Annotated in this window: 108 protein-coding genes (1 of these 108 running past the window's edge); 50 read left to right on the top strand and 58 right to left on the bottom strand. The window is 54.9% G+C overall.

Annotated elements, in window-relative coordinates:
* The 3 genes from BV390_RS17010 to BV390_RS17000 form a co-directional block, all read right to left on the bottom strand.
* Positions 1-916: the 5' portion of a DASS family sodium-coupled anion symporter gene (locus BV390_RS17010; protein ID WP_004860800.1), read on the bottom strand. 542 nt of this gene lie to the left of the window's left edge; the window shows 916 of its 1,458 coding nt (coding positions 1-916); it begins with the start codon at positions 914-916; the stop codon falls past the left edge of the window.
* A 96-nt stretch (positions 917-1,012) separates the two neighbouring features.
* Positions 1,013-1,867 carry an aldo/keto reductase gene (locus BV390_RS17005; RefSeq protein ID WP_085397131.1) on the bottom strand — a complete coding sequence of 285 codons (855 nt, stop codon included), beginning with the start codon at positions 1,865-1,867 and terminating at the stop codon, positions 1,013-1,015.
* 124 nt (positions 1,868-1,991) lie between these two features.
* Positions 1,992-2,738 carry a MipA/OmpV family protein gene (locus BV390_RS17000; protein WP_032688224.1) on the bottom strand — a complete coding sequence of 249 codons (747 nt, stop codon included), beginning with the start codon at positions 2,736-2,738 and terminating at the stop codon, positions 1,992-1,994.
* 427 nt (positions 2,739-3,165) lie between these two features.
* Here BV390_RS17000 and yeaG point away from each other — a divergent pair, with 427 nt between their 5' ends.
* The 4 genes from yeaG to BV390_RS16980 all read left to right on the top strand — a co-directional run bounded on the left by yeaG (position 3,166) and on the right by BV390_RS16980 (position 9,024).
* Complete coding sequence (gene yeaG, locus BV390_RS16995) at positions 3,166-5,100, top strand: protein kinase YeaG (RefSeq protein WP_004860792.1); 1,935 nt, start codon at positions 3,166-3,168, stop codon at positions 5,098-5,100.
* A 131-nt stretch (positions 5,101-5,231) separates the two neighbouring features.
* Entirely contained in the window at positions 5,232-6,515 is a 1,284-nt protein-coding gene (locus BV390_RS16990) for a YeaH/YhbH family protein (protein WP_032688226.1), read from the top strand.
* 135 nt (positions 6,516-6,650) lie between these two features.
* A complete protein-coding gene (locus tag BV390_RS16985; RefSeq protein ID WP_032688227.1) occupies positions 6,651-7,304 on the top strand; it encodes a DUF1345 domain-containing protein in 654 nt (217 codons plus the stop codon).
* Positions 7,305-7,692: 388 nt separating this feature from the next.
* Entirely contained in the window at positions 7,693-9,024 is a 1,332-nt protein-coding gene (locus BV390_RS16980) for a carbohydrate porin (RefSeq protein WP_085397130.1), read from the top strand.
* 185 nt (positions 9,025-9,209) lie between these two features.
* Here BV390_RS16980 and yajD read toward each other — a convergent pair whose 3' ends face one another.
* Both yajD and BV390_RS16970 read right to left on the bottom strand, forming a co-directional pair.
* Positions 9,210-9,557 carry an HNH nuclease YajD gene (gene yajD / locus BV390_RS16975; protein ID WP_032688230.1) on the bottom strand — a complete coding sequence of 116 codons (348 nt, stop codon included), beginning with the start codon at positions 9,555-9,557 and terminating at the stop codon, positions 9,210-9,212.
* A 447-nt stretch (positions 9,558-10,004) separates the two neighbouring features.
* On the bottom strand, positions 10,005-11,180 hold the full coding sequence (locus tag BV390_RS16970; protein WP_047664690.1) for a glycosyltransferase family 9 protein: 1,176 nt from the start codon (positions 11,178-11,180) through the stop codon (positions 10,005-10,007).
* A 369-nt stretch (positions 11,181-11,549) separates the two neighbouring features.
* On the opposite strand from BV390_RS16970, the gene BV390_RS16965 reads away from it, so the two are divergent.
* Positions 11,550-12,050: a YbaK/prolyl-tRNA synthetase associated domain-containing protein gene (locus BV390_RS16965; RefSeq protein WP_032688232.1), complete on the top strand. Its 501-nt coding sequence runs from the start codon at positions 11,550-11,552 to the stop codon at positions 12,048-12,050.
* Between the two features lie 133 nt (positions 12,051-12,183).
* Positions 12,184-12,630, top strand: coding sequence for a DUF441 domain-containing protein (locus tag BV390_RS16960; RefSeq protein WP_004860772.1), 447 nt, complete (start codon positions 12,184-12,186; stop codon positions 12,628-12,630).
* Here the strand turns inward: BV390_RS16960 and BV390_RS16955 are convergent.
* Complete coding sequence (locus BV390_RS16955; RefSeq protein WP_164673306.1) at positions 12,614-13,408, bottom strand: AraC family transcriptional regulator; 795 nt, start codon at positions 13,406-13,408, stop codon at positions 12,614-12,616. The genes BV390_RS16960 and BV390_RS16955 overlap by 17 nt on opposite strands.
* A 97-nt stretch (positions 13,409-13,505) precedes the next feature.
* Here BV390_RS16955 and BV390_RS16950 point away from each other — a divergent pair, with 97 nt between their 5' ends.
* Complete coding sequence (locus BV390_RS16950) at positions 13,506-14,690, top strand: CynX/NimT family MFS transporter (protein ID WP_064385049.1); 1,185 nt, start codon at positions 13,506-13,508, stop codon at positions 14,688-14,690.
* Positions 14,691-14,801: 111 nt separating this feature from the next.
* Here BV390_RS16950 and BV390_RS16945 read toward each other — a convergent pair whose 3' ends face one another.
* Complete coding sequence (locus BV390_RS16945) at positions 14,802-15,494, bottom strand: CTP synthase C-terminal region-related (seleno)protein (RefSeq protein ID WP_032688240.1); 693 nt, start codon at positions 15,492-15,494, stop codon at positions 14,802-14,804.
* A gap of 191 nt (positions 15,495-15,685) precedes the next feature.
* Here BV390_RS16945 and BV390_RS16940 point away from each other — a divergent pair, with 191 nt between their 5' ends.
* The gene (locus BV390_RS16940) at positions 15,686-16,195 is read left to right on the top strand and encodes a 2-thiouracil desulfurase family protein (protein WP_032700247.1); all 510 of its coding nucleotides are present in this window, start codon (positions 15,686-15,688) and stop codon (positions 16,193-16,195) included.
* Positions 16,182-16,538 (top strand): DUF488 domain-containing protein, encoded by a 357-nt coding sequence (locus tag BV390_RS16935; protein WP_085397129.1) that lies wholly within the window; start codon positions 16,182-16,184, stop codon positions 16,536-16,538. The genes BV390_RS16940 and BV390_RS16935 overlap by 14 nt, the downstream gene beginning before the upstream one ends.
* Here the strand turns inward: BV390_RS16935 and BV390_RS16930 are convergent.
* Complete coding sequence (locus BV390_RS16930) at positions 16,528-16,779, bottom strand: putative hemolysin (protein ID WP_032688245.1); 252 nt, start codon at positions 16,777-16,779, stop codon at positions 16,528-16,530. The genes BV390_RS16935 and BV390_RS16930 overlap by 11 nt on opposite strands.
* Positions 16,780-17,078: 299 nt before the next feature.
* On the opposite strand from BV390_RS16930, the gene BV390_RS16925 reads away from it, so the two are divergent.
* The 3 genes from BV390_RS16925 to BV390_RS30735 all read left to right on the top strand — a co-directional run bounded on the left by BV390_RS16925 (position 17,079) and on the right by BV390_RS30735 (position 18,655).
* Positions 17,079-18,092 carry a sensor domain-containing diguanylate cyclase gene (locus BV390_RS16925; RefSeq protein WP_085397128.1) on the top strand — a complete coding sequence of 338 codons (1,014 nt, stop codon included), beginning with the start codon at positions 17,079-17,081 and terminating at the stop codon, positions 18,090-18,092.
* Between the two features lie 120 nt (positions 18,093-18,212).
* On the top strand, positions 18,213-18,314 hold the full coding sequence (locus BV390_RS30740; RefSeq protein ID WP_004101234.1) for a YoaK family small membrane protein: 102 nt from the start codon (positions 18,213-18,215) through the stop codon (positions 18,312-18,314).
* A 215-nt stretch (positions 18,315-18,529) separates the two neighbouring features.
* Positions 18,530-18,655, top strand: a complete 126-nt coding sequence (locus BV390_RS30735) for a hypothetical protein (protein ID WP_088911622.1) — start codon at positions 18,530-18,532, stop codon at positions 18,653-18,655.
* 42 nt (positions 18,656-18,697) lie between these two features.
* On the opposite strand, the gene BV390_RS16920 is transcribed toward BV390_RS30735, so the two are convergent.
* The 3 genes from BV390_RS16920 to lpxP form a co-directional block, all read right to left on the bottom strand.
* Positions 18,698-18,961: a DUF2534 family protein gene (locus tag BV390_RS16920; RefSeq protein WP_004860746.1), complete on the bottom strand. Its 264-nt coding sequence runs from the start codon at positions 18,959-18,961 to the stop codon at positions 18,698-18,700.
* Positions 18,962-19,087: 126 nt separating this feature from the next.
* The gene (gene leuE, locus BV390_RS16915) at positions 19,088-19,726 is read right to left on the bottom strand and encodes a leucine efflux protein LeuE (RefSeq protein WP_032695767.1); all 639 of its coding nucleotides are present in this window, start codon (positions 19,724-19,726) and stop codon (positions 19,088-19,090) included.
* Between the two features lie 91 nt (positions 19,727-19,817).
* The gene (gene lpxP, locus BV390_RS16910) at positions 19,818-20,732 is read right to left on the bottom strand and encodes a kdo(2)-lipid IV(A) palmitoleoyltransferase (RefSeq protein WP_032688289.1); all 915 of its coding nucleotides are present in this window, start codon (positions 20,730-20,732) and stop codon (positions 19,818-19,820) included.
* A 789-nt stretch (positions 20,733-21,521) separates the two neighbouring features.
* Here lpxP and fecI point away from each other — a divergent pair.
* The 5 genes from fecI to BV390_RS16885 all read left to right on the top strand — a co-directional run bounded on the left by fecI (position 21,522) and on the right by BV390_RS16885 (position 28,991).
* Complete coding sequence (gene fecI / locus BV390_RS16905) at positions 21,522-22,040, top strand: ferric citrate uptake sigma factor FecI (RefSeq protein WP_085397127.1); 519 nt, start codon at positions 21,522-21,524, stop codon at positions 22,038-22,040.
* Positions 22,037-22,984 (top strand): ferric citrate uptake sigma factor regulator FecR, encoded by a 948-nt coding sequence (fecR, locus tag BV390_RS16900; protein ID WP_032688291.1) that lies wholly within the window; start codon positions 22,037-22,039, stop codon positions 22,982-22,984. Before fecI ends, fecR begins: the two co-directional genes overlap by 4 nt.
* A 95-nt stretch (positions 22,985-23,079) precedes the next feature.
* Positions 23,080-25,410 carry a TonB-dependent Fe(3+) dicitrate receptor FecA gene (gene fecA, locus BV390_RS16895; RefSeq protein WP_032700252.1) on the top strand — a complete coding sequence of 777 codons (2,331 nt, stop codon included), beginning with the start codon at positions 23,080-23,082 and terminating at the stop codon, positions 25,408-25,410.
* 526 nt (positions 25,411-25,936) lie between these two features.
* A complete protein-coding gene (locus BV390_RS16890) occupies positions 25,937-27,124 on the top strand; it encodes an HD-GYP domain-containing protein (protein WP_032688293.1) in 1,188 nt (395 codons plus the stop codon).
* An 82-nt stretch (positions 27,125-27,206) separates the two neighbouring features.
* Positions 27,207-28,991, top strand: a complete 1,785-nt coding sequence (locus tag BV390_RS16885; RefSeq protein WP_032688294.1) for a sensor domain-containing diguanylate cyclase — start codon at positions 27,207-27,209, stop codon at positions 28,989-28,991.
* Between the two features lie 26 nt (positions 28,992-29,017).
* Here BV390_RS16885 and BV390_RS16880 read toward each other — a convergent pair whose 3' ends face one another.
* Positions 29,018-29,626 (bottom strand): histidine phosphatase family protein, encoded by a 609-nt coding sequence (locus BV390_RS16880; RefSeq protein ID WP_032688362.1) that lies wholly within the window; start codon positions 29,624-29,626, stop codon positions 29,018-29,020.
* A gap of 253 nt (positions 29,627-29,879) precedes the next feature.
* Here BV390_RS16880 and BV390_RS16875 point away from each other — a divergent pair, with 253 nt between their 5' ends.
* The 5 genes from BV390_RS16875 (at position 29,880) to BV390_RS16855 (ending at position 34,137) form a co-directional block, all read left to right on the top strand.
* On the top strand, positions 29,880-30,125 hold the full coding sequence (locus BV390_RS16875; protein WP_032688295.1) for a YmjA family protein: 246 nt from the start codon (positions 29,880-29,882) through the stop codon (positions 30,123-30,125).
* A 186-nt stretch (positions 30,126-30,311) separates the two neighbouring features.
* On the top strand, positions 30,312-30,788 hold the full coding sequence (locus BV390_RS16870; RefSeq protein WP_004860714.1) for a cold-shock protein: 477 nt from the start codon (positions 30,312-30,314) through the stop codon (positions 30,786-30,788).
* A 299-nt stretch (positions 30,789-31,087) separates the two neighbouring features.
* Positions 31,088-31,843 carry an SDR family oxidoreductase gene (locus BV390_RS16865; protein ID WP_032700256.1) on the top strand — a complete coding sequence of 252 codons (756 nt, stop codon included), beginning with the start codon at positions 31,088-31,090 and terminating at the stop codon, positions 31,841-31,843.
* Positions 31,844-32,094: 251 nt separating this feature from the next.
* Complete coding sequence (locus BV390_RS16860) at positions 32,095-33,078, top strand: DUF1852 domain-containing protein (protein ID WP_085397126.1); 984 nt, start codon at positions 32,095-32,097, stop codon at positions 33,076-33,078.
* Positions 33,079-33,105: 27 nt separating this feature from the next.
* On the top strand, positions 33,106-34,137 hold the full coding sequence (locus BV390_RS16855) for a methionine synthase (protein ID WP_032688297.1): 1,032 nt from the start codon (positions 33,106-33,108) through the stop codon (positions 34,135-34,137).
* Positions 34,138-34,325: 188 nt separating this feature from the next.
* Here BV390_RS16855 and BV390_RS16850 read toward each other — a convergent pair whose 3' ends face one another.
* The 3 genes from BV390_RS16850 to gcvA form a co-directional block, all read right to left on the bottom strand.
* Entirely contained in the window at positions 34,326-34,802 is a 477-nt protein-coding gene (locus BV390_RS16850; RefSeq protein WP_032688298.1) for a GNAT family N-acetyltransferase, read from the bottom strand.
* A gap of 107 nt (positions 34,803-34,909) precedes the next feature.
* Positions 34,910-35,449, bottom strand: a complete 540-nt coding sequence (locus BV390_RS16845; RefSeq protein ID WP_032695761.1) for a DUF2058 domain-containing protein — start codon at positions 35,447-35,449, stop codon at positions 34,910-34,912.
* Positions 35,450-36,047: 598 nt separating this feature from the next.
* Positions 36,048-36,947 carry a transcriptional regulator GcvA gene (gcvA, locus tag BV390_RS16840; protein WP_032700258.1) on the bottom strand — a complete coding sequence of 300 codons (900 nt, stop codon included), beginning with the start codon at positions 36,945-36,947 and terminating at the stop codon, positions 36,048-36,050.
* 151 nt (positions 36,948-37,098) lie between these two features.
* Here gcvA and BV390_RS16835 point away from each other — a divergent pair, with 151 nt between their 5' ends.
* Positions 37,099-38,013 carry a DMT family transporter gene (locus tag BV390_RS16835; RefSeq protein WP_046852748.1) on the top strand — a complete coding sequence of 305 codons (915 nt, stop codon included), beginning with the start codon at positions 37,099-37,101 and terminating at the stop codon, positions 38,011-38,013.
* A gap of 363 nt (positions 38,014-38,376) precedes the next feature.
* On the opposite strand, the gene BV390_RS16830 is transcribed toward BV390_RS16835, so the two are convergent.
* Both BV390_RS16830 and BV390_RS16825 read right to left on the bottom strand, forming a co-directional pair.
* The gene (locus BV390_RS16830; protein ID WP_032700262.1) at positions 38,377-39,921 is read right to left on the bottom strand and encodes a sensor domain-containing diguanylate cyclase; all 1,545 of its coding nucleotides are present in this window, start codon (positions 39,919-39,921) and stop codon (positions 38,377-38,379) included.
* A 517-nt stretch (positions 39,922-40,438) separates the two neighbouring features.
* Positions 40,439-41,077 (bottom strand): LysE family translocator, encoded by a 639-nt coding sequence (locus tag BV390_RS16825; RefSeq protein ID WP_032700264.1) that lies wholly within the window; start codon positions 41,075-41,077, stop codon positions 40,439-40,441.
* A gap of 505 nt (positions 41,078-41,582) precedes the next feature.
* Between BV390_RS16825 and BV390_RS30730 the strand changes: the two genes are divergently transcribed.
* Together BV390_RS30730 and BV390_RS16815 are read left to right on the top strand one after the other, a co-directional pair.
* A complete protein-coding gene (locus tag BV390_RS30730) occupies positions 41,583-41,864 on the top strand; it encodes a hypothetical protein (protein ID WP_132467797.1) in 282 nt (93 codons plus the stop codon).
* Positions 41,865-42,394: 530 nt separating this feature from the next.
* The gene (locus BV390_RS16815; protein ID WP_032688303.1) at positions 42,395-43,621 is read left to right on the top strand and encodes an MFS transporter; all 1,227 of its coding nucleotides are present in this window, start codon (positions 42,395-42,397) and stop codon (positions 43,619-43,621) included.
* 181 nt (positions 43,622-43,802) lie between these two features.
* Here BV390_RS16815 and BV390_RS16810 read toward each other — a convergent pair whose 3' ends face one another.
* Positions 43,803-44,606 carry an MBL fold metallo-hydrolase gene (locus BV390_RS16810; RefSeq protein WP_032700269.1) on the bottom strand — a complete coding sequence of 268 codons (804 nt, stop codon included), beginning with the start codon at positions 44,604-44,606 and terminating at the stop codon, positions 43,803-43,805.
* Between the two features lie 369 nt (positions 44,607-44,975).
* Entirely contained in the window at positions 44,976-46,226 is a 1,251-nt protein-coding gene (gene icd / locus BV390_RS16805) for an NADP-dependent isocitrate dehydrogenase (RefSeq protein WP_032695751.1), read from the bottom strand.
* A gap of 233 nt (positions 46,227-46,459) precedes the next feature.
* On the opposite strand from icd, the gene rluE reads away from it, so the two are divergent.
* Genes rluE through purB form a run of 5 tightly spaced genes read left to right on the top strand, consistent with a single transcriptional unit; the run spans position 46,460 to position 50,827 of the window.
* Entirely contained in the window at positions 46,460-47,110 is a 651-nt protein-coding gene (gene rluE, locus BV390_RS16800; protein WP_047664671.1) for a 23S rRNA pseudouridine(2457) synthase RluE, read from the top strand.
* A gap of 20 nt (positions 47,111-47,130) precedes the next feature.
* Entirely contained in the window at positions 47,131-47,589 is a 459-nt protein-coding gene (locus tag BV390_RS16795; protein WP_032688312.1) for an NUDIX hydrolase, read from the top strand.
* Between the two features lie 56 nt (positions 47,590-47,645).
* The gene (gene mnmA, locus BV390_RS16790; protein WP_032688313.1) at positions 47,646-48,752 is read left to right on the top strand and encodes a tRNA 2-thiouridine(34) synthase MnmA; all 1,107 of its coding nucleotides are present in this window, start codon (positions 47,646-47,648) and stop codon (positions 48,750-48,752) included.
* Positions 48,753-48,811: 59 nt separating this feature from the next.
* Entirely contained in the window at positions 48,812-49,453 is a 642-nt protein-coding gene (gene hflD, locus BV390_RS16785; RefSeq protein ID WP_004860640.1) for a high frequency lysogenization protein HflD, read from the top strand.
* A gap of 3 nt (positions 49,454-49,456) precedes the next feature.
* Entirely contained in the window at positions 49,457-50,827 is a 1,371-nt protein-coding gene (gene purB, locus BV390_RS16780) for an adenylosuccinate lyase (RefSeq protein ID WP_032688314.1), read from the top strand.
* 125 nt (positions 50,828-50,952) lie between these two features.
* Here the strand turns inward: purB and BV390_RS16775 are convergent, their stop codons facing one another.
* Positions 50,953-51,240, bottom strand: a complete 288-nt coding sequence (locus BV390_RS16775) for a hypothetical protein (RefSeq protein WP_085397125.1) — start codon at positions 51,238-51,240, stop codon at positions 50,953-50,955.
* 364 nt (positions 51,241-51,604) lie between these two features.
* On the opposite strand from BV390_RS16775, the gene phoP reads away from it, so the two are divergent.
* The 3 genes from phoP to BV390_RS16760 all read left to right on the top strand — a co-directional run bounded on the left by phoP (position 51,605) and on the right by BV390_RS16760 (position 54,988).
* Positions 51,605-52,279, top strand: coding sequence for a two-component system response regulator PhoP (gene phoP / locus BV390_RS16770; protein WP_032688316.1), 675 nt, complete (start codon positions 51,605-51,607; stop codon positions 52,277-52,279).
* Positions 52,276-53,742, top strand: coding sequence for a two-component system sensor histidine kinase PhoQ (phoQ, locus tag BV390_RS16765; RefSeq protein WP_032688317.1), 1,467 nt, complete (start codon positions 52,276-52,278; stop codon positions 53,740-53,742). Before phoP ends, phoQ begins: the two co-directional genes overlap by 4 nt.
* 124 nt (positions 53,743-53,866) lie before the next feature.
* A complete protein-coding gene (locus tag BV390_RS16760; protein WP_047664669.1) occupies positions 53,867-54,988 on the top strand; it encodes a ribosomal protein uL16 3-hydroxylase in 1,122 nt (373 codons plus the stop codon).
* 379 nt (positions 54,989-55,367) lie between these two features.
* On the opposite strand, the gene BV390_RS16755 is transcribed toward BV390_RS16760, so the two are convergent.
* Both BV390_RS16755 and pepT read right to left on the bottom strand, forming a co-directional pair.
* Positions 55,368-55,871, bottom strand: a complete 504-nt coding sequence (locus BV390_RS16755; RefSeq protein WP_032688319.1) for an REP-associated tyrosine transposase — start codon at positions 55,869-55,871, stop codon at positions 55,368-55,370.
* Positions 55,872-56,148: 277 nt separating this feature from the next.
* Positions 56,149-57,378, bottom strand: coding sequence for a peptidase T (gene pepT / locus BV390_RS16750; protein ID WP_047664668.1), 1,230 nt, complete (start codon positions 57,376-57,378; stop codon positions 56,149-56,151).
* Positions 57,379-57,652: 274 nt separating this feature from the next.
* On the opposite strand from pepT, the gene potA reads away from it, so the two are divergent.
* The 4 genes from potA to potD are packed head-to-tail and all read left to right on the top strand — an operon-like array spanning position 57,653 to position 61,437.
* Positions 57,653-58,771 (top strand): spermidine/putrescine ABC transporter ATP-binding protein PotA, encoded by a 1,119-nt coding sequence (gene potA / locus BV390_RS16745; protein WP_032688321.1) that lies wholly within the window; start codon positions 57,653-57,655, stop codon positions 58,769-58,771.
* Positions 58,755-59,612, top strand: coding sequence for a spermidine/putrescine ABC transporter permease PotB (potB, locus tag BV390_RS16740; RefSeq protein ID WP_032700287.1), 858 nt, complete (start codon positions 58,755-58,757; stop codon positions 59,610-59,612). Before potA ends, potB begins: the two co-directional genes overlap by 17 nt.
* On the top strand, positions 59,609-60,394 hold the full coding sequence (potC, locus tag BV390_RS16735) for a spermidine/putrescine ABC transporter permease PotC (protein ID WP_032688323.1): 786 nt from the start codon (positions 59,609-59,611) through the stop codon (positions 60,392-60,394). Before potB ends, potC begins: the two co-directional genes overlap by 4 nt.
* Positions 60,391-61,437 (top strand): spermidine/putrescine ABC transporter substrate-binding protein PotD, encoded by a 1,047-nt coding sequence (gene potD / locus BV390_RS16730; protein WP_032688324.1) that lies wholly within the window; start codon positions 60,391-60,393, stop codon positions 61,435-61,437. Before potC ends, potD begins: the two co-directional genes overlap by 4 nt.
* A 252-nt stretch (positions 61,438-61,689) precedes the next feature.
* Here the strand turns inward: potD and BV390_RS16720 are convergent, their stop codons facing one another.
* Positions 61,690-63,327 carry a long-chain fatty acid--CoA ligase gene (locus BV390_RS16720; protein WP_085397123.1) on the bottom strand — a complete coding sequence of 546 codons (1,638 nt, stop codon included), beginning with the start codon at positions 63,325-63,327 and terminating at the stop codon, positions 61,690-61,692.
* Positions 63,328-63,599: 272 nt separating this feature from the next.
* Positions 63,600-64,319 (bottom strand): response regulator transcription factor, encoded by a 720-nt coding sequence (locus BV390_RS16715; protein WP_032695746.1) that lies wholly within the window; start codon positions 64,317-64,319, stop codon positions 63,600-63,602.
* A gap of 144 nt (positions 64,320-64,463) precedes the next feature.
* Between BV390_RS16715 and BV390_RS16710 the strand changes: the two genes are divergently transcribed.
* Genes BV390_RS16710 through BV390_RS16700 form a run of 3 tightly spaced genes read left to right on the top strand, consistent with a single transcriptional unit; the run spans position 64,464 to position 66,184 of the window.
* Positions 64,464-65,075: a cytochrome b/b6 domain-containing protein gene (locus BV390_RS16710; RefSeq protein WP_085397144.1), complete on the top strand. Its 612-nt coding sequence runs from the start codon at positions 64,464-64,466 to the stop codon at positions 65,073-65,075.
* A 10-nt stretch (positions 65,076-65,085) separates the two neighbouring features.
* Positions 65,086-65,874, top strand: coding sequence for a molybdopterin-dependent oxidoreductase (locus BV390_RS16705; protein WP_085397122.1), 789 nt, complete (start codon positions 65,086-65,088; stop codon positions 65,872-65,874).
* A gap of 49 nt (positions 65,875-65,923) precedes the next feature.
* On the top strand, positions 65,924-66,184 hold the full coding sequence (locus tag BV390_RS16700) for a pentapeptide MXKDX repeat protein (protein WP_032695744.1): 261 nt from the start codon (positions 65,924-65,926) through the stop codon (positions 66,182-66,184).
* Between the two features lie 170 nt (positions 66,185-66,354).
* On the opposite strand, the gene cobB is transcribed toward BV390_RS16700, so the two are convergent.
* From cobB to lolC, 5 genes are all read right to left on the bottom strand, one after another.
* Entirely contained in the window at positions 66,355-67,179 is an 825-nt protein-coding gene (gene cobB, locus BV390_RS16695; RefSeq protein ID WP_032688329.1) for a Sir2 family NAD+-dependent deacetylase, read from the bottom strand.
* A gap of 14 nt (positions 67,180-67,193) precedes the next feature.
* Positions 67,194-68,105 carry an N-acetylglucosamine kinase gene (nagK, locus tag BV390_RS16690; protein ID WP_032700293.1) on the bottom strand — a complete coding sequence of 304 codons (912 nt, stop codon included), beginning with the start codon at positions 68,103-68,105 and terminating at the stop codon, positions 67,194-67,196.
* Between the two features lie 155 nt (positions 68,106-68,260).
* The gene (lolE, locus tag BV390_RS16685; protein ID WP_032688331.1) at positions 68,261-69,505 is read right to left on the bottom strand and encodes a lipoprotein-releasing ABC transporter permease subunit LolE; all 1,245 of its coding nucleotides are present in this window, start codon (positions 69,503-69,505) and stop codon (positions 68,261-68,263) included.
* Positions 69,505-70,206, bottom strand: coding sequence for a lipoprotein-releasing ABC transporter ATP-binding protein LolD (gene lolD / locus BV390_RS16680; protein WP_032688332.1), 702 nt, complete (start codon positions 70,204-70,206; stop codon positions 69,505-69,507). Before lolD ends, lolE begins: the two co-directional genes overlap by 1 nt.
* Complete coding sequence (lolC, locus tag BV390_RS16675; protein WP_123198868.1) at positions 70,199-71,398, bottom strand: lipoprotein-releasing ABC transporter permease subunit LolC; 1,200 nt, start codon at positions 71,396-71,398, stop codon at positions 70,199-70,201. Before lolC ends, lolD begins: the two co-directional genes overlap by 8 nt.
* A 564-nt stretch (positions 71,399-71,962) precedes the next feature.
* Between lolC and mfd the strand changes: the two genes are divergently transcribed.
* Together mfd and ldtC are read left to right on the top strand one after the other, a co-directional pair.
* Entirely contained in the window at positions 71,963-75,409 is a 3,447-nt protein-coding gene (mfd, locus tag BV390_RS16670; RefSeq protein ID WP_032688334.1) for a transcription-repair coupling factor, read from the top strand.
* 167 nt (positions 75,410-75,576) lie between these two features.
* A complete protein-coding gene (gene ldtC, locus BV390_RS16665) occupies positions 75,577-76,539 on the top strand; it encodes a L,D-transpeptidase LdtC (RefSeq protein ID WP_032688335.1) in 963 nt (320 codons plus the stop codon).
* Between the two features lie 214 nt (positions 76,540-76,753).
* Here ldtC and bhsA read toward each other — a convergent pair whose 3' ends face one another.
* Positions 76,754-77,011: a multiple stress resistance protein BhsA gene (gene bhsA, locus BV390_RS16660; protein WP_004860548.1), complete on the bottom strand. Its 258-nt coding sequence runs from the start codon at positions 77,009-77,011 to the stop codon at positions 76,754-76,756.
* 249 nt (positions 77,012-77,260) lie between these two features.
* Here bhsA and BV390_RS16655 point away from each other — a divergent pair, with 249 nt between their 5' ends.
* Positions 77,261-77,896, top strand: coding sequence for a TetR/AcrR family transcriptional regulator (locus tag BV390_RS16655; RefSeq protein ID WP_032688336.1), 636 nt, complete (start codon positions 77,261-77,263; stop codon positions 77,894-77,896).
* A 244-nt stretch (positions 77,897-78,140) separates the two neighbouring features.
* Positions 78,141-80,327, top strand: a complete 2,187-nt coding sequence (locus BV390_RS16650; protein WP_032700297.1) for a TonB-dependent siderophore receptor — start codon at positions 78,141-78,143, stop codon at positions 80,325-80,327.
* Positions 80,328-80,382: 55 nt separating this feature from the next.
* On the opposite strand, the gene BV390_RS16645 is transcribed toward BV390_RS16650, so the two are convergent.
* The 22 genes from BV390_RS16645 to yceD form a co-directional block, all read right to left on the bottom strand.
* Complete coding sequence (locus tag BV390_RS16645; RefSeq protein ID WP_048619515.1) at positions 80,383-80,922, bottom strand: glycine zipper 2TM domain-containing protein; 540 nt, start codon at positions 80,920-80,922, stop codon at positions 80,383-80,385.
* Positions 80,923-81,176: 254 nt separating this feature from the next.
* A complete protein-coding gene (locus BV390_RS16640) occupies positions 81,177-82,481 on the bottom strand; it encodes an NAD(P)/FAD-dependent oxidoreductase (protein ID WP_032688338.1) in 1,305 nt (434 codons plus the stop codon).
* A gap of 240 nt (positions 82,482-82,721) precedes the next feature.
* Complete coding sequence (gene ycfP, locus BV390_RS16630) at positions 82,722-83,264, bottom strand: alpha/beta hydrolase YcfP (RefSeq protein ID WP_032688339.1); 543 nt, start codon at positions 83,262-83,264, stop codon at positions 82,722-82,724.
* Between the two features lie 26 nt (positions 83,265-83,290).
* A complete protein-coding gene (gene nagZ / locus BV390_RS16625; protein ID WP_085397121.1) occupies positions 83,291-84,313 on the bottom strand; it encodes a beta-N-acetylhexosaminidase in 1,023 nt (340 codons plus the stop codon).
* Positions 84,314-84,333: 20 nt separating this feature from the next.
* On the bottom strand, positions 84,334-85,152 hold the full coding sequence (gene thiK, locus BV390_RS16620) for a thiamine kinase (RefSeq protein ID WP_032695740.1): 819 nt from the start codon (positions 85,150-85,152) through the stop codon (positions 84,334-84,336).
* Complete coding sequence (lpoB, locus tag BV390_RS16615) at positions 85,133-85,768, bottom strand: penicillin-binding protein activator LpoB (protein ID WP_162180106.1); 636 nt, start codon at positions 85,766-85,768, stop codon at positions 85,133-85,135. Before lpoB ends, thiK begins: the two co-directional genes overlap by 20 nt.
* Positions 85,769-85,789: 21 nt before the next feature.
* Complete coding sequence (locus tag BV390_RS16610; protein WP_015584643.1) at positions 85,790-86,164, bottom strand: YcfL family putative periplasmic lipoprotein; 375 nt, start codon at positions 86,162-86,164, stop codon at positions 85,790-85,792.
* Positions 86,165-86,167: 3 nt separating this feature from the next.
* On the bottom strand, positions 86,168-86,524 hold the full coding sequence (gene hinT, locus BV390_RS16605; RefSeq protein WP_004860530.1) for a purine nucleoside phosphoramidase: 357 nt from the start codon (positions 86,522-86,524) through the stop codon (positions 86,168-86,170).
* A gap of 345 nt (positions 86,525-86,869) precedes the next feature.
* A complete protein-coding gene (gene ptsG / locus BV390_RS16595) occupies positions 86,870-88,303 on the bottom strand; it encodes a PTS glucose transporter subunit IIBC (protein WP_004860526.1) in 1,434 nt (477 codons plus the stop codon).
* 303 nt (positions 88,304-88,606) lie between these two features.
* A complete protein-coding gene (locus BV390_RS16590) occupies positions 88,607-89,392 on the bottom strand; it encodes a metal-dependent hydrolase (RefSeq protein ID WP_004860525.1) in 786 nt (261 codons plus the stop codon).
* 10 nt (positions 89,393-89,402) lie between these two features.
* Positions 89,403-90,407, bottom strand: a complete 1,005-nt coding sequence (holB, locus tag BV390_RS16585; protein ID WP_032688342.1) for a DNA polymerase III subunit delta' — start codon at positions 90,405-90,407, stop codon at positions 89,403-89,405.
* Positions 90,404-91,045, bottom strand: coding sequence for a dTMP kinase (gene tmk / locus BV390_RS16580; protein WP_032688343.1), 642 nt, complete (start codon positions 91,043-91,045; stop codon positions 90,404-90,406). The genes holB and tmk overlap by 4 nt, the downstream gene beginning before the upstream one ends.
* A complete protein-coding gene (gene yceG, locus BV390_RS16575; RefSeq protein ID WP_032688344.1) occupies positions 91,035-92,057 on the bottom strand; it encodes a cell division protein YceG in 1,023 nt (340 codons plus the stop codon). The genes tmk and yceG overlap by 11 nt, the downstream gene beginning before the upstream one ends.
* A gap of 2 nt (positions 92,058-92,059) precedes the next feature.
* Positions 92,060-92,869, bottom strand: a complete 810-nt coding sequence (gene pabC, locus BV390_RS16570) for an aminodeoxychorismate lyase (protein WP_032700304.1) — start codon at positions 92,867-92,869, stop codon at positions 92,060-92,062.
* A gap of 132 nt (positions 92,870-93,001) precedes the next feature.
* The gene (fabF, locus tag BV390_RS16565; RefSeq protein WP_032688347.1) at positions 93,002-94,243 is read right to left on the bottom strand and encodes a beta-ketoacyl-ACP synthase II; all 1,242 of its coding nucleotides are present in this window, start codon (positions 94,241-94,243) and stop codon (positions 93,002-93,004) included.
* An 88-nt stretch (positions 94,244-94,331) separates the two neighbouring features.
* Positions 94,332-94,568, bottom strand: a complete 237-nt coding sequence (acpP, locus tag BV390_RS16560; RefSeq protein WP_000103754.1) for an acyl carrier protein — start codon at positions 94,566-94,568, stop codon at positions 94,332-94,334.
* A 210-nt stretch (positions 94,569-94,778) separates the two neighbouring features.
* The gene (gene fabG, locus BV390_RS16555; RefSeq protein ID WP_004860512.1) at positions 94,779-95,513 is read right to left on the bottom strand and encodes a 3-oxoacyl-ACP reductase FabG; all 735 of its coding nucleotides are present in this window, start codon (positions 95,511-95,513) and stop codon (positions 94,779-94,781) included.
* A gap of 12 nt (positions 95,514-95,525) precedes the next feature.
* Positions 95,526-96,455, bottom strand: a complete 930-nt coding sequence (gene fabD, locus BV390_RS16550) for an ACP S-malonyltransferase (RefSeq protein ID WP_032688348.1) — start codon at positions 96,453-96,455, stop codon at positions 95,526-95,528.
* Positions 96,456-96,470: 15 nt separating this feature from the next.
* Positions 96,471-97,424: a beta-ketoacyl-ACP synthase III gene (locus BV390_RS16545; protein ID WP_032688349.1), complete on the bottom strand. Its 954-nt coding sequence runs from the start codon at positions 97,422-97,424 to the stop codon at positions 96,471-96,473.
* 53 nt (positions 97,425-97,477) lie between these two features.
* Entirely contained in the window at positions 97,478-98,575 is a 1,098-nt protein-coding gene (gene plsX / locus BV390_RS16540) for a phosphate acyltransferase PlsX (protein ID WP_071824628.1), read from the bottom strand.
* A 201-nt stretch (positions 98,576-98,776) separates the two neighbouring features.
* Complete coding sequence (gene rpmF / locus BV390_RS16535) at positions 98,777-98,950, bottom strand: 50S ribosomal protein L32 (RefSeq protein ID WP_000290724.1); 174 nt, start codon at positions 98,948-98,950, stop codon at positions 98,777-98,779.
* Positions 98,951-98,966: 16 nt separating this feature from the next.
* Positions 98,967-99,488, bottom strand: coding sequence for a 23S rRNA accumulation protein YceD (gene yceD, locus BV390_RS16530; RefSeq protein WP_032695736.1), 522 nt, complete (start codon positions 99,486-99,488; stop codon positions 98,967-98,969).
* 141 nt (positions 99,489-99,629) lie between these two features.
* On the opposite strand from yceD, the gene BV390_RS16525 reads away from it, so the two are divergent.
* Complete coding sequence (locus BV390_RS16525; protein WP_032688367.1) at positions 99,630-100,214, top strand: Maf family protein; 585 nt, start codon at positions 99,630-99,632, stop codon at positions 100,212-100,214.
* Between the two features lie 479 nt (positions 100,215-100,693).
* On the opposite strand, the gene rluC is transcribed toward BV390_RS16525, so the two are convergent.
* The gene (gene rluC / locus BV390_RS16520) at positions 100,694-101,647 is read right to left on the bottom strand and encodes a 23S rRNA pseudouridine(955/2504/2580) synthase RluC (RefSeq protein ID WP_015584649.1); all 954 of its coding nucleotides are present in this window, start codon (positions 101,645-101,647) and stop codon (positions 100,694-100,696) included.
* An 829-nt stretch (positions 101,648-102,476) separates the two neighbouring features.
* Here rluC and rne point away from each other — a divergent pair.
* Positions 102,477-105,755, top strand: a complete 3,279-nt coding sequence (gene rne / locus BV390_RS16510) for a ribonuclease E (RefSeq protein ID WP_085397120.1) — start codon at positions 102,477-102,479, stop codon at positions 105,753-105,755.
* A 42-nt stretch (positions 105,756-105,797) separates the two neighbouring features.
* Here rne and BV390_RS16505 read toward each other — a convergent pair whose 3' ends face one another.
* Positions 105,798-106,733 (bottom strand): LysR family transcriptional regulator, encoded by a 936-nt coding sequence (locus tag BV390_RS16505; RefSeq protein WP_032688372.1) that lies wholly within the window; start codon positions 106,731-106,733, stop codon positions 105,798-105,800.
* 109 nt (positions 106,734-106,842) lie between these two features.
* On the opposite strand from BV390_RS16505, the gene BV390_RS16500 reads away from it, so the two are divergent.
* Entirely contained in the window at positions 106,843-108,057 is a 1,215-nt protein-coding gene (locus BV390_RS16500) for an MFS transporter (protein ID WP_032700307.1), read from the top strand.
* Positions 108,058-108,109: 52 nt separating this feature from the next.
* Here BV390_RS16500 and murJ read toward each other — a convergent pair whose 3' ends face one another.
* From murJ to rimJ, 4 genes are all read right to left on the bottom strand, one after another.
* Positions 108,110-109,645, bottom strand: a complete 1,536-nt coding sequence (gene murJ / locus BV390_RS16495) for a murein biosynthesis integral membrane protein MurJ (RefSeq protein WP_032688374.1) — start codon at positions 109,643-109,645, stop codon at positions 108,110-108,112.
* 112 nt (positions 109,646-109,757) lie between these two features.
* On the bottom strand, positions 109,758-110,681 hold the full coding sequence (locus BV390_RS16490; protein WP_032688375.1) for a Gfo/Idh/MocA family protein: 924 nt from the start codon (positions 110,679-110,681) through the stop codon (positions 109,758-109,760).
* A 2-nt stretch (positions 110,682-110,683) separates the two neighbouring features.
* Positions 110,684-111,331: a YceH family protein gene (locus BV390_RS16485; RefSeq protein WP_032688376.1), complete on the bottom strand. Its 648-nt coding sequence runs from the start codon at positions 111,329-111,331 to the stop codon at positions 110,684-110,686.
* Between the two features lie 9 nt (positions 111,332-111,340).
* The gene (gene rimJ, locus BV390_RS16480) at positions 111,341-111,925 is read right to left on the bottom strand and encodes a ribosomal protein S5-alanine N-acetyltransferase (RefSeq protein WP_004860498.1); all 585 of its coding nucleotides are present in this window, start codon (positions 111,923-111,925) and stop codon (positions 111,341-111,343) included.
* Between the two features lie 228 nt (positions 111,926-112,153).
* Between rimJ and mdtH the strand changes: the two genes are divergently transcribed.
* The 3 genes from mdtH to pyrC all read left to right on the top strand — a co-directional run bounded on the left by mdtH (position 112,154) and on the right by pyrC (position 115,205).
* A complete protein-coding gene (gene mdtH, locus BV390_RS16475; protein ID WP_032688377.1) occupies positions 112,154-113,362 on the top strand; it encodes a multidrug efflux MFS transporter MdtH in 1,209 nt (402 codons plus the stop codon).
* Positions 113,363-113,475: 113 nt separating this feature from the next.
* The gene (locus tag BV390_RS16470) at positions 113,476-114,036 is read left to right on the top strand and encodes a lipoprotein (protein WP_032688378.1); all 561 of its coding nucleotides are present in this window, start codon (positions 113,476-113,478) and stop codon (positions 114,034-114,036) included.
* 122 nt (positions 114,037-114,158) lie between these two features.
* Positions 114,159-115,205 (top strand): dihydroorotase, encoded by a 1,047-nt coding sequence (gene pyrC, locus BV390_RS16465; protein WP_032688379.1) that lies wholly within the window; start codon positions 114,159-114,161, stop codon positions 115,203-115,205.
* Positions 115,206-115,343 lie beyond the last annotated feature (138 nt).

Genomic DNA, 115,343 nt, shown 5'->3' with positions numbered 1-115,343 from the left:
GAATCGAAAAGAAAATATCACCGACGGTCCATAGCAAGATCAGCAGGACAAAATCAAACGCCAGAATTTTTTCTGCCAGCGACATCGGTCCCATTTTGCGCAGCTCTTCCCGGGCAATCGATGGTATCTCCGGCGTCTTCTTCAACTGCGGCGGATAAATCGCGTAAATCACCAGCGGCAGCAGGATCAGTGAGACAATCCCCGGAGCGATGGCCCCGACAAACCACGTCGTCCAGGTGATCTCTATTCCCTGGCTTCTTGCCAGTTCGGCGACCAGCGGGTTACCCGCCATTGCCGTTAAAAACATGGTGCAGACGATGGCATCGATCTGTGAAACGCAAATCATTAAAAAGGCGCCGGCTTTTCTCGCCGTCGCGCCAGGTTCTGACTGGTACGCCGTGGCAATGGACTGCGTAATCGGGTACATAATTCCGCCGCCCCTCGCTGATGCCGAGGGGATCCCCGGTCCGAGGACGACATCTGACAGCGCCAGTCCATAGGCAACACCCAACATGCTGGAACCGCATTTAGAAATAAACCACAGCGCCACCCGCTTACCCAGCCCGGTCTTGATCACCGCCCGGGAGATGAACATAGCGATACCAATCAACCAGATAGTACCGTTGGCAAATCCGGATAACGCCGCAACTTTGTCGCTTTTACCCGGCGAGAGAGGCGTCACGCCCAAAAACGCGGAGACGATCAGCGCAATCATCGTCACCGCCCCCATCGGGAGCACCTTAAGAATGATGGCAAAGATAGTGGCGGCAAAAATGGCAAACATTTGCCATGCGTGGAGGGCGAGTCCATCAGGCGGCGGAGTAAACCAGATAATAACGCCGAAGAGTATCGTGAGAATCGCTTTCCACAGCGGGAAAGCCAGCTTCACATCCAGAGGCTTGTTCAGTTCAGTCATGTAAATCTCCTTTTTCTTTTATCTTTAAGGAGATAATCACCACTGAACCTTGATTTTCATCAACTAAGCGCCAGTGTTTTGGCGAATAATTGTTCTTTACACCATATCGAGCGGGACTTTTTTGCCCGGCGCGGGAAAGGCATTATCCAGCTGCGCCAGCTCCTGCACGGTGAGCGTTATCGTCAGCGCATCGGCATTTTGGGTCACATGTTCTACGCTTGCGGCTTTCGGGATAGCCATGACGCCCGGATGACTGATGACCCGGGCCAGCAGAATTTGGGCCGCGCTCACCCCTCGCTGTTCAGCAATATTTTTCACAACGCTGTGATTTAAAAGTCCATCGCGCAAGCGTCCGGCCTGAGCCAACGGGCTGTAGGCCATTACCGGCAGCGACCGTTGCTGACACCACGTCAGCAGGTCATGCTCAATTCCTCGCGACGCCAGGTGGTACAGTACCTGATTGGTCGCGCACCGTTGGCCACCGGCAACCTGCCACAGCGCCTGCATCGCGGCAGTATCGAGATTCGATACGCCCCAACGGCGAATTTTCCCCTGCGCCACCAGCGTCTCCATACCCTCAACGGTTTGCGCAAAGGAAAATTCGCCGGCCCAGTGCAGCAGGTACATATCGAGGTAGTCGGTCCCCAGGCGGCGCAGGCTGGCTTCGCAGGCATCCATCATCTTCTGCCCAGCGGCATGCCACGGATATACTTTGGAGACCAGTACGACGCGATCCCGCAGGCCGCGAATCGCCTCTCCGACCACCTCTTCCGCACCGCCATGCGCGTACATTTCAGCGGTGTCGATGACCGTCAGCCCGCGTTCCACGCCCGCTCGTAGTGCAGCAACCTCCTGCGCGCGTCGGGCCCTGTCTTCACCCATATACCAGGTGCCCTGCCCGATGGCAGGAACTGCCGCACGATCGCCAAAAGATACCGTTTTTTCCATCATCGCCCCCTTCGGTTATGCCGTTGCACCACCGTAATGCAAAACAGGGCGCGACGCCCTGTTTTGATGCACGAATTTCTTCGTTATGGTGCACGATCGTCTGCTCGACGATCGCGCTCGTGTTCAATCAGAAGGTGTAGGTAATCCCCGTGGAGATCAGACCGCTCCAGGATTTGTCCACCATCGGGCTGTCGGTGATTTCATTAGACAGGCGGGTGTAACGCGCCGCGCCATACACGCTCCAGTCGCCGAGGAAACGGTAGTTAGCCGACAGCTCAAGATACGGGTTCCAGCTGCTATCCGGGTCGTAGCTACGCATGCCGCTACGATTCGACTCATGCTGTGAAACGCCGTAGTAGTATTCGTTCTGGTTATCGCTGTTCCACTCCAGGCCAATCCCCGGCGTCAAGGTCAGGTTGCCGTTGGTATAGCGATAAAGCCAGGCCGTATCCCAGGTGATACCGTTGCTGTTACCCAGCGTGTCGCCCGCAAGCGTAGTACGCAAGAAGCCGTACTGCGTGTTGTGGACATAAGAGAGCCCGGCCATCATGGTTGTTTTACGGCGATCCAGCTTGCGCATTTGCTCACTATCGCTGTCGCCCGGCTTGAAGTACATCGGCGACCAGTAGGCGGTCACGGACAGCTTATCGGTGTTGTCATTCCACAAATAGTAGCCGCCGCCGAGACCACGAAACCAAAAGCTGTCGCTCTCATAGCTAATTGCCGGGACGGGGAAAACATCGGCATCGTATTGTTTATAAGGGTTCTCGACGATACCCACGCCGGCCCCTAACGTAAATTTCCCTTCCGCGTGGGCAGCCGAAACAGAAGCCGCAAGGCACACGCTGAGTGCCAGAGGTTTGATCTTATTCACAATCCATATTCCCGTTTGTCAATTAATACGCAGGGGCAGTTTACCGTCGTAGGCCTCATGCCTCAAATTCTTTACCCGTCATTACATAAACCATTCAATTTCTCATCGCCAGATGACCATAAACTTGCAGCCGGATGACAGCACCATGACGCGGCCTGGCAAGACGTGCGAAAAAGCGCCTTTTTTCCGGATGAGTTATTGATATGTCATTGAAATTGATTTTTGACGGCATGCAAGTTTTCTAAATGCATCTACGCTTTAATTTAGAAGAAGTGATTTTAGCGCACGTTGTCTGTGTCGCTTCGGCAACCTGGCATAAGGGTTGCTGGAGAATCGATGAACGTCGCGCAGTTTACCTCTTCCGGGAGCTCCCACTATTCATATGAACGGCTCTCAACTTGTGCTAAAAACGAAAGGACGGCATGCCATGAATATATTCGATCACTATCGCCAGCGTTATGAAGCTGCCAAGGACGAAGAGTTCACACTGCAGGAGTTTCTTACCATCTGCCGGCAAGATCGCAGTGCTTATGCCAACGCGGCAGAACGGCTGCTGATGGCCATTGGTGAGCCAGTCATGGTCGACACGGCCCTGGAACCCCGGCTGTCCCGTCTCTTTTCAAACCGGGTTGTCGCGCGCTATCCGGCATTTGAAGAGTTTTACGGTATGGAAGATGCTATCGAGCAGATCGTCTCTTACCTGAAACACGCCGCACAAGGTCTGGAAGAGAAGAAACAGATTCTGTATCTGCTGGGCCCGGTGGGTGGGGGTAAATCGTCGCTGGCTGAACGTCTGAAATCCTTAATGCAGCGTGTGCCTATCTATATCCTGAGCGCCAACGGTGAACGTAGCCCGGTCAACGATCATCCGCTGTGCCTGTTTAACCCGCAGGAAGACGCGCAGATTCTCGATAAAGAGTATGGCGTGCCTACCCGTTATCTCGGCACCATTATGTCGCCGTGGGCGGCAAAACGCCTGCATGAGTTCGGTGGCGACATCACCAAATTCCGCGTGATCAAAGTGTGGCCCTCTATCCTTGAGCAAATTGCCATCGCCAAGACCGAACCGGGTGATGAGAATAACCAGGATATCTCCGCGCTGGTCGGTAAAGTGGATATTCGTAAACTGGAGCATTATGCCCAGAACGATCCGGACGCCTACGGCTACTCCGGCGCCCTGTGCCGCGCCAACCAGGGGATTATGGAGTTCGTCGAGATGTTTAAAGCGCCTATCAAGGTGCTGCATCCGCTGCTGACCGCGACCCAGGAAGGCAACTATAACGGGACCGAGGGCATTTCGGCCCTGCCGTTTAACGGCATTATTCTCGCCCACTCCAACGAGTCCGAATGGGTGACCTTCCGTAATAACAAAAACAATGAGGCCTTCCTCGACCGCGTGTATATCGTCAAGGTGCCTTATTGCCTGCGCATTTCCGAAGAGATGCGTATCTACGAAAAACTGCTTAACAACAGTGAGTTGACCCACGCGCCGTGCGCCCCGGGGACCCTGGAGACGCTGTCGCGCTTCTCGATACTGTCGCGGCTGAAAGAGCCGGAAAACTCGAGCATTTACTCCAAAATGCGCGTGTACGACGGTGAAAGCCTGAAAGATACCGACCCGAAAGCGAAATCCTATCAGGAGTACCGCGATTACGCCGGCGTCGATGAAGGGATGAACGGTCTGTCCACCCGCTTCGCCTTCAAAATATTGTCGCGCGTGTTTAACTTTGACCACGCCGAGGTCGCCGCGAACCCGGTCCATCTGTTCTACGTCCTGGAACAGCAAATCGAGCGCGAGCAGTTCCCGCAAGAGCAGTCGGAACGTTATCTGGAGTTCCTCAAAGGCTATCTGATCCCGAAATACGCCGAGTTTATCGGTAAAGAGATTCAGACCGCCTATCTTGAGTCCTACTCCGAATACGGGCAGAACATCTTTGACCGTTATGTCACCTATGCGGACTTCTGGATTCAGGATCAGGAATACCGCGATCCGGACACCGGCCAACTGTTTGACCGCGAGTCGTTGAACGCAGAGCTGGAAAAAATTGAGAAGCCGGCCGGGATCAGCAACCCGAAAGACTTCCGTAATGAGATAGTCAACTTCGTCCTGCGCGCCAGGGCTAATATCAACGGACGGAACCCGAACTGGACCAGCTATGAAAAACTGCGCACGGTTATTGAGAAGAAAATGTTCTCCAATACCGAAGAGCTGCTGCCGGTGATTTCGTTTAACGCCAAAACGTCCACCGACGAGCAGAAAAAACACGACGATTTTGTCGATCGTATGATGGAGAAAGGCTATACCCGTAAGCAGGTCCGTCTGCTGTGCGAATGGTACCTGCGCGTACGTAAATCATCCTGATAACGGAAATTGCCCGGCGGCGCGTTGCCTGCCGGGCCTACAACAACAGCGACCTGTAGGCCGGGTAAGCTCAGCGCCATCCGGCATTTCCGTCGCAGCGTAAGGTTGGCAATTGCAGCACAGGAGGGCATATGACCTGGTTCATAGACCGGCGCCTGAACGGAAAGAATAAAAGTGCGGTGAATCGCCAGCGCTTTTTGCGCCGTTATAAGGCGCAGATTAAACAGTCCATCTCCGAGGCGATCAATAAGCGTTCAGTGACGGATATTGACAGCGGAGAATCCGTTTCTATCCCGACGGATGATATCAACGAACCGATGTTTCATCAGGGACGCGGGGGGCTGCGTAACCGTGTACATCCGGGAAACGATCACTTTGTACAAAATGACCGCATCGAGCGGCCTCAGGGCGGCGGAGGCGGTGGCGGGAGCGGTCAAGGGCAAGCCAGCGCCGACGGCGAAGGCCAGGATGGTTTTGTCTTTCAAATATCGAAAGATGAGTATCTGGATCTGCTGTTTGAGGATCTCGCCCTGCCGAACCTGAAGAAAAATCAGCAGCGCCAGCTCACCGAATTTAAAACTCACCGGGCAGGCTTCACCGCCAACGGCGTGCCGGCCAATATCAGCGTGGTGCGCTCCCTGCAAAACTCGCTGGCGCGACGTACCGCGATGACGGCGGGCAAGCGTCGCGAATTACGGGCGCTTGAGGAGGATCTGGACACAATAGCCAAAAGTGAACCGGCGCAGTTGCTGGAAGAGGAGCGTTTACGTCGGGAAATCGCCGAGCTGCGGGCAAAAATCGAACGCGTGCCGTTTATCGATACCTTTGACCTGCGTTACAAGAATTACGAAAAACGCCCGGAGCCTTCCAGTCAGGCGGTCATGTTCTGTCTCATGGATGTCTCGGGCTCGATGGATCAGGTCACCAAGGATATGGCCAAGCGTTTTTATATCCTGCTGTATCTGTTCCTCAGCCGGACCTATAAGAACGTTGAAGTCGTCTATATTCGCCACCATACGCAGGCCAAAGAGGTGGACGAGCACGAATTTTTCTATTCTCAGGAAACCGGCGGCACTATCGTCTCAAGCGCCCTGAAGCTCATGGATGAGGTGGTTAAAGCACGATACGACCCGTCGCAGTGGAATATCTATGCCGCACAGGCCTCGGACGGCGATAACTGGGCGGATGATTCACCGCTGTGCCATGAACTGCTGGCTAAAAATATTCTGCCGGTGGTGCGTTACTACAGCTACATAGAGATAACCCGCCGCGCGCACCAGACGCTGTGGCGCGAATATGAGCATCTGCAGGAAACCTTTGAGAACTTTGCTATGCAGCACATTCGCGACCAGGAAGATATCTATCCGGTGTTCCGCGAACTGTTCCACAAGCAGGGTTCCGAGGTCAGAAACTAGCCAATAAAAACAGTCAGTTACATTAAGATCCTGACTGTTTTCCTTGAAGACTGGCCGTTGAGTATTTGCGCGTCAATTCCAATAATGACGTTTGAATAAGCCTGAATCAGTGTCTGACTGGAAGCGACTGCCACTATGCGCCTTACCGCCCACCTCTACGTTCGTCTGCCCCTGCTGATTTCTATCGTTCTGGGCGTCGTCTGTTTTTTCTTGCTTCCGGCACACCTGGGAACCTTGCAAAGAGTGCTGATCGGCTGGAATACGCTGGCATGGCCTTATCTGATTTTTATCTGGATCCGCATGTTGATTACTGATGTATCGGGCATTCAGCGCATTGCCCGATTACAGGACCAAAGCGCGATGCTCGTGCTAACGATAGTGATTGTGGCCTGTGCGGCCAGCATTGTCGCCATTTTAAGCGAACTCTCCGCGTTGAAAGAGCTCTCCGGCACGCCGCGCGTAGTGCATCTGCTGTTGACGGTGGCAACCCTCATTGTCTCCTGGGCCCTCCTGCCCAGCTCTTTCGCTATGCACTATGCCCATCAGCACTACCTGCATCGGACGCAGGACGTCACCCCGATGATATTTCCTGAAAAGCCGGAGGACCCTGGATACTGGGACTTCCTGTACTACGCGTTTACGATTGCGGTGGCATCGCAAACCGCCGATGTGGCCACCGGGACAACCGGGATTCGTCAAATCACGCTGCTACAATCGGTTATCTCCTTTGTGTTCAATCTCGCGATACTGGGTCTGTCGGTCAACGTCGGCGCAGGTCTGCTGAATTAGTCCCTCCGGATCCCGTTTCAACTGGCGCAACCAAAGCCGACTGTCGTTCCAACATGACGCGGCGGAGGTTGCCCTTCCCCCAGCCCCCTCTCCCAAGCGGCTCCTCAGGGTCAGCGTTGCCTTTAAAACGCTTATTTTTGTGCGTTAGTCCACAATTTAATATTCCGCAAGGGCAATATTTACTTTTAAATAAATGTGCTGTTTTAGAGCCGCAGGTTACACCATACACTATGCCTGAACGTGCAATAGCGCCTGAAAAATTAATATTCTTTTATAGCAATTAAAATATTTTACCTTTTAACCGCCACCAGCAGCGGCTGAAATTTAATAATTAAATCCCGTGCAATTTGTTACGGAAATTATATTTTAAAACACCAGGAATTAATTAATGAAAAAATCTTTATTGCCCCTTGCCATTGCGTCGTCACTTTCAATGGTGTCCACAGCCGTATTTGCAGATGATAAAACGGATGCCCCATCCAAAACCGTTACCGCCACCGACACCTTAGCTGGCATTGATTTTTATGGATATTTCCGTTCAGGCATGGGCGCCAGTGACGGCGGTGGTTCGATGAAAGACGCGACCGGCGGCAGCTTCGAGAAGAATAAACTCGGCCGTCTGGGTAATGAATTTGACACCTACGCTGAAGTGGGCTTTGGTAAAGAACTATATCGTTCAGGAAGTCAGTCTGTATATATTCAGACGATGATCAACATGTACGACGGTGATACCAATAGCAGCCACGAAAATAAGTTCGGCTGGGAAAATATGAATATCCAGTTCCGTAACTTCATGGGCCTTGATGAAACAACCTGGGCGGGTATTCGCCAGTACAATAAATACAGTATTGACGCCAACGACTACGATTACTGGAACCATACCAACATCGGCGGCGGTATTGAAAAAATGAGTCTCGGTCAGGGGAAACTTTCTGTCGCATTCTTACATCGCGATATTGATGAAGATCTTTCTGCCTTTGCCGAAGGCGAAGTGGACGCTCAGCAGCTGATCGATTCCAATCAACTTGAACTCATGTATGACAGCCAGCCTCTGTGGGATGGCGCAACGTTAGCGGTGGGTTATAAATATCTCCACGCAGATGCTAACGATGAACAAGTCGAGCGAGCCAACCACGATTATGTCGATGGCCAAACCGCGATGGTGGTGTTGAAACAGCAGATCTTCGACAAAGGCGTTAACAATACGGTTATCCAGTATTATGGCAAAGGCTCGGCCCTGCAAGGCGTGACCTTCGGCGCTGCGGACACGCTCAATGGCACGGTTAAAGAGGGTGAAGGTTGGGCACTGCGTAACTACGGCACCATCCCGGTTGCCGCGGATTGGGATGTCAGCCATGCGCTGAACTATGCTGCCGCCAACGATGTTGAGCTGTGGAATGGTGATAAGGGCGATGCGTCAACGGCGTCCGTCAGCGCGAAAGTGACCTATCACTGGTCTGATTACACCCGAACGTATCTTGAAATGGGTTATTTCGACGACAAGAAAACGGTTAACGGGACTGACTACGATCGCAGCGGAGCAAAGTACACCCTTGCTCAGGCGCTGTCCAACGGTCGCGATAAGCCAGAATTACGCGTATTCGTCAGCCACTACGATAGCGACCGGGATAACTGGACGGATGCCAGCGAATCGTCCTTCAATAATGGTCTGGACAACGACACCTGGGCTGTGGGTATTCAGGCTAACGTCTTCTGGTAATCATGCACTGTCTACTGCGGGCGACTGGCATAAGCTGCCCGCAGTCGGCAAACCGGCGAAGGGTGCTGTCTGAGCGAATGCGCCGGGCAGCAAAGTCGCGGTGATAAGCCAGACCTGAACCACGCAAAGATGCGCCTGTCAGGGCTGCTCAGACAGCCCTGTGCCAGCAGGAAAGATGGCTGATTTTATGACTTCTTATTGAGCATCGATTTTAAATCCGCAAAGGGATTATAGGTTGCGGCGGCCACATCCTTTTGCGCATCCTCCCCCGCCACCACTCGCGTGCCGTACTGGTCCGCCTCGGTGTATTTGGAGTGCTCATGATCGTGGCAGTACAGACACAATAACTCCCAGTTGCTGCCATCTTGCGGATTATTGGTATGGTCGTGATCTATATGGTGAACCGTTAATTCGCGCAGGTTGGAATAGACAAACTCCCGCGAGCAGCGCCCGCATACCCACGGATAGATTTTTAATGCTTTTTCGCGATAGCCGCTTTCCAGCCGGGCATAGTTTTTAGGGATCAGAGCCATTGGAGAGGTTACCTGTTACAAAGAGATAATAGGTTAGATAGTACCTCCAATCGGGTCCGCAAGGGAACAGAAGGCCTGATGAAAGCGCAACAGGCAACGGGCGAGAGTCTGGAAGCAAAACGGTGAGGCACTCCCCGGCATCAACGTAAGACGGCCTTCCGCTTACCGCGGCCGCCTTGGTTTTGAATACGCGCCATTATAATTAGCCGTCGCAAAATTCAGGCTAAAAGGTCTTTCGTTTTACATAACCTGCCGTTCGGCTGACTGCCGCTCCCCGTTGGCCGGCCCTTTCGCCGGATTATCCCTGTGGCGTAAATCCCCCCTTTTTGACTCCTGCTATTGTGCTGGTTGACCGGGAATCTGGTGCATAAAAAAGCCAGCGATCTTGTATCGCTGGCCACGTGATGATGCCCTGCTGCCGGACGTACCCTCTGCCAGCAGCGACGATTATCGATCGTTGAGACCATCCCGCCCGGGCTCTTTTGCCAGCACGCCACCTTCAATCTCACTCATAATCAGACTGGCCAGATTCTCCATGTGATGGACCTTGCCGCATTTGACAATGATCTGCCGCGCGTTGTCATATCCCGGCGCCCACAATCGGTTGTTCATGCGCACATCTTTATAGATAGCCACCAGCGGTTTTCTCCACGCTGCCGCCATATGGACCACCGAGGTATCCGGTGAGATAACCAGATCGGCATCGGCAATCAGCGCCATGGCGTGATGCAGCGTTTTGAAAGGGTTAATGCGAACCTTTTCTGGCAGCGGGAGTCGGATCTCATTGCGGTGATCGAGCAAAATGATCTGTACATCGGGATAAGCCTTCTGCAGTTTGCCGATGAGGGATGACAACTGCGCCTGCGACAGGCTGCGGTCCGGATGCCCGGCAAAAATATTAATGATGACTTTTCGCCCGACAATCCCCGCCAGATACTGCCGGGTTTGCTGATAAATATCTTCTGGAATATGGAGGTCATAGCGCTCCAGATGTTTTTTATCCAGATTCAGATGCTCGGCGATAAACGTATAGGTTTTGCTGACATGCCAGTTTTCACAATCAAAATCAAAGGATTTTGAATAGTGATTAATAGATGCCCATTTATTAAACCCCAGGACCGACTTTGCTTTTATTTGCCGCAATAACAGCATCCGGTGTATGGGCATGTCGAATAAAGAGGGATCGATAACAATGTCATACTTATTATTCGCAAGCTCATTAATAACGGACTCAGGAACATTATGGGTAAATTTATGCAGGAAATCACCGGAGGCTACATTCTCAGCCTCATAGATCCGGCGAATGCCCGGATGATACCGCATCACCTGGCTATTCGATTTTGTCAGCAGGAAATCCACGATAAATCCAGACTGATGAAGGCACTTAACCAATGCGGAATCGACAACCACATCCCCGATAGCGCCTTCATTGCGCATCAGCAGCACCGTTTTTGCCGATGACAAATCCGGCTCATGACGCGCAGGGCTATCCCACAGCGTTTTTGCGATATAAACCCGTAAGGCGTTACGCACTCTTTTTGTAAAATAATTACGGCGCCTGTTAAGTTCCCTTATTTTTTTAAACTTCTTCGGGGATACCCGCACCGCTGTGTTATCTATCATCATATCCTCGTAACCACAATTAACCGCACTACTATCGATTTTGTTAAGGACTCAATAAAATGAGAAAAGTTCTATTGCTTAATAAATTCTTTCCATTTTGTCGTGAGGAGAGCTTTGGCCAGCGATAAATTGAAGAGAATTTGCTTAAATTATGAATTAAATACGAATAATCCGATGAGAAGATATGAATTGGCCCTCACCGTTCGCGGAGGTATTGATCGTTGAGCATCATGTCGTTTATCCCTCTCCTCTCAGGTCCACATTCACCGCGCAAGCAATCAGAACAAAAATGCTCCTACGGGTTCCGTGGGTTCTCATCAGGCGTGAAGAAGATTATGCTGACGGCTTTGTCATGCTGGAAAGATTGAGATGAACATGCCGGAAAAACGCAACACCCACCGTCAGCTGCTCGCGCTGCTTGAACAGCATCAGGCACGCTATCGCGTCGTAGAACATGAGGCCGTGGGGAAATGTGAGGCCGTGTCGGAAATTCGCGGTACCGCTTTGGGCCAGGGCGCAAAAGCGCTGGTCTGTAAAGTCAAAGGGAACGGCGTGAACCAGCATGTGCTGGCGATCCTCGCCGCCGATCAACAGGCAGACCTGTCACGCCTGGCGCAGCATATCGGCGGCAGCAAGGCGTCGCTGGCCAGTCCGGCGGAAGTCGATACGCTCACCGCCTGCGTTTTTGGCGCCATCCCACCGTTCAGCTTTCATCCGGACTTGCGGCTGATTGCCGATCCGCTGCTGTTCGATCGCTACCCTGAAATTGCCTTTAACGCCGGCCAGCTGGATAAATCCATTATCCTCAACACCAGGGATTATCTGCGCATCGCCCGCCCGGAGCTGGTCGCCTTTCGCCGCGAAAGCTGAGGTGTGATAGTACACCGCCACGTAAAATTGTGCAGATGCCTGAATACGCGGTCGTTCGTCAAAAAAAGCCTGTCTATTCACGCTATTACGCGTAAAGTAGACAGGCTTATTATTTTGGCAAGGATCTCCCTTCATGTTCGATACAACCCTGTTTATTCTGCTGGGGCTGGCCGCGCTGGGTTTTATCAGCCATAACACCACCGTGGCCATTTCTATCCTCGTTTTAATCATCGTTCGCGTCACGCCGCTCAACGTCTTTTTCCCGTGGATTGAAAAACAGGGGCTGACGATCGGTATTATTATTCTGACCATTGGCGTCATGGCCCCCATTGCCAGCGGCACGCTGCCGCCGTCGACGCTGCTGCACTCGTTCGTTAACTGGAAGTCGCTGCTGGCGATTGCGGTGGGCGTATTCGTCTCATGGCTGGGCGGTCGCGGCGTGGCGCTGATGGGGTCGCAACCGCAGCTGGTCGCCGGGCTGCTGGTCGGCACGGTCCTTGGCGTAGCGCTGTTCCGCGGCGTACCGGTTGGCCCGCTGATCGCCGCTGGCATCATTTCACTGTTTATCGGGAAGTCGTAACCAGACTCGCCAGGTAGCGCCCTGGCGTCTGGCCCAGCCCCTTTTTAAACATCGTAATAAACGCGGTCGTCGAGTCATATCCCAGCGTTTGCGCGGTCTGCTGGACCGTTTGCCCGCGAATCAACATCTGCAGGGCCAGGATCAGCTGCAGCTGATGTCGCCAGCGGCGAAAGCTCAGCCCGGTCTCACGCACCACCAGCCGCGCCAGATTCCGTTCGCTCATCGCAAATTCCGCCGCCCACTGCCCCAGCGTCTGCCAACGGGCCGGATCAACCGCCATAAAATCCGCCATCTGGCGAATCTTCGGATGGGGGGAAACCGGCAACTGCAGATGTTCCTGCGGCTGTCGTGGGAGCTCATCGAACAGCACCTGTACCAGCCGTTGAGTAGTCGGATGGGCAAACGCCTCCCCGTGACGTCCGGCGAGGGTCAGGATAAGCTCGCGAACCAGGGGAGAAATTTTTAAGGTACAACAGTGCGCCGGCATTGGCGCAGCATCCGGTTCAATAAACAGAAAACTGATTTGCGCCCCCGGCGTGGCGCGGTTGCTGTGGGGCATCTGACCCGGTACCCACACCGCGTACTGCGGCGGCACCATCCACATAGCGTTCTCCACCTCGCAAGTGAGCGCTCCATGCAAGGCGAGGATCAGCTGGCCTTTGCGGTGCTGATGGCGAGGGATGAACTGCTCGTCCTCCACCACCTGAATGCGAAAAGCGAGGGCCGATTCATGGCCGCTGTCCGGATCGTAGCCATCCAGGCCAAGTCCTATCATGATTTTGTCCGATATTAGCGATAATCTGTCATTTTAGCTTGATTTAAACCATCGGCAAACGCGCTATTGTAGCCGCCCTGTTTACTCGTCAGAGATTGCCATGAGTTCTGTTCTGCCTTCTACCGGCCGCCGTCATCTGCTGCTGATTGCCGGGATTTTATTGATTGCCTCCACGCTACGCGTGACTTTTACCGGCGCAGCCCCGCTGCTGGACGCCATTCGCGCGGACTATGGTCTCTCCACCGCACAAACCGGGATGCTCACCACATTGCCGCTGCTGGCCTTTGGCCTGGTATCGCCGCTAGCGGCAGGCGTCGGTCGCCGGCTAGGCATTGAGCGCAGTCTGCTGGTCGCGTTAGTCCTTATTTGTCTGGGTATCGGATTGCGTTCGCTTCCTTCCACCGCCTTACTGTTCGGCGGTACGGCGATCATCGGCTGCGGAATTGCGCTCGGTAACGTTCTGCTGCCAGGTCTGATCAAACGCGATTTCTCACAGCATGTTGCGAGGATGACCGGGGCCTACTCGATCACTATGGGCGGAGCGGCCGCGCTGGGTTCAGCCATGGTGGTGCCGCTGGCGCTGGCGGGTTTCGGCTGGCACGGCGCGCTCTTGATGTTAATGGTCTTTCCGCTGCTGGCGCTGCTGGTATGGTTACCGCAAACGCGCAAGACCGCGACTGCGCCGCTCACCGGTTCCGGCGCCATGCACAATCGCGGAATCTGGCGCTCCGCGCTCGCCTGGCAGGTCACGCTGTTCCTCGGCATCAACTCGCTGGTCTATTACGTTATTATTGGCTGGCTGCCGGCCATTTTGCAGAGCCTTGGCTACAGCGAGGCGCAGGCGGGCTCTCTGCATGGTTTGCTCCAGCTGGCCACCGCGGCCCCCGGGCTGGCGATTCCGCTGATTCTTCATCGCCTTAAAGACCAGCGCGCCATCGCGGTCATTGTGGCGCTGATGTGCGCCATCAGCGCCTGCGGGCTGTGGTTCTGGCCGGGACAGGCGGTAGTCTGGACGCTGATCTTTGGTTTCGGTTCGGGGGCGACCATGATTCTGGGATTGACGTTTATTGGCCTGCGCGCAAACTCTGCGCACCAGGCAGCGGCCTTGTCGGGGATGGCACAGACCATCGGATACCTGCTGGCCGCCTGCGGACCACCGCTCATGGGGAAAATTCATGATGCCAACGGCGACTGGCAGATCCCGCTTATCGCCGTGGCGCTGATTTCAGTCGTCATGGCGCTGTTCGGCGCACTGGCCGGACGCGACCGGGAGATAAACGGATAGCGCTTTGATAAGCCGCCATTACGATGGCGGCAATATTTTCCTGCTCGCCCGCGCCGCCGGGGTGATACCGGCAATGCGGACTCAATCCAGTAAGATTAACCGGCGCTGAGATTACTGGCTTGCGGCATGTAAAAACGCCTGCACCAGCGGTGCGGGACGCCCTTCGAGGGCATGACGTTCATGCTGAAACAAGGTCGCCACAAAGAACGGATGTGTGACCAGTTCCACCGCGCGAATCTCCCCCTCTTCATCCCATCCGGTTACCCGCAGCTCCCCCTGCTCCAGTTCACGGGCAAAGCTGTCGGCGATACCGTAGTTGCAGTGGTAGCCCTCTTCAATATGATCGCGACCGTACGCACGGGCAATCAGGGTATGAGCGCGCAGCTCAATGGTGTCCGACTTTTCAACCAGCGAGCAGCTGAGCGGCGCTATCACCATCCGTCCTTCGGTATCGGTTTCAGCATGTGCCGCATCCTGCCAGCCCATCACGTTACGCGCATATTCGATTATCGCGTGCTGAAAACCACCGCAGGTTCCAAGGAAAGGCACGCTGTTTTCGCGCGCGTAGCGAATGGCGGTAAACGCGCCTTCGGCATTTTCGTACGGACTGGCGGGCACGACCCAGATAGCAGCGTAATCCACCAGCGCATCGGCATGATGAATATCACGAGTTGCCAGCCACTCATAGCGCACGGGCAGCTCCAGCACGGCAGCAGCATCGTCGATAGCCAGGGGGATAGCTTTATGGGCAATCACGTCAGGATTGTAGTCGCCAACCAGGGCAATACGCAGGGGGGTGTTCATAGCAGGATCCTTATGTCAGAGCGATTTTCGGGCAACACAAGGAGCCTCAGATTAGCGATCTCCGTCGCGGAACACAACCCCTGTTTTCACCACGGCAGAAGGCCATTCGTGCTTTCGGATTGCTTTGTGCGCGGGTAATTTCCTCGCGCAGGCGCTATTGTATAGCGCCGAGGAATAATGATGGACCGCCTATGAAAAGCAAAATTTTGGTCAGCGCCTGCCTGATGGGTTTTCAGGTTCGCTATAATGGCAGCCAAAAAGCGCAGCTTGCCGACGCGCTGGCGCGCTGGCAGCGCGAAGGTCGGCTGGTAATTCATTGCCCGGAGCTGGCCGCCGGGCTGCCGGTCCCCCGACTGCCGGCCGAAATCCTTCACGCCCAGGGCGCGGATGTCATGCAAGACCGCGCGCGTATCGTTGAAAGCGACGGTCAGGACGTCACCCCGCACTATCAGCTGGCCGCATGGCTGGCCCTGCGCGCCGCACAGGATGCCGGCTGCGAGGCCGCGTTGTTAACCGATGGCAGCCCGACCTGTGGCAGCCAGTTTATTTACGACGGGACGTTCAGCGGGCAGCGAAAGCCGGGCTCAGGCGTGGCGGCGGCGCTGCTGCGTGAACACGGAATCGCCGTTTTTTCCGACCAACAGCTGCCCCAACTCCTCGCCTGGATGCAACAGAGAGAAAATAGCGATGATTCACTGTAAACGCGTTTATGATCCGGCAGAGGCCGGCGACGGTTACCGCGTCCTGGTCGACCGACTGTGGCCGCGCGGGATGAAAAAAGAGGCTTTGCGCTACGATGAATGGTGCAAATCGCTCTCGCCCTCTTCGGCGCTACGTAAAGCGTTCCACGGCGAGGCGATCGATTTTGCCAGCTTCAGTCAACAGTATCGCCAGGAACTCGACGCCCGGCGTGACGAAGGATTACGTCTCGCCGGGCTGGCTCGCCAACAGCCCTTAACCTTGCTGTATGCCGCCAAAGATATCCGGCAAAACCATGCGCTGGTGCTGGCTAACTGGCTTGAGAATCTACCGGTTACGGCTTAGCGGGGTGATCCCGGCGCCACAGTTCCCATTCATCGAGGGTTTCCCCGCCGGGCAGCTTACAGTCGCTGCGCACGCCCTGCGGCGTCTGAACCGGAATCAGACTACCGCCTTTTTGCGTACAGTAGACGGAAGCCGGGTTGGCCATGCCGATAGTCTGCGGCGGCGGTGGGGCATCCTGCGGCTGCGGCTGCTTCGCGCATCCGGCCAGGGTCAGCGGCAGTAGCATTATCATCCACTTCATTTCTGTTCCTTCTTTGCACAGAGCAGGTATTTGCCCTGATTCTTCATGGTTTCTCCATTTTAACTACACTTTTGCCCCGTAGAGTAGCGCTTGTTCTCGAACTGACCAGAGAACAGATCATTCCATAATCAATGAGTTTTCCCCGTCGCCCCCGACGGGGCTTTTTTTCCCCGCTGCGATCGCAGGTATTCCCTTCATTAATGTGTTAAATTTGTTGTATCTATGTTTACTCTTCGTTGGTAGCCGTTTTCCAGCATAAATGACTGACGGCCCCACCCGCGATCGGGAGCCGTACATTCATGTCAGATTTTATTCTTGCTCGCGTCTCGCAAACGCTCGCCAATGAACATTCCCTTGAAATGTTAGTCAGGCAGCTGCTAGAGATGCTGGAGCTTGTGACCAGAATGGAGTCGACTTATCTGACTCGTATTGATTTAAAAGCGCAGCGCCAGCTGGTCCTGTACGCGCATAACAGCAGCGAAATGCAGATCCCGGAAGGGTTTTCGGTGCCGTGGAATGAGTCGCTGTGTAAACGTGCAATCGATGATGACTGCCAGTTCAGTAACGATGTCAACACCCGCTGGCCGTCGTGCATCGCCGCTCAGGGCATGGGTATTATCACCTTCTTCAGCATTCCCGTGCGCCTCGCCGACGGTTCGCTGTACGGCACATTGTGTGCAACCAGCCGCAATAAGCAGCCCTATAACCTCGAAGGCGAGCAGGTGATGGAGCTGTTTGCTAACTTAATTTCTCACTACATTGAGAAAGAGACGCTGGTTGATCAGCTTCGCGCCGCCAACGTCGCGCTGGAAATGCACTCCTATACCGACGAGCTGACCGGCTTAGCCAATCGCCGGGCGCTGTTTAAGCATCTGTCGTCAATGTTTCCCCGCGAGCGCGAACGGCAGCGCAATCTGCTGATGATCTTTATCGACCTCGATGATTTTAAAGCGATCAACGATCGCTTTGGTCATCAGTGCGGCGACAGCTTTTTGATCCAGATTGGCGAACGGCTGAAGGCGAATATTCGCCAGGGAGACCTGGTGGGGCGTCTGGGCGGCGATGAGTTTTTGGTCGTCGGCACCGAACTGGACACTGTGCAACAACAGTCCTTTGTTGCGATCCTGCGAGAGGCCTTACGTGGAGTTTACTTTCTGGGTGAACACCGAATTAACTATCCCGGTGCCAGTTTTGGCGTCACTGAGGTGAATCCGCAGATTCAGGATGTCGAAAGTGCGCTGCGCGCTGCGGATGATGCGATGTATCAGGATAAAAAGTCCCGTCGGCGCGATTCCTTTCTGAATATTGATTAAAACCTGACGGCGATATCCAGTATGATAGCGAGGTTTTCCGGTAAGCTGTGGCGATGTAATGCAACGGCTTAATGGTTTTGTGGCAGGACAGGTCATATTTTTAGCTTCAGGGGTAACATCATGAGATTGGGTATTCTTTTCCCGGTGGCCATTTTTATCGTCGCCGTTGTTTTTCTCGGTTGGTTTTTTGTCGGCGGCTACGCGGCTCCGGGCGGCGCGTAATGAAAAAAAGTACCATTCTGATGATTATCATCGCGATCGTGGCCCTGGCCGGCGTTCAGTTCGGCTGGTGGTAGCGCCTGCGGCCGGGGATCATTCGTCAGAGCGTTATTGCGGAGTTATCCTATCCACTCAATAAGTTAACGCTATACACTCACTTCATCAGCCGACTCCGCAAGCTCTTTGCCCGCGGACGGTGGACAACGGAGAAGTGAGAAATGAAAAAACCGATCGTGTTATCGTTGATTCTTGCGCTATGCACGCTGTTATCGGGATGTATTGTTGACGACGGCTATCACCACAGGCACCACCACCATCATCATTATGACGGCCGCGGCTGGTGACGGAAGGGTTAAACAGGGCGAACGCGCGTTCGCCCCATAGTCTTAGTCCTGACGGTCAGAACCTAAAAAGAAGAAACCCAGCGGGATGGAAAACAGCAGCGTGAACACGATGCTGTACACGGTCACCATCGCCCCCTGCAGGAAAAACATCGATGTGCTCCATTCGGAGTACGGCATATTGTATTCGCTAACGACCCCGCCAAACGTTGCGCGGCCCACCACGGTAAGCGCGATGGCAAACACAATCCCTATCGACAAGAAGAATTTCTTGCTGTTTTTGTTACTGATGAGCTTTTGCAGAATCATCCGGGTTCCCTTTTCTCTGACCGATAATCGGCTGTATATGTAACATTAATGCAATAAAAACTGAAGGGTTTTTGTTACAAGCCAGAGGATATCGCTATCAGGCCGGAATCACGACCGGCCAGCGGTTTACGATTGCAACGTTGCCAGACGCGCAGCAAAACCGACAAACACCAGACCAATCAGACTGTTGCCGATTTTTGCCAGTTTCTTTCTGGTCTTCACGTAGCGCGTCACGAACGAACCGGACAGGATCAGGAAGCTCATGTACATAAAGCTAATCACTTCCAGCGTCAGCGCGAGGATAAAGAACGCCAGCCCGGGCGTTTTCGCGCTAACGTCGATGAACTGCACGAAAAAAGAGACATAGAAAAGAATGGCTTTAGGATTCGTCAGGCTAAGCGTCAGCGAGCGTTTCAGAATCGCGCTTCCCGGTTCAGCTCCGGCGTCCGCGTGTCCTTCCCGCTGGGTCAGAACGGAATAGAGCATTTTGCCCCCCAGCCACAGCAGGTAAATCGCCCCCAGATAGCGAACGATATTAAACAGCACCGGCGTGGTCTTAATCAGGGTCGCGACGCCGGCAAACGCCAACAGCATCAGCACAGCGTCGCCGATAAACACGCCAGCCGCCGCCAGATAGCCCTTTTTAACGCCGTGCGCAATACCGGTTTTCAGAACAAAAAAGGTATTAGGGCCGGGTACCAGGATGATAAAAATAGCCCCGACCAGATAGGTCAGATAATTCAACACACCAAACTCAGCGAACACGCTGCACTCCTTCGCTTTCAACAAAAAACATGATCGCGCTCACGTTAACGCAACTGCCGCGATTTTGAAAGCGCTTACGGTGCTTGTTGGCTTAGTAGAGTGAGCCCTCGCCCAGCGGGCGGGTTTTGAAACGCCGATGTACCCACAGATATTGCTCCGGCGCGCGCAGAATCTCTTTTTCAATCACCCGGTTGATGTAGCTGGCCGCATCCTGTTTATCTTCACCAGGATAGTCATTCAGCACATCGCTGATGTACAAGGTGTAACCTTTCCGGTCCATCTTGCGCACCATACTGATGCTCAGCATCTTCGCACCGGAGAGACGCGACAGGACGTAGGTACCGTTTGTCGTCGCCGCCTGAGGGACGGAGAAGAACGGCGCAAACACGCTGCCTTTCGGGCCATAATCCTGATCCGGGGCGAACCATACCGCTTCGCCGGCTTTCAGCGCGTGCACCAGACCAGATAAATTACGGCGATCGATCATCGCTTTATTCGAACGCAGGCGTCCGCGGGTTTGCACCCACTCCATCAGCGGGCTGTTGTGCGGGCGATAGGTCGCCATCATTGGCCGACACAGGCCCATGGTACGGCCACCGAGTTCCAGCGACATGAAGTGCACGCCAACGACCATAACGCCCTGCCCGGCGCTTAATGCTTTGCTCAGGTTCTCAAAGCCTTCAACGTCGAACCATTTTTTAACCCGCTCGTCGCTCCAGAACCAGGCCATACCGGTTTCGATAAGCCCCATCCCCAGCGACATAAAATTCTGCTCAATCATCTTATCCCGCGCTTGCGGCGACATGTCCGGAAAACAGAGTTCAAGATTGCGGCGGGCAATATGTTCGCGGCGCTTAAGGAAGCGGCGCGACGCCTTTCCTGCGCTGGTGCCGATGATATGTAACAGAGGATAAGGCAATTGCACGATTAACCAGAGAATGGCCAGGCCAAACCAGGTCCCCCAGTTGCGAGGGTGCAGAAGACTTTTATTAAAAGCGCAAGGCATGATTTTTCCTGTAAACGTCTATAAATGAGTAGCGCTTAAGGAAAAAACGAAGTCCATTCATCAGTCGTTAGGCGGTACGTATAGCAACTATGACAATAGTAATCCGGCTAAATTCACTCCGGCAAGTAAAAAACATCCCCGCGGTGAAAAAAGCATAATACCCTCACAGTTGTAACAGAATGTAAAATAAAAAAGAAGATCTCATTACAAATATTTACTATGGCAACCCTTTTCTCGCTAATTATTTCGATTCGCTGATTGCACATTATTAAATCAATTTGTACTTTTCAGTATCATATTGCTTCGCAACCCCTGCTGTCACTGGCCGGCGACATCCTCCCGCCCTCTCATCCTGCGCGCGGCGGCGCGGAGGTAAAAAGTATAAACGTCGCTAAGAATCACGGCAATCAATATAACGCTTCTCCATATATCAGAGTCATAACCTATGAAATAGCATGCAACGTATCTTTTCATTCCTTTTCTATATATCAAATAAGAATCACCTTATTTTATAAATCCGCGCAATATCTGGCGCCTTCAGAAAATAAATCGCACATCATTCGTTTGTAACGAACAATTATCATTTTTTATCCCCCAATCTTCGCCGATCAGCCGCCCGTAACGCAGGCCTGAGAGCGGATACCGTGAAATCAACAACATTTCCCAATCGCAACAGTCACTTATTGAAATTATTGTTCGCGCGGCCCATTTTTGCGCCGCCTTTTAATTGTAATGATAACCATTCTCATATTAACATATCACTATTGATAACCTGTTCTGAATCTGCTCATGTCTCAGCTTTCCGCCGCCACACCGTTCACGTTCGCCTCTCTGTATCAGGCCCATCACGGCTGGCTGACAACCTGGTTAACCGGCAAGCTGCAATCCGCCTTTGACGCCGATGATGTCACTCAGGATACCTTTCTGCGCGTCATGGGCAGCGAATCTCTGCCCGCTATCCGCGATCCTAAGTCCTTCCTGTGCACCATCGCCCGACGGGTGATGATCGATCTGTTTCGCCGTAACGCGCTGGAACGCGCGTGGCTGGAGATGCTTGCCCAGCTTCCGCAGGCCATGGTCCCTTCGCCGGAACTACAGCACATTCAGCTGGAGACGCTGCAGCAGGTCGATGCCATGCTGGATGGCCTGAGCCGCAAAGCCCGCGCGGCCTTTTTATTTTCGCAACTGGAGGGGCTGACGTATGCCGAGATTGCCGAACGCCTGATGGTCTCGGTCAGCTCAGTGAAAAAATATGTCGCCAGGGCAACTGAGCACTGCCTGCTTTTTCGCCTGGAGAATGGCCTGTGAGTTCCGCATTAACCGAATCCCGTCGCCTGGCCCTGCGTTCCGCATCGCGCTGGTACGCGGTATTAAGCGATGGTCGCGTCAACCCACAGCAAGAGGCCCGCTGGCAACAGTGGTATGAACAAAACCGCGATCACCAGTGGGCGTGGCAGCAGGTCGAAAACCTGCGCCAGCAGATGGGACAACTTCCCGGCCCCCTTGCCAGCCGGACGCTCAACGACAGTCGCCTGACGCGTCGCCAGGTACTGAAAGGGCTGATGCTGCTGGTCGCCGCCGGCGGCGGCTGGCAAATGTGGACCAGTGAACTGGCGGAAGGATTGCGCGCCGATTACCGCACGGCAAAAGGTCTGCCGCTGCGGCAAACCCTCAACGACGGCACTCTGCTGACGCTCAATACCGACAGCGCCGCCGATGTGCGCTTTGATGATCGCCTGCGCCTGGTTCGCCTGCGCTACGGCGAAATTGCCGTTACTACCGCCCGTGACCGCCGACAGCGACCGTTTCGCGTCCAGACCCGAGATGGTTTACTTACCGCGCTGGGCACCGAATTTACCCTCCGCCAGTTTCCCCGTGACACGCGCCTGACGGTGCAACAGCACGCTGTCGAGGCGGTGCTGTCAGGCGGACAGCGCAAGATTGTCCACGCCGGCGAGAGTCTGTGGTTTACCCACGACACCTTCTCCCACCTTCAGCCGCTGAATGGCAGCGACGTAAGCTGGACACAGGGCGTCCTCAGTTTCCGCGATCGTCCCCTGCATGAGGTGCTCGCCACACTCTCCCGCTATCGCCCGGGGATCTTGCGCTGCGATCCCGCCGTCGCCGGTTTACGTCTGAGCGGCACCTTTCCACTGGGCGACACTGATGCGATTTTGCGCATCATCGCGCAGACCCTACCGGTAAAACTGCAGTTTGCCACCCGCTACTGGGTCACTGTCGTCGCGGCCTGAGAAAAAAACAAAAAATTAGCCTTCTCCATTGTCCCTTTTCACCTGCTCGTTCGACTTAACAGGTGATGACAACCAAAAACGATTGTGGAGAACACATGACGCCTTTACGCGTATTACGCAAACCGATGCCTCTGGTGATGGCAATCCGTTTAAGCCTGCTGCCTCTCGCGGGGCTGGTCGCGGCCCCCACATTGGCGGCAACGCAGTTTGACATTGCCGCCGGGGATTTAGACAGCGCCCTGAACCAATATGCCGCCCGCAGCGGTATTACGCTCTCGGCGGACGCCGGCCTGACTCGCGGAAAACACAGCGATGGCCTGCACGGCAGCTATGAGGTGGAAGACGGTCTGCAAACGCTGCTCGACGGTAGCGGGCTGCAGCTGAAGTCTCTGGGCAATCAGGCCTGGACGCTGGAGCCGGCGCCTGCGAATACGGAATCCACGCTGACGGTGGTCGGCGACTGGCTTGGCGACGCCCGGGAAAACGATGTTTTTGAACATGCTGGCGCCCGCGATGTTATCCGCCGCGATGATTTTGCTAAAACCGGCGCCACCACCATGCGCGAAGTCCTGAATCGCATTCCCGGCGTCAATGCGCCGGAAAATACCGGTACCGGCAGCCACGATCTGGCGATGAACTTTGGCATCCGGGGGCTGAACCCACGCCTCGCCAGCCGTTCTACGGTACTGATGGACGGTATTCCGGTACCTTTCGCCCCCTACGGTCAACCTCAGCTATCGCTGGCGCCGGTATCGCTGGGCAACATGGATGCTGTAGATGTGGTTCGCGGCGCAGGCGCCGTGCGCTACGGACCGCAAAACGTGGGCGGCGTAGTGAACTTTGTCACCCGGGCCATCCCGCAGGATTTTGGCATAGCGGGCGGCGTGGAAGGTCAGCTCAGCCCGACCTCCTCGCAGAACAATCCCAAAGAGACCCACAACCTGATGCTGGGGGGGACTGCCGATAACGGACTGGGGGCTGCCCTGCTCTATTCCGGTACCCGCGGCAGCGACTGGCGTGAACATAGCGCCACGCGCATCGATGACGTGATGCTGAAAGGCAAATATGCGCCAAACGCGGTGCACACGTTCAACAGCTTGCTGCAATACTACGATGGTGAAGCCGATATGCCCGGCGGCCTGTCCCGCGCCGATTATGCTGCCGATCGCTGGCAGTCCACCCGCTTAAAAGATCGCTTCTGGGGACGACGTCAGCTTGCCAGCCTCGGCTATCAGTTCCAGCCGGATGCACAGCACAAGTTCAACATTCAGGGCTTCTATACCCATACGCTGCGCAGCGGTTATCTGGAGCAAGGGAAGCGCACCACGCTTTCCCCGCGTGAATACTGGGTGCGCGGTATCGAACCGCGCTACAGCCAGAGCTTTATGCTTGGCGCTTCCGCTCATGAAGTCGGCGTCGGCTATCGCTACGTGAATGAATCCACGCACGAGATGCGCTACTACACCCCCACCATCAGCGGCAAGTTGCCCGACACCGCCAGTCCGTACGACCGCGATACCCGCTCTGGCACCGAGGCTCACGCCTGGTATATCGACGATCGTATTGATATCGGCAACTGGACGGTCACGCCGGGCATGCGTTTCGAACATATTGAGTCTTACCAGGATGACAGTCTGAAAGGCACCCGTCAGCAGGTCAGCTATAACGCCCCGCTGCCGGCGCTTAACGTACTTTATCATCTCACCGACAGCTGGAATCTTTATGCCAACACAGAAGGATCGTTCGGTACCGTACAGTACAGCCAAATTGGCAAGGCTGTGCAAAGCGGCAATGTGGAACCGGAAAAAGCCCGTACCTGGGAAGTCGGTACTCGCTACGACAACGGCGCGCTGAGCGCGGAAATGGGACTCTTCCTGATTAACTTCAATAATCAGTACGACTCCAACCAGACCAACGATACCGTCACCGCTCGCGGTAAAACGCGCCACAGCGGACTGGAGACGCAGACGCGTTACGACCTTGGCGATCTCAATCCGCAGCTGGAAAATCTGTCGGTCTATGCCAGCTATGCCTATGTCAACGCCGTCATTCGTGAGAAAGGCGATACCTACGGTAACCAGGTGCCTTTCTCACCCAGACATAAAGGTACGCTTGGCGTGGACTACAAACCGGGTAACTGGACGTTCAACCTCAATAGCGATTTTCAGTCCAGTCAGTTTGCAGACAATGCCAACACCGTGGCGGAGAGCGCTGACGGCAGCAACGGCCGCATTCCGGGCTACATGCTGTGGGGCGCCCGCGTCGCCTATGATTTTGGCCCGCAAATGGCCAATCTCAACCTGGCATTCGGCGTGAAAAACATTTTCGACCATGAGTACTACACCCGCTCATACGACGATAACAACAAAGGCATCTATGTCGGCCAGCCGCGGACCTTGTATCTGCAAGGTGCCATGACATTCTGATGACGACCTGGGGGTGAGCAAAAGGTTGTGCGGGTATTCCGTCACCGTCCCGCCATAGGGCGGTGACGGTGACGTTTTAGCACGCCTTTCAGCCTTGATGCCGACGTTTGGCGCTGTAAAGGCGTCTCGCCCCCGACAACTCGCGAGGAAACTGCGTCTCCGTCAGCGGCGGCCGGCAAGCGTTCATCACCCCATCACGCATCTTGTTCTAAAATTCGTTTTGCCGACGATCGAATCAGATATGTATCATCCCGGCAGCGAGATAACGCAAGTGGCTCACGACAATGTATTTTCTTTTTATGAGCAAAATGATTAACTGACGTCTGTTAAAAACTTTTTCACGCTTTTATGCGTCTTTGTCGCCATGCATTTCGGGCTTGAGTATTGCTATAAATGAAATTATTTCGGGATTTACTCGCCGATCATTTCGCCACGTACTGGCGTCTCTACCCTCTGCTGGCGTTATCTGGATACAGACCACCGGAATGAGCCGATATTATCCCAATCACGCGGATGGAGAAAAACGATGCGTCTCGCCTTAAAATCAGCATTGATGCTAACCACGCGCGTTATACAGATAATCAACCCGGAACTTCAGTTGCATATGCAACGCACGGCGCTAATTGCTCTCGAGCTCGCGTTAGCTCTGGAACTGCCGCGGTCGCAGCAGCAGACCATATTTTGCGCCGCACTGCTTCACGATATTGGCGTGCTCGGGGATAAGCGAATCGTCACTTCGCTGAATGACATTGATAATATCGAAGACCCCCACCAGCATCGGGGCGCCGAGATGCTCGGCGGCTTACCCACCTTTGCGCCTGTTTTGCCTGTTATTCGCCATCACCACTTTAACCCGGCGTATAAAGGTAACCTCGAAGAGCATATCGTTTTTTTTGCCGATGCTTTTGAACGTCTGCTCTCCAGCGGAAATATCACCACAGATCATCACCCCGACATTATCATCGACACCTTTCGCACATCGCATCATGAGATTGATCCGATGCTCTGTGACACCGTCTGCCAGCTCGCGCAAAAAGAGCATTTCTGGCTGCATCTTCATCCCGGACATATCCAAAGGATGCTGGAGATCATCGGCCCGATTAACGAGCTGTACATCGATATCGACGGGCTGAAAGATATTTGTTTGTTAATTGCCAAAATTGTCGATACCTACAGCAGCTTCACCGCCAGTCACAGTATTATGGTCGGCGAAATATCCTGCCTGCTGGCAACCTATATGCATCTGCCGGAAGAGGAGTGTAAAAAAATCGAGATTGCCGGCTATTTGCACGATATTGGTAAAATTAATATCCCGTTGGATATCCTGGAAAAGCAAAGCGAACTCACGCCTGATGAACTGCGTCAGGTGCGAGAGCATAGCTATATGACCGGTGAAATTCTCAGCGCCTTTAGTGAACTCGGTGAAATCATTAACTGGGCGGCCAACCACCATGAAAAACTCGATGGCAGCGGCTATCCGCTGCATCTGAATCAGGATTATCTGCAACTCCCTGACCGTATCATCGCCATTGCCGATATTTTTACCGCCCTGACCGAAGATCGTCCCTATCGCGTTGCCATGCGTTATCAGGATGCATTACAGCTGATAGAGAACGATGTTATAAATGGCGCCCTGGATAAAGATGTTTTTTGTACGTTATGCCAGCATGCCGACACGCTACATAGCACGATTATTCGGAAAAAACGCGACTAACCCTCTGCCCGCAAATGGGCAGAAGCGGGTTCTATAATTAGACGTAACGTCATTTGTTCATCTGCATGCAAGGAAAATTCGGGTGAGAATCGCCACCATGACCAACTGGGCCTACGGGATCACCGTTTGCCTGACCATCACTTCCGGTATTGCCATGCTGATGGCGTCCAACGCGGAGACCGCCGAACGCCAGGTCGTACAACAGCGGCAGATCTTCGACCAGCTAACCGAAACGGTTGAAACCGAGAGCTGGGAATTATCCGACCTCGCTCGCGCTTACGTCATTAACAAAAACCCGGATGTGTTACAGGAATACCGCCAGCAGGCCCGTTCGCTGACGACGATAGAGCACCGGCTGGAAAAGCTGAAAGATCGGGGAGCGACGCCGCAGGAGCTGATGTTGCTGCGCGAGGGGCTGCAGATAGCGGATGAGCTGCAGGATGAACAGCAGGCCGCGCTTGCCAGTATTGAACGTGGAGCAGACAGCGAGGCGCTCACCCTGCTCTACGGCAAGCCTTATGAACAGGAGCTGGAACGGGTACAGACCCAGATCGATCACTTCCGCCTTATGCTGGAAGGCCGGGCCGCCAGCGCCATTGCGCAAGCCACGGAAAAATCGCACACCTGGCGTACGTTATCAGAAATAATGGTCGCGCTGACGGCGCTGATGTTCCTGTTTGTCCTCGGATTTATCCTGCAACGGCGGGTATTGTACCCGGTTGTTCGTTTAAGTGATGTGGTACAACGTCTTGCCTCACAGGATTATGCCGTCGAAGCCCCCCAGTTCACGCAGATCGATGAGATTGGCGATATGGCCCAGGCGATCCGTATTTTCCGCGAAAATGGCCTGGCGCGTCAGCGTCTTGAGCAAGAGCGGGATGCCGACTGGGCGATTCGGGAACTGCTGGCGCGCATGACGCAGCGTCTGCAGGGCTGCGAATCTTTTGACGATGTTATCAAGGTCGCCGAGCTCTTCGCTCCGAATATCGCCCCCGCAATTCCCGGGCGCCTGTATGTTCTCGAAACCAATCCCTGGCAGTTGCGCTGTGTGGCTCAATGGCTCTCGCCGCCGGATGAACCCGAGGTCTTTTATCCTGACAACTGCTGGGCCGTGCGCCGTGGATTAAGCCATCCGCCGGTCAATGGTGAGCCTGACATCGCCTGCACCCACCTGCCCGACGCCTGCATTCATCAATCGCTTTGCGTGCCGCTGGTTGCGCAAGGAGAAGCGATCGGCCTGCTCTCCTTCAGGAATGTCACCCCCGCCACCGCCCCTTCTCGCGCCTATCTGGAGCTGATGGCCGAAGCGCTGGGTCTGGCGCTGGCAAACCAGCGTCTGCGCAGCGCGCTGCTGGAGAAAGCGCTGTTTGATTCGCTGACCGGGCTGCGTAACCGTCATCATCTGGATGATGCCCTGCATACGCAAATCAATCTCGCGGTGCAAAACCATGCTCCGCTGAGCTGCCTGATGATCGATATCGATCACTTCAAAACGATTAACGATCGGTATGGTCATGAAGCCGGCGATCTGGTGATCAAGAGCGTGGCGGTCATTGTCCAACGCGCGGTACGCGACAAAGGCATGGCTTTTCGCTACGGCGGCGAGGAGTTTCTGGTGCTACTTGCCGGCGCCAATGAAGAGACGGCCCGGGCCTGCGCAGAGGAGATTTACGACAGTGTCCGCAGCCTGACCCTGCGCGATGGTCTCACCGAGATTGGCCAGGTGGATGTCTCAATCGGCATTGCCAGTTTCCCGCAGCATACCCAGAGCGACAGTCTGCTGCGAGCCGCGGATGCCGCACTTTACCGGGCCAAAGAGCAGGGGCGCTCCCGGATAGTCAGTTTCGGCATGCTGAAATCCGACTAAACGCCATACGGGGATAAGCTGTCTGCTTATCCCCGCAACAGCAAATGGGTGGCTATCCCCCATTTCACCAGCGATAACCGACCTTCCGCGCGCTCCAGAACCGAGTAGCTGCCATTCAGATGCGCATAGCGGGGAAAGTTCTCCGCACCATGGCCGTCAAGCGTAGAGATAACCGCCTGCATGACCTGGCCATGAGAAACCACGCACACGCACCGGTCCCCCGCCTCACCGGCTTCAAGCAGCGCCGCTGTTGTTCTGGCGACGGCAGCGGCCAGCGACTCGCCGTGCGGTGGCGTCACGTGCGGATCGCCGGAGTAGATCGCATCGAACAACCTCCGCTGCTCGTCGTTGAGCTGCGAGTAGACCGTTCCCTCTAATGGCCCGAAGCCCCGTTCAATGAGCCGCGCGTCAAAACGGATAGGACAGGCAAAATGGGCCGCGATCGGCGTGGCCGCCGCGACGGCGCGACCTGCGGGAGAAGAGACCACCCGATCGATTTTCTCACCGTCAAGCGCGCGGATCAGCGCCGCAATTTGTCTATGCCCGCGCGCGGTTACCGGGCTATCAAGGTGCCCCTGCAGGCGGTTAACGCCATTCCATTCAGTTTCACCATGTCTTACGAGCAATATTTTCATTAGCAGCATCGGGTTACCCGTTATCGGGCAACATTACCATCCGTCGGGAATAAAAAGAAAGCGATGCCCGGCCCGGCTTTCCCTGACGCGCACTCCGTGACGGTCAGAGCACCCGGCAGGACAGAAAATCAGACCGCTGCACTCAGGACGTTGTTCGCGTTCTGCTATCCACAACGCGGATGGCAGATAAAATGAAATAAGGATGATATGATCTTCGGCAAATGATACCGGCATTAACCTAAGGGCCTACTTAATGAATAATGAAATACCGCTAAAGTATTATGACATCGCCGATGAGTACGCGACGGAATGCGCAAAGCCGGTCAGTGAATCAGAACGCGAACCTCTGGCGCACTATTTTCAACTGCTGCTCACTCGTCTCATGAACAACGAGGAGATCAGCGAAGAGGCCCAGGCAGACATGGCGCGCGAAGCCGGTCTCCCCGCGGATCGTATCGATGAGATCGCGATGTTCCTTAATCAGTGGGGCAATGAGTAGCCTCAGCAGGGCTCTCTGGCCAGGATAAACGGGCGTGTTGTTATTCTGACGCACGCTATTCCCCCTCGCATAGCCAAAATTTATCGTCCAGACTGAAAGCAAAGGCGTGGTCTGCGCAGGCATTGTGCATTACACTGCGCGCTGCAAAAATTGAGTTAATACACGATTAAGTAGGTGGTAACGGCGATGAACGGAACAATCACAACCTGGTTTAAAGATAAAGGTTTTGGATTTATCAAAGATGAAAACGGCGATAACCGCTATTTTCATGTGATTAAGGTCGCCAATCCTGATCTGATTAAGAAAGATGCGGCGGTGACCTTCGAACCCACCACCAATAACAAGGGTTTGTCAGCTTATGCGGTGAAAGTGGTGCCGGAAAGCAAATACATCTATATCGCCGGCGAGCGCCTGAAGCTCACGTCGATCAAATCCTACCTGGTCTACAGCGAAGAAGTGCCTGCCGATACCCGCATTGATAAAGAAAATGCGGTGCTGTCCGTGGGGATCCTGATGAGCAGCATCAAGCCGAAATCCGACGTTAAGCCCGGTGACATGCGCTCGCTGAAAAAACTGGCGATCACCACTTTTCAGGGAACGACATTGATCTTCTCAGAAGATGAGATTGACATTGATGCCACGGTGAAACTGCTTAAAGTCTGATTGCCTTCTGACCGCCCCTGGGCCGACATTCTGCCGCTTTCTGCCGCAGCCTGGCGGCCCTTCAAACCGCTCTCCATACGCCTTCTCTTGCCGCCGGTTCTGCGACTGCATTGCAATATGGCGGCCATAATGCAAGCCCTGTGCGGTGTCCATTGGGGCCGACCTCCGGTTAACACAGCGTGGGGATGTGTTCATTGATGCCATGATTGGCCGAATGGCACAAATGGAAAGATGCCGCTCCCGCCTCCTGTGCACAATCACTTCCGTGTCCATGCTTGTCACTCACCAGGAGTCAGTTGATGTTGAGAGGTAAAAGAGCCGTTATTACGGGCGGAGGCAGCGGATTTGGGCAGGCGCTGGCCGTCTGGCTGACCCGCGAAGGGGTCAGCGTCGATTACTGCGCCCGGCGCCCGGCGGATATCCAGGAAACCAGCACTCTGATCGCGGCGGAGGGCGGGACGGCGCAAGGATACCTGTGTGATTTAGCGCAACCGGCATCCATTGCGCAGTTTTCCGCGCAGCTATTACAGTCTGAGACGCCGGTGGATATTCTTATTCTTAATGCGGCGCAATGGTTATCCGGCAATTTAGACGATCGCTCGCCCCCGGAGATCGTCGATACCCTTCATTCCGGGTTAACAAGTTCGGTGTTGTTAGTTCAGGCGTTATTACCGGCATTAAGACGCTCGGAGCAGGCGGATATTGTATCCATGATCTCCGCCTGCGGTATCCCGCACTTTACCGATTCAATCGCGCATCCTGCTTTCTTCGCCAGCAAGCATGGTCTGAGCGGGTTTACCCAGACGCTCTCGCACCAGCTGGCGGCTGAAAACATCCGCGTCACCGGGCTGTATCCGCCGGATTTTGAACTGAGCGGTTTAGACGAACATGTCGACGATAGCGTCAAAATGGGCGAACGCCTGCTGAACGGGCGATCGGTCTGGGAAACCATTCGCTTTGTCCTCACTCAGCCCCGCAGCTGTCATATCAGCACCCTCTATTTTCAGGGGCCTACACGGGAAGATCTCGCGCGCAAGAGCCGCCTGCGCGAATAAGTACAACGTTCGACGCAGGACACTCCGCCAGCCTTGGCGCAGTGAGGCTGCTCTTCGACCATGAAGATGACTCATGTTGTAATGAAATTATGTCGCTTTCACTCATCCAGGGACTCTGGCATAAAATATGTTCTATTAATCAGAGACAATATGATGATTACTGAATGACATAACCAGATAAAAAGAAAGGATATGCTGGGATTCAGGGAATACATTCAGTTTTCATATCAGACTTAGGGTGCACCATCGCGATGAATAAAGATTTTACTTTTACGATTAAGCGTAGTTGTTTTGACGCGCATTATAACCCCGCTGAAAATACGCGAATTACAACCAATTTCGCGAATTTGGCCAGAGGGGAAAACCGCGAGGACAACTTACGTAACACGCTGACGATGATTGACAATCGTTTTAATGCGCTGGCGTACTGGGATAACCCACAAGGCGATCGTTATTCTGTCGAACTTGAAATTATTTCAGTTGAAATGACACTCAATGACCAGCACCGCAGCGGCAGCTTTCCGGTCATTGAGATCTTAAAAACAAACATTCTCGATAAAAAAACGCACGAACGTATTGACGGCCTCGCCGGGAATAATTTCTCCTCTTACGTACGCGATTATGATTTTAGCGTGCGGTTGTTAGAGCATAACAAACAGCAATCCGCATTTAGCATCCCGGATGATTTTGGTGAGTTACATGGCAATATCTTTAAACACTTCGTTAGTTCTACTGTATACCAGCAGAACTTTAACAAACCGCCGGTAATCTGCCTCAGCGTATCGAGCAAAGACACCTATCAGCGGACGGGAAATCAGCATCCGGTATTGGGTATCGAATATCAGCAAAATGGCTCGTCGTTGACTGAACAATATTTTTCCCGGATGGGATTAAAGGTTCGCTATTTTATGCCGCAGAATAGCGTTGCACCGTTAGCGTTTTATTTTTCTGGGGAACTGCTTAGTGATTACACTAATCTTGAGCTTATCAGTACCATCAGTACGATGGAGACATTCCAGAAAATTTACCGGCCTGAAATTTACAATGCCAATGCCGCCGCAGGGCAATATTATCAACCGAACCTGAATCACCAGGATCATTCATTAACCAAAATTGTTTATGATCGGGAAGAGCGCAGCCAGCTGGCGATCGAGCAGGGAAAATTTACTGAAGAGCATTTCATCAAGCCTTACCAGAATATTCTTGAGAAATGGTCTGCTGGCTACGCGCTTTAATTCACCGAACATACAAGGCTTTCTATTATGAAAAAATTATTACCCACCTCGACGGCTGGCAGCTTACCTAAACCTTCCTGGCTGGCAGAGCCTGAGAAACTATGGTCGCCCTGGAAATTACACGATCAGGAATTAATTGAAGGGAAAAAAGATGCGCTAAGCCTGTCCCTGTATGATCAGCTACGCGCAGGAATTGACATTGTCAGCGATGGCGAGCAAACGCGCCAACACTTTGTCACCACCTTTATTGAGCATCTCAGCGGCGTGGATTTTGAGAAGCGCGAAGTGGTGAAAATTCGCAATCGCTATGAGGCGAGCGTGCCGACGGTCGTGGGTGAAGTGGCGCGTCAGAAGCCGGTTTTCGTTGAAGATGCCCGTTTTTTACGTCAGCTGACCCGACAACCTATTAAATGGGCCCTGCCAGGGCCGATGACGATGATCGATACCCTCTATGATAACCACTATAAAAGCCGTGAAAAGCTGGCCTGGGAATTTGCCAAAATTCTCAATCAGGAAGCGAAAGAATTAGAGGCGGCGGGTGTCGATATTATCCAGTTTGATGAGCCGGCATTTAATGTCTTTTTTGATGAGGTGAATGACTGGGGGATCGCTGCGTTAGAAAGAGCGATTGAAGGACTAAAATGTGAAACGGCGGTACATATCTGCTATGGATATGGCATCAAAGCCAATACTGACTGGAAAAAGACGCTGGGGTCAGAGTGGCGCCAGTATGAAGAGGCGTTCCCAAGGCTGCAAACATCGAATATCGATATCATCTCGCTGGAGTGTCATAACTCGCGTGTCCCCATGGACCTGCTTGAGCTGATTCGCGGCAAAAAGGTGATGGTGGGCGCGATTGACGTGGCAACCAATGCTATTGAGACCCCGGAAGAGGTCGCCGGTACGCTACGTAAAGCGCTTGAGTTTGTCGATGCCGATAAGCTTTATCCTTCGACCAACTGCGGGATGGCGCCCCTCTCTCGTCAGGTCGCCAGAGGCAAGCTCAATGCGTTAAGTGCAGGCGCAGAGATCGTCCGCAAGGAGCTGCTGGCGAAATAACGTCAGCGGAGTCAGCGCGCTGAAAGAGAAGTCCGGGTCAGGCGTTCGGATCGCTATCCAGAACCCTGGCCGGACCGAACAGCGCGCAGCAGGACCGAACATAAAGCCTGAAGCCCCGCGCGTTCATCTCCCCTTTCACCGCCGTGCGGCCCGTCGGAATACGTGACTTTTGTCTGCCTCCACGAGCATTAATCGGATAACGTCCTGCTCATATTGATTCCCGTCACCCAAAAGCCGGCAGACTCGTAGACGTGGCGGGCTCGTTGGTTATCTCCGGCCACGCGAAGTCGAATCTGTTCAATCCCCTGCTCTCGCATCTCCCGCTCAAAAGCGCGTAGCGCCTGCGTGCCCAGCCCCTGCCCCTGGCAGGCGTTGAAGATATAAAAATCAAAGATGAACACGGTTTGCGTGGCGGTATCGGGTTTGTACCAGAGGTAACCGACGTGCTCGTCGCAATGGTCTGCCTGGTTAAAGAGACACAGCAAAACCTGCCCGGGCGTATTCACCCCCTCAGGAAGATCCTCTGCGATTTCACGCTTCGCTCTTGCCAGCGAATCCTCCGCGCTAAGCCGATAGTTGGCGGCAATTTCACGCGCGTAATCCGCAATAAAGTATTCCAGATATGCCGGGTATTCTTCTTCGCCCATCGGGCGGAGCATAATCATTGATTCATCCTTTGATAGGGAGCGACATTTTTCGCAGCGAGACGATGCATTCATCCCTTTCAGCGACGCGGCCATTCATAGGCACAGATGACGAACGGCAAGGCCAGCTACCACATTAAATCATCAGGCACTTTGAAATCAGCATACGGATCGTCTTCATCCTGCTCTTCCTGGCTGAGCGCGCTGTGTAACACAATGCTGTCCGCATCGCGCTGCGCAATTTTATCCGCGACGTTAGCCGGAATAATCGCGTATACGCTCTCGCCGCTGCTGTCTGTCACCAAACGCGCGATCGCGAGACGGCCGCTAATCAGTTGAGCCTGAATCAGCTTATCGACAAAAATTTTTTTAATGAGATTGTTGTCGGTAAAGTTAAAGCCAATGTCGCCTTTTGCCGGAACAATCCGGTTCATTTCAATCAGCTGCTTGACCTGAGCTTTATATTCTTTGGCTAAAGCGGCCTGCTTTTGCTGTTCGCCCAGCAGCTTATCGCGTTCGAGCTGCGCTTTTTTGTTTTCTTCCACCGCCTCTCGCGCTTCACGCGCCTGTACCCGTGATTTTTTGGCCGTTCTTTGCACTTTAGCGACCTTTTTGCTGGTCACTAACCCGGCTTTCAGGAGCTGCTCTTGTAAGGTGAGTTTTGTCATTTCGTCTCTGAACCCGTTGAGAAATTTCTGCGATTATAGCGGGAATGTTGGCGGCTATACCAGGACTGCATCGCCGGAAGGCGGCCTGGTTTATGGAAGACGCCGCCCTTACAGGTAGAGGGAACCATAGCGGCTATGGGCGAAAATAGACATTGGATATAAGTGAGCAGGAGTTCTCCTGAATGTTTTCAGCGCCCGTTATTATCATTCTGGATTCATTTCGTATGCAGATTTCTCACCAACGTTTATCTGCAAACAAAGTTCCTATTTCCCTCGGCCAGTTTTTAAGACTGACGGAGCCTGGCCTAGTATATGATCCGGTCATAATCAGCAATAACTGACAGAAGACCTGAACTATCAAGTTCACATATGTGTAATAACTTACCCCGACACATCGCGCGAAATATTTGAAAATCTACCATGGTATTTCTTCAGGATGACTGAAAATAATCATCTGGGCTTATGAGTTAGAAAAAGTAAACTCAGGAGAAAATCTAATTAGAGGGCGGGATCGCACAACTGATATAAATTAAACGATAGTTTAGTTTGCTAAACTAAAACAGAGAACGCCTGTCGGTGTTCTCTTTCTGAAGGCAGTTCAAGTGGGGTATTCATTTTTGTTAGCAGCTGCAGTGGCCGAGAGCCAGTCCCGAAACCGTCGGCTTATTCGCTGTAAAGTGGCCGATTCGTGATACACCAGGTAGTACGCTATCGGTGAATCAATGGCCATCCGCAGCGGATTGATAAGCGTCCCGTTTTTCAGTTCTTCCCGGATCAGCTCGTCACGGATAAGGGCTATACCTTTCCCTGCTAGCGCCGCCTCCAGTACGCCATTCGAATCGACAAAAACGGGACCTTTATCGGTATCGGCGCCAGCAATACCCACTGCATTAAACCAGAGAGCCCAGTCCATCCGGTGTTCATCATGCAACAGAGTATACCGGGTGATATCAAACGGCGAAGAGAGTGGTTGCTCCTGAGGGACAAGACTTGGGCTGCATACGGGCCTCAGCCGGTCGTTCAGAAGACATTCCGATTCCAGACCGGGATAATAGCCGGTGCCGTGTCTGACGGCAAAGTCGATCCCTTCTGACAATAAATCAACCCGCCGGTTAGTGGTGCTGATTTGCACCTCCACCCCGGGGTTCTCCTTTTCAAATTCTGGTAGTCGCGGCAGCAACCACTGGATCGCAAAACCGCTGGTGCAACTGATGGTAATTTTATTCGACTTCCCTTCATTCATCAGCCGCTGCGTCGCTTCTGCTATCTGACTGAACGCCGGGCGGATTGCACGCAGATAGATCCGGGCTTCATCGGTCAGTTCAAGACTTCGTGGACTCCGGATAAAAAGACGTATGTGTATCATGCCTTCCAGTTTTGCAATCTGCTGGCTGACCGCACTAGCGGTGACGCACAATTCTTCGGCCGCTTTTTTCATGCTTAAATGCCTGGCGGCCGACTCAAAGCACATAAGTGCATGTAAAGGAGGAAGTTTCATAATCTGCCTGAACCTATGCATTAGTTAAACTGAATTATAAAAGAAAAACTTGTTTGTGTGTTTGCTGACATGCCTTTAAGTTTTTTATGTTTAAGTTTTATTAACCAAGATTATATACGACATTTTTATTTTAATAGAAAGAGGAGTTAAAATGCGTGTGGCCGATTATATCCGATTATTACTTCTTGCCGCCATTTGGGGAGCTAGTTTTTTGTTCATGCGAATTGCCGCACCTGAATTTGGTGCGATAAACACTGCTTTTTTACGTGTTTTTTTTGGCTTTAGCGGGCTTGCAGTTATTTTATTCACCCTTAAATCTTCATTTAATTTTGAAGATAAGTTCAAATCTTCTATTATTTTAGGGGTAATTAATTCTGGCTTGCCTTTCTTAATGTATTGTCTTGCTGCAAGATGGTTGCCAGCCGGATATTCAGCTATTCTCAACGCAACTACACCATTAATGGGAGCATTGCTTGGATTTACTTTCTTCAGTGAAAAACTGACAACACGAAAATGGGGTGGTGTGTTACTTGGGTTGGTCGGGATAATAGTCATCACCAGCGTCGGAGAGTCTCGTTCTACGAATGAAACTATCGCTGGCGTTGTGGCATGCCTTGTGGCTACTGCATGCTATGGTATAGCTGGTTTTCTCACCCGTCGCTGGATCTCAAATAAAGGTGGGCTGGATCCAAAGACTGTCGCCTTCGGCAGCCAGATCGGCGCGACTTTATTTTTACTGCCTTTTTTTATCTGGAGTACCACAACCGGGCCGTCAGTTCACTGGCTGCAGGGAGATGTATGGGCGAGCATTCTCGCCGTCGGGATAGTTTGTACTGCTTTTGCTTATATTTTGTATTTCCGCCTGATCGCTGATATTGGTCCACTGCGCTCACTGACTGTCACCTTTCTGATCCCACCATTTGCGGTGCTGTGGAGCTATCTGGCGCTGGGTGAAACCATTAATGAAGGGTTTATTATCGGTGCGTTAATAGTGTGTATTTCTGTGTGGTTGGTTGTCAGTCCGGAAAAAATTCCGACAGATATAAAAAACAAAGCGGCAAAATAATACACTGGTTGATGACCAGGCAAGAATTACTCGAGCAGTTCAGCAACAGCTGCTCGTATCCGCCGTATCGGTTATCTCCTACCGGTAGTTGTTCCACATCTTAATTCTTTACAATAGCAGAATCCGCAGATTAGTCTTACCTGCGAACCTTTCAGCTGACAAAGCGGCTGAAAATTGAGAACGTAGATATCTGGATTTCCTTGTCCAGTCTGCCAGATAGCAATCTGGTAATGTGCCGTTGGGAAAATCGCACATTTTATTGTCTGAGAACCACTTTTGGTAAAATCCGGGCCGGCAAGCCTCTGTTCACAAAGCAAAACCGAACATTCACAATTTGAGCGCATTCACTTCTGACCATCATGGCTATTGGCTATGCCCACTGACCACGACTCTATTTCGTCCTTGTCGTTTAGCCTGATATAACGCGGAATCAGCTGCCATGAGGAGTCGCTCGTAGTCACCCTCATAATCTTTTAGCCCCGCGACACCGATCGAGACCGTAAGGTGCCCTGCCTCAGAGAACTCGGTAGCCGATATGACCTGGCGGATCCGCTCGGCTATCGCAGCAGACCCGGCGAGCGTGGTTTCCGTCAAAAGGATAACGAACTCCTCTCCACCAAAGCGGCTGATAACATCCTCTTTTCGGCATGTCAGTCTGAGTAAATCCGCCGTATGAACCAGCACGTCATCACCTGTACTGTGTCCGAACCGATCGTTAATGGCTTTAAAATGATCGATATCTACTGCAATCGCGCACTGATTTTTAAGGTTCTTGATATAAGTTAATTGCTCATAGAAACCACGCCGGTTATACAAACCCGTCAAAGGATCTGTCATCGCCTCATCACTGAGCGCTGCAAATTGGGCAGAGACTAAACGAAAACGTTTTTCCATCGCCTCTCTGAGTAAATAAGCTTCCTGGTACCAGGCCCTGATGGAAGAGAGTTTCTCTGGCGACGTGAGGCTGTCATTGGTCTGAACCAGCCGCGCAAGCTGCTCCAGTGGTTTTGCGATACGTGACGACAGAAAAGCCACCCCTGTCGTAATAAAGAACAGGATAGCCAGCACCAGTCCGGAAATTTTCTTCACCGTATTGAACAACATACTGGTGACAACCTCTGACGGCGTCGACACAATAATATTCCAGTTAGATTTCTTAAGACCCGCATAGCCAACCAAATAATCTCGTCCGGCAAAAGAACCGTTTAAGTTGTTGCTCATATACGTTTTCAATTGTGGCGTGAGATTGACGGGCGACCTGGTCATCGTGGGAGCAGTATTGAATATAACTTTGCCATCGCGATCGACAATAGTTACAGATACATTATCTTTATAAAAATGAAGGCTAATAATATCACTGAGCATACTCTGTTTTTTCAGATAAATACTTCCGCCGAGATAGCCCAGATAGTGGCCATCCGGCGAACGGAGTGGATGCGAGAGCATTATCATGTCATTTCCGGCAATCGACGTGAATGGACCAGAAATCAGCGGCTTTTGAACAGCCAGAGCATTTTGGCTTGCTGCGGAATGTACTCTGACGCCGGTCAGTGCGGGCAGGTAAGGTGAAGTGGCAATAATCGCAGCCTTAGCGTCAACAACCCCAACAGAGTTAAATACGGCTGACCGGAGTCGCAGACGCTCTACCTCATACCTGGCCACGGATGCATCGGTGCTATGTAATTCAGAAGCTGTCCAGGCTAATTCACGTTGGGCCATGGCCAGATATCGGTCTGTCGTATCAGCAATTTTCATCGCGTAGGCCAGGTTGCTCTCAAGGAGAGAATCCTCTATTTCTTTCTTTTGAAAGAAATAGATACCGCCAAGGAGAAGAAAAGTTGTCAGGATAACTCCCCCTGAATAGAGAGCGATAAGCAGGGAGAGGAGAAACGGTTTTTTTTGAAACATTTTTCACCTGTATTTCAGAACATCCTGGCGACCCGCCGTCAATTTCCCGCAGGAAAAGTATCTTACGTAGCCGGCGCAACCCACTATGGGCTTCCCTTCTGACAGGATTTTCATTGCTGCTGTTTTGCCTTCATAGACAACCTTCACGTGTCCATGTGGGGATGATAGCAAATACCTGAGCCGGTATTGCCACTACGCCTGTTTTAGCTTCATGCCCTTTTTGATAGTTGCGCTTTCCTGGTTGTCAGCCGGTGCTCTTCCGGCGTCACATTCTGCGTCGCTGTACCCGGTTTAATAAGTTCCAGCGTCACGGCATACGGCCAGGGTCAGCGGGCTATGTTCGGGAACGTTATCGCCCGGTAACCACGGTTTATCATGATGAGTCCAGCCCACTCCCCCCACAAAGCCGGGATATGCAATCTGAGGGGGTCAAGAAGATTAGTGCCCAGAGTAATCAGCGATAGCAAACAAAAATATCCATTTTAACGACTCCATGGGGGAATAAGGGAGCATAGGTTCAAATGTAAGGCTGCAGGGCGGAAATGATGAGGCCTGCAGCAAAACACATGAACAGCACTCCGCCGGTTTTATTGAGTTTACTGAAGAGATTACCGGAAGACATCTTCATCTTTACGGAGTGTGCGAAAAGCCCGTAAAGCGTGTGGATAACGATCACCAAAAGACAGAAAATACCCGATAGTATCGAAAACTGGGGGACAAATGGCTGCTGCGGGTTAATGAACTGCGGGAACAGCGCCATAAAGAAGACGATGGGTTTGGGATTTAGCAGAGAAATCAGCAGACCCTGGCGAAAGCTTTGACTGGCGGATGGCGCGACATCGGTTCCCGGTATGGCCGCGTTATTATTCATCGCACGGGGTAGTGAACGAAATAATTTGCTCCCGAGATAAATCAGGTAAGCGGCTCCGATGATTTTCACTGCCAGCAGGGCCAACCGGGACGTGGTAATGATCACCCCGACACTGCTGGCCGCGACGATCGATATCACCCCCATTCCTGCGGCCACACCGATGATTCCGGCCATGGCATGACGCAAGTTATAGTTCAGGGTGTTCGTCAGGGTGAATAAAACGCCCGGACCGGGGCTGGCGATGGTCAGGCTGGCAATAAGAATATAAAAAGCGATCTGTTGCATGAGGGGATATCCTGTCAGGTGCAGGGGCGCCTCTGCCCCCCCGGTAAGGTCAGCGGGAATTATCCCGATATGGTGAGTCGACAAATAAGGTGCTGTCTGACAGGCACTCACTGGCAGCGTAAATTTCCCACCGGCGCCAGACCCTCTTTTTCAGCCGCATTCATGATAAAAACACGGCAATTAATATACTAAAATTTACTCTATAGTAACATTTTATTTTTGTCATCAAATTTCATTAAAACCTTATACATCAATTAATTAAAATTAACATCATTCAAATTTTGCACCATTTGATGATATTTCAAGCACAAGAAGTGACAATTAAGTCTCTCTGTGGACCAAGCATGATAAATGACCCGAAGTTCATTCTCATATTTTATGTTATTGATTATTGCAATCTCCGAAAAAATCGCTGCATTTAAGCCTGGCAGACCGTTATTGCAGGAGGATATTCTGAATTTTTCTTTGCGGCCCGCGCAGTCGCGATCGCGCCAGCAATGAGGTCATGGCGCTGCAGGCACAGCGTTCTGCCGCTGCCGATTTGAGAACCGCTTTCAGGATGCTCGTAAACATCCGGCATTTTTCGTGCTTAAATGCGGTGGAGATCAACACGATCTCCCGCAGTATTTTACCATCCTCATTCAAGGCCTTACTGGACATACCGTGTAGGCTGAGACTGGAACGCATGGCAACGAAAATGACCGCGAAACCGGTTGGCTTCGGATACATTTTATTACTGCTGAACTTTATGGCATGGCCGCCACACGCTCTCAATGACTTTTTTTAAATTTAAAACCGACATCAGTAAACAATTTATCTATTTTATAATTAATAATAACATTATGTAATTAAGCTCATTGCACCAGAGAATGATAATTTTGCTTGCGGACGGTGCAGAAGCGCCATGAATAACAGGTCCCCCCCCTTTTTTTTATGGCACCTTTTTTGCTTTATTTATTACTCACGTCATGGAGAGGCAATACATATAGCGTCCTGAGTGAACGAATGACGAATGGAATCTTAAAAATGTATACAAGGAGCTTCGCGTTGAGAAAGACGCCCGCCTGCAACCGCTTCTCTTTGTTCTTCCCGGTCCACTCCATGAGACTTAGGCTCAGGAGCCGCCGCTTGATTACGGCGAGTTTTATTGTCAGTCAGTGAAAAATATCGATACATCACAGGAAGAAGTTGCGTCTTATGAACGCAATACCGCAGGGAAATGTCCCTCCCGGCATCAGCCTGGAATAGTTAACTCAGCGATTAACGGATGATGCTTGCGCTTGACTTCCGTTAAGTTTATCCCTCCAGGAGGGCATCATGCGATACATACCAGGCCGTATACCCGCTATCCTTGCGGTCAGTAATCTGTTTTTTACCTGTGCTGTCTCTGTTGACCTGACCATTGCCACCCTGGTGGGTTATCAGCTGGCCCCGTCTGATGAACTGGCCACCGTTCCATTTGCGCTCATCACTGTTGCCGGCGCGTTCTCGAGTCTGTTTGCTGCCGGCATGATCGGGCGGGGAAACGAAAAACTCGCGTTTATGCTGGGGTCTGTATGCGGTACAGCGGGCGGATTATTGTCTTTTCTCGCTGTGCTGAAGGGCAGTTTTTTACTTTTTTGCACCGGCTGCTTTCTTGTGGGGGTCTATCAGGCTTTCAGCCAGTACTATCGCCTGGTTGCCGCCGATCACTCCCCGCCGGAAGTGAAGGGGCAGTCTATCTCTCTGGTCATGATTGGCGGTGTTGTGGCGGCAATCCTCGGGCCACTGTTGACGATTATTGCACGGGATGTTCCCGGGCTACCTCGCTTTGCCGGTGTTTATCTCGTGGTGGCGGCACTGGGTATTATGTCGGCACTTAATCTGGCGCTGTTCTTCGGCCGATCAAAAAAATATCCCTCTGCTCCGGACACCGCGGCTCCCCCGGTACGGTCACCGACCAGCCGGGAGCTAATGAAACGTCCGGATTATCGTACTGCCTGGTTTCACCTGGTCGTTGGCTCGTTGGTGATGCTTTTTCTCATGACGGCGGCCCCTCTCTCCGTTACGCACCACCATTCAATGAATGATGGCGCCCTGGTCATTCAGCTGCATCTGCTGGGAATGTATGTCCCTTCACTGTTTACCGGTCTCCTGATACGAAAAGTGGGGATCACCGTGCTGTTATATGCCGGGATCGCTCTCAACATGTCAGCCATCATGGTTAACCTGACCGGGGAAACGATGCTGGCTTACGGCTTAAGTCTGCTTCTGGTGGGGGTCGGATGGAATTTTATGTTTGTGGGCGGTTCTACGCTGCTTAGTCTCTCTTATCGTGATCATGAGCGAAAAAAAGCGCAGGGTCTGGCCGAAACCAGCCGCTTTATTTTCTCCGCGATCGCCACATCAGGGGCGGGGGTGATGCTGGCATTGCTGGGCTGGAAACTGCTGGGCCTGATGATGTTACCTGTTTTACTGATATGTCTGGTATCCACCTGGCAGTATGGTCATGCTGTCAGGAAAGAACGCGCGACAGCGTCGCGGAGTGCTGAAGACGGTTCTTAAATCCGCTCGCGCCGCCCAAATGCAACATATTCGGCTGGCGGTCAGTTTCAGTGTAGGAGAGGCGCCACTTGCGCAAGCATGAGGTGAGCATTACGCGTGTTTAACAGGGCTGCTGATTTGATACACAGATGCTCCCTCCCGTAGACAGATGTGCCGGGATGACCGGCAAGACAGAAAGGTGCTATGCGTCAAAAAAGAGTGTATCCCCGCAGGAAAGGCGATATTTATCCTTAAGCCACAGTCTGCCCCATCGTCCCGTGCAGTGGCATCCCATGATTTTTTCAGGCTTTATTTCCCTGAGAAACTTCATAAGATTGATCAGTTTTAATGGCGACGCGGTACGCAGGTGCAGTCCGCCGATAACGGCATAAATATTCTCTTCCCGCGTAATATTCCGGCAATGGCGAATCGTGTTCTCCAGCCCGCGGTGACCGCATCCGGTAATAATGACCAGGCCACGGGAGGAGCGCCAGATAAGGGCCCCTTCATCAGGCACATAATCAAGTGCTCCGGTACGGACATCGGTAACACCATATGCAACGGGCTTTTCGACGGGAATTTCACCTGTCCAGGTAAAGCGTTTTCCCACTGCGTGCGGGCCTTTACTGAACAGCACATTTTCGCCGGTGAAATTAAGGTGCCGTGTAAGCTTTTTGACCGGTATTGCCTTACCGGGGACTCGTACACAGGCATATCTTTCCCGTACAACGTCAGGATGACAGATAATCCTGGTACCTGAATTGAGCCAGTTGACGCCGCCGATATGGTCATAGTGGCCGTGCGATAGCACCACCGCGCTCAGATTCGACAAAGGTTCATTCATCAGCCGGGCGTTGCGGATAAATGTTTCATCCGGGCCGGTATCAAACAGTATCCGGCTGTCTCCGTCATCCAGCAGAATACAGAGCCCCGCGCGGGGTTGCATACCGGGCACGGCCCGCGGGGAGAGATGGTTTTCAACCAACATTGTCATTTTTAGCATCAGGTCTTCGCTTCCCTGGGTTGGCTATCGTTTCAGGCCGGTTTAGCAGAAATGGTCATTTTAACTGCCTGAAAATAGTAATTTAGCCTAACACAATAGCCTGGCGACTGATCATGTCAGTGAACCGATCTGCGGCGGATTGATCGATCCGATCACGCCAACCATCCGCCAGCGACGTCGGCCTCCCTTAGTCAAGAGCACCCGGCAAGCCCTGCCCCCCGCTAAATGACCCGCTGGGTGTGTAAGTAAAACAAAGCCTTAAAACTGAAGCCTGGTAACCCTGTTTTGCTAAGATTTTGATAACCGTCAGAAAACAAATAATAAAAAACGGGAGCTCAGAGGCTCCCGTTCCTGTGTAACCCAGAGGCTGGATTACATGTTCGCGATGATTGCGTCGCCAAACTCGCTACATTTCAGCAGCTTAGCGCCTTCCATCAGACGTTCAAAGTCATAGGTCACGGTCTTGGCGGCGATAGCGCCTTCAGTGCCTTTAACGATCAGGTCTGCGGCTTCGAACCACTGCATGTGGCGCAGCATCATCTCAGCGGACAGAATGATAGAACCCGGGTTCACCTTATCCTGACCAGCATATTTCGGTGCTGTACCGTGGGTCGCTTCGAACAGCGCACATTCGTCACCGATGTTCGCGCCCGGTGCGATACCGATACCGCCAACCTGAGCTGCCAGAGCATCAGAGATGTAGTCGCCGTTCAGGTTCATACAGGCAATGACGTCATACTCCGCCGGACGCAGCAGGATCTGCTGCAGGAAGGCATCGGCGATCACGTCTTTGACAATGATCTCTTTACCGGTATTCGGGTTTTTAACCTTCTGCCACGGGCCGCCGTCGATCGGTTCACCGCCGAACTCTTCGCGAATCAGCTGGTAGCCCCAGTCTTTAAACGCGCCTTCGGTGAACTTCATGATGTTGCCTTTGTGTACCAGGGTCAGCGAATCGCGATCGTTGGTGATAGCGTATTCCATAGCCGCGCGAACCAGGCGTTTAGTACCTTCTTCAGAGCACGGCTTGATGCCGATACCGCAATGTTCCGGGAAGCGAATTTTCTTCACGCCCATCTCATCACGCAGGAATTTGATCACTTTTTCTGCTTCAGCAGAGTCCGCTTTCCACTCGATGCCCGCATAGATGTCTTCGGAGTTTTCACGGAAGATAACCATGTCGGTCAGCTCAGGGTGTTTAACCGGGCTCGGAGTACCCTGGTAGTAACGAACCGGGCGCAGGCAGACGTAGAGGTCCAGCTCCTGGCGCAGCGCAACGTTCAGAGAACGAATACCGCCGCCAACTGGCGTCGTCAGAGGGCCTTTGATAGCAACACGATAGTCACGAATCAGATCAAGAGTTTCGGCAGGCAGCCAGACGTCCTGGCCATACACCTGGGTCGATTTTTCGCCGGTGTAAATTTCCATCCAGGAAATTTTACGCTCGCCTTTATAGGCTTTCTCAACGGCGGCATCCACCACTTTCAGCATCGCCGGAGTCACGTCAACACCAATACCATCACCCTCGATAAACGGGATGATCGGGTTGTTAGGGACATTCAGTTTGCCATCTTGCAGGGTGATTTTTTGACCTTCCGCCGGAACTACTACTTTGCTTTCCATTAACCTCTCCTTCGAGCGCTTCTGGTTCTGCTCTTCCTTTTCACACTAACCGAGCGTTGGCTTTATCCGCCCACTCCGCCACCGGGTCATCCCGCTAACCGGAGATTCGCGTCCGTGCCGCCTTCTAGTAGCGCGAATCAGTTTGAGCAATATTTTTGTTAAAAAATTGTGATGAGCATGTCAATACTACCTGAATGTTTGCGTCCATGAAAGGCATTCGTAATTAGGCTATAATGCGGCAATTGTCAGGATCTGAAAATACCATGCAGAAAACTTCATTTAGAAAACATCGCGTTGAGCGATTCAGCTCACAACAAGTCGCCAGACAACGCAAAGAACACGCGCCAAAACGCGTGATCTTGTTCAATAAACCCTACGATGTGTTGCCGCAGTTTACGGATGAAGCCGGACGCAGCACGCTGAAAGATTTTATTTCAGTCTCCGGGGTCTACGCTGCGGGTCGTCTTGACCGCGATAGCGAAGGGTTGCTGGTGCTGACCAACGATGGCGCGCTGCAGGCCACGCTGACTCAGCCCGGCAAACGCACCGGCAAAATTTACTACGTTCAGGTTGAAGGCCTGCCATCAGAAGATGCGCTGGCCGCGCTGCGCGCAGGCATCACGCTCAACGATGGTCCTACCCTGCCCGCTGGCATTGAGCGGGTCGCTGAACCGACCTGGCTGTGGCCCCGCAACCCGCCGGTCCGCGAACGCAAATCCATACCCACCAGCTGGCTGAAAATCACCCTGTATGAAGGACGCAACCGTCAGGTGCGACGCATGACCGCACACGTAGGTTACCCCACGCTGCGGCTTATTCGTTACGCCATGGGCGGCTATACTCTCGACGGACTGGCCAACGGCGAGTGGCGCCAGGTCGGCTAATCACACAAGGAACGGGAAGTATGTTTAAACCGCACGTCACCGTCGCCTGCGTCGTACACGCGAAAGACAAATTTCTGATCGTTGAGGAAACCATCAACGGCAAAGCGCTGTGGAATCAGCCGGCAGGACACCTCGAAGCAGATGAAACGCTGGTGCAGGCCGCCGAGCGAGAGCTGTGGGAAGAGACCGGCATTCGCGCCACGCCGCAGCATTTTATCCGCATGCACCAGTGGATTGCGCCGGACAATACGCCGTTTTTACGCTTCCTGTTCGCCATCGAACTTAACGATACGTGCGCCACGCAGCCGCATGACAGCGATATCGACCGCTGCCTGTGGCTGAGTGCGCATGAGATCCTGACTGCGCCAAATCTGCGCTCCCAGCTGGTTGCTGAAAGCATCCGCAGCTATCAACAGGACCCGCGCTACCCGCTGTCATTAATTGGTGCGTTTAACTGGCCGCTCCTGGGGGGTGCCTGAGCCGCTCGTGCGTGCTAGAATATGCCGCCTTGAAGTTCAATGTGGTGAATATTCCAATGTCAGAAAGCCAAAAAAAAGTGATCGTCGGCATGTCCGGCGGCGTCGACTCCTCTGTTTCTGCCTGGTTGCTGCTTCAGCAAGGTTATAAGGTAGAAGGCCTGTTCATGAAGAACTGGGAGGAAGACGATGGTGAGGAATACTGCACCGCCGCTGCCGACCTCGCCGACGCGCAAGCCGTCTGCGATAAGCTCGGGATTGAGCTTCATACCGTTAACTTTGCCGCAGAGTACTGGGACAACGTATTTGAACTGTTCCTCGCTGAATACAAAGCCGGACGCACGCCGAACCCGGACATTCTGTGCAACAAAGAAATCAAATTTAAAGCCTTCCTGGAGTTCGCAGCAGAAGATCTGGGCGCCGACTATATTGCGACCGGTCACTACGTGCGCCGTGCCGATGTCAACGGCAAAAGCCAGCTGCTGCGCGGCCTGGACGGCAACAAAGATCAGAGCTACTTCCTGTACACCCTCAGCCATGAGCAGATTGCCCAGAGCCTGTTCCCGGTTGGCGAGCTGGAAAAGCCGCAGGTGCGCAAGATCGCCGAGGATCTGGATCTGATCACCGCGAAGAAAAAAGACTCTACCGGGATCTGCTTTATCGGCGAACGCAAATTCCGCGAGTTCCTCGGCCGCTACCTTCCTGCTCAGCCGGGCAAAATCGTCACCGTTGACGGCGACGAAATCGGCGAGCATCAGGGTTTGATGTACCATACCCTTGGCCAGCGTAAAGGCCTCGGCATCGGCGGCACCAAAGAAGGCAGCGAGGACCCGTGGTACGTTGTTGATAAAGACGTCGAAAACAATATTCTGGTCGTAGCTCAAGGCCACGACCACCCGCGTCTGATGTCCAGGGGCCTGATTGCCCAACAGCTGCACTGGGTCGATCGCGAGCCGGTTAAAGGCACTCTGCGCTGCACGGTGAAGACCCGCTATCGCCAGACCGATATTCCGTGCACCGTGAAAGCGCTGGATGACGACCGCATCGAGGTACTTTTTGACGAACCGGTTGCGGCGGTGACGCCGGGCCAGTCGGCGGTCTTCTATCTTGGCGAAGTGTGCCTCGGCGGCGGCGTGATCGAGCAGCGTCTGCCGCTGCAGTCCTGACAGACAGTTTTTACCGCCGGTGAGACAAAACCCTCCCCGACGGTTTACAAGGAGTAGGTGTGGCGAAGAATTATTATGACATCACGTTGGCGCTGGCGGGCATCTGCCAGGCCGCCCGTCTGGTTCAGCAGCTGGCGCACCAGGGCCATTGCGACAGCGATGCCCTGCACGTGTCGCTGAACAGCATCATCGATCTCAACCCGGATTCAACGCTGGCGGTGTTCGGTGGTAGTGAAGCCAATCTTCGCCTCGGGCTGGAAACGCTGCTTGGCGTACTCAACAGCGGCAGCCGCCAGGGCCTCAATGCTGAGCTGACCCGCTACACCTTAAGCCTGATGGTGCTTGAGCGTAAGCTTGACGGGAGCAAAGGGGCGATGGATACCCTTGGCAACCGCATCGCCGGCCTGCGCCGTCAGCTGGAGCATTTCGATCTGCAATCAGAAACGCTGCTCAGCGCCATGGCGGGGATCTACGTTGACGTCATCAGTCCGCTGGGCCCGCGTATTCAGGTGACCGGCTCCCCCGCCGTGTTGCAGAGCCCGCAGGTTCAGGCCAAGGTCCGCGCCTCGCTGCTGGCAGGCATTCGTGCCGCCGTGCTCTGGCACCAGGTGGGCGGCGGACGCATGCAGCTCATGTTTTCTCGTAATCGTCTGGTTAACCAGGCAAAACAAATTCTTGCTCATTTAACCCCGGAGTTGTGATCTATGGAATTATCCTCACTGACCGCCGTTTCCCCTGTCGATGGACGCTACGGCGATAAAGTCAGCGCGCTGCGCGGTATCTTCAGCGAATTCGGTTTGCTGAAATTCCGTGTACAAGTCGAAGTACGTTGGCTGCAGAAGTTAGCCGCGCACGCAGCGATCAAGGAAGTTCCTGCTTTTGCTGCTGACGCAAACGGTTTCCTTGATAAAATCGTTGCCGACTTCAGCGTTGAAGATGCGCAGCGCATCAAGACCATCGAACGTACCACCAACCACGATGTGAAAGCGGTAGAGTATTTCCTCAAGGAAAAAGTGGCCGATATCGCTGAACTGCATGCGGTATCTGAATTCATCCACTTCGCCTGCACCTCCGAAGACATTAACAACCTCTCCCACGCGCTGATGCTGAAAACCGCGCGCGATGAGGTGGTTCTGCCGTACTGGCGCAAGCTTATCGACGCGGTGAAAGAGCTGGCGGTTCAGTATCGCGATGTACCGCTGCTGTCCCGAACTCACGGTCAGCCGGCCACGCCGTCCACAATGGGTAAAGAGATGGCTAACGTCGCTTACCGTATGGAGCGTCAGTATCGTCAGCTAAACCAGGTGGAGATTCTGGGTAAAATCAACGGCGCGGTGGGTAACTATAACGCCCACATCGCGGCGTATCCGGAAGTGGACTGGCACCAGTTCAGTGAAGAGTTTGTTACCTCGCTGGGCATCCAGTGGAACCCGTACACCACGCAGATTGAGCCGCATGACTATATTGCCGAGCTGTTCGACTGCATCGCCCGCTTCAACACCATCCTGATCGACTTCGATCGCGATGTGTGGGGCTACATCGCGCTGAACCACTTCAAGCAGAAGACGATCGCCGGTGAAATCGGTTCATCCACTATGCCGCATAAAGTGAATCCGATCGATTTCGAGAACTCCGAAGGTAACCTCGGCCTGGCTAACGCCATGATGCAGCACCTGGCGAGCAAACTGCCGGTTTCCCGCTGGCAGCGCGACCTGACCGATTCAACCGTACTGCGTAACCTCGGTGTCGGTATCGGCTACGCGCTGATTGCTTATCAGTCGACCCTCAAAGGTGTCAGCAAACTGGAGCTGAACGGCGATCGCCTGCTGGACGAGTTGGATCATAACTGGGAAGTGCTGGCTGAGCCGATCCAGACCGTGATGCGCCGCTACGGCATCGAAAAACCGTACGAGAAGCTGAAAGAGCTGACCCGCGGTAAGCGCGTGGACGCGGAAGGGATGCAACAGTTCATCGACAGCCTGCCGCTGCCGGAAGACGAGAAGGTTCGCCTGAAAGCTATGACGCCGGCCAACTACATCGGTCGCGCGACCACCATGGTTGACGAACTGAAGTAATCGCTTTGTCTCACCTTCCTCCGTGAATCGGCGGAGAGTGCGTGAATGCAGAGAAACAGATGGCCGGGTATCATTCCGGCCATCAATTCGTCAGGGCGATGACCGTGCCCGTCACGCGCCTTAATTCACTTTTTCGTCACATCATCCATCGATGTGCCGCTTTTCATTTTTGCCTCATTTTTCATTTCATGTTTTTTTAACTCAGCCTGAGTTTTACACCCCTCCTTCATTTGTGCACCGCTGACGGCTCTGCAGTCATCGATGATGTGATCCGGATTTTTTAGCTGCTCTTTTTCCGCCTGTTTTTCTGACGTGCTGCTGGCGGGGTTTTCTGCCAGGGCTGATGAACAGAAAACTAAGGTTAAACATGTGGTTAGCATCAACGAAGCGCGTTTCAACTCATTCAGTCTCATACGTGAACTCCATGTGTGGGGGGATGCAGAGATAATCATCACTAAGGATATACGATCATTCGCTAGTTGCCCGGTCGTTGACGGATAATCATCCTGGCCAGACCCACCAAATTATCAGCACAATGCTCGTCGAAGTGGAAACACGAAGATAAACTTGCCAATATATGCCCACGGTATGCCCCTTTCTCGTACCGGATGTATATCGGGCGCTGGCGCTACCTCCCTCTCTCCACCGGCCTGGCAGGCCAGAAAATGGGGACGGCAGGTGAAGTTATAACGCAAGCCTTTCATTTACAGCCGTTTAAATTCAGTATATCTATTCAGCGCTACACTACTCGAAACCAAAATAAATGGGAGAAAAGGCATGCGCGTGCTCGTCGTTGAGGATAACGCTTTACTGCGCCATCACCTGAAAGTTCAGCTCCAGGAATTAGGCCATCAGGTGGACGCAGCAGAAGATGCAAAGGAAGCCGATTACTATCTGGGTGAACACGTGCCGGATATCGCCATTGTCGATCTGGGCCTGCCCGACGAAGACGGTCTCTCGCTGATTCGCCGCTGGCGCAGTCATGACGTGTCGGTTCCGGTACTGGTATTGACCGCCCGTGAAGGCTGGCAGGATAAAGTCGAGGTGCTGAGCGCCGGTGCGGACGACTACGTCACCAAACCGTTCCATATTGAAGAAGTCGCTGCCCGGATGCAGGCGCTACTGCGCCGTAACAGCGGCCTGGCATCACAGGTTATTTCCATTCCGCCTTTCCAGGTTGACCTGTCACGCCGCGAGCTGTCGATTAACGAACAGCCCATCAAGCTGACCGCATTTGAATACACCATTATGGAAACGCTGATTCGTAACCGTGGCAAAGTCGTCAGCAAAGATTCATTAATGCTCCAGCTCTACCCCGATGCTGAACTGCGCGAAAGCCACACCATCGACGTACTGATGGGGCGGCTGCGGAAAAAAATTCAGACTCAGCACCCGCATGACGTCATTACGACCGTGCGCGGCCAGGGCTATTTATTTGAACTACGCGAATGAAAAGTCCGCTACGGCATATTTTGCCGCTTTCATTACGCGTGCGTTTTCTGCTGGCGACGGCGGCAGTGGTGCTGGTGCTTTCGCTGGCCTACGGCATGGTGGCGCTGGTGGGCTACAGCGTCAGCTTTGATAAAACCACCTTCCGCTTGCTGCGCGGCGAAAGCAACCTGTTCTATATGCTGGCAAGGTGGGAAAACAACCACATCGACGTGGATATCCCCGAAAACCTCAACATGCAGAGCCCAACGGTTACGTTGATATACGATGCCAAAGGCAAACTGCTGTGGATGCAGCGCGATGTCGCCTGGCTGGCAAAACGCATTCAACCTGAATGGCTGAAAAGCAACGGCTTCCACGAAATCGAGTCCGACGTTGACAGCAGCAGCATGCTGCTGCGCAACAATCAACAGTTCCAGGAGGAGCTGGACGCCCTTCGCCAGCAGGATGATGGTTCAGAAATGACCCACTCGGTGGCGATCAATATCTACCCGGCAACCGATAAGATGCCGCAGCTGAGCATCGTGGTGATCGACACCATTCCTGTCGAGCTGAAACGCTCTTATATGGTCTGGAGCTGGTTTATCTATGTGCTGGTTGCCAACCTGCTGCTGGTGATCCCGCTGCTTTGGGTGGCGGCCTGGTGGAGCCTGCGCCCCATCGAGTCGCTGGCAAAAGAGGTCCGCGAGCTGGAAGAGCATCACCGCGACATGCTCAACCCGAATACCACCCGCGAACTGACCCGACTGGTCAGCAACCTTAACCGGCTGCTGACCAGCGAGCGCGAGCGCTACGACAAATACCGCACCACGCTGACCGATTTGACCCATAGTCTGAAAACGCCGCTGGCCGTGCTGCAAAGCACCCTGCGTTCTTTGCGCGGCGAAAAGATTGACCTTAATGAAGCAGAACCGATCATGCTGGAGCAGATCAGCCGCATCTCGCAGCAAATCGGCTACTACCTGCATCGCGCCAGTATGCGCAGCGGCGGTACCCTGCTCAGCCGCGAACTGCACCCCATTGCGCCGCTGCTCGACAAGTTGACCTCGGCGTTGAACAAGGTTTATCAGCGCAAAGGGGTCAATATCAGTCTCGATATCTCTCCGGAGATCAGCTTTGTCGGCGAACAGAATGATTTTATGGAAGTGATGGGCAACGTGCTGGATAACGCCTGTAAATACTGCCTGGAATTTGTCGAAGTTTCCGTGCGTCAGACCAACGACAACCACCTGCATATTCTGGTGGAAGATGATGGCCCCGGCATCCCGTTAAACCAGCGGACTGCCGTATTCGATCGCGGGCAACGTGCCGATACGCTGCGGCCAGGCCAGGGCGTGGGACTCTCCGTCGCCCGGGAGATCGTTGAGCAATACGATGGCGACATTCTCACCGGCGAAAGTCTGCTCGGCGGAGCCTGCATGGAGGTGGTTTTTGGCCGCCAGCTGCCCGACGATACGGAAAGCTGAATCGCCCCGTTTCCCACGCCTGGGCAAACTCTGTGACTACGAAGCACAATCGCCGTCAACAAAGAGGCAGTTTGAAGCATGGCGTGTATAATCCCAAACAGACACCTGCTGTGGAATAAATAAAATGGATTATCAATTAACGCTTAACTGGCCTGACTTTATCGAACGCTACTGGCAAAAACGCCCGGTAGTCCTCAAGCGCGGCTTCGCGAATTTCGTCGATCCCATTAGCCCGGATGAACTGGCCGGGCTGGCGATGGAAAGCGAAGTCGATAGCCGCCTGGTCAGCCATCAGGACGGGAAATGGCAGGTCAGCCATGGTCCTTTCGAAAGCTACGACCATCTGAGCGAAAACAACTGGTCGCTGCTGGTGCAGGCGGTGAATAACTGGCACGAGCCGACGGCCGCGCTGATGCAGCCCTTCCGCGCTCTCCCCGACTGGCGTATTGATGATCTGATGATCTCTTTCTCCGTGCCCGGCGGCGGCGTAGGTCCCCATCTCGATCAGTACGACGTGTTTATCATCCAGGGAACCGGCCGGCGTCGTTGGCGCGTGGGCGATAAAGTCCCGATGAAGCAGCACTGCCCGCATCCAGACCTGCTGCAGGTGGATCCGTTCGACGCCATCATTGATGAAGAGATGGAGCCGGGCGATATTCTCTATATTCCGCCGGGATTCCCGCACGAGGGGTATTCCCTGGAAAACTCGCTGAACTATTCGGTAGGCTATCGCTCGCCAAATGCCCGCGAGTTGTTCAGCGGCTTTGCCGACTATATTCTGCAACGTGAACTGGGTAGCCAGCGCTATGTCGATCCGGATGTGCCTTCCCGCGATCATCCGGCGGATATTCTGCCAGCTGAACTCGACCGTCTGCGCGATATGATGCTGGGGTTGATTAACCAGCCAGAGCATTTTAAGCAGTGGTTTGGGGAGTTTATCACCCAATCCCGCCATGAGCTGGACGTCGCTCCTGCTGAGCCGCCGTATCAGCCTGATGAGATTTACGACGCGCTACAACAGGGCGATCGCCTGGTGCGGCTGGGCGGGCTGCGCGTGCTGCGTATCGATGGCGAGGTGTTCGTCAACGGCGAGAAGATTAATTCGCCGCACCGTCCGGCGCTGGACGCGCTGGCCACGCATCTGTCGCTTAACGCGGAACATTTTGGCGATGCGCTGGAAGATCCATCGTTCCTCGCAATGCTTGCCGCACTGGTCAACTGCGGCTACTGGTTCTTCGAGGACTGATCCGCGAGATGCCCGGTGGCGGCTCACGCCTTACCGGGCCTACGGTCCCGGCTCCGGGATTATGTACCACACTGCATATATTGCCCGGTGGCGGCTCACGCCTTACCGGGCCTACGGTCAGGGCTCCGGAATTATGTAGCGCACCGCATATATTGCCCGATGGCGGCTTACGCCTTGCCGGGCCTACGGTCCGGGCTCCGGGATTATGTACCGTACCGCATATATTGCCCGGTGGCGGCTCACGCCTTACCGGGCCTACGGTCAGTGCTCCGGGATTGTGTAGCGCACCGCATATATTGCCCGATGGCGGCTCACGCCTTACCGGGCCTACGGGATGAATGTGAGTCTGGATTCTGTAGGCCGGGTAAGGCGTGAGCCGTCACCCGGCGTTCTGTTTGCGCTCTCCGGCGTCAAAATCGGCAACGTCCCCAGCCCAATCCGGCGGATACAACCCGAGGCTCACATCACGATGAAAAGTTGAATACGGCCAGTCAATCACCCTCTTCACATAGCCATGTTTCACCGGATTGATGTAAACGTAATCCATATGCCGTCGGTAATCGTCCTCATGACGGATCGCATGTTCCCAGAAACGGGGCTGCCAGACCTCGCGCATTCCCAGTTCGCGGGTGAATGTTTTTTTAATATCCCGCCAGCGTCCCGAATAATCGGTATCGCCTTCCGGTAGCGTCCAGATAGCGTGCATATGTTCGGGTAAAATAACCCACGCGTTAATCAGGAAGGGCTTTTTGCGTTTAATATCAGCTGTCACAGCGCGAAGTTGAGCGATATAGCGGGTCAAAAGATCGCTTTGCCGATTTCGCAAATTGACGGTAAAGAACCAGGTGCCGCCAGGGATATGGCTGCGGTGGTAATTTGACATCAGAGGTTCCCTCCCCTTCCGCAGGTGCAGGTACGCAGTCTTTGCGAACCGCACGTTCGGTATTGCCCGGTGGCGGCTTACGCCTTACCGGGCCTACGGTCCGGGCTCCGGGATTATGTACCGCACCGCATATATTGCCCGGTGGCGGCTCACGCCTTACCGGGCCTACGGTCCGGGCTCCGGAATTATGTACCGCACCGCATATATTGCCCGCTGCGGCTTACCGGGCCTACCAATAGCCCGGATAAGCACCGCGCTATCCGGGAGTTCTTCGGGATCAGGCGCCGCGTTTTGCCGTTAGCTCCGCAATCCGCACAATCACCTGCACCGCCTTCTCCATCCCCTCCAGCGTGACGAATTCATGCTTGCCGTGATAGTTATAGCCGCCGGTAAACAGGTTCGGACAGGGTAGCCCCATAAAGGAGAGCTGAGCGCCGTCGGTGCCGCCGCGAATCGGCTTCATTTGCGGTTCAATATCGCAATCCACCATCGCCTGGCGGGCAATCTCCACGACGTGCGGGTGCGACATCACTTTTTCATGCATATTGTAATAGCTGTCTTCAATCACCAGCTCAATATAGCAATCCGGATGCAGCCCCTTACCGACCTTTTTGGCAATTTCCATCATTTTGCGCTTGCGGGCCTCGAACTGCTTACGGTCAAAGTCGCGAATGATGTAGTGCATTTCTGCCCGGTCAACGCTGCCTTTCATGCTCGCCAGATGGTAAAAACCTTCGTAGCCTTCGGTCGTCTCCGGCACCTCATCGGCAGGGATTTCCGCATGAATCCGTGCCGCCAGCGACAGCGCATTCACCATCACCCCTTTTGCGGTGCCCGGATGGACATTGTTGCCCACGATCTTAATGGTCACCGATGCGGCGTTGAAGTTTTCAAACTCCAGCTCGCCCACTCCGCCGCCGTCAACGGTATAGGCCCAGCGGGCGTCAAACGCGGCGACATCAAAGTGCTTCGCCCCTTTCCCGACCTCTTCGTCAGGCGTGAAGGCCACGCGAATATCGCCGTGAGGAATATTTTTCGCCTTCAGCGTCGCCAGCGCGGTCATTATCTCGGCGATACCGGCTTTGTCATCGGCGCCAAGCAGCGTTTTGCCATCGGTGGTGATCAGCGTTTGCCCAAGCAGCTGGTGCAGTACCGGGAACATCACCGGTGAGAGCACTTCATCGCCAATCCCAAGCGCGATATCACCGCCACGGTAGTTTTCAACGATTTGCGGGTTCACGTTTTTGCCGCTGAAATCCGGCGCCGTGTCGACGTGGGAAATAAAGCCAATGGGCGGAATAGCGCCGGCAACGTTGGCCGGAAGGGTTCCCATTACCGTCCCTTTCTCACTTAGCGTCACATTAACCAGTCCCATTTCTTCCAGCTGCGCCTGCAGCAGGCGTAACAGCTTCCACTGACCTTCCGTGCTTGGAACCTGACGCACGCCAGGCTTCGACTGTGTGTCCAGAGAAACGTACTGTAAAAAACGCTCAAGCAATTTATCCATGTAGCCACCCTCATCTTTTGTGACAACATTATTCATAAGCCCGAATATACAAATATTGCGTCAGGTCATTTTTAGCCCGGCAAATAAAAATTTAATACATGAACCGGCGTATTGTTGTAAAGGTCGTGTATCCGTATGAGACAGGCATTGGCGATCGCAAGCGATTGCCGTAGAATGCTGGCCCTCGTTTATTATGCGCAACCGCAAAGGTGGTTAACCACAAACCCCGCAACGGTCAATCGTCCGCTGCGTCTACATGGGACAGAGTTAAAAATTGAATATACAACCGCGTTCGCTTTCGCCGCTGGTGCAACTGGCGGGAATTCGCAAAAGCTTTGATGGAAAAACGGTTATCTCAGATCTGAATCTGACCATCAACAACGGTGAGTTTCTCACCCTGCTTGGCCCCTCTGGCTGCGGTAAAACCACCGTTCTTCGTCTTATTGCCGGGCTTGAAAACGTCGACAGCGGGCGAATTCATCTCGAAGATCAGGACATCACTCATGTTCCGGCGGAAAACCGCCACGTCAATACCGTTTTCCAAAGCTACGCTCTGTTTCCCCATATGAGCGTATTCGAAAACGTCGCCTTCGGTCTGCGGATGCAGAAAACGCCGGCGGCGGAAATCACGCCTCGCGTCCTCGATGCGCTGCGCATGGTCCAGCTGGAGGAGTTTGCCCAACGCAAACCGCATCAGCTCTCCGGCGGTCAGCAGCAGCGGGTGGCTATCGCCCGGGCGGTGGTCAACAAACCGCGCCTGCTGCTGCTGGATGAGTCCCTGTCGGCGCTGGATTACAAGCTGCGTAAGCAGATGCAAAACGAGCTGAAGGCATTGCAGCGTAAGCTGGGCATCACCTTCGTCTTCGTCACCCACGATCAGGAAGAGGCCCTGACCATGTCCGACCGCATCGTGGTCATGCGCGATGGGAAAATCGAGCAGGACGGCACGCCGCGTGAAATCTACGAAGAGCCGAAAAACCTGTTCGTCGCCAGTTTTATCGGCGAGATTAATCTGTTTAATGCTACGGTCATTGAACGCCTTGACGAGCAGCGCGTCCGCGCCAGCGTTGAAGGTCGCGAATGCAATATCTACGTCAACTTCCCCGTCGAGCGGGGTCAGCGGCTGAACGTTCTGCTGCGCCCGGAAGATCTGCGCGTCGATGAAGTCCACGACGGCAGCGACGCCGACGGACTGATCGGCTACATTCGCGAGCGCAACTACAAAGGCATGACGCTGGAGTCGGTTGTCGAACTGGAAAATGGCAAAATGGTGATGGTCAGTGAATTCTTTAACGAAGACGATCCGGACTTTGATCACCCGCTTGACCAGAAAATGGCCATTAACTGGGTAGAAAGCTGGGAGGTTGTGCTGGCTGATGAAGAACACCAGTAAATTCCAGAATGTGGTGATCGCCACTATCGTGGGTTGGCTTGTGCTATTTGTGTTCCTGCCCAACCTGATGATCATCGGTACCAGCTTTTTGACCCGCGACGACGCCAGTTTCGTCAAGATGGTCTTCACGCTGGATAACTACACGCGCCTGCTGGATCCGCTCTATTACGACGTGCTGCTGCACTCGCTCAATATGGCGCTGCTGGCGACCCTTGCCTGTCTGGCGCTCGGCTATCCTTTCGCCTGGTTTCTGGCCAGGCTGCCGGAAAAAGTGCGCCCGCTGCTGCTGTTTCTGCTGATCGTGCCGTTCTGGACCAACTCCTTGATCCGTATCTACGGGCTGAAAATCTTCCTCAGCACCAAAGGGTATCTCAACGAGTTCCTGCTGTGGCTGGGAGTGATTGATACGCCGCTGCGCATCATGTATACCCCGTCTGCGGTCATCATCGGACTGGTCTATATTCTGCTGCCGTTTATGGTGATGCCGCTGTACTCCAGTATTGAGAAGCTCGATCGTCCTCTGCTGGAAGCGGCAAGAGATCTGGGCGCCAGCAAGCTGCAAACCTTTATCCGCATCATTATTCCACTGACCATGCCGGGCATTATCGCCGGCTGTCTGCTGGTGATGCTGCCGGCGATGGGGCTGTTCTACGTCTCGGATCTGATGGGCGGCGCCAAAAACCTGCTGATCGGTAACGTGATTAAGAGTCAGTTCCTGAATATCCGCGACTGGCCGTTTGGCGCCGCGACCAGCATTACGCTGACGCTGGTGATGGGCCTGATGCTGTTAATTTACTGGCGCGCGGCGCGTCTGTTGAATAGCAAGGTGGAACTCGAATGATCGGTCGACTGCTGCGCGGCGGCTTTATGACCGCCATTTATGCTTACCTGTATATTCCGATCATTATTCTGATCGTCAACTCGTTTAACAGTTCGCGCTTTGGTATTAACTGGCAGGGCTTTACCACTCAATGGTATAGCCTGTTGATGAACAACGATAGTCTGCTGCAGGCCGCACAGCACTCGCTGACCATGGCGGTGCTGTCAGCCACCTTTGCAACGCTTATCGGGTCGCTGACCGCCGTCGCGCTGTATCGCTATCGTTTTCGTGGTAAACCGTTCGTCAGCGGAATGCTGTTCGTGGTGATGATGTCGCCGGATATCGTCATGGCCATCTCCCTGCTGGTGCTGTTTATGCTGATCGGCATTCAACTGGGGTTCTGGTCGCTGCTGTTTTCGCACATCACCTTCTGCCTGCCTTTCGTGGTGGTGACGGTCTATTCGCGCCTCAAAGGTTTTGATGTGCGGATGCTGGAGGCGGCGAAAGATCTGGGCGCCAGCGAGTTGACCATTCTGCGTAAAATTCTTCTGCCGCTGGCGCTGCCTGCCGTGGCCGCCGGATGGCTGCTGAGCTTTACGCTGTCGATGGATGATGTGGTGGTGTCGTCATTCGTGACCGGCCCGGGTTACGAGATCCTGCCGCTGAAGATCTATTCGATGGTCAAAGTGGGCGTATCGCCGGAAGTGAATGCCCTGGCGACGATTCTGTTAGTTCTGTCGCTGGTGATGGTCATCGCCAGCCAATTGATTGCACGTGATAAAACTCAGGGGACGTTAAAATGAAAAAATGGTCACGCCACCTGCTCGCAGCGGGCGCTCTGGTAATGGGTATCAGCGCCGCGCATGCGGACGACAGCAAAACGCTCTATTTCTATAACTGGACCGAGTATGTGCCGCCGGGTCTGCTGGAGCAGTTCACCAAAGAGACCGGCATCAAGGTTATCTATTCCACTTACGAGTCGAATGAAACCATGTACGCAAAACTCAAAACCTACAAAGACGGCGCCTACGATCTGGTGGTGCCTTCCACCTATTTCGTCGACAAGATGCGTAAAGAAGGGATGTTGCAGAAGATCGATAAGAGCAAGCTGACGAACTTCAGCAACCTCGATCCGCAGATGCTGAACAAACCGTTCGATCCGGGTAACGATTATTCCATTCCCTACATCTGGGGCGCCACGGCCATTGGCGTCAATAGCGATGCTATCGACCCGAAAACCGTCACCAGCTGGGCCGACCTGTGGAAACCAGAGTATAAGAGCAGCCTGCTGCTGACCGACGATGCGCGGGAAGTGTTCCAGATAGCCTTACGTAAGCTGGGCTATTCCGGCAATACCACCGACCCGAAAGAGATTGAAGCCGCCTACAACGAGCTGAAAAAACTGATGCCTAACGTCGCGGCGTTTAACTCCGATAATCCGGCCAACCCGTATATGGAAGGGGAAGTGAATCTCGGCATGGTGTGGAACGGTTCGGCATGGGTTGCCCGCCAGTCGGGCACGCCGCTCGAGGTCGTCTGGCCGAAAGAAGGCGGGATCTTCTGGATGGATAGCCTGGCGATTCCGGCGAATGCGAAAAACGTCGACGGCGCGCTCAAGCTGATTAACTTCTTGCTGCGTCCGGAAGTGGCAAAACAGGTGGCGGAAACCATCGGCTACCCGACGCCAAATCTCGCCGCGCGTAAAATGCTCAGCCCGGAAGTCGCCAATGATAAGTCGCTCTACCCGGATGCGGACACTATCGCCAGGGGCGAATGGCAAAACGATGTGGGCAGCGCCAGCACCCTGTATGAAGAGTATTATCAGAAGCTAAAAGCGGGCCGTTAATCCCGTCAGGCGGAGCCCCGGCTCCGCCGTTGTTTCGTCCTTCCCCCGCTCTACTGCGCAACACTGACACTCATACCAGCGCAGAATTTCCGCCACGAGGCTAATCATGCTGGCGACGGTATGACTGCTGCCGAGGAGGGGCAATCGGGTCGCCATTATCATCCCGCGTAAGCCGCCGGGTGCGGCCATTCCTCCGCGATTCAACTCTGGGTATTAGCACCCGCACGTTGATTGGGGCCCCCGGACGCCGGCTTATCCCGCATCGCGCCCATCCGCCATCAGAATCTGACCAAACTCGGCGCGCAGCCGGTTTTTCAGGACTTTACCGGTGGCGCTGACGGGGAGCGCATCGATGAACAGAATCCGGTCCGGAAGCTGCCATTTCGGCACTCGTGTCTGGTACCAGGCCAACAGCTCCGGCTCTTCAATTTCGCCATCTTCTGCCCTGACACACAGCAGCACCGGACGCTCATCCCAGCGCGGATGCTGCGCCGCAATCGCCGCCGCGCTGCGAATCGCCGGATGGGCAAGCGCAATATTCTCCAGCTCGACCGTTGAGATCCACTCTCCGCCGGACTTAATGATATCTTTCGCCCGATCGTGAATCACCAGGTAGCCATTCTCATCAACCGTGCCAATATCACCGGTGTCGAACCAGCCGTCATCGGTCAACGCGGTATCGGGACGACCGTAGTAATTTGCCGCCACCCAATGGCCGCGCACCTGCAGATAGCCCTGACTTTCGCCATCGTTGGCCAGCGCCTGGCCCTCAGCATCCACCACCCGCAGATCGATGCCAAAAATGACGCGCCCCTGACCGTGCCCCAGTTTTTGCTGTGCCTCCTGAGGCAGGGCTTTATGTTTGCTCAGCGGCGTGTTGATGGTGCCGATGGGCGAAGTCTCGGTCATCCCCCAGGCATGAATCAGCTCAATACCATAATCGCGGCGGAAGACCTCAATCATCGACGGGGGCAGCGCCGACCCGCCGACAAAAGATCGTTTAAAACAGGGCAGGCGAACATCCGATTTACGCAGCGCGGCAAGCAATCCTGCCCAGATGACCGGAACGCCGAAGGCGACGCTGACCTGCTCCTCGCTCAACAGCCGCAGCAAGCTGTCGCCGTCCAGATTCGGCCCCGGCAGAACCAGGCGAGCGCCGGCCATCGCGGCAATAAAAGGCGTGCCCCAGGCATTGACGTGGAACATCGGCACTACCGGCAACAGCGTGTCCTGCGCCGAGATACCGGCCGCATCCGGCTGATTGCCGCTCAGCGCATGCAGTACCAGCGAGCGGTGGGTATTCAGCACCCCTTTCGGCTTGCCGGTGGTCCCCGAGGTATAGCACAGCGACGCCGGCGAATGTTCGCTCACCTCGGGCCAGCGATACGCCGGATCCGCTGCAGCGATCAGCTCATCAAAAAACAGCAGCGAGTCCAGCGCGGCGAGCGCCTCCTCATTCCGCGGCTCCAGCAGAACAAAATGCTTTACCGTTGGCAACTGGGGCCGCAGCGCGCAGATAAGCGGCAGAAAGGTGTCGTCGAAAAACAGAATCTCGTCCGCGGCATCATTGATGATAAACGCGAGGTGTTCCGTGGACAGGCGTGGGTTGATGGTATGCGTCACCCATCCCCCAGCACTGATGCCAAAATAGATCTCCAGATGGCGGCGATTATTCCACGCCAGCGTGCCGCAGCGGGCGCCTGTCGGGAGCCCCAGCCGGCTCATGGCGGAAGCCAGACGCAGGGCGTTATCCGCCACCTCTCCCCAGCTACTGTACTCTCTTCCCCCTAACGTCCCGACCGAAACAATTTCCGTATCGCTATGATAGCGCGCGGCATGCTCAATGAGCGTCCGGGTCGTTAAATCCTGATACATCATCGGTGGATGCATGGCTGTTACTCCGCGACAGGCTGATATGTTGTGTAAGTGATGCGGTCCGGTGTGCACCCGAACTCTCACTAAATCTGGCAACAACCCAGGCAGCCAACCAAAACAGATGTGCAAAATTTAGCGTTCACGCACAAGAATCCTCGTCTGGCAGCGGGGAATGTGATGGGAAATGGCTTTTCACGCGCGGCGGTAGCGCGCAGAAGAGGGGCCGACGCAGTGAAGAATGCGCGAGTGGTACGCTCGTCGCATTCAACTCGCGCCGGCGCAATGTTTCAGTTGCCAGGCTCTGGCTGCGGGGCCGTAAACTTATATCCTTTTCCCCATACCGTCAGAATAAACTCCGGCTCCGCCGGATTATCTTCTATTTTCATCCTCAGCCGATTAATGTGCGTGTTGACCGTATGCTCATACCCTTCATGCTGATAGCCCCACACCTGGTTGAGCAAACTGATGCGGGAAAAGACCTTATCGGGATGCCGGGCAAAGAACCACAGCAGGTCGAACTCGCGCGGCGTCAGGTCAAGCGCGAGATCGCGCAGACGCGCTTCGCGCGCAAGCGGGTCGATGGTCAGCCGGTCAATGTGCAGTATGCCGGCGTCCTGCATCAGATTCTGGGCCATGGCCTCCTGACGACGAAAGAGCGCCTTCACTCGCGCCACCAGCTCAAGCATCGAAAAGGGTTTCGCGAGGTAGTCATCTGCCCCGAGTTCCAGCCCCAGGACACGATGGACTTCACTTGCGCGCGCGCTGATTATCACTATCGGCATGTAGCTTGCCATAGTGCGGGCATGCCGACAGATCTCCAGACCGTCGATGCCCGGTAACATCAGGTCGAGGATCAGCGCGTCCCAGCCGCCCTGCCTGACCATCGCCAGCCCGCCGGTGCCTTCAGCAGCATGGCTGATTTCATAGCCCTCCTCGCATAAATGCAGCTGCAGCAGCTCCGCGATATTTTCATCATCTTCAATAATTAATACTTTTTTGGGCTTCATCGCTGCCGCCTTATTGCGTTCTGTCAGAGACAGTTTAGACGACATTCGCATCGCGAGTTATCACATTTAATTTAACTTTTCGTGATACATCGGCGAACAGATTCAGGCCACACTGTTATTAACGCAATAACCGGGAATATCATGATGAACAGTCTCTCAAATCAGATTAAGCCCGCGACCATTCATCCTCTGTGGTTAAGAATTTGCCACTGGGTTAATGCGCTTTCGATATTAATTATGGTGACCAGCGGCTGGCGTATTTATAACGCATCACCGTTGTTTAATTTTGATATTCCGGATGTACTGACTCTTGGCGGTTGGCTGGCAGGCGCATTGCAATGGCATTTTTCAGCAATGTGGTTGTTTGCTCTTAACGGTGTATTTTACCTGCTGATGAATCTTGTCAGCGGGCGCTTAAAAAAACAATTCTGGCCTCTGTCGCCGCAAGGAGTAATTGACGATTTTATTTCCGCACTACGCGGCAGGCTGACACATGACAATCCCGGCCATTATAACTACGTCCAGAAACTGGCCTATCTCTTCGTCATGCTCGATAGCATTATTCTGGCGTTATCCGGCCTGGTTATCTGGAAGTCGGTGCAGTTTCCGCTGCTACGAATCTTACTCGGGGGATATGACAACGCACGGGTGATTCATTTCTTTGCGATGTCCGCACTGATGGGATTTGTCGTTATTCATCTGCTGATGGTGCTGCTGGTCCCGAAAACGTTACTGGCCATGCTCCGCGGACGATAAGGAAAATACAGTGAACAATCATAAAAATTCATTCTCCGCCGCCGACAAGGCCATCGTAGTCCAGGAGGCGAGCCGGGAAATTAACAAGCGGCTCTCATCGGAAGGTCGTCGCCGCTTTATCAGGCAGGGGTTAACTTTTGGCGGTCTGATGCTGTTAAGCGGTTGCGATATCAGCAATAACAGCGAGGTCGAAACAACCTTAAGCCAGATCTCACAATTTAACGATCGTATTCAACGCTGGTTATTTAATGCTAATAACCTTGCGCCGGTTTATCCCGAAAGTATGATCGCTCGCCCTTTCCCGTTTAATGCATTTTACAGCGAGGATCAGGCGCCCACCATCGACGGCAGCGATTATCGTCTTGAAGTTTCTGGATTAGTGGCTGACAAACGCCCATGGACACTGGCCGAACTGCATAAGATGGCGCAGGTCAGCCAGATCACGCGACATATTTGTGTGGAAGGATGGAGCGCCATTGGTAAATGGGGTGGCGTTCCGTTTGCCCTATTCCTCAAACGTATCGGCGCCGATCTGAGCGCCAGCTACGTCAGCTTTCGCTGTGCTGATAATTATTATACCAGTATCGACATGGCCACTGCGCTCCATCCGCAGACGATTATGGCATTAACCTACGATGGCCAGGTATTACCGCGTAAATATGGTTTCCCGATGAAGTTAAGAATTCCGACCAAGCTCGGTTATAAAAACCCGAAGCATATTATGTCAATTGAAGTCACTAACCGCTACCCCGGTGGCTACTGGGAAGACCAGGGTTATAACTGGTTCGCTGGTAGTTAATTCGTGGTCGTCATCATCCGTTATTCATACAACATGAAGGAATTGCAAAATGAAAAAGATTAATACGTTACTGATGTGCTCTGCTTTACTTTTCGGTATGTCCAGCGCCTACGCTGCCGATAATATGGCTAAAGATAATATGGCCAAAGATAACATGGGCAAGATGTCTCACGACTGCACAAAAGATGGCATGAAAAAAGAGTGTATGTCTAAAGATGGCATGTCGAAGGATAAAATGAGCAAAGACAGCATGGCCAAAGATGCCATGGCGAAAGACAAGATGGGCAAAGACACGATGGGTAAACAATAACCGCGCAGCCCGACGACGAGGTCAAAGGGGTGGCCTGCCGGTTGGGCAGGTAACCCCTTTTTATCCCCTCATCCTGCCACCGCAGGATCGCCTGCAGGGGCCCTCGAAACACCGGGAAACCACTCTCCTCCGACCTGAGCTTTAGCAATCAAAGCCGTAGCGTTACGGGATCAGAGATCTTTCAACAGCCGGTCGACGAATGCCGGAACAACCTCACTCGCCAGACCGTAGTGTTTTTCGGCAAATTCGCTGCCGACCTGGCTGGGCTCGAGATTAAGTTCCACGGTATGCGCCCCCTGCAGACGGGCTTCGTGCACGAAACCTGCCGCCGGGTAAACGTGCCCGGAAGTGCCAATGGCGATGAAGATATCGGCATCGGCCAGCGCGCTGTAAATGTCATCCATCCCCAGCGGCATCTCGCCAAACCAGACCACGTGCGGACGCAACGGCGCCGGGAACTGGCAGCAGTGGCACTTATCTTCCGCCGTGACGTCTCCGGTCCACTCCAGTACCTGTCCGCTCCACGAACAGCGCACCTTCAACAGCTCGCCGTGCATATGAATCACCCGACGATTTCCCGCGCGTTCGTGCAGGTTATCAATGTTCTGGGTAACCAGCACAAATCGATCGCCCAGCGCCGCTTCCAGCCGCGCCAGCGCCTGATGTGCCGCATTCGGCGCTATCTCCGGGCTTTGCAGCTGCCGGCGACGGGCGTTATAAAACGCCTGCACCAGCGCAGGATCGCGGGCGAAGCCTTCCGGCGTCGCCACATCTTCCACCCGGTGCTCTTCCCACAAACCATCGGCCGCGCGAAACGTTTTAATCCCGGACTCCGCCGAAATGCCCGCGCCGGTCAGCACCACAACCCTGGGTTTATCTGTTGTTTCCACAGCCGCCTTATCCTCTTTAAAAAAAATCCGCTGGCGCAGACGTTCACGCAAGCGACGTTTATTGCGACGAAAACGGCTCAATCGGTGTAAGCGGCGCGACAACATAGCTCCCCCTGTGGTTAATGAGTCAAATGAAGGAAGGCCGCACCGCGCATGCCTCCGGCATCGCCATGGCGCGCACGTTCAATACGCGGCACCCGGGCAACGGGAAGTAAATGTCGCGGCAGGCGTTGCGCCAGCCCTTCGCTTATGGCAGTAAAGTTAGACAATCCTCCGCCAAGCACCAGCAGATCCGGATCAACAATCGTCAGAATATTACCCAGACAGACCGCCAGCAGGTCAAGATAGCGCTCGACGTGCTCGTGCGCCCGCGCATCGCCCTGCTGCCAGAGCGCCACGATTTCGGGAGAGGTTAAGGTGTGTTGATAGAAATGTTCATAGAGCCAGGCAAAACCGCGGCCGGAGAGATAGTTTTCAATGCAGCCCAGCTGACCGCAGCCGCAGCGGGTGAGCGGGAAATCACGCCCCACGACCTCCAGCGCATCTACCGGCAGCCGGATATGGCCAAATTCACCGGTAATATAGCTATGTCCGGTAATCGATTTACCGTTGAGGACCAGGCCGCCGCCCACCCCGGTGCCGAGAATCAGCCCCATCACCAGCGGGTATTGCGTAAATTCATCGTCCCAGGCTTCGGAGAGAGCAAAGCAGTTGGCGTCGTTATCCAGACGGACTTCACGCCCGAGCCGGGCGCTCAGATCGCTGCGCAGCGACTGGCCGCTGGCAGCGGGGACGTTGGCGGCATACAGCGTGCCGTCCGCGGTTTCCGGCATCCCCGGAATACCAATCCCTACCGTCCCCTGACAGTCAAAGCGGCCGTCAGCTTCACGGACCAGCGCCTCTACCGCCTGTAGAAAGTCGGCATAACTCTCCTTCGGCGTGGCAACGCGTTTTTCCCACTGCAATCGCCGCGCTTTATCAAACACGCCCAGCGCTATTTTGCTGCCGCCAATATCAAATCCGTAGTACATAGCCATTCCTCTTTACTGACCGAAAAGGTCAGGACGTAAAGAGTGGATAACAGAGATTCTTGTAGGTCCGCGCAAACGAAGCGCCACCGGGCGCAATGTCAGGTGGCAGCTTCTCCTTACCCGACCTACCGGTTCATTCCCCGCAATCCACTGAATTACTGGCCACTCAGCACCCTCGCCGGGTCAATGCGGCTGGCGCGGCGGGCGGGATACCAGCTGGCCAGCAAACTCAGCAACAGTGCCGTCACCAGCACATAAATAACATCCAGCCAGTGCAGTTCAGACGGCAGGAAGTCAATAAAATAGATGTCGCCGGACAAGAATTTGTGCCCGATCAGGTATTCGAGGCCGTTGATGATGGACGTCAGATTTAGCGCACAAATGACGCCGATCGCCACACCAATCAGGCTCCCGACCGAACCGGCAAGCAAACCATACCAGACAAAAATGGCGCGGATCAGGCCATCTTTCGCCCCGAGCGTACGCAGTACCGCAATATCGCTGCTTTTATCTTTCACCGCCATCACCAGGGTGGAAACGATGTTAAAGCAGGCCACGCCGATCACCAGCACCATCGCGAGGTACATAATGGCGCGGATCATCTGAATATCACGATACATATAACCGTAGGTTCCGATCCAGCTCTTGATGTAAACGTAGCTGTTGGTCACTTCGCCGGCATCACGCACCAGCGTATTGGCGTGGAACACATCGGTGACTTTAATCGCAATCCCGGTCACGCTGCCAGCCATATCCAGATACTGTTGGGCATCGCTCATCGGGATCATCGCAAAACTGTGATCGAGCTGGCCGCTGAGCTGCAAAATCCCGGTCACATGCAGCCTGACGCGTTTCGGCTGCAGGAGCTGATGCTCGGAATCAGAGTTGGGGATCATGATGGAAACCCAGTCGCCCTGCTTCACGTGCAGCGCATCCGCCACCCCTTTACCGAGAATGACCTGCTGTTCGCCGGCTTTAAAATTAGCCCACGCGTTATTCTGGACAAACTGAGGCAGCGAACTCAGGCGGCTTTCCTGCTGCGGATCGACACCCTTGACCTGAATGGCGCGCATGTTGCTGCCGCTCTCCACCAGCCCGGTGAAATTAATGTACGGCGCCGCGGCAACGATCCCTTTAACTTTTTCCACCTTCGCCAGCGCGTCGTTCCAGTTGGTCCACGGCTGCTTCACCGGCTCGATTTCGCCATGCGGAACCACCGCCAGAATGCGGTTGTTCAGCTCACGTTCAAAACCGTTCATTGCGCTGAGGCCGACGATCAATACCGCCACCCCGAGCGCAATCCCGATGGTTGAAATCACCGAAATCAGCGACACCATGCCGCCACGTCGCCGTCCGCGGCTAAAACGCAGGGCAATCAATAACGATAACGGAGAAGTCATTACCTGGCCCCCATCAGGGTCAGTTCCGCGTCCAGATGGCCATCACGCATCTCCAGCTGGCGGTTCATCCGTTTGGCCAGTTGCAGGTCGTGGGTCACCACCAGAAAAGCGGTGCGCTGGGCAACGTTCAGTTCCCCCAGCAGCTGAAAAATACTGTCGGCGTTGCGGGCATCGAGGTTACCGGTCGGTTCATCCGCCAGCACCAGCCGGGGCTTGTTGACCAGCGCCCGGGCAATCGCCACCCGCTGGCGCTCGCCGCCGGAAAGCTCTGACGGGCGGTGGTTGCTGCGGTGTTCCAGCCCCACGGCATGCAGCATCGCCTTAGCCTGACGTTCAATATCCGCTGCTTTCTGTTTGCCAATCAGCAGCGGCATTGCCACGTTTTCGAGGGCGGTGAAATCCGGCAACAGGTGGTGGAACTGGTAGATAAAGCCCAGCTCACGGTTACGCAGGTCGGCTCGCGCGGCTGCGGAGAGCCGGTTCATCGACTGCCCGGAGAAAATCACATCGCCGGAGGTCGGCGTATCCAGCCCGCCGAGCAGATGGAGCAGCGTACTCTTCCCGGAACCCGAGGTACCGACAATCGCCATCATCTCCCCTTCCTCAATGCTGAAGCTGACATTGTGCAACACGTCGGTTTGCACACTGCCTTCCTGATAGCGTTTGCACAGATTGTCGCATTGCAGCAGGATCTTATTCATAACGTAAAGCCTCAGCGGGTTGAGTGGCGGCAGCGCGCCAGGAAGGATACAACGTAGATAACAATGCCAGCACCATGGCCACCAGTACGATAATCGTCACCTGGAAAGGCTCGATTGCGACCGGCAGCGCAGCGCCGTCAAGGAACGCGCCGATAATCGGCATTAAATTATTTAACTGGCTGGCGAGCAGTACGCCGAGTGCGGCGCCAAGCAAGGCTCCGACGATCCCGGCGCTGGCCCCCTGGACCATAAAGACCAGCATAATCTGTCGCGGGGTCAGCCCCAGGGTTTGCAAAATCGCCACCTCGCCCTGTTTTTCCATGACCATCATCCCCAGCGAGGTAATGATATTAAACGCCGCGACGGCCACAATCAGGCTCAGCAGCAGGCCCATCATATTTTTTTCCATGCGCACGGCCTGGAACAGCTCGCCTTTCCGCTCGCGCCAGTCCTGCCACTTCGTTCCCTGCGGCAGCGTCTGCTGGCTGAGGGTATCCACCTGTAAAGGCTGGCTCAGCCACAGGCGCCAACCGGTAATGTTGCCCAGCGGGTAGCGCATCAGGCGCGAGGCATCGTCGATATTGGTCAACATCTGATAGCCGTCCACTTCACTGTTGGCGGCAAAGGTGCCGATCACGTTAAACAGGCGTTGGCTGGGCACCCGCCCCATTGGCGTGAACTGACTGGCTGAAGGCACCATGACGCGAATCTGGTCGCCGCGGTTAACCCCCAGCTGACCGGCCAGCTGTTCGCCAAGAATGACGTTATATTTGCCGGCCTGAAGATCGCTTTGCTTCACGTTAACGAGATAGGGAGTGAGCGGATCGTTTTGCGTCGGGTCGATACCCAGCATCACGCCAACTGCGACGCTGCGGGCGCTTTGCAGCACCACATCGCCGGTCGTTAATGGCGCTATGCGCGTGACGCCCTGTAACTTGATGGCGCTTTCCGGCAGCTGCTGAGGGTTCACCGAGCCCTGCTGTGCGCTAATCATGGCCTGCGGCATCAGCCCCAGGATGTTGTTCTGCAGCTCGCGCTCGAAGCCGTTCATGACCGAAAGCACGGTCACCAGCGCCATCACGCCAAGCGTAATGCCGATGGTGGATAGCCAGGAGACGAAACGACCGAAGCGGTCGGCTGCGCGCCCGCGCATGTAGCGAAGGCCGATAAAGAGTGCGGCAGGTTGGTACATGTAATCCATCTGGTTGCTGATAGCCGATGCACGAGTATATATGGCATAGCACAACGCGTAAATCACTGAAACGGTAAGTTTTTGTCGCGTAATAAGAAAAAAGTAAAGATAAATCAAATGGATATTTGATTAGTCAGCGCTTATCTATCAGAATCTTTCACCGTAGCGGGCCCTCTTACCGTCAATCAGGTTGGCGAATACGGGTCAATCGCGGATAATCATCAACATTGAATATTAGCGATTTGCCCTTATATACCGGTCATACTGCAAGCTGCATGTGCATTGGCGACGCTGGTTTACCCGAATCACTTACCTGCGTAAGCTCATCGGGCAGCAATCGGCAAAATGAGGGACCTCTTTGTCCCTTGCCAGAGGCATCGTCGACTGTTCAGGTTCGTTTCTGACGAATTTGTCGCTCACTTGCCGCGTAACCTGGCCTATGGCCTAGCCCCTTCGGGGTCAGTGCAAGCGCTGTTCAACAATGCCTGAGGTGTTTTTGAGCAGCAATTCGAATATTTAGGGTACACATATAGAGCGAATCAAGAAGGGATCCTGATAACAGCTATGCCTCAACAATACCGATACACACTGCCGGTCAAGCCCGGCGAACAGCGGCACCTCGGTGAATTAACCGGCGCGGCTTGTGCCACGTTGGTTGCGGAAATGGCCGAGCGCCACGGTGGGCCGGTTATCCTCGTCGCCCCCGATATGCAAAATGCCCTGCGCCTGAACGATGAAGTTCGCCAGTTTACCGACAGCATGGTGACAGGCCTGGCAGACTGGGAAACGCTACCTTACGATAGCTTCTCGCCGCATCAGGACATTATCTCTTCCCGCCTCGCCACGCTCTATCAATTACCCACCATGCAGCGCGGTGTACTGATCGTGCCGGTCAGCACCCTCATGCAGCGCGTCTGTCCGCATAATTTCCTCCACGGACATGCGCTGGTGATGAAAAAAGGCCAGCGTCTGTCGCGTGATGCCCTGCGCTCTCAGCTGGACAGCGCCGGCTATCGCCATGTGGATCAGGTGATGGAGCACGGAGAGTATGCCACCCGCGGCGCCCTGCTTGACTTGTTCCCGATGGGGAGCGAGCAACCCTATCGCCTCGACTTCTTCGATGATGAAATCGACAGCCTGCGCCTGTTCGACGTCGACAGCCAGCGTACGCTGGAAGAGGTGGCCGCCATTAATCTGCTGCCCGCCCATGAGTTCCCGACCGATCAGGCGGCGATTGAGCTGTTTCGTAGCCAGTGGCGCGATCGCTTTGAGGTCAAACGCGACGCCGAACATATCTATCAGCAGGTCAGTAAAGGGACATTACCGACCGGTATCGAATACTGGCAGCCGCTGTTTTTCAGTGAGCCTCTGCCGCCGCTGTTCAGCTACTTCCCGGCGAACGCCCTGATCGTGAATACCGGCGATCTGGAAGCCAGCGCCGGGCGTTTTCAAAACGAAACCCGCGCCCGCTTCGAAAGCCGCGGCGTCGACCCGATGCGTCCGCTGCTGCCGCCGGAACAGCTCTGGCTGCGGATTGACGAACTGTTCAGCGAGCTGAAAAAATGGCCGCGCATTCAGTTAAAAACGGAACGTCTGGCCGAGAAAGCCGCCAACATTAACCTCGGTTATCAGAAGCTGCCGGACCTCTCTGTACAGGCGCAGAACAAAGCGCCGCTGGACAATCTGCGCCGTTTCCTTGAAGCCTTTACCGGCCCGGTCATATTCTCGGTTGAGAGCGAAGGTCGCCGGGAAGCGCTGGGCGAAGTGCTGGCGCGCATCAAAATTGCGCCAAAACATATTCTGCGGCTGGAAGAAGCCACCGGCAACGGCCGCTATTTGATGATTGGCGCCGCCGAACATGGGTTTATCGATAGCCAGCGTGATCTGGCACTGATTTGCGAAAGCGACCTGTTGGGCGAGCGCGTGGCGCGCCGTCGCCAGGATTCACGCCGCACCATTAACCCCGACACCTTAATCCGTAACCTGGCGGAACTGCATATCGGCCAGCCGGTAGTGCACCTGGAGCATGGCGTTGGCCGTTACGCCGGTATGACCACGCTGGAAGCCGGCGGCATCAAAGGGGAATACCTGATGCTGACCTACGCCAACGAGGCCAAACTGTACGTACCGGTGTCATCCTTGCATCTGATTAGCCGCTACGCCGGCGGCGCAGAAGAGAGCGCGCCGTTGCATAAACTCGGCGGCGATGCCTGGGCGCGCGCGCGGCAGAAAGCGGCAGAAAAAGTGCGCGATGTGGCGGCAGAACTGCTCGATATTTACGCCCAGCGCGCGGCGAAATCGGGCTTTGCCTTTAAGCACGATCGCGAACAGTACCAGCTGTTCTGCGACGGTTTCCCCTTTGAAACCACCCCGGATCAGGCGCAGGCAATTAATGCCGTTCTCAGCGACATGTGTCAGCCGCTGGCCATGGACCGCCTGGTCTGCGGCGACGTCGGCTTCGGTAAAACCGAAGTGGCAATGCGTGCCGCCTTCCTGGCAGTGGAGAACCACAAACAGGTCGCGGTCCTGGTGCCGACCACCCTGCTCGCGCAGCAGCACTTCGATAACTTCTGCGACCGCTTTGCCAACTGGCCGGTACGTATTGAAATGCTGTCGCGCTTCCGCAGCGCGAAAGAGCAGGCGCAGATTCTTGAACAGGCCGCCGAAGGTAAAATCGATATTCTTATCGGCACGCATAAGCTGCTGCAAAGTGAAGTCAAACTGCGTGACCTTGGGCTGCTGATCGTCGATGAAGAGCATCGCTTTGGGGTTCGCCACAAAGAGCGAATCAAGGCGATGCGTGCCGATGTCGATATTCTGACGCTGACCGCCACGCCGATTCCACGAACGCTGAACATGGCGATGAGCGGAATGCGGGATCTGTCCATTATTGCCACCCCGCCCGCTCGCCGTCTGGCGGTGAAAACTTTCGTCCGGGAGTATGACTCGCTGGTGGTTCGCGAGGCGATTCTGCGTGAAGTGCTGCGCGGCGGCCAGGTCTACTACCTCTATAACGACGTGGAGAATATCCAGAAAGCGGCGGATCGGCTGGCGGAGCTGGTGCCGGAGGCTCGTATTGCCATCGGTCACGGGCAGATGCGCGAGCGCGAGCTGGAACGGGTGATGAATGATTTCCACCATCAGCGCTTTAACGTACTGGTCTGTACCACCATCATTGAGACCGGGATCGATATCCCGACCGCCAATACCATTATCATCGAGCGCGCGGACCATTTCGGTCTGGCTCAGCTGCACCAGCTGCGCGGACGCGTCGGCCGTTCGCATCATCAGGCCTATGCCTGGCTGCTGACGCCGCACCCGAAAGCAATGACCACCGATGCGCAAAAGCGTCTGGAAGCCATCGCCTCGCTGGAGGATCTCGGCGCCGGTTTCGCGCTGGCCACGCATGACCTGGAAATCCGCGGCGCCGGCGAGTTGCTGGGCGAAGATCAGAGCGGGCAGATGACCACCATCGGTTTTTCGCTCTATATGGAGCTTCTGGAGAATGCTGTCGATGCGCTGAAAGCCGGACGCGAACCTTCGCTTGAGGATCTGACCAGCCAGCAGACTGAAGTTGAGCTGCGTATGCCTTCACTGTTGCCGGACGACTTTATTCCTGATGTGAATACCCGACTCTCGTTCTACAAGCGGATTGCCAGCGCCAGGAATGAGCACGACCTGGAAGAGATTAAAGTCGAACTGATTGACCGCTTTGGCCCGCTACCGGATGCGGCGAGAAACCTGCTGGATATCGCCCGCCTGCGTCAACAGGCGCAGAAGCTGGGTATCCGTAAGCTGGAGGGCAATGAGAAAGGCGGCGTGATTGAGTTCAATGAAAAGAACAACGTCAACCCGGTGTGGCTGATTGGCCTGCTGCAAAAACAGCCTCAGCACTTCCGCCTGGATGGCCCGACGCGGCTGAAGTTCATGCAGGAACTTGGCGAGCGTAAAACGCGGATGGAGTGGGTTCGCCAGTTTATGCGTCAGTTAGAAGAGAACGCAACCGCTTAATCGCAGCGCGGAGGCGGTGCCCGTCACCGTCTTCCGCGCCTTTTTCTTCCTTCACGGTCACACCCGGTAAACTTTACAAACATTTTGCAATTCACCAGGGTTTCCCCACAGAGACCCGCGCGATAATCCCCGTCTGTTTCCTCATAAAAAATAACCACTTATTTATTATGGCTACTTTCGTATCGCGTTTTTCACTGTGGCTGGCAATGGCGGCCGTTGCTGGCGTCCTGGCCCTCCCTGCCCGCGCCAATACCTGGCCCTTACCGCCTTCAGGTAGCCGCCTCGTCGGGCAAAATCAGTTTCACGTCGTCCAGAATGACGGCGGTTCGCTGGAGGCTATCGCCAAAAAATACAACGTGGGCTTTCTGGCATTGCTTCAGGCAAATCCCGGCGTCGATCCTTACGTTCCGCGTGCCGGCAGCGTACTGACCATTCCGCTGCAGACTCTACTGCCGGAAGCGCCGCGCGAAGGGCTGGTAATCAACCTCGCCGAGCTTCGCCTCTACTACTACCCGCCGGGGAAAAATGAGGTCACCGTCTACCCTATTGGTATCGGCCAGTTGGGAGGGGATACTCTTACTCCGACGATGATCACCACCGTCTCCGACAAGCGCGCAAATCCAACCTGGACGCCGACGGCGAATATTCGCGCACGGTATAAAGCGATGGGAATAGAACTCCCGGGCGTGGTACCTGCCGGGCCGGATAACCCGATGGGGCACCATGCTATCCGCCTTGCGGCCTACGGCGGCGTCTATCTGCTGCACGGCACGAATGCCGATTTTGGCATCGGAATGCGCGTAAGCTCCGGCTGTATCCGCCTGCGCGATGACGACATCAAAACCCTGTTTAACCTCGTTACCCCAGGGACGAAAGTCAATATTATCAACACGCCAGTAAAAGTCTCCGTGGAGCCTGACGGCAGACGTCTGGTGGAAATCCATCAGCCGCTGTCCAAACACTTAAATGACGATCCGCAGACGCTGCCAATAGTCCTGAATAGCGAGATGTCGGCGTTTAAGCAGGCCGCGCAGACCGATCAGACGGTGATGGATCGTGCGATGGTGCTGCGTTCGGGTATGCCGATTGACGTTACCCGTCATCACAATGCTGGCGAACAGTCATTGTAAGTGCTTAGACAGAAATAAAAAAACCGCCCCGGGGGGCGGTTTTTTTATGGGATAACAAACGGGGTAAAACGATAGTGCGACGCTTCGCGGTTTCATAAAGGGGTGAAAACCGCGTCACGTAAGTGGCATAACAGGGAACAACTTACTGCTCGCGGCCTGATAAAGGGGTCAGGGGTCGCGTTTTGTCAGTGGCATGACAGGGGTAAAACGAAACTTATTTGTAGATAACCGCAGTGCCATGCAGGGTGTTTGGACCCGTTACTGAGGTGATACGGAAAGAGGTGGCGCCCATTTCTTCCGCTTTCTGCGCCAGCTGGTCTTCCAGCGAGCCCAGGTTTGTCCCGGCGGAGGCAGAAACGGTACCGATTTTGTGTTGGCCGGCAGGTGTGGACTGCACTTCAACAGCCGCGAAGCTGGCGAAAGAAAGAGAGCTCAGCACGGCGGCAAGCGTCAGCGTTTTGATGTTTTTCATGATTATTATACCTATGCAGATGATTTTTTTAGTAGGGTCGCAAGAATTAACTTAACGATCGATAGGTAAATAATAATGTGACCTATATCACACGTCAATGAATTTTTATAACGATCGTTTATTTATTTATAAACAACTTAAAATTCATACATATATGAATTATTTATTTTTGCGGGTTCAGCGCTGGAAGGTTGTAAGGTTTATTTTTATAATGCCTCTTCAACAAACCAACATAGGTACAGCGGCATCATGACAACTGACGTTCAAAGTTGCACAAAAAAAAGCCGTGGCCGACCCAAAGTGTTCGACAAGGAAGCGGCGCTGGATAAGGCTATGGCACTTTTCTGGCAGCACGGCTACGAGGCAACTTCTCTTGCCGATCTGGTGGAGGCGACCGGGGCAAAAGCACCGACGCTGTACGCTGAGTTCGTCAACAAGGAAGGGTTATTTCGCGCGGTTCTGGATCGCTATATTTCACGTTTTGCCGCCAGACACGAAGCGCTGTTGTTTGCCGAAGAAAAATCAGTTGATCAGGCGCTGCGAGACTATTTCACCGCCATTGCCACCTGCTTTACCAGTAAAGACACGCCGGCAGGCTGTTTTATGATCAATACGTCCGCGGCGCTGGCGGCATCATCTACCGCGATCGCCAATACCATTAAGTCGCGGCACGCGATGCAGGAACAAACGCTGACCCAGTTCCTCCAGCAGCGGCAGCTGCGCGGCGAACTGCCGCAAAACGGCGATGTGCGACAGCTGGCGCAGTTCTTAAACTGCGTGTTGCAAGGGATGTCCATCAGCGCACGCGAAGGGGCTGATTTCACCAGGCTGATGCAAATCGCCGATACCACCCTGCGGCTGTGGCCGCAAATCCTCCAGCACTAATCTGCGCTTCCCCGGTGACAATCGCCACCGGGTTTTCCCCTGTCTTTCCTGATTAACCCCAGTTTTACTCATGTTTTCACACTGTTACGTATCAATTTTGTTGTAAATGATATTGATAACAATAATCACTACGTGCAAAATCCGCTTTTAAGTTTTTCTGCTTATTTCCATCTGTAACAACCGATGCGCCCGCATCGAACACTAAAAACAACATGACTGCAGTTAACTCATAAAAGGAATGCGTATGAACAAGCGTCTCTGGGTGCTTAACCCACTGCTGCTGGCCACCGCCCTGCCCGCCTTTGCCGCGCAGGCGGAAGAAGAAAACATTATCGTTAGCGCCAACCGAACTCACCGCACCGTCGCCGAAATGGCGCAAACCACGTGGGTTATCGAAGGTCAGGAGATAGAACAACAGGTTCAGGGAGGAAAGGAGTTCAAAGACGTCCTGGCCCAGTTGATTCCCGGAATTGATGTCAGCAGCCAGGGACGAACCAACTACGGAATGAACATGCGTGGACGGGCCATCGTGGTGCTGATCGACGGCGTTCGCCTCAACTCTTCCCGTACCGACAGCCGTCAGCTCGACGCTATCGACCCGTTCAACATTGAGCATATTGAAGTCATCTCCGGCGCCACTTCGCTGTATGGCGGCGGCAGTACCGGCGGCCTGATCAATATCGTGACCAAAAAAGGGCAGCAGGAACGCCAGGTGGATCTGGAATTAGGCGGCAAAAGCGGATTTGCCAACAGCAACGATCACGACGAACGCGTGGCGGCGGCGGTCAGCGGCGGCACCGACCATGCTTCCGGACGGTTATCGGTGGCTTATCAGCGCTTTGGCGGCTGGTATGATGGCAATAACGATGCGCTGGTCCTCGATAATACGCAGACCGGCCTGCAGCACTCGGATCGCCTCGATGTCATGGGCACCGGCACCATCAACATCGACGATAACCGTCAGCTGCAGCTGGTGACGCAATACTATAAAAGCCAGGGCGATGATTACGGCCTGTATCTCGGCAAAAACATGTCGGCCGTCACCGGTGAGGGCAAAGCCTATACCACCGACGGGCTTAATTCCGACCGCGTTCCTGGTACCGAACGGCATCTGATTAGCCTGCAATACTCCGATGCCGATTTCTATGGCCAGAATCTGGTCAGCCAGATCTATTATCGCGACGAGTCGCTGACCTTTTACCCCTTCCCGACGCTCACCAAAGGTCAGGTCAGCAGCTTCTCCTCATCTAAACAGGATACCGATCAGTACGGTGCGAAGATTACCCTCAACAGCCAACCGCTTGACGGCTGGGATCTGACCTGGGGGCTGGATGCCGATCATGAGACCTTTAATGCCAACCAGATGTTCTTCGATCTGAACACTTCGATGGCGTCAGGCGGCCTGCACAACGAGTCTATCTACACGACAGGACGCTACCCGGGCTATAGCATTACAAACCTGGCGCCGTTCCTGCAAAGTAGTTATGACCTGAATGATATTTTCACCCTGAGCGGCGGCGTGCGCTATCAATGGACGGAAAACCGGGTTGATGATTTTGTCGGCTACGCCCAGCAGCAGGATGTCGCCAGCGGCAAAGTGAACTCGGCCGATGCCATCCCGGGCGGTAAAACGGATTATGATAACTTCCTGTTTAACGCCGGTATTGTCGCCCACCTCACCGACCGCCAGCAGACCTGGTTTAACTTCTCGCAGGGCGTCGAGCTGCCGGACCCGGGTAAATACTATGGTATCGGCAAATACGGCGCGGCGGTCAACGGCAACTATCCCCTGCTGTCGAGCGTCAACGTGGGTGATTCGCCGCTGCAGGGGATCAAAGTCAACTCCTACGAACTGGGCTGGCGTTACACCGGCGATAACCTGCGCACGCAGCTGGCGGCATACTACTCCACCTCGGACAAAACCATTGTCGTTAACCGCACCGATATGACGATCGACGTCCAGTCCGACAAGCGGCGTATTTACGGCGTGGAAGGGGCCGTCGATTACTTCTTCCCGGATAGCGACTGGAGCACAGGTGCGAACTTCAACGTGCTGAAATCTCAGGTGAAGAGTGACGGTAGCTGGCAGAAATGGGATGTGACTCTCGCTTCGCCATCTAAAGCCACCGCCTGGGTCGGCTGGGCGCCGGATCCGTGGTCGCTGCGCGTGCAAACCCAGCAGGTATTCGACCTGAGCGATGCCAGCGGTAATAAGCTCGACGGCTATAATACCGTAGACTTTATCGGCAGCTATGCGCTCCCGGTGGGCAAACTGACCTTCAGCATCGAGAACCTGCTGAACGAAGACTATGTCACCATCTGGGGACAGCGCGCCCCGCTGCTCTATAGCCCGACCTACGGCAGCAGTTCACTGTATGAATACAAAGGTCGCGGCCGTACCTTTGGCCTGAACTACGCCGTCAGCTTCTGATAAAAAAAGCCCCTCAGCCTGAGTGCAGGAGGGGCAAATAACAGTCACGTCTTTTTTACGCTTTGTTGTTGAGGACCAGCTGGCCGTTACTGTCCAGCGGAATCTGCGTCCCGGGATCGTGTTCCATGCGGATTTTTCCCTGCTGTTCGCCAATTTTGTAGGTCACATCGTAGCCCAGCATTTTATCCGACTTGTCATACACCGTTTTACAGCGCTGCTGCGTGGTGGTGTAGGTATCCCCTTCCTGCATCGAACCCTGAATCTGGTTACCGGCGTAACCGCCGCCCAGAGCGCCCACGACGGTCGCCACGCTGCGACCACGACCGCCGCCAAACTGATGGCCGATGACCCCGCCGGCAACGGCGCCAAGAACGGAGCCGGCGATGCGGTTTTCATCCTGCACCGGACGACGATGGGTCACGGTGACGTTACGGCATTCCTGACGCGGAGTTTTTACGGTCTCTTTTATCGGTGTACTGGACACCACTTGCGCATATTGCGGGCCACGATCTAAGACGTTAAGACCAGCGACAGCTGCAACACCCAGCGCGGCAGCCACGCCAATCCCTATACCCGCCAACATTGATTTATTCACGGGGTATCCTCCCTTGTTGCTGATAGAAACAATTTTGCTATCGACCCGGGGACCTTGCAAATGAGAAAGCGGATGAAAAATGCGGGGAAAAGCGGCAAACGGAGTGGATTCAGAGGAATCCGAGATGTTATGCGCGAAATGGCAGACAGAAATTCTGTCATTGAGCCGGCAAGGAGATTGCCGGCTCAATGTTCACCTTGTTACCATCCCAAACGGGCCTGGCGGCACAATCCGGGAACGAGGCAAACAGACTATCAGTGCAGCTTCAGACGGGGACGAATGATGCGGTTGATGCGCCCTACCAGCATCATCAGACCGGTCTTGCAGTAGCCGTGCAGCGCAATCTGGTGCATACGGTACAGAGAGATATACACGAAACGCGCAATACGTCCTTCGACCATCATGGAACCGCGCATCAGGTTGCCCATCAGGCTCCCCACGGTCGAGTAGTTGGAGAGCGAAACCAGCGAACCGTGATCTTTATAGACGTAGGGCTTCAGCGGCTTGTCTTTCATCTGCGCCAGAATATTATTCAATGCGCAGGTCGCCATCTGGTGAGCCGCCTGGGCGCGCGGTGGCACAAATCCACCTTCCGGACGCGCGCAGGATGCGCAGTCGCCGATCGCATAAATATCCGGGTCGAGCGTCGTTTGCAGCGTTGGCTGAACCACCAGTTGGTTAATACGGTTGGTTTCCAGACCGCCGATCTCTTTCATAAAGTCCGGCGCTTTGATCCCCGCCGCCCAGACCATCAGGTCGGCATTAATGAACTCGCCGTCTTTGGTGTGCAGACCGTTGGCATCGGCGCTGGTCACCATGGTTTTCGTCAGGACGCGTACACCAAGCTTTGTCAGTTCATTGTGAGCGGCGCTGGAAATACGTGGCGGCAGCGCAGGAAGAATGCGCTCACCCGCTTCAACCAGAGTCACGTTCAATGCCTCGTTAGTCAGCCCTTTGTAACCGTAGCTGTGCAGCTGTTTCACCGCGTTGTGCAGCTCAGCGGAGAGCTCAACGCCGGTAGCCCCGCCGCCCACGATCGCGATATTGACTTTGCCGTTGGCGCCGAGGTTAGCCGAGTATTTCAGGAACAGGTTCAGCATTTCCTGATGGAAACGGCGTGCCTGGTGCGGGTTATCAAGGAAAATACAGTTCTCTTTGACGCCCGGAGTATTAAAGTCGTTAGAGGTACTGCCCAGCGCCATCACCAGCGTGTCGTACGGCAGCTTACGCTCGGCGACCAGCAGCTCGCCCTTCTCGTCACGCAGCTCGGACAGCGTAATGGTTTTCGCTTCACGGTTAATATCCGCCACTGAACCCAGCTGGAACTGGAAACCGTGGTTGCGGGCGTGGGCCAGATAGCTCAGCGCATCGACGCCTTCATCGAGCGAACCGGTCGCCACTTCATGCAGCAACGGCTTCCACAGATGGCTATGATTACGATCCACCAGCGTGATTTTCGCTTTTTTGCTACGCCCCAGCTTTCTCCCCAGCTGAGTCGCCAGTTCCAGTCCACCGGCACCGCCACCTACGATTACGATTTTTTTCAATGGTGTAGTCACGAGACCCCCTAAAAATATTAACCAATTGTTAATTAAAAGTTATATAAATAGCTCTTATTTAACAACAAGTTACAGCAGTGAAACCATTCAGCGAAATTGAGAATACCATGAACGGGTCATTGGTCATACCAAAATTGATATGCATCAAGTTTTACCGCCTGTTTTTTAACCATGCCATCACTGGCGCCATAAAAAAAGCCCGCCGTATTCACATACGGCGGGCCGGAGTCCAGGAACGGTTCAGCCTAGCGTCTTAAAGGCTTTTATCCGCTGCAGATGGGGGGAGATGTTTTTGAATTTGTGGGTCTGCTCATTATCCCAGATGATTTCATAGTAGTGATGCAGCAGGTCAGCAGAACGCTGGCTGTCCAGCGCTTCGTCCTGGCGGGAGAGTATCACCAGACAACGATCGCGGTTTTTCTCGCGGAAGTTGTTGACGCACTTGGTCCCGATATCAGCATACTCTTCAGGCCTGTCGATCTTACCTTCCATGTTTTCTGCGGGAAACAGATTGGGGTTAAAAATGGCCTGACGCACATCGCAAAGGAAACCGATCCGTTCCGCCCAATAGCCGCCCAGACCGACGCCGCAAATCAGCGGCCGATCGTCAGTATTAAGCTGCAGCATTTTATCGACTTCTTTTAACAAGTGCTGCATATCATGTTTTGGGTGCCGCGTGCTGTAGCTTATCAGACGCACATCGGGATCGATAAACTGCAGCTGCAGCACTTTCTCATGGTTTCCGGGACTGTTTGAGTCAAAACCGTGTAAATAGATAATCATCGCATCCTCACCAGACTTCAGGTCAATTACGCAGACTTCGCCTCTTGCCAACGCGCGTGGAGCTGCTCCAGCTGCGCATTAACCGTCTTCCAACGGGCAGAATCCCTTAACTCCTGACGGGTAAATGAACCTTTATGATACAATTTCGTAACACGCTCTGCTTTGATCGGCGACAGGTTATCCAGCACGCTGACCGTACCCTTACGATTATTGCAGACCAGGATCATATCGCAACCTGCATCCAGCGATGCCTGCCCACGTTCGGCATAACTGCCCATGATCGCTGCCCCTTCCATCGACAGATCGTCAGAGAAAATGACCCCGTCGAAACCCAGCTCACCGCGCAGCACCGTCTTCAGCCAGTGCGCTGAACCACTGGCCGGGCGCGGATCCACATCGCTGTAGATAACGTGGGCAGGCATAATGGCATCGAGACGATTTTCCGCCACCAGGGTGCGGAAAACCGCCATATCCCGGGCCCGAATCTCAGCTTCAGCGCGCGGATCTCGCGGCGTCTCTTTATGCGAATCCGCGGTCACGGCACCGTGTCCCGGGAAGTGTTTCCCGGTGGTTTTCATCCCCGCCTCGTGCATACCGTCGATAAAGCGGCGGGCGATGGCCAGCGCTTTATCCGGATCGTCATGATAAGCGCGTTCACCGATCGCGGCACTGATGTGGCCGACATCAAGAACCGGCGCAAAGCTGATATCGATATCCATCGCGATCATCTCGCTGGCCATCAGCCAACCGGCCTGAGCCGCCAGCGCGCCGCCCTCTTCCATCCCCAGCAGCGCAGCAAAAGATTGCGCGGCCGGCAGTCGGGTAAACCCCTCGCGAAAGCGCTGTACGCGCCCGCCTTCCTGATCGACGGCCACCACCAGATGATTGCGCGAAGCCTCGCGGATCTGGCGCACCAGTTCCCGCAGTTGGGCCGGATCGTGATAGTTGCGGGTGAATAAAATCAGCCCGCCCACCAGCGGATGGGCGAGAATCTCACGCTCTTCCGCATCCAGTTCAAACCCTTCGACATCCAACATTACCGGACCCACACTGACCTCTCTTATCCTTTTCATTCTTTGTCTAACTGACACCATGTTTCATCTGCCAGCGTGATAAATTGCCGGTCGCCGGTCTGCTGCCAGCGGCGTTCATACCAGCCCGCCATCAGCAATATGACCCAAGGACGCCAGCGTTGTACCTGCCGCCACAGCAGCCGCTCATCAATACGCGCCAGCCGGGCATATGCGGTGACCAGCTGGCGATGCGCCGCCGGCGCAATCCACACCGCGGCCAGCTCCAGCGCAATGTCGCCATCGCCCGCATATTCCCAGTCGATCAACCGCAGCCCCGCTTTCGTATGGACAATATTGCCGGCATGCACATCCATATGTAACGGCGCCAGCCGCAGAGGACGAGGCTCGCCGCGCTGCAACAAACGTTTATGCCAACGCAGCCACAGCGGCGTACGCCGCGCAGGATCACAGGCCAGCCAGTAGCGTTCAAGCAGCGGCGCCAGCGCCACATACCAGCCCAGACGCGACTGCCGGTGCAGATGATACAATAACCCTGCCAGCTGCGGGCACTCCGGAAGCGTGCTTTTCATCTCGCCATCGCAATATTCCGCCACCAGCCAGCCCGGCGAATAAAAAAGCGGCGCGGGGACGACGGTCTTCGGCAGGCGAGACAGGGTGCGGTACTGGCGGAGGAAATCACGAGCGGGAGCGTCGGGGTCGTGCGGCTGGCGCAGGACCAGCCGCCGGACGCCGTCGCTGATAATACAGCTGCCGCCGCTCAGGCCATTCTGGCCCAGGCCGGCGACAGGTGAATAGCGGGGGAAAAAGCGCGACAACACCTCATCGCGCGTCAGTTTACTGTTGCTGAACGGCACCTTTACCTGACCAAATAATCTCGCCAGTCTGCACCAGCATCAGCTGCATTTTCAGCTCAGGTGAATTGACGTTGCCGGTCGCATTCGAGTACAGCACGTACTGAGCTCCCACGGTACGGGCAATCCCCATCGCTTTGCTGCGGCTGCCGAGACTATCCTGAGGGGATAAACCCAGCTGCTGTTTTGCCACTCCCAGCTGCTGGGCAGACACCAGCGTAAATTTGCCATTGCCGCTCAGGGCATTGCGCAACGCCGTCGTCGCCTCTCCGGCGTTCAGCGTGCCGTTGGTGCGGTTATTCACACTGTCGACCAGCAGAATACTGCCCGCATTGACGCCGCCCGCCTGCAGCATTTGCCCCACCATCGGCTGTACCGCCGCATTCCAGTCATAATGACGCACGCGCGGCGCTGGCTGTGCCGGCTGCTGCTCGTGTTCAATCGGCCCTGGCTGCTCCGGAATAGTCGGAACCGTAGGTACGGTTGGCACCGTCGGCTGCGGCTGCGCGGGCTGGGTTGGCTTCGGCTGCGCCTCCTCAACGGGAGCGGGCTCCTGACGTTGCCCCACGCACCCGGCAAGGAATATCGCCAGTGCCGTGATTAACGCGTAGCGACACATTTTAATCATTACAATTACCCCTTACAGATAAAGATACAGGCGGGCCTTATGTGCCCCCAAAATATTTGCGCTACCGTACAAGGTGACAGAAGAGTGCGCAGGCACCGTGATACTCCGGGCCGGCTCCAGCGGATGCATTTCCAGTCCTCTGGCGTCATACCAGAAGAAGCGGTAATGCACGGTGATCGGTTCCTGTCGTTCATTAAACAGTCTGGAGGTGGCGGTTGCCTGAATCTCTGAGGCCGTGACCTCTGGCGCATCGGCGCTGATGCCCGCCGCCAGCACGTTGGATTCCATCACCAGAGTCTGCTGTTCACCAACGGGGATTTCCGCATGGGAACCGCACCCGACCAGGAGCACAGCCGCCAGAAGCGGGCCGAAATGAGCTGCGCGCATCGATTAACCTTTGTGAGCCAGCATCGGGCCTAGCGGGCGACCGCCCAGCAGGTGCATGTGGATATGGTAGACTTCCTGGCCGCCGTGGCGGTTGCAATTGACAATCAGACGATAGCCATCATCAGCAAGACCTTCATCACGCGCAATTTTTGCCGCAACGGTCATCATGCGCCCCAGCGTCAGTTCATGTTCAGCGGTCACATCGTTGACGGTAGGAATCAGGATATTGGGGACAATCAGAATGTGGGTCGGCGCCTGCGGGGAAATATCGCGAAAAGCGGTCACCAGTTCATCCTGATAAACCATATCCGACGGGATCTCCCGGCGAATGATTTTGCTAAAAATCGTTTCTTCTGCCATGACTGATTCCTTATTAATTTTTATACCGTGCTCTGGCCTGCCTCTGCAGATAAACGCGGATGCACAGGATTCGCCTAAGAGTATGAGCGAGTTACTCCCTCTCTTTCAACCCGAATGCGCTTTTTCTTATGTCGCGACGGTGATAGCTGCTGATGGATTAATCATATTGCGGCTTCAGGCTTTGCGCCGGGCTCGCTTAAGGGCCTTTTTGGCACCACCGCGGGTATCAAAGGCTGATGCCCACATCTCTTTTATGCCTTAATACGTACCCCGGATTTCAGCCGGCAGATTGAGAACAATAAAAAAGGCAGCCATTCGGCTGCCTTAGTCTCCCCACATCACGACTTAGTTGCTGCGGATGTACTCATCCATTTCAGTTTTCAGGTTATCGGATTTGGTCCCGAAGATGGCCTGAACGCCTGAACCTGCAACAACCACACCGGCAGCGCCCAGTTTTTTCAGGCCAGCCTGATCAACTTTCGCTACGTCGGCCACGCTGACGCGCAGACGGGTGATGCATGCATCAAGGTTAGTGATGTTGTCTTTACCGCCGAACGCTGCAATCAGTGCCGGAGCCATTTCGCTGGTCGCACCGGCTTTGCTGTCTTCAGTCGTATCTTCACGACCCGGAGTTTTCAGGTCCAGTGCTTTAATCAGCACGCGGAAGATAACGTAGTAGACGATGGCATAGCAGATACCGACGATCGGGAACAGCCACAGTTTGCTGCTGTTACCAGACAGTACGATAAAGTCGATCAGACCGTGAGAGAACGACGTACCATCACGCATACCCAGCAGGATACAGATCGGGAAGGCCAGACCGGCAAGAATAGCGTGGATAACGTACAGAATCGGCGCAACGAACATGAAGGAGAACTCGATCGGCTCGGTGATACCGGTCAGGAACGAGGTCAACGCTGCGGAGATCATGATACCGCCCACTTTCGCGCGGTTTTCCGGCTTAGCGGAGTGCCAAATCGCGATAGCAGCAGCCGGCAGACCGTACATTTTGAACAGGAAGCCGCCGGACAGTTTACCCGCAGTCGGGTCGCCTGCCATATAACGAGGGATATCGCCGTGGAAGACCTGACCTGCCGCGTTGGTGTATTCGCCAATCTGCATCTGGAAAGGAACGTTCCAGATGTGGTGCAGACCAAACGGTACCAGGCAGCGTTCGATGAAGCCGTAGATACCGAACGCCACAACCGGGTTCTGGTATGCCGCCCACTGCGAGAAGGTCTGGATAGCAGTACCGATCGGTGGCCAGATGAAGGAGAGGATCACGCCGGTGAAAATAGCGGCGAGACCGGAGATAATCGGAACAAAACGCTTGCCCGCAAAGAAGCCCAGATATTCAGGCAGCTTGATGCGGTAGAAGCGGTTGAACATGTACGCTGCAATCGCACCAGAGATAATACCGCCGAGTACGCCGGTATCAGCCAGGTGTTTGGCCGCAATTTCTTCAGCAGGTAAATGCAGAACCAGCGGTGCAACGACCGCCATGGTTTTCACCATGATGCCGTAAGCAACAACGGAAGCCAGCGCAGATACGCCGTCGTTATTGGTGAAGCCAAGCGCCACACCGATAGCGAAGATCAATGGCATATTGGCAAAGACTGAACCGCCTGCTTCTGCCATAACGTGGGAAACAACGGCTGGCAGCCAGCTGAAGTTAGCGGAACCGACGCCCAGCAGGATACCTGCGATAGGCAGCACGGAGACCGGCAGCATCAGCGATTTACCGACCTTCTGCAGGTTAGCAAATGCATTCTTAAACATAATTGAGAGTGCTCCTGAGTATTTGGTGCTTTTTACGTTTTCACGCATTGGCACGGGGGGAGAACCGTGCCGTGGACAGGACATCTAAGCGCCCTTTATTTATTACACAGAGTAAAATAATTGACGGAATCATTGTTTGACGGCTATCACGTTTCAATCAGTCAGCGTTGAAAAATTTACACCAACTTACATAATCCGTTTCTGGATGTTGCAAAAAACCCTTCACCGCCCATTTTGTGGCGGTGAACTTTACTCGCTTTACCTATTAATTACGAGCCTTAAAATAATAGAAAGATCGGCAGGTTACAGTCTGGCGGGGTCAATGTGGAACAGGCTGGCGAAATTTTGCGTGGTCTGTTGCGCCAGCTGCTCAAGCGAAACCCCCTTCAGTACCGCCATGTATTCCGCAACATCGCGTACCATTGCCGGCTGGTTCTCTTTGCCGCGATGCGGGACCGGTGCCAGGTACGGCGAGTCGGTTTCCACCAGCAGGCGGTCGAGCGGAACATAGCGCGCGGCATCGCGCAGCTGCTCGGCATTACGGAAAGTGACGATCCCGGAAAACGAGATATAGAAACCCATATCCAGCAATTTACCTGCCGTCTCCCTGTCCTCAGTGAAACAGTGTAGTACGCCACCGCAATCCGTCACTTTTTCTTCCTGCAAAATGGCCAGCGTGTCGGCGCGCGCATCGCGGGTATGCACGATAACCGGCTTGTTTAACTCGCGGCCAATGCGGATATGATCGCGGAAGGAAGCCTGCTGGCGGGGTTTGGTTTCCGGCGTGTAAAAATAGTCCAGCCCGGTCTCCCCCATTGCGACAACCCCCTCTTCCGCCGCCAGCTTACGCAGCTCGTCAACATCGTACTCTTCATCCTGATTGAGCGGATGTACGCCGCAGGAGAAAACCACATTGTCGCGCGGTCCGACAAGCTCACGCATTCCACGGTATCCCGGCAGCGTCGTGGCCACCGCGAGGAAAAACTTCACGTCACGGGCCGCGGCTTTTGCCAGCACATCGTCCACGTCTTTGTGCAGCGTTTGATAATCCAGACCATCCAGATGGCAGTGGGAGTCGACTAAAAACATAATGTCTCGCTCAGAGGTGGGATACGGGAAGTACCGTCCCAGGTTGCAGGTAATGTTCCCAGCGCAGAAGGCGCTCGGTTAGCAGCAGTTCGCGGTTGACGCCAACCACGTTCAACAGCTGGTCGCGGCAGGCGCTGACGTCGCGGGCGATCGCCTGCAAACGGGCGGCAGGCAGGGCCTGCGCCAGCTGATTGACCAGCGTCCAGGCATCAGGGTTACTCACCAGCGTGATGCCCTGTTGCCGTTTTTGTGCATCCAGCAGCAGCGATGCCAGCCAGTGCAAACGAACCGCGGCCTGTTCGTGATTCAAAATCGGCAGCAGCGCCAGCCAGTCGCCGCTGCTTAAGACGCCAGCCAGCGTCTGGGTAAGCTGCTGCCGGGAAGCCCAGTGACTCTCCTGCAGCAGATCCAACGCCGCTGCTGGCGCATTCGCGCTCAGGCGCAGCGCAGAGAGCAGCGTCTCCTGAGGCATTGTCACCTCGCGCTCCAGCCACGCCAGCCCGTAGGACTCTGACGGCGGCGCGAGGTGATGGAGGCGACAGCGGCTGCGCAGCGTAGCCAGCAACCGCGCGGGTTCCTGACAGGCGAGGAAAAACCAGGTATTTTCCGGCGGCTCTTCCAGCGTTTTTAACAGGGCATTTGCCGCCGCATCCGTTAACAAAGCAGCATCGCCTGCCCACACCACTTTGGCGCCGCCAAGACGGGAACGCTCATAAAGCTTTTCGTTAACGTCACGCACAGCGTCAATACCGAGGGCGCTTTTGCCTTTTTCCGGCGCCAGGGTGTAGTAATCGGGGTGCGTACCAGCCTGCATCAACTGGCAGCTATGGCACTGCCCGCAGCTTTTATTTCCTTCCGGCTGTCGGCACATGAGATAACGGCACAGCGCGTAGATCAGCGCCTCCCCTCCCATGCCAGGCAATGCCTGAAGCAGTAACGCATGGTGACCCCGTCCAGCCTGATAGCCGGCGACTAATTGTTCAAATGACGGGCGTAACCACGGGTACCATTTCATGCGCTTTGCTCCGCGACCCACCGGCGGATAACCGCCTTGATATCACTTGCGACGGCTTCCAGCGACTGCGTCGCATCAATGGTGTGAATAGTCGGATCCTGTGCCGCCAGCTCAAGGTAGCGCGCCCGGGTACGATTGAAGAAAGCCAGCGATTCTTGTTCAATGCGATCGAGTTCACCGCGCGCGCGCGCGCGCTTCAACCCCACCTCCGGCGTCACATCCAGATACAGCGTCAGGTGCGGGCGAAAATTACCCAGTACCGCATCACGCAGCGTAGCCAGCATCGTCTGGTCGATACCGCGACCGCCGCCCTGATAGGCCTGGGTCGACAGGTCGTGGCGATCGCCGATGACCCATTGACCGCGAGCCAGAGCAGGTTTGATCACCGTCTCGACCAGCTGAACGCGGGCGGCGTAAAACATCAGCACTTCGGCTTTGTCATTAATGACTTCATCGCCGGTGGACTGGATATCCAGCACCAGGCTGCGCAGCTTCTCGGCCAGAATAGTGCCGCCCGGCTCGCGGGTAAACACCAGATCGCTGATACCTGATTCCTGCAGCGCCTCCACCACCAGATTGCGCGCGGTGGTCTTCCCTGCGCCTTCCAGGCCTTCGATAACGATATAGTTACTGCGCATTTTTTTCCTTAAGTACTTTCAGATAATCCTGCACCGAGCGGTTGTGGCTGGCCAGATTGGTGTTAAACGTATGCCCACCCTTACCATCGGCAACAAAATAGAGATAGGGCGTTTTCGCCGGGTGCGCCGCGGCGTTCAGAGAGGCTTCTCCCGGTGCGGCGATGGGCCCCGGCGGCATACCGCCGATCACGTAGGTATTGTACGCCGTCGGCGTCTCCAGATCTTTGCGCGTCAGCTTGCCAGTATAACTCTCCCCCATACCGTAGATAACGGTCGGGTCGGTTTGCAGACGCATGCCAGTCCGCAGGCGATTGATAAATACCGACGCCACGCGGTCGCGTTCTTCGGCAACCGCCGTCTCTTTTTCAATAATGGACGCCATGGTCAGCAGCTGGTTCTGATCTTTGTACGGCAGATTATCCATCCGCCCTTCCCAGGCTTTTTCGACCTGCGCGACCATCTTCTGATGCGCGCGCTTGAGGATCGCCACATCGCTGGTATGGGCGGTATACATCCAGGTATCCGGCCAGAACCAGCCTTCAACCCAATCCGCATGCTCGAGGTTAAGCGCCTGAGCGACGGTTTCGTAGCGGTCATCTGCCAGCGTATGTTTGATATACGGCGCATCGCGCAGCTGACGCAGGTAGTCGCTCACCCGCATCCCCTCCACAAAGCGCAGCGGGAACTGGGCCTCTTTGCCGCTGCCCAGCAGTTGCAGCATTTCCCGCACCGTCATGTCCGGCGTAAAGCGGTAGGTACCGGCTTTAAAGTGGGATAATTCAGGCTCAAGACGCAGCAGCCACTGGAATACGCGCGGCCGATTGATCACCTTATCGACATACAGCTGCTCACCCAGCGCCATGCGCCCGGTACCGGCCTCTAAGGTGAAGATCGTCTCTTCTTTAATCAGCAGCTTGCTCTGTGCAAGCTGACGAACTTTCCAGATGCCCGCGCCTGCAGCAATGCCCAGCACTACCAACAACAGCAGGATAAAACGTAACATTTTCTTCATGACTAACCAGACAGCTCACACAGTGGGGCTAAAAAATGATAAAGCTCTCGCGAGGACCAGCATGTCTCGTCCCAGCGGCGAACCGGTACCAGCGGCATCAGCGCATTGCATATCAGCACTTCATCGGCATCACGCAACGCCTCCGCACCCGCAGTGACTTCGACAACGCGAAACGGCGATTGTGCCAGTTGCGCGATGCAATGCTGGCGCATAATGCCATTGACCCCGGCATGATCGAGACGTGGCGTAAACACATCCATCCCCTTGCGCCAGAACAGATTCGCGGCACAGCATTCCGTAAGCCACCCGTCGCTGTCAAGAACCAGCGCCTCATCGGCGTCCGTCTGCTCAAGATGAGACCGGATCAACACCTGTTCCAGGCGGTTTAGGTGCTTCAGCCCGGCCAGCGCCGGATTACGTCCCAGCCGAACCGGGCTTAGCGTCAGCGCAACGCCGGTTTCTTGCCAGCGCGCATAATGCGCCGGATAAGCCGAAACGCTGAGGATACGTGTGGGAGCCTGACAGCTCGCGCCGCTGTAGCCGCGTCCGCCTGCACCGCGCGTCAGAATGACTTTAAGCACGCCGTCATCATGCGCCAGCGCCAGGTGCCGCATTTCCTCTTCCAGCGTTTGCCAGCGGGTGTAGGGAATCATCAGTTTTTCGCAGGCCTGCTGCAAACGGCGAAGGTGGGCTGGCAACATCTGTACTTTACGTCCCGCAATGCGTGCGGTGGTAAAGCACCCATCCCCAAACTGAATGGCCCGGTCATTAGCGGCCAGGGTGTCCCGTTCAATGCCATTAATCAAGAACATAGCGGCTCCTTATCGGTGGCCTGTCAGTGTCTCAGGATGAATTACGCAGGACAAGCAGAGAAAGCTGAAGAAAAAAGAAGGCCCGCATTTGATGCAGGCCTGAGTCAGGATTTAGCGGCAAGCGCGACGGGCTTAGATCTTTTTAAAGATCAGTGAACCGTTGGTGCCACCAAAGCCGAAGGAGTTACACAGCGCGTACTCCATACCGGAAACCTGACGCGCTTCGTGTGGAACGAAGTCCAGGTCACAACCCTCATCCGGATTATCCAGGTTGATGGTCGGCGGAACCACGCCATCGCGCAGCGCCAGGATGGAGTAGATCGATTCTACTGCTCCGGCAGCGCCCAGCAGGTGCCCGGTCATTGATTTGGTTGAGCTGACCATCACGCGGCTTGCGGCGTCACCGAAGACAGATTTAACCGCCTGCGCTTCTGCTTTATCGCCCGCCGGCGTCGAGGTGCCATGCGCGTTAACGTAAGCAATCTGGCCCGGTTCAATCCCTGCATCGCGGATGGCATTCACCATCGCCAGGGCCGCGCCGGCGCCATTCTCCGGAGGAGACGTCATATGGTAAGCATCGCTGCTCATACCAAAGCCGACGATTTCCGCGTAGATTTTCGCGCCGCGTTTTTTGGCGTGCTCGTACTCTTCCAGCACCACCATACCTGCACCGTCGCCCAGCACAAAACCGTCGCGATCTTTATCCCACGGACGGCTTGCCGCCTGCGGATTGTCGTTGCGGGTTGAGAGCGCACGCGCGGCGCCAAAGCCACCCACGCCAAGCGGGGTACTGGCTTTTTCCGCACCGCCGGCCACCATTGCATCAGCATCGCCATACGCAATCATACGCGCAGCCTGACCAATATTGTGTACGCCAGAGGTACAAGCGGTCGCGATAGAAATACTCGGCCCACGCAGACCAAACATGATGGTCAAATGCCCGGCCACCATGTTAACAATTGTAGACGGTACAAAGAACGGGCTGATCTTCCGAGGTCCGCCGTTGGTTAACGAACTGTGGTTTTCCTCGATCAGGCCAAGACCGCCAATACCGGAACCAATAGCGGCGCCGATGCGGGTTGCGTTCTCTTCCGTTACTTCAAGACCAGAATCCTGCATGGCCTGAACGCCAGCGACAATTCCATATTGAATGAAGGCATCCATCTTGCGCTGTTCTTTGCGCGAGATAATGTCATCACAGTTAAAATCCTTTACTAAGCCAGCAAATTTTGTTGCATAGGCGCTAGTATCGAAATGGTCGATCAGGCTGATGCCACTCTGACCGGCAAGGAGAGCTTTCCAGGTAGACTCTACGGTATTGCCGACAGGAGACAACATGCCCAGTCCGGTCACAACTACACGACGCTTAGACACGGTTGTCCTCCAGGGAGGGAAAATAGATTCTTGTGGGACAAAAAAAGATAAAACTCAGGCGGTCGAATGACCGCCTGGAGATGTTCACTTACGCCTGGTGACCGTTGATGTAATCAATGGCAGCCTGAACAGTGGTGATTTTCTCAGCTTCTTCGTCCGGAATCTCAGTATCAAACTCTTCTTCCAGAGCCATTACCAGCTCAACGGTGTCAAGAGAATCAGCGCCCAGGTCTTCAACGAAGGAAGCATTGTTGGTAACTTCTTCCTGCTTAACGCCCAGCTGTTCGCCGATAATTTTCTTAACGCGTTCTTCGATAGTGCTCATACTCTTAAATTTCCTATCAAAACTCGCTTTCGCGATGGTTTTCGTAGTGTATAAAATGTTGAAAAATTTGCAACTAAATCCCGGCAGGTCTTACCACGATTTTACGCTATTTTGCGGGTGTTTGCCCTCAGAACGCAAATCATTTTGCACAAAACCGCATTCGGGATCGCACAGACTGCGCGGTTCCTGAGCGTTTTGTGCAAATCTCGGTCAGACCATATACATTCCGCCGTTGACGTGCAGGGTTTCACCAGAGATGTAACCTGCTTCGTCAGAAGCTAAGAACGCAACCGCACTGGCGATTTCTTTTGCATCGCCGAGGCGACCCGCAGGAACTTGCGCCAGAATACCCGCACGCTGATCTTCAGACAGCGCACGCGTCATGTCCGTTTCAATAAAGCCCGGAGCAACAACGTTAACAGTAATACCGCGGGACGCGACTTCACGTGCCAGCGATTTACTAAAACCAATCAGACCCGCTTTCGCCGCAGCGTAGTTGGCCTGACCAGCATTTCCCATGGTACCGACCACAGAACCGATAGTAATAATGCGGCCGTGACGCTTTTTCATCATAGCGCGCATTACTGCTTTTGACAGACGGAAAACTGATGACAGGTTGGTTTCGATAATATCGTTCCACTCATCATCTTTCATTCGCATTAACAGGTTATCACGAGTAATACCGGCATTATTAACCAGGATATCAACTTCACCAAACTCTGCGCGAATATTTCCCAGAACAGATTCGATAGATGCCGGATCGGTCACATTCAACAGCATACCTTTGCCATTAGCACCGAGGTAATCGCTGATCGCCTGCGCACCGCTCTCGCTGGTGGCCGTGCCGATCACTTTCGCGCCACGGGCGACAAGCGTTTCTGCGATTGCGCGGCCAATGCCGCGACTTGCACCGGTAACCAGCGCGATTTTTCCTTCAAAACTCATGGTATTCCTCTTTTATTGCTCAAGCGCCGCAGACATCGCTGCTGGCTCGTTAAGCGCGGAAGCGGTCAGGGTGTCAACAATACGTTTGGTCAGACCGGTGAGGACTTTACCCGGTCCCACTTCATACAGGTGTTCTACGCCCTGGGATGCCATAAACTCAACGGTTTTGGTCCACTGAACCGGGCTGTACAGCTGGCGAATCAGCGCATCGCGAATCGCGTCTGGCGCCGTTTCACACTGCACATCAACGTTGTTCACCACCGAAATAACCGGTGCGTTAAAGGTGATGTTTTGCAGTTCGACAGCCAGTTTTTCCGCCGCAGGCTTCATCAGCGCGCAGTGGGACGGGACGCTCACCGGCAGCGGCAGCGCACGTTTAGCACCGGCAGCTTTACAGGCAGCACCGGCACGCTCAACGGCTTCTTTGTTGCCGGCAATGACCACCTGGCCCGGAGAGTTAAAGTTGACCGGAGCCACGACCTGCCCTTCGGCGGACTCTTCGCAGGCTTTCGCAATAGACGCATCGTCAAGACCGATAATCGCTGACATCGCGCCGGTCCCTTCCGGGACCGCTTCCTGCATAAATTTGCCGCGCATTTCGACCAGACGCACCGCGTCGGCAAAATCAATCACGCCGGCACAAACCAGCGCGGAATACTCACCCAGGCTATGACCCGCCAGCAGAGCCGGGGTCTTACCGCCCTGCTGCTGCCAGACGCGATACAGCGCCACGGAAGCAGTCAGCAGCGCAGGCTGGGTTTGCCAGGTTTTGTTCAGCTCTTCCGCCGGGCCCTGCTGAGCAAGCGCCCACAGATCGTAACCCAACGCCGCAGAGGCTTCACGGAAAGTTTCTTCGATAACCGGATACGCCGCTGCCATGTCAGACAACATGCCGACCGTCTGAGAACCTTGTCCCGGGAACACAAAAGCAAATTGCGTCATGTCTAAATCCTTATCCTAAAAACGAACCAGCGCGGAACCCCAGGTGAAACCGCCACCAAAGGCTTCCAGCAGAATCAGCTGACCACGCTGGATGCGGCCATCGCGCACCGCTTCATCCAGCGCACAGGGAACGGAAGCCGCGGAGGTATTGCCATGACGATCGAGCGTCACCACCACGTTATCCATCGACATCCCCAGTTTTCTTGCCGTCGCGCTGATGATGCGCAGGTTAGCCTGATGCGGTACCAGCCAGTCCAGCGCCGAGCGATCGAGATTGTTAGCCGCCAGCGTCTCATCGACAATATGCGCCAGTTCGGTCACGGCAACTTTAAACACTTCGTTGCCCGCCATCGTCAGATAGATCGGATTTTCCGGCTCAACGCGATCGGCGTTCGGCAGCGTTAACAGCTCGCCGTAGCGGCCATCCGCATGCAGGTGGGTGGAAATGATACCCGGCTCTTCAGAAGCGCCCAGTACGACGGCTCCCGCGCCATCACCAAAAATAATAATCGTCCCGCGATCGCCAGGATCGCAGGTACGCGCCAGAACGTCAGCGCCAATCACCAGCGCGTAGTCCACGGCTCCGTTTTTCACGTATTGATCGGCGATGCTCAGTGCGTAGGTAAACCCTGCGCACGCCGCCGCCACGTCAAAGGCCGGGCAGCCATTAATACCCAGCATAGACTGAATCTGACAAGCCGAACTTGGAAATGCGTGAGTACCCGAGGTGGTCGCAACAACGATCAGACCAATTTGCTCCGGTTTAACACCCGCCATATCCAGCGCATTTTTTGCCGCTTCAAAACCCAGCGTAGCAACGGTTTCATTCGGTGCAGCAATACGACGTTCACGGATACCCGTACGAGTAACAATCCACTCGTCGGACGTCTCTACCATTTTTTCCAGGTCGGCGTTAGTACGCACTTGCTCGGGCAGATAACTGCCGGTACCAATAATCTTCGTATACATGTACGCTCAGTCACTCTTGGGTAATATACCCGCCTTGTTCAAACCGCTGGGCGTCAGCCTTCTTCGTTCGTCCCGCTTTGCTGCCGGGAGTTCCCGTTTCTGTCGCCCGTGGGCAGTTCGAAACCTGCTGGGTATAAAGATTCCAGGCGAGCGGCGATCCGCTGAGGAATTTGCCGCTGCACCGCCTGCACTGCCTGCTCTATCGCCACGCTGAAGGCGCGCTGATTGGCAGCACCGTGACTCTTAATCACGGAACCGCGCAATCCTAACAGACAGGCGCCATTATACTGGTCGGGGTTGAGGTGACTGAATCGCCTTGCCAGGCTTTTTTGTAACCAACGCTTCAATAACAGCAGCCACCACGACCGTTTTTTGCCCTCACCCTGTGATTTCAGCAGCGAGAGGAACATTCTGACAACACCTTCCATAGTTTTTAATGTGACGTTGCCCGTGAATCCATCACAAACCAGCACATCGGTTTTGCCCGTCAATAGTTCGTTGGCTTCAAGATAGCCGATATAGTTCAGCGACGGCAGTGTCTTCAGCACCGCAGCGGCATCGCGGATACTGCTGAGGCCCTTCATCTCTTCTTCGCCGATGTTCAACAGCGCGACGCGGGGGTTCTCAATGCCGACCACTTCTTCGGCCAGTACGGCGCCCATGACCGCAAACTGCACCAGCATCGTACTATCGCAATCCACGTTGGCGCCTAAATCCAGCACCACCGTTTTGCCCTTTTGCTGATGCGGTAACACCGTCACCAGCGCCGGACGCTCAATCCCTTCAATGGGTTTGAGTAATAACTTGGCCAGTCCCATCAGCGCGCCGGTATTCCCCGCGCTGACGCAGGCTTCCGCCCGCCCTTCTTTTACTAACTCCAGCGCCACGCGCATTGAGCTTCCGCGGCTACTGCGGATCGCCTGAGCGGGCCGCGCATCACTAGCAATAACTGACTGCGCAGGGATCACCTGCAGACGCGAACGTTGTTCGAAATCAGCTTTGGCAAGTAATGGCGTGATGGTGTCGGGGTCGCCGACTAAAAGAAGTGTGAGTTGCGAATTAGAGTTCAGTGCCTGCAGTGCTGCAGGCACTGTCACGGATGGGCCAAAATCACCCCCCATGACATCTAACGCCAGGGTTAGACGTGTCAAGATATCGTCGCTGCCCGGTTCGGTTATTCCCCAGTCACCTGGGGAAATCCTCGCTAAGCTTCATCACGCTCATACTCTTTGTCTTTCACGCTGCAAGTATGTTGACTGTGCTTGTTCATCCCAGTCACATAGTTGTCTATGCTGCCGGCGATGTTCTCGCTTACGCCTCTTGCCGCGCGAAATCCATGGAGTCGTGCGTGATTACTTAGCGATAACCTTGCGACCGCGGTAGAAACCGTCGGCAGTGATGTGGTGACGCAGGTGTTTCTCACCAGAAGTTTTGTCTACAGACAGGCTGGTGACTGCGGTCAGAGCGTCATGGGAACGACGCATGCCACGTTTGGAACGGGTTGGTTTATTCTGTTGTACGGCCATGGACCTTACTCCTCAATTACTTATGCTTTAAGCTGGCTAATACGGCAAATGGATTTGGTTTTTGTGCCTCTTCAGGCAGTTCACCAAAGACCATGTCCGCGTCGGACACTTCACAGTGTTCAGAATCATGCACCGGAACTACAGGCAAGGAGAGAATGATTTCATCCTCAACCATCGCTTGCAGGTCGATTTCACCGAATTCGTTAACCTCAATCGGCTCATACGCTTCCGGCAGTGCTTCGGCCTGTTCGTCATTTCTGACGGGGCTAAAACAATACGTGGTGTGGACATGATGGGGGAACGGTTTCCCGCAACGCTGACATTCGAGGGTTACTGATACCTTTGCATCGCCGGTAATAACGGCAAGGCGCTGATTATCAATAGCGAACGACATGCTGCATTCCACATCGCTGTCCACGCTGACTACTGAATCGGCTACACGTTCAACCTGATCACGGGCATAGATACCTTCGTAATCGAGGCGTTTTTGAGCCGTGCGAACCGGATCGAGAGTCAGGGGTAATTTTACCTTTTGCATAGGGCGCGCATATTAACTTTGTAATGTCATAGAGTCAAAGAAAAAGGCAGCCTCAGGTTGCCTTTCGCCATTTATTCGCACACATTGCGGCCCATAGTTTAAAATGATGCTCTTAGAAGCGCTATATGTGGATGAAAAAATATGTCTGAACTTATCCTGGCGTCGACCTCGCCGTGGCGGCGAATGCTGCTGGAAAAACTGGCCATGCCGTTTGACTGCGCGGCGCCTGATGTGGATGAAACACCCCACCCCGGCGAATCTGCCCGTCAGCTGGTGGTCCGTCTGGCGCAGGCGAAGGCGCAGGCTCTTGCCGAACGCTATCCCCGGCACTTAATTATCGGATCCGATCAGGTTTGCGTCCTCGATGGCGAAATTACCGGCAAGCCGCACAGCGAAGAGAATGCGCGCCTGCAGTTAAGGAAAGCCAGCGGCACGATTGTGACCTTTTATACCGGACTGGCACTTTATCATTCCGCCAACGGCCATCTACAAACCGAGTGTGAACCCTTTGATGTCCATTTTCGCCATTTAAGCGACCAGGAAATAGACAATTATGTGCGCAAAGAGCGTCCGCTGCACTGCGCCGGGAGTTTTAAAAGTGAAGGTCTGGGCATTACCCTTTTCGAGCGACTGGAAGGACGTGACCCGAATGCGCTGGTGGGCCTGCCGCTGATCGCCCTGTGTCAGATGCTACGCCGGGAAGGCTGTAATCCGCTGTTGCGCTAGCCGTTTATTCTGCCGGGCCGGAACTGCCGTTCTGGCCTGCTGCTCTACCCGGTTTTTTTCCCGTCTCAGCCAGTCATCTCATTTCCCCTCTTAGCGACTGAAAATAACCGTGGACTCACTCACGCGCCTGGCCGCGGCTGTCTGTTCCCCTGCCAGCCTGATGTTACTCATCACCGTGGGGATGGGGCAGACTGCCGGCCTGTTTATCCATCCGCTGATGGGCGAAATAACACCACTATTGCCGAAGTCAGGATGGCGCTGGCGACAGGTCAGTGGTAGTGGGGAGCGAGCCAGCCGCCGTCTGGCCTGGCCCGGGGGTCTGGCGAACGGCAATCCTGATGGGGTGTGTGGTATGGGGATATCGCGCTGGCGCGGCGTGCTGCGGGTACATTTACCCATAAAGGAGAAAAACGTCGCGGTGAGTGCTGGCACAGCGACGCAGCAGATGACAACGGCGGACTCAGCGTCCGCCGGGACGATCATTTACTATTACGTAGCACCTGCAGGCAGCGCTTCAGCTGGTTATCCAGCGGCGCTTCGACACGCATCACTTCCCCGGTCCCCGGATGAGTAAATTTCAGCGCGGCAGCATGGAGGAACAACCGATTCAGGCCGGTGCCAGCCAGCTGTTTGTCAAACTCGCGGTCGCCATAACGGTCGTCAAAGGCAATGGGGTGGCCCGCATACTGCGTGTGAACGCGGATCTGGTGCGTACGCCCGGTCACCGGACTGCAGCGAACCAGCGTCGCGTGCGTATAGCGCTCTTCAACCTTAAAGCGCGTCTCCGACGGTTTTCCTTCCTGACTGACGCGAACGATACGTTCGCCGCTCTGCAGAATGTTTTTCAGCAGCGGTGCCTGCACCACTTTGGTGTGCGACTGCCACTGCCCGCGCACCAGCGCCAGATAATCCTTCTGCATCCCCTTTTCGCGCAGCTGTTCATGCAGCGAACGCAGCGCGGAACGCTTCTTCGCGACCAGCAGTACGCCGGAGGTATCGCGGTCAAGGCGGTGAACCAGTTCGAGGAAACGGGCTTCCGGACGCAGCGCGCGCAGGCCTTCAATGACGCCGAAACTCAGGCCGCTGCCGCCGTGCACCGCGGTACCGGAAGGTTTGTTCAGCACCAGAATATGGTCATCTTCATACAGAATCACGTCGGCCAGCGCCGACACTTTCTGCAGATGCGGGGAGACGGCTTCTTCTTCACGCTCGGCAACCCGAACAGGCGGAATGCGGATTTCGTCGCCGGCTTCCAGCTTGTATTCCGGCTTGACGCGTTTTTTATTCACCCGCACCTCGCCTTTACGCAGGATGCGATAAATCATGCTCTTCGGTACGCCCTTTAGCTGCGTACGCAAAAAGTTATCGATGCGTTGCCCCGCTTCATCGGCGGTAATGGCAACCATTTTTACGCTTGGAGTCTCAGTTTTCATGGTGCGCGATTCTAAATAGCCCGACGCATTAGCGCCACTCATTTTTATATGCTTATATTTATCATTATCCGGTTTTCATTGAATGCTTCATCGGCGTTTTGTTTGTTATTAGAACAATCTGTATGCGCTGGTGAAAAAACTGTGAGTAACCGGGTGATAAAAGGTAAAAGTCAACTTGCTATAACAAGGTTAGCAATGGAATAATGATGCCGTTTTCCGTGTTGAATCTTGTTAGAACAAGAAATTAGCGGAATGACCAATTTTGTCTGACCGATCATCCACGCAGCAATGGCGTAAGACGTATTGATCTTTCAGACAGTTAGCGGGCTGCGGGTTGCAGTCCTTACCGGTACAGGCCTCTATGGATTTCACGTCGCAGGAAGGCGTCGACTCCGGGTATTCCCGGGTGCTCTACTCAGTCCGCTGATTGAGATGAGCGGGTTAAGCCACTACATCTGTAACGTGAAAGACGACGAGATATACGCAAAATTATTCAGGATGCGCCAAGGCGGCGAAAGAGAGAATCTCCGGAACTGACATCATCAGTAAGTCAGCAACAGGGGTGAAACGAGCAAGCCGACGCAGAAGCAACCTGAAAAATGACGCGTATAAATGGAATCTTCTCTGGTGATACATCCCAGGCTGTTCCCCTGCTAATTGCGCTGTGTTTCCGTTTGAAATACAGGCGACCGACACTCTGCGCCTCTTAAGCGCGCGACAACCGTGAGGTTGGCGACGTGAAACAGACACGAGGCCATCGGTTTCCCCCGGCAAGGCAATACTCTGCCCGCAGCTTAGTCGTCAATGTAAGAATAATGAGTAAGTTACGATGAAAAGAATGTTAATCAACGCAACTCAGCAGGAAGAGTTGCGCGTCGCCCTTGTTGATGGGCAGCGCCTGTACGACCTGGATATCGAAAGCCCCGGGCACGAACAGAAAAAAGCGAACATCTACAAAGGCAAAATTACCCGTATTGAACCTAGCCTTGAAGCCGCGTTTGTTGATTACGGCGCCGAGCGTCATGGTTTCCTCCCCCTCAAAGAAATCGCCCGCGAATACTTCCCTGCTAACTACAATTCTCATGGTCGTCCGAATATTAAGGATGTTCTGCGTGAAGGTCAGGAAGTGATTGTTCAGATTGATAAAGAAGAACGTGGCAACAAAGGCGCCGCGCTCACCACCTTTATCAGCCTGGCGGGTAGCTATCTGGTACTGATGCCGAACAACCCGCGCGCGGGCGGTATTTCACGCCGCATTGAGGGTGACGATCGTACGGAACTAAAAGAAGCGCTGGCCAGCCTTGAGCTGCCGGACGGCATGGGGCTTATCGTGCGTACCGCGGGCGTCGGCAAATCTGCCGAAGCGCTGCAGTGGGACCTGAGCTTCCGTCTGAAACACTGGGAAGCAATCCAGAAAGCCGCTGAAAGCCGCCCGGCGCCGTTCCTGATCCATCAGGAAAGTAACGTCATCGTGCGTGCCTTCCGTGATTACCTGCGCCAGGACATCGGCGAAATCCTGATCGATAACCCGAAAGTGCTTGAGCTGGCTCGCCAGCACATCGCCGCACTGGGCCGCCCGGATTTCAGCAGCAAAATCAAACTGTACACCGGTGAAATCCCGCTGTTCAGCCATTATCAAATCGAATCGCAGATTGAGTCCGCCTTCCAGCGCGAAGTGCGCCTGCCTTCCGGCGGGTCAATCGTTATCGACAGCACCGAGGCGTTAACCGCTATCGATATCAACTCCGCTCGCGCCACCCGCGGCGGCGACATCGAAGAAACGGCATTCAACACCAACCTGGAAGCAGCCGATGAGATTGCTCGCCAGCTGCGTCTGCGTGACCTCGGCGGCCTGATTGTCATCGACTTCATCGACATGACGCCAGTACGCCACCAGCGCGCGGTGGAAAACCGCCTGCGCGAAGCGGTGCGTCAGGATCGTGCGCGTATCCAGATCAGTCATATCTCTCGCTTCGGCCTGCTCGAGATGTCGCGTCAGCGTCTGAGCCCGTCGCTGGGTGAATCCAGTCATCACGTCTGCCCACGCTGTAGCGGTACCGGCACCGTTCGTGATAACGAATCCCTGTCGCTCTCTATCCTGCGTCTGATTGAAGAAGAAGCGCTGAAAGAGAACACCCAGGAAGTTCACGCTATCGTGCCTGTGCCGATTGCGTCCTACCTGCTGAACGAAAAACGTGCTGCGGTGAGCGCCATCGAAACCCGCCAGGGCGACGTGCGCGTGATCATCGTCCCGAACGATCAGATGGAAACCCCGCACTACTCCGTGCTGCGCGTACGTAAAGGCGAAGAGACCTCTACCCTGAGCTATCTGCTGCCTAAACTGCACGAAGAAGAGATGGCGCTGCCTGCTGACGAAGAACCGGCCGAGCGTAAGCGCCCTGAGCAGCCGGCCCTGGCCACCTTCGTGATGCCGGACGTCCCGCCTGCGCCAGAGCAGGAAGTTCCTGTTGCCGCACCTGCCGCCGCAAAACCAGCGGTAGCCGCTGCTGCGCCAGCGCAGCCTGGTCTGCTCTCCCGCTTCTTTGGCGCCCTGAAAAACATCTTCTCCGGCGCAGAAGAGACGAAACCGGCAGAACCTCAGGTAGAGAAGAAAGCCGAAGAGAAACCGGAACGTCAGCAAGAACGTCGTAAACCGCGGACCAACAATCGCCGCGATCGCAACGATCGCCGTGATAACCGTGATAACCGCGACGGTCGTGATAACCGCGATAACCGTGCTGAAAATACCGAAGGCCGTGAACCTCGTGAATCCCGCGAGGAAAACCGCCGTAATCGTCGCGAGAAACAGCAGCAGAATGTCGAGCCGCGTGAATCTCGTCAGACGGTGACCGAGGATGCAGAAAAAGGCAAAGCGCGCGATGAGCAGCAGCCGCGTCGTGAGCGTAATCGTCGTCGTAATGACGAGAAGCGCCAGGCTCCGCAGGAAGCCAAAGCACAAACGCGCGAAGAGCCAGTAGTTCAGCAGGAAGTCGAGCAGGAAGAACGCGTTCAGACGATGTCCCGTCGTAAACCGCGTCAGTTATCCCAGAAAGTTCGCATCGAGTCTGCGGTAGCTGAAACGGCCGATCAGGTTGTTGAAACCGTGCCTGCGGTCCAGCCGGAAGCGGTCGCTCCGCGCACGGAACTGGCGAAAGTCGATCTGCCTGCCGTCGTTGAAAGCAACGGCGACCATGACGACAACAACGAGTCTCGCGAAGCCAACGGTATGCCGCGTCGCTCCCGTCGCTCGCCGCGTCATCTGCGCGTCAGCGGCCAGCGTCGTCGTCGTTACCGCGATGAGCGTTACCCGACCCAGTCGCCGATGCCGCTGACCGTAGCCTGTGCATCCCCGGAAATGGCGTCAGGTAAAGTGTGGATTCGTTACCCGGTTGTCCGTCCGCAGGATCAACAGCAGGAAGAACAGCAGGTTCAGGCGTCCGTTACTGAAACTGTCGCTCCTGTTGCTGTCGCTGAAGCCGCCATTGCAGAAGTGGTCGCCCCGGCGGTTGCCGAGGCGGTGCCTGCTGCCGCCGAACAACCTGTCGTAGCCGAAGCAACCGCCGCTGAAGCCGCGCAGACTGTTCAGCCGGAAGTCGCCCGCGAAACCGAGGTTGCGCCGCAGGATGCTATCGCCGCAGAAGCGCCGGTTGTTGAGGCAGAAAGCGGTGTTGCGCCGGTTGCTGCAGAACCGGAAACGGTAGCAGTAGAAACAGCAGCTGAAGCCGTTGTTGAGGAATCTGCCCCGGTTGTGGCACAAGCAGCTCCGGCACCGCAGGTCATTGAACCCGCGCCGGTGGTTGAAGCCGCTCCGGTGGTTGAACCTGCCCCAGTGGTTGAAGCCGCTCCGGTCCTGGAAACAGCGCCGGTCGTCGAATCAGCGCCTGCTCCGGTCGTGGTCGCCGCACCCGCGGCGGCGGTTATCGTGTCTCATCGCCACGCGACCGCCCCGATGACGCGTGCCCCGGCGCCGGCCTACGAGCCAGAAGCGCCGCGTCACAGCGACTGGGTTCGCCCGTCGTTTGCCTTTGACGGCAAAGGTGCGGCAGGCGGCCACAGCGCCACTCATCAGGCGACGGCGGAACCAACCCGTCCACAACCTGCCGAGTAAACGCGGTACGGCATCAAAAAAACCGGCCTCTGGCCGGTTTTTTTATTCCCCCTCCGGACGCTGCATCCCGGCAACCTGCGGCATCACTTCGCGCATCAGGTCGAGAAACTTTCGTAGCCGGGTCGGGTAATAACGCGCCCACGGATAGACCAGGTGGACCGGCAGCGAAGAGGCCCGCCACTGCGGAAATAGCTCAACCAACCGACCGGCGGCGATATCCTCCGTCACAGCCCAACTCGACACGATAGCAACCCCCAGCCCCGCCAGCGCCGTATTACGGGCCACATACACGCTATCGGTGCTCAGACAGGGCACAATACCAAACGATATCTCCCGGCTATCCTCCTGATGCTGCAACTCCACTTCATGTTGATAAAAGGTACTGATGGCCACCCACGGCAGCCGCGACAGATCCTCAGGCATCGCTAATGCCGGATAGCGTGACAACAGCTGTGGGGCAACCACCAGACTACGCGGAACTTCGGCCAGCAGCACCGACACCGTGGCCGGGTCAACTTCAGCGCCCACCCGAATCGCGCAATCGATATTGTCACTGAGAAAATCGACGGTTTTGTCATTGAGCATCCACTCCACCGCCAGCTGCGGATAGCGTTGCAGAAAACTGACCAGCGGCCCCAGCAGCTGCTGCTGACCAAAGGCATGAGGCGCACGCACGCGCAGTACCCCTACCGGCCGATCGTCAGCAATACTCATCTCGTCCTCCAGCGCCAGCCACGCATCCACCACCTGACGCGCGTGCTGATAACAGCGTTCACCATCATCGGTGAGCTTCATGGCATGCGTTGTACGCAGGATCAGTCGATTACCGAGCATGCTCTCCAGCGACTGCAGACGGCGGCTGACCGTCGCCTGAGTGGTATCCAGCTGCCGTGCCGCCGAAGAGAGTGAACCGGCCTCGACAATTCGAATAAAGGTCCGCATCAGTTCAATGCGGTCTATACGCTCCTGCCTCTTCATTATCACTTTCTCTATACGTTAAACGTATAACCGTTTTACCACCACGCTATCTACCGCGCCAGCGGCATTCGGGGAAGAATAGCGCCATCTCATCTACGAGGACTTCATCATGACCCCGACTCCACTATCCTCCCGCGAGGCAGGCTGGATTATTTTTATACTCGCTCTTGGCGCTGGTTTTAGCGTTGCCTCTATTTATTACGCCCAGCCCCTGCTCCCGCTGATGGGCGCCAACCTGCACCTGAGCGTTGAAGGGATGGGCCTCGTCCCGACCCTGACCCAGGCCGGCTACGCGCTGGGCATTCTGTTTCTGCTGCCGCTCGGCGATCGCCACGACCGGCGGACGTTGATTCTACTGAAAAGCGCGGCGCTGGCGGTCCTGCTGCTGCTGTGTAGCCTGACGGACCAGCTCACTTCACTGCTGGTGGTCAGCTTATTGATCGGGATGGCCGCGACGATGGCGCAGGATATTGTTCCGGCAGCAGCGATTCTGGCCCCGGCGGGTAAGCAGGGGAAAATGGTCGGGACGGTGATGACCGGTCTGCTGCTGGGAATTCTGCTCTCGCGGACCGTCAGCGGACTGGTCGGGGCGCTGTTCGGTTGGCGGGTGATGTATCAGGCGGCAGCTCTGAGTATCGCTCTCATCGGCCTGCTGATGTGGCGTATTCTGCCCCGCTTTGCGATTCACTCAACGCTAAGCTATCCGCAGCTGATGAAATCGATGGCGCACCTGTGGCAACGCTACCCTGCGCTGCGACGCGCGGCACTGGCCCAGGGCTTTTTATCCATCGCCTTCAGCGCCTTCTGGTCAACGCTAGCGGTGATGCTGCTCGCACATTATCAGATGGGTAGCGCCGTGGCCGGGGGATTCGGCATCGCCGGTGCGGCCGGGGCCCTTGCCGCCCCGCTGGCGGGTGGACTGGCCGATAAATATGGCGCGGGAAGGGTCACTCAGCTAGGGGCCGGACTGGTTACCCTTTCTTTCGCCCTGATGTTCCTGATGCCGCTACTGCCGCCACATGGTCAGCTGCTGCTGATCGGCCTTTCGGCGATCGGCTTCGATCTCGGTCTGCAGTCCAGCCTGGTCGCGCATCAGAATCTGGTTTACAGCCTCGAGCCGCAGGCTCGCGGTCGCCTGAACGCCCTGCTGTTCACCGGCGTGTTTATTGGTATGGCGCTCGGCTCAGTACTCGGCAGCCGACTATACGTGGTCGCCGGCTGGAACGGCGTCGTTGTCCTGGCCGTAGTTACCGGCGCGATTGCGCTCGTGATTCGTCTGCGGGAAAGCGCCCGTCTGGCATCCATAGCGCGCGCAGTGCGATAAAAAAACCCGCTCCGCAATGCGGAACGGGTCTCTTTCAATCCGGCGTATGGCGTCAGGCCGTACGTCGGGCAAACTCTTTAACCCGGAAGCCCAGCACCATTAAGGTGGCAAAATAGGCCACCACGCCCGCCGCCACCACCGCCATCAGGCGCAGCAGACGGAACGGCATCGAGCCCTGCGACCACTCCGGCATGATATACATCATGCCCAACAGCGCCGCCGACATCACCAGCACCGCAACCACCAGGCGCAGCAGGAAGGAGAACCATCCAGGCTGCGGAGTAAAGATCTTTTGCTTACGCAACTGCCAGTACAACAGACCGGCGTTAAGGCAGGCCGCCAGGCCGATAGACAGCGACAGCCCGGCATGCTTCAGCGGGCCAATAAAGATCAGGTTCATCACCTGGGTCATAATCAGCGTAACGATCGCGATTTTTACCGGCGTTTTAATGTCCTGCCGCGAATAAAAGCCCGGTGCCAGTACCTTAACGACAATCAGTCCCATCAGTCCGACGGAGTAAGCCACCAGCGCGCGCTGGGTCATCGCCGCATCAAACGCGCTGAATTTCCCATACTGGAACAGCGCAACGGTGAGCGGCTTCGCCAGGATCCCCAGCGCCACGGCGCTGGGCAACGCCAGCAGGAAACACAGACGCAGCCCCCAGTCCATCAGGCGACAGTACTCATCATGATTACCGCTGGCAAAGCTTTTTGACAGCGATGGCAGCAGAATAGTCCCCAGCGCCACGCCAAGGACCCCGGACGGAAACTCCATCAGGCGATCCGCGTAATACATCCACGACACCGAACCGGACACCAGGAACGAGGCAAAGATAGTGTTGATAATCAATGAAATCTGGCTAACAGAGACGCCGAGGATCGCCGGCCCCATCTGTTTGACCACCCGCATTGCGCCGGCATCTTTCAGGTTAATGCGCGGCAGAACCAGCATGCCAATCTTTTTCAGATGCGGCAGTTGATAGGCCAGCTGCAGCACGCCGCCGACGGTGACCGCCCACGCCATCGCCAGCATTGGTGGGTGGAAATAGGGCGCGGCAAACAGAGCAAAACCGATCATACTGACGTTGAGGAACGTCGGGGCGAAGGCGGGAACGGAAAAACGGTTCCAGGTGTTGAGAATCGCCCCGGCTAACGACGCCAGTGAAATCAGCAGAATATAAGGAAAGGTGATGCGCAGCAGCTGGGTGGTCAGGGTAAATTTATCCGGGCTGTCGGCAAAACCGGGCGCAGTGACGGTAATCACCCAGGGCGCCGCCAGCATTCCAAGAACGGTAACGACCGCCAGAACCAGCGTCAGCAGGCCAGAGACATAGGCCACAAACACGCGGGTCGCATCTTCGCCCTGCTTGCTTTTATATTCGGCAAGAATGGGTACAAATGCCTGAGAGAAGGCCCCTTCAGCGAAGATACGACGCAGCAAATTCGGTAATTTAAACGCGACGAAAAAGGCGTCCGTCGCCATCCCTGCGCCAAAAATTCGGGCGACGATAGCATCACGCGCAAACCCCAGAACGCGTGAAAACATGGTCATCGAACTGACTGCTGCCAGTGATTTTAAAAGGTTCATTAACGTGTTATTCCACAACCCTGAAGTAAAACGCCCGCGATTGCGGGCGCTGGAAAGTGGCGATAGTCTACCGGGTTCGTCATGAATTACTACTCCCAGATGTTACAACCAATTATTCACTCATTGCCTCGCGCCAGAGTTTTTCGACCACCCGTTGGGCCAACAGCGCCTGTTCACCCGCAGTTTCCGGAACCGTCTGATTTTGCACGCATTCGATGAAGTGGCGCGCGCAGCCGACAAACCCGCGTTGCTCCAGCGTGGTTTGCCAGCCCGGAACCGGGCGCATAATCACCCCCTGACCGCGCTCCTCCTGCCATTCGCGCATATCGCAGACGGCGTACAGTCCGCCGTCAGTTACGGCCTGCACCCACTCCCGCTGACTACCGGCACGCCGGTGCATACTGGTGGTGACCTCCAGTTGAGGCGTGCTGAAGTGGTGTTCGGCATAGAGCATTTCGCCCTGGGCCGTGGTTTGCAGCGAGCCGCCGCTCAGGCGCGCGGTACCGCCCGCCAGCCACAGCGCAGTATCCACCACATGCAGATAATCATCCAGCAACGTAAAACGCAGATCGTGACCGACGCTGTCGCTGCGATGTTTATCCATGCGCAGCGATGCGGCGCTGCCCATCTGCGTTTTGAGTTCACGATACAGCGGCGCAAAGCGACGGTTAAAACCGACCATCAGCGTGAGCTTGCGGCGCGCCGCCAGTTCGACCAGCGACTCTGCCTCATTCAGCTTGTCGGCCAGCGGTTTATCCACGCACACATGCACCCCGGCATTCAACAGGCGGCTGACCACCTCAAAATGCGAGGCCGTTGAAGTATGCACAAAGACCGCATCGCACTGCGCCGCCAGCTGCTCCAGCGAGTCGGCATAAGGAATGCGCCAGCCCTCGCAGATACGCAGCGCTTTCTCTTTGCCCGGCGACCAGGCCGCCTGCAGCGTCCAACCGTCTGCGGCACCCAGCACCGGCAGCCAGGCCTTTTGCGCAATGCCCCCTAACCCCACCACGCCAATGCGTAATTTCGCGGTCACGATTAATCTCCCAGGTGAGCCAGCAGCGAGGCCAGCCGTTCTTTCAGTTCCGCGACTTCGCCTTCCAGCGCCTCAACCCGCGCGAGAAGATCATCGGCCGGCGGCGAGACGGCCTCAACGGCGGTAATAAGCGAGTCCATATCATCGCAGAACAGGTGCATATAGCGGGATTCTCGCTTCCCGGGCTCGCGCGGCAGACGCGCGACGAAAGGCCCGTCATCCCGGGTTGCCAGCGTTTCCAGCACGCTCTCCACTTCCGCCATATCGCTAAAGTCATGCATTCGCTGCGCCCGGCTGCGCAACTCGCCCGGGGTCTGCGCGCCGCGCAGCAGCAGCGTTGTCACAACCGCCACTTCCGCCGAAGACAGCTTCAAATCGCCAAATTCAGAATTACAAAAGCGCTGTTCGTATTTGGTTACCCGATTGCCGAAACCGCTGACGGTACGCAGGTAATGGCGTTTGACCAGGGTATCCAGCAGATCCTGAATATCACTTTCGCTGAGCGACATCACCGGCTCACGGTTAGTTTTCTGATTGCAGGCGGTCACCACCGCATTGACCGACAGCGGATACTGCTCAGGCGTGGTAACCTGTTTTTCCAGCAAACACCCGATGACGCGCGCTTCGTGTGCGGTTAACTGATATTTCATGCTCTCTCCTCAGCGACCCGGAGTCCAGTCCGGTGTCGTCAACGCCGTCAGTACATGGTCACGCCACTGCCCGTCGATCAGCAGATAATTTTTGGCGTACCCCTCTTTTTCAAAGCCAAGACGAGCGAGTAAATCGCCGCTTCGTTGATTATGCGGCATGTAGTTGGCCATGATGCGATGGATATGCTGCGTGCGCTGCATATAGCGAATTGCCGCGGTCAGGGCCTCAAACATCAGCCCCTGGCCTTGCCACTTCTCGCCAATGGAATAGCCAAGGTAGCAGGCATGAAACGACCCGCGGACCACATTGGAAAAATTTGCCACGCCGATAATCTCTTTCTCTTCCGGATCGAGCAGCGCAAAATAGAATGCCGAGCCCTGCTTATGAAACTCGGAAATCATCGATAAACGCGCCTGCCAGCCAGAGGGGTAGCAGTGGCTGTCGTCGCGCACTGGCTCCCAGGGTTTTAAGAACCCTTTATTCTCCGCGTAATAATCGGCCAGACGCCAGGCGTCACGATCGTATACCAGCCGCACCACCAGCCTGTCCGTCGTCAAACGCACCTTCGGTACGTTACTGCGATAGCCAAACATTCCCTTCTCCTGTTCCCCTGACTGATTACCTGCTCCCTTCACTATACCTGTCCTGAACGGTTGTGTGAAAACAGCAACATACCATTTTCTGCACCATCTCCCTTTTTCGATGAATAGACTCAATCGATCTTGCATTTTGATAAAAAAATATTGTCGCAAGGATGCTGGGAAAGTCAGCATCTTCCCCGCACACTATCCGGGTAACTCTTTATTTTCCCTGGAGGGGAAATGTCCCGCGTATCGCAGGCAAGGAGCCTGGGTAAATATTTCCTGTTGGTCGACAACATGCTGGTGGTTTTGGGCTTTTTTGTCGTCTTCCCGCTGATTTCTATTCGCTTTGTTGACCAGATGGGCTGGGCGGCGCTGATGGTCGGGATTGCGCTCGGCCTGCGCCAGTTGGTGCAACAAGGATTAGGCATTTTTGGCGGCGCGGTCGCCGATCGCTTTGGCGCCAAGCCGATGATCGTCACCGGCATGCTCATGCGCGCGGGCGGTTTCGCGGCGATGGCCGTGGCCCATGAACCGTGGGTGCTGTGGCTCTCCTGCATTCTCTCCGGGCTCGGCGGCACCCTGTTCGATCCGCCGCGCGCCGCGCTGGTGGTCAAGCTGGTGCGCCCGCATCAGCGCGGGCGGTTCTTTTCGATTCTGATGATGCAGGACAGCGCCGGGGCGGTGATCGGCGCCCTGCTCGGCAGCTGGTTGCTGCAATATGACTTCCGTCTTGTCTGTAGCGTGGGCGCGGCGTTGTTTGTCGCCTGCGCCGCGTTCAACGCCTGGTATCTCCCGGCGTGGAAGCTTTCCACCGTGAAAACGCCGGTTCGGGAAGGTCTGGGTCGGGTGCTGCGCGATAAGCGCTTTGTCACCTACGTTCTGACGCTCACCGGCTACTACATGCTGGCTGTCCAGGTGATGCTCATGCTGCCCATTATGGTTAACGACATCGCCGGTTCACCGACCGCGGTAAAATGGATGTATGCCATTGAAGCCGCTATATCGTTAACCCTGCTCTACCCCATTGCCCGCTGGAGCGAACAGCGCTTTCGCCTCGAGCATCGGCTGATGGCCGGGTTACTGGTGATGACCATCGCCATGCTGCCCATCGGCTTGACCAGCAACTTACAGCAGCTGTTTACCCTGATTTGTATCTTCTATATTGGATCGATCGTTGCGGAACCGGCGCGGGAAACGCTGGGAGCCTCTTTAGCCGATGCCCGGGCGCGCGGTAGCTATATGGGCTTCAGCCGGCTGGGGCTGGCCTTTGGCGGCGCGTTTGGCTATGCCGGCGGCGGATGGTTGTTTGATGCGGGTAAAGCGCTGAATCAGCCCGAACTACCGTGGCTGATGCTGGGTATTATCGGCCTGTTTACCTTCCTTGCCCTGTGGTGGCAGTTCAGCCAGAAGCGGTCGACATCCGGCATGCTGGAGCCACGTACCTGACCTGAGCTTTAACGTAAGGCCTGTTTTCAGCATTTTCCGCTAGTGCGTCGAATGCTGGCAGGCCATACTGCTTTATGTCAGGATAAGTCCTGGCATGACCGTTAAGGAATCTAATGAAAAAGATGTTTATCGTGGCCGCGCTCATTGTCAGCGGCCTTCTGAGCGGCTGTAACCAGCTTACGCAGTATTCAGTTAGCGAGCAGGAAATTAACCAGGCGTTGCAGAAACGTAACCATTTCGCCAAAGATATCGGCCTGCCGGGCGTGGCGGATGCACATATTGAGTTACACGATCTGACCAGCGCGATTGGCCGTGAAGAGCCGAATAAAGTGACGCTGAGCGGCATTGCCAACCTGGATCTGAACTCGTTATTCGGCAACCAGAAAGCCACCATCGATCTGAAGCTCAAGGCGCTGCCGGTCTTTAATAAAGAGAAAGGCGCGATCTTCCTGCAGGAGATGGAGGTCGTAGAGGCGAAAGTGTCACCTGAGAAGCTGCAATCCGTCGTGCAGACCCTGATTCCCTACCTGAATCAGTCTCTGCGTAGCTATTTTAACCAGCAGCCGGCCTACGTCCTGCGCGAAGACGCCAGCACCGGCGAAGCGCTGGCGAAAAAATACGCGAAAGGCATCGAGGTGAAACCGGGCGAAATTATCATCCCGTTCACCAATTAATACGACGGGCGCTGCGGCGCCCGTTTTTTTACGGAAATTGATGCAAAGGAAAACGTTTACGCTTATCCTTAGTGCCCGGCAAAAACAGCCCTGATGACTGACCCTATTAGCCGGAGCTTTCCATGACAGCACAATCCCAGGTATTGAAAATCCGCCGCCCTGACGACTGGCATATCCATCTGCGCGATGACGATATGCTGAAGACCGTCGTGCCTTACACCAGTGAGTTTTATGGCCGGGCGATCGTGATGCCGAATCTGGTGCCGCCTGTCACCACCGTTGAAGCGGCGATAGCTTATCGCCAGCGTATCCTCGACGCCGTTCCCGCCGGGCACGATTTTACGCCGTTGATGACCTGCTACCTGACCGATACGCTCGACCCGGCAGAGCTGGAGCGTGGATTCCACGCTGGCGTATTCACGGCGGCAAAACTCTACCCGGCCAATGCCACCACCAACTCCAGCCACGGCGTCACCAGCATCGATGCCATCATGCCGGTGCTGGAGCGCATGGAAAAACTGGGCATGCCGCTGCTGGTTCACGGTGAAGTCACCCACGCCGAGATTGACATCTTCGATCGCGAAGCGCGCTTTATCGAAACGGTAATGGAGCCGTTGCGCCAGCGTTTACCTGGCCTGAAAGTGGTATTCGAACATATCACCACGAAGGATGCCGCCGAATACGTACGCGACGGTAACGAACTGCTGGCCGCGACCATTACTCCTCAGCACCTGATGTTTAACCGTAATCACATGCTGGTTGGCGGCGTGCGCCCCCACCTTTACTGTCTGCCGATTCTGAAGCGCAACATCCACCAGCAGGCGCTGCGTGAGCTGGTTGCCAGCGGCTTTAGCCGCGCGTTTCTGGGAACCGACTCCGCTCCGCACGCCCGCCATCGTAAAGAGGCCAGCTGCGGATGCGCCGGGTGCTTTAACGCGCCGACCGCGCTGAGCAGCTATGCCACGGTATTTGAAGAGATGAATGCCCTGCAGCACCTCGAAGCGTTTTGTTCACTCAACGGCCCGCGCTTCTACGGCCTGCCGGTGAATGACACCTTTGTTGAGCTGGTGCGCGAAGAGAGCACCGTCGTTGACAGCATCGCCCTACCGGACGATACCCTGGTGCCTTTCCTTGCCGGTGAAACCCTGCGCTGGACGATGAAGAAATAAAAGCACTGCCCCTTGTTGTAAAGGTAAATCAGATGTCGCGGTAGGGATACCCGTTACCGGATACCCCCCGCACAGATCCCGGCGTGCGCGATTTACGCACCGGGCTCCTGCCTCGGGTGTCTGGCGGTGAACCGCTCC

It is taken from the genome of Klebsiella sp. YJ, assembly GCF_002108615.1.
GTDB lineage: Bacteria > Pseudomonadota > Gammaproteobacteria > Enterobacterales > Enterobacteriaceae > Klebsiella > Klebsiella planticola.
The sequence above is the reverse complement of the archived record's forward strand: the minus strand, read 5'-3'. Positions and strand labels throughout refer to the sequence as shown.

Excerpts from the sequence above, each read along its gene's own strand:
- BV390_RS17005 (WP_085397131.1), bottom strand. The coding sequence starts at position 1,867 with ATGATGGAAAAAACGGTATCTTTTGGCGATCGTGCGGCAGTTCCTGCC.
- yeaG (WP_004860792.1), top strand. The coding sequence starts at position 3,166 with ATGAATATATTCGATCACTATCGCCAGCGTTATGAAGCTGCCAAGGAC.
- BV390_RS16990 (WP_032688226.1), top strand. The coding sequence starts at position 5,232 with ATGACCTGGTTCATAGACCGGCGCCTGAACGGAAAGAATAAAAGTGCG.
- BV390_RS16985 (WP_032688227.1), top strand. The coding sequence starts at position 6,651 with ATGCGCCTTACCGCCCACCTCTACGTTCGTCTGCCCCTGCTGATTTCT.
- BV390_RS16980 (WP_085397130.1), top strand. The coding sequence starts at position 7,693 with ATGAAAAAATCTTTATTGCCCCTTGCCATTGCGTCGTCACTTTCAATG.
- yajD (WP_032688230.1), bottom strand. The coding sequence starts at position 9,557 with ATGGCTCTGATCCCTAAAAACTATGCCCGGCTGGAAAGCGGCTATCGC.
- BV390_RS16970 (WP_047664690.1), bottom strand. The coding sequence starts at position 11,180 with ATGATAGATAACACAGCGGTGCGGGTATCCCCGAAGAAGTTTAAAAAA.
- BV390_RS16965 (WP_032688232.1), top strand. The coding sequence starts at position 11,550 with ATGAACATGCCGGAAAAACGCAACACCCACCGTCAGCTGCTCGCGCTG.
- BV390_RS16960 (WP_004860772.1), top strand. The coding sequence starts at position 12,184 with ATGTTCGATACAACCCTGTTTATTCTGCTGGGGCTGGCCGCGCTGGGT.
- BV390_RS16950 (WP_064385049.1), top strand. The coding sequence starts at position 13,506 with ATGAGTTCTGTTCTGCCTTCTACCGGCCGCCGTCATCTGCTGCTGATT.
- BV390_RS16945 (WP_032688240.1), bottom strand. The coding sequence starts at position 15,494 with ATGAACACCCCCCTGCGTATTGCCCTGGTTGGCGACTACAATCCTGAC.
- BV390_RS16940 (WP_032700247.1), top strand. The coding sequence starts at position 15,686 with ATGAAAAGCAAAATTTTGGTCAGCGCCTGCCTGATGGGTTTTCAGGTT.
- BV390_RS16935 (WP_085397129.1), top strand. The coding sequence starts at position 16,182 with ATGATTCACTGTAAACGCGTTTATGATCCGGCAGAGGCCGGCGACGGT.
- BV390_RS16930 (WP_032688245.1), bottom strand. The coding sequence starts at position 16,779 with ATGAAGTGGATGATAATGCTACTGCCGCTGACCCTGGCCGGATGCGCG.
- BV390_RS16925 (WP_085397128.1), top strand. The coding sequence starts at position 17,079 with ATGTCAGATTTTATTCTTGCTCGCGTCTCGCAAACGCTCGCCAATGAA.
- BV390_RS30740 (WP_004101234.1), top strand. The coding sequence starts at position 18,213 with ATGAGATTGGGTATTCTTTTCCCGGTGGCCATTTTTATCGTCGCCGTT.
- BV390_RS30735 (WP_088911622.1), top strand. The coding sequence starts at position 18,530 with ATGAAAAAACCGATCGTGTTATCGTTGATTCTTGCGCTATGCACGCTG.
- BV390_RS16920 (WP_004860746.1), bottom strand. The coding sequence starts at position 18,961 with ATGATTCTGCAAAAGCTCATCAGTAACAAAAACAGCAAGAAATTCTTC.
- lpxP (WP_032688289.1), bottom strand. The coding sequence starts at position 20,732 with ATGCCTTGCGCTTTTAATAAAAGTCTTCTGCACCCTCGCAACTGGGGG.
- fecI (WP_085397127.1), top strand. The coding sequence starts at position 21,522 with ATGTCTCAGCTTTCCGCCGCCACACCGTTCACGTTCGCCTCTCTGTAT.
- fecA (WP_032700252.1), top strand. The coding sequence starts at position 23,080 with ATGACGCCTTTACGCGTATTACGCAAACCGATGCCTCTGGTGATGGCA.
- BV390_RS16890 (WP_032688293.1), top strand. The coding sequence starts at position 25,937 with ATGCGTCTCGCCTTAAAATCAGCATTGATGCTAACCACGCGCGTTATA.
- BV390_RS16880 (WP_032688362.1), bottom strand. The coding sequence starts at position 29,626 with ATGAAAATATTGCTCGTAAGACATGGTGAAACTGAATGGAATGGCGTT.
- BV390_RS16875 (WP_032688295.1), top strand. The coding sequence starts at position 29,880 with ATGAATAATGAAATACCGCTAAAGTATTATGACATCGCCGATGAGTAC.
- BV390_RS16870 (WP_004860714.1), top strand. The coding sequence starts at position 30,312 with ATGAACGGAACAATCACAACCTGGTTTAAAGATAAAGGTTTTGGATTT.
- BV390_RS16865 (WP_032700256.1), top strand. The coding sequence starts at position 31,088 with ATGTTGAGAGGTAAAAGAGCCGTTATTACGGGCGGAGGCAGCGGATTT.
- BV390_RS16860 (WP_085397126.1), top strand. The coding sequence starts at position 32,095 with ATGAATAAAGATTTTACTTTTACGATTAAGCGTAGTTGTTTTGACGCG.
- BV390_RS16855 (WP_032688297.1), top strand. The coding sequence starts at position 33,106 with ATGAAAAAATTATTACCCACCTCGACGGCTGGCAGCTTACCTAAACCT.
- BV390_RS16850 (WP_032688298.1), bottom strand. The coding sequence starts at position 34,802 with ATGATTATGCTCCGCCCGATGGGCGAAGAAGAATACCCGGCATATCTG.
- BV390_RS16845 (WP_032695761.1), bottom strand. The coding sequence starts at position 35,449 with ATGACAAAACTCACCTTACAAGAGCAGCTCCTGAAAGCCGGGTTAGTG.
- gcvA (WP_032700258.1), bottom strand. The coding sequence starts at position 36,947 with ATGAAACTTCCTCCTTTACATGCACTTATGTGCTTTGAGTCGGCCGCC.
- BV390_RS16835 (WP_046852748.1), top strand. The coding sequence starts at position 37,099 with ATGCGTGTGGCCGATTATATCCGATTATTACTTCTTGCCGCCATTTGG.
- BV390_RS16830 (WP_032700262.1), bottom strand. The coding sequence starts at position 39,921 with ATGTTTCAAAAAAAACCGTTTCTCCTCTCCCTGCTTATCGCTCTCTAT.
- BV390_RS16825 (WP_032700264.1), bottom strand. The coding sequence starts at position 41,077 with ATGCAACAGATCGCTTTTTATATTCTTATTGCCAGCCTGACCATCGCC.
- BV390_RS30730 (WP_132467797.1), top strand. The coding sequence starts at position 41,583 with ATGGCGCTGCAGGCACAGCGTTCTGCCGCTGCCGATTTGAGAACCGCT.
- BV390_RS16815 (WP_032688303.1), top strand. The coding sequence starts at position 42,395 with ATGCGATACATACCAGGCCGTATACCCGCTATCCTTGCGGTCAGTAAT.
- icd (WP_032695751.1), bottom strand. The coding sequence starts at position 46,226 with ATGGAAAGCAAAGTAGTAGTTCCGGCGGAAGGTCAAAAAATCACCCTG.
- rluE (WP_047664671.1), top strand. The coding sequence starts at position 46,460 with ATGCGGCAATTGTCAGGATCTGAAAATACCATGCAGAAAACTTCATTT.
- BV390_RS16795 (WP_032688312.1), top strand. The coding sequence starts at position 47,131 with ATGTTTAAACCGCACGTCACCGTCGCCTGCGTCGTACACGCGAAAGAC.
- mnmA (WP_032688313.1), top strand. The coding sequence starts at position 47,646 with ATGTCAGAAAGCCAAAAAAAAGTGATCGTCGGCATGTCCGGCGGCGTC.
- purB (WP_032688314.1), top strand. The coding sequence starts at position 49,457 with ATGGAATTATCCTCACTGACCGCCGTTTCCCCTGTCGATGGACGCTAC.
- BV390_RS16775 (WP_085397125.1), bottom strand. The coding sequence starts at position 51,240 with ATGAGACTGAATGAGTTGAAACGCGCTTCGTTGATGCTAACCACATGT.
- phoP (WP_032688316.1), top strand. The coding sequence starts at position 51,605 with ATGCGCGTGCTCGTCGTTGAGGATAACGCTTTACTGCGCCATCACCTG.
- phoQ (WP_032688317.1), top strand. The coding sequence starts at position 52,276 with ATGAAAAGTCCGCTACGGCATATTTTGCCGCTTTCATTACGCGTGCGT.
- BV390_RS16760 (WP_047664669.1), top strand. The coding sequence starts at position 53,867 with ATGGATTATCAATTAACGCTTAACTGGCCTGACTTTATCGAACGCTAC.
- BV390_RS16755 (WP_032688319.1), bottom strand. The coding sequence starts at position 55,871 with ATGTCAAATTACCACCGCAGCCATATCCCTGGCGGCACCTGGTTCTTT.
- pepT (WP_047664668.1), bottom strand. The coding sequence starts at position 57,378 with ATGGATAAATTGCTTGAGCGTTTTTTACAGTACGTTTCTCTGGACACA.
- potB (WP_032700287.1), top strand. The coding sequence starts at position 58,755 with ATGAAGAACACCAGTAAATTCCAGAATGTGGTGATCGCCACTATCGTG.
- potC (WP_032688323.1), top strand. The coding sequence starts at position 59,609 with ATGATCGGTCGACTGCTGCGCGGCGGCTTTATGACCGCCATTTATGCT.
- potD (WP_032688324.1), top strand. The coding sequence starts at position 60,391 with ATGAAAAAATGGTCACGCCACCTGCTCGCAGCGGGCGCTCTGGTAATG.
- BV390_RS16720 (WP_085397123.1), bottom strand. The coding sequence starts at position 63,327 with ATGCATCCACCGATGATGTATCAGGATTTAACGACCCGGACGCTCATT.
- BV390_RS16715 (WP_032695746.1), bottom strand. The coding sequence starts at position 64,319 with ATGAAGCCCAAAAAAGTATTAATTATTGAAGATGATGAAAATATCGCG.
- BV390_RS16710 (WP_085397144.1), top strand. The coding sequence starts at position 64,464 with ATGAACAGTCTCTCAAATCAGATTAAGCCCGCGACCATTCATCCTCTG.
- BV390_RS16700 (WP_032695744.1), top strand. The coding sequence starts at position 65,924 with ATGAAAAAGATTAATACGTTACTGATGTGCTCTGCTTTACTTTTCGGT.
- cobB (WP_032688329.1), bottom strand. The coding sequence starts at position 67,179 with ATGTTGTCGCGCCGCTTACACCGATTGAGCCGTTTTCGTCGCAATAAA.
- nagK (WP_032700293.1), bottom strand. The coding sequence starts at position 68,105 with ATGTACTACGGATTTGATATTGGCGGCAGCAAAATAGCGCTGGGCGTG.
- lolE (WP_032688331.1), bottom strand. The coding sequence starts at position 69,505 with ATGACTTCTCCGTTATCGTTATTGATTGCCCTGCGTTTTAGCCGCGGA.
- lolD (WP_032688332.1), bottom strand. The coding sequence starts at position 70,206 with ATGAATAAGATCCTGCTGCAATGCGACAATCTGTGCAAACGCTATCAG.
- lolC (WP_123198868.1), bottom strand. The coding sequence starts at position 71,398 with ATGTACCAACCTGCCGCACTCTTTATCGGCCTTCGCTACATGCGCGGG.
- mfd (WP_032688334.1), top strand. The coding sequence starts at position 71,963 with ATGCCTCAACAATACCGATACACACTGCCGGTCAAGCCCGGCGAACAG.
- ldtC (WP_032688335.1), top strand. The coding sequence starts at position 75,577 with ATGGCTACTTTCGTATCGCGTTTTTCACTGTGGCTGGCAATGGCGGCC.
- bhsA (WP_004860548.1), bottom strand. The coding sequence starts at position 77,011 with ATGAAAAACATCAAAACGCTGACGCTTGCCGCCGTGCTGAGCTCTCTT.
- BV390_RS16655 (WP_032688336.1), top strand. The coding sequence starts at position 77,261 with ATGACAACTGACGTTCAAAGTTGCACAAAAAAAAGCCGTGGCCGACCC.
- BV390_RS16650 (WP_032700297.1), top strand. The coding sequence starts at position 78,141 with ATGAACAAGCGTCTCTGGGTGCTTAACCCACTGCTGCTGGCCACCGCC.
- ycfP (WP_032688339.1), bottom strand. The coding sequence starts at position 83,264 with ATGATTATCTATTTACACGGTTTTGACTCAAACAGTCCCGGAAACCAT.
- lpoB (WP_162180106.1), bottom strand. The coding sequence starts at position 85,768 with ATGTGTCGCTACGCGTTAATCACGGCACTGGCGATATTCCTTGCCGGG.
- BV390_RS16610 (WP_015584643.1), bottom strand. The coding sequence starts at position 86,164 with ATGCGCGCAGCTCATTTCGGCCCGCTTCTGGCGGCTGTGCTCCTGGTC.
- hinT (WP_004860530.1), bottom strand. The coding sequence starts at position 86,524 with ATGGCAGAAGAAACGATTTTTAGCAAAATCATTCGCCGGGAGATCCCG.
- ptsG (WP_004860526.1), bottom strand. The coding sequence starts at position 88,303 with ATGTTTAAGAATGCATTTGCTAACCTGCAGAAGGTCGGTAAATCGCTG.
- BV390_RS16590 (WP_004860525.1), bottom strand. The coding sequence starts at position 89,392 with ATGTTTTTAGTCGACTCCCACTGCCATCTGGATGGTCTGGATTATCAA.
- holB (WP_032688342.1), bottom strand. The coding sequence starts at position 90,407 with ATGAAATGGTACCCGTGGTTACGCCCGTCATTTGAACAATTAGTCGCC.
- tmk (WP_032688343.1), bottom strand. The coding sequence starts at position 91,045 with ATGCGCAGTAACTATATCGTTATCGAAGGCCTGGAAGGCGCAGGGAAG.
- yceG (WP_032688344.1), bottom strand. The coding sequence starts at position 92,057 with ATGAAGAAAATGTTACGTTTTATCCTGCTGTTGTTGGTAGTGCTGGGC.
- pabC (WP_032700304.1), bottom strand. The coding sequence starts at position 92,869 with ATGTTCTTGATTAATGGCATTGAACGGGACACCCTGGCCGCTAATGAC.
- acpP (WP_000103754.1), bottom strand. The coding sequence starts at position 94,568 with ATGAGCACTATCGAAGAACGCGTTAAGAAAATTATCGGCGAACAGCTG.
- fabG (WP_004860512.1), bottom strand. The coding sequence starts at position 95,513 with ATGAGTTTTGAAGGAAAAATCGCGCTGGTTACCGGTGCAAGTCGCGGC.
- fabD (WP_032688348.1), bottom strand. The coding sequence starts at position 96,455 with ATGACGCAATTTGCTTTTGTGTTCCCGGGACAAGGTTCTCAGACGGTC.
- BV390_RS16545 (WP_032688349.1), bottom strand. The coding sequence starts at position 97,424 with ATGTATACGAAGATTATTGGTACCGGCAGTTATCTGCCCGAGCAAGTG.
- rpmF (WP_000290724.1), bottom strand. The coding sequence starts at position 98,950 with ATGGCCGTACAACAGAATAAACCAACCCGTTCCAAACGTGGCATGCGT.
- yceD (WP_032695736.1), bottom strand. The coding sequence starts at position 99,488 with ATGCAAAAGGTAAAATTACCCCTGACTCTCGATCCGGTTCGCACGGCT.
- BV390_RS16525 (WP_032688367.1), top strand. The coding sequence starts at position 99,630 with ATGTCTGAACTTATCCTGGCGTCGACCTCGCCGTGGCGGCGAATGCTG.
- rluC (WP_015584649.1), bottom strand. The coding sequence starts at position 101,647 with ATGAAAACTGAGACTCCAAGCGTAAAAATGGTTGCCATTACCGCCGAT.
- rne (WP_085397120.1), top strand. The coding sequence starts at position 102,477 with ATGAAAAGAATGTTAATCAACGCAACTCAGCAGGAAGAGTTGCGCGTC.
- BV390_RS16505 (WP_032688372.1), bottom strand. The coding sequence starts at position 106,733 with ATGAAGAGGCAGGAGCGTATAGACCGCATTGAACTGATGCGGACCTTT.
- BV390_RS16500 (WP_032700307.1), top strand. The coding sequence starts at position 106,843 with ATGACCCCGACTCCACTATCCTCCCGCGAGGCAGGCTGGATTATTTTT.
- murJ (WP_032688374.1), bottom strand. The coding sequence starts at position 109,645 with ATGAACCTTTTAAAATCACTGGCAGCAGTCAGTTCGATGACCATGTTT.
- BV390_RS16485 (WP_032688376.1), bottom strand. The coding sequence starts at position 111,331 with ATGAAATATCAGTTAACCGCACACGAAGCGCGCGTCATCGGGTGTTTG.
- rimJ (WP_004860498.1), bottom strand. The coding sequence starts at position 111,925 with ATGTTTGGCTATCGCAGTAACGTACCGAAGGTGCGTTTGACGACGGAC.
- mdtH (WP_032688377.1), top strand. The coding sequence starts at position 112,154 with ATGTCCCGCGTATCGCAGGCAAGGAGCCTGGGTAAATATTTCCTGTTG.
- BV390_RS16470 (WP_032688378.1), top strand. The coding sequence starts at position 113,476 with ATGAAAAAGATGTTTATCGTGGCCGCGCTCATTGTCAGCGGCCTTCTG.
- pyrC (WP_032688379.1), top strand. The coding sequence starts at position 114,159 with ATGACAGCACAATCCCAGGTATTGAAAATCCGCCGCCCTGACGACTGG.